Genomic DNA, 111,034 nt, shown 5'->3' with positions numbered 1-111,034 from the left:
GTAAAAGCCGCCCGGCGCTCGCGCGCGGTAGTTGGTCGACTCGGCCATGTCCGGGCAGATCAGCAGCAACGTCGCACCATGCCGCTTCATGATCGCACGCGCCTGCGCCTCGCTGCCCTGAAAGGCATGCTGCACGTCCAGGATCGCATCGCCATTGCGGTGATAGGGGCCTGCGATGGCGTCATGATGCGTCGTCACGATCAGCCGCGGCCCCAGATCGACGAAGGTGAACACCGTCGCCCGGGGATAGGCATTCACCCCCGTCAGCACCGAGGTGCGCACGCACTGCCCAGTCGCACGGTTGACCCGGTTCGCATAAGCGCTCGGCTGGGTCGCGGGCAGATAGGTGACGATCCAGCTCGCCGCGATCCCCGTCGGCACCAGCACCGCCAGCACGATGGCGGGCACGCGTAGCAGGGGCGAGCGCAGCCGCGTCAGCCAGGGCAGGACCATCCAGAGCAGCGCCGCGATGCCGGGCACCGCCAGCATCTGCGCCGCCGGGGCCGCGCGCGCCTGCCACAACAGCATCAGGCAGGCGAAGGTCGTGAACAGCGCCACCGCGGTCCAGCCGATCGTCCGCCGCCGCCAGGCCGCGACGATCGCCCCGATCATCCCGATCACCGGCATGATCGCCATGGGCAGCGCGACGCGAAGCGGGTGCTTGTAGATCGGCTTGGCCTCACGGACATTGTTCAGCCAGTTGCGCTGCAACTCGGGGCTGACCTGTTCGGGGCGCGTCAGGCATTGCGGGAACAGACTGGCGAAACCGCCCGCGATCACCGCACCCGCGACCACCGCCAGACCCAGCCGCGCGCCGCGCGACGCCGGATTGATCCGCGCCAGCACGAACAGCAACGCCCCCGCCGCGACCGTCACCGACAACCAGACCGGGGTCAGCGCGTCGCAGCGCATCGCGTAATTGGCGTTGGAGGCAAAGGCGGCGAACCCCGCCGCGCTTCCCCCGCCCAGGGTCAGCGCATAGACGGCCAGCCGGTCGGCCTCCGCCCGGTCCCACACCCAGCGCAGCGTCAGGATCGCGCCCGCCATCGCGGCATAGGGCAGCATCTCCAGCCCGATCGCCAGCGACACCGCGCTCGCCAGGCCGACCAGCGCGCCGCCGCGCCGTGCCGCCGGATCGCACAGACCCGCGACCGTGACCGCCAGCATGGCCAGCTGCCACCCGTGATGGTCGATGCGCATCGGCATGTACATCAGCAGCGTCGCATGGGCGCACAGCAGCAGCCCTAGGCCCAGCGGCCATGTCAGCACCCCGATCAGGCGACGCAACGTCACCGCCAGCGCGGTCATGGTGATCGACAGCGGGATCAGCGGGGCCAGGCCGCAGGCGAGCCGCTCGGCCCAGGCGGGGGTGGTGAACAGGCGGAAGAACAGGATCAGCCCGGCGATGGGCAGGTCGACGATGCGGCTCCAATGGATGTCGAAGCCGACCGGCGGGTTCATCCGATACTGGCGCAGATCATACCAGTCCTGCCCCGCCATCCAGGCCCGCACCTGCATCAGCCGCATATTGTCGTCGGTGTCGCCCAGCGACCACCAGCGTATCTGGCCCCAGCGATCGTACATGTACCAGGCGGCGATCGCGGCCCACGCCACCAGCACCCAGCGTTGCCAGTTGCGGTCGATCTCACGCTGCAGACGTTCCAAAGACGCTTCCCTCATACCCGCCCGCAGCCTAAGGCGCGGGGACATGGGTTCCGCTCTATCGCGGGCGGCGCAAAGGGCAAGGTTGGGGGCAAGGTCGGGAGTATGGCGACTCTTCAGCACCAGATCGATCGATGGCGGTCCAGCGGTATGCTGGGCCAGATCATCCGCTTCGGTATCGCAGGGGGCGTGTCGACGGTCGTCTATTCGGCGGTCTATCTGCCGCTGACCTATTGGGTCCTGCCGCATGACAAGGCCGTGCTGGCGGTGCCGCCCGCCTTTCTGGTCGCGGTGATCGTCGGTTTCTTCCTGCACAGCGCGTGGAGTTTTCGCGGGCACGGCACCCGCGACTCGAGCGGCCGGCAGCATCTGAAATTCCTGGTGGTGCAGGGCTTCGGCCTTGCGCTGAACGCGCTCTTCACCTGGATCGCGACCGGGCTATTGCATCAACAACCCTGGGTCGCGCTGATCCCGGTGGTCACGATCACGCCGATCGCGACCTTCGCGCTCAACCGCCAATGGGTCTTCGGATAAGTTCATGGACCGTATCGTTTACGACCGCATGGCCGCGCATGATTCCACCCATTGGTGGTATCGCGCGCGCCGCGACATCCTGGCGGACTATCTGACCCGCTATGGCAAGCTGCCCGCCGAGGCGCGCATTCTGGAGATCGGCTGCGGCACCGGGCACAACCTGCCCATGCTGGCGAGCTTCGGCACGGTCGACGCGATCGAGATCGACCCCGCCGCGCGCGAGATCGCGTCCGCCCGGCTGGGCAAGCCTGTCCAGGCCGCGCCGCTCCCCGAACTGCCGGGGATCGAGCGGGGCGCGTACGACCTGATCGCGGTGCTCGATGTGGTCGAGCATATCGAGGACGATGTCGCCGCGCTGGCCGCGATGAAGTCCTGCCTGAAACCGGGCGGCAAGATCCTGATCGCGGTGCCGGCGCATCAGTGGATGTGGTCGGCGCACGACGTGGTGAACCATCACCATCGCCGCTATTCCAAGGGGACGTTGGTGTCGGCGATCGAGAAGGCGGGGCTGAAACCCCGCAAGCTCGGCTATTTCAACTCGCTGCTCTTCCCGCTGGCGGCGGCGGCACGGATCGCGGGACGGATCACCGGGCGCGACGACAGCGATGACTCGCCCCCGCCCGCACCGCTCAACAAGGCGTTCGAGGCGATCTTCCGGCTGGAGCGGCATCTGGTCGGGCGTGTGCCGCTGACGCCGGGGGTGTCCATCGTGACCTTGGCGGAGCCGGTTTGAGGCTGGCGTGGGGGCATGGCCTTCGACTTCGCTCAGGCTGAACGAAGTGAGGTGCTTTTGGCCGCACAGCTCAACCCCCGTTCCGCCTGAGCGAAGTCGAAGGCCACGGGAATCCATCGCAAATATGGTTTCACTCACCGTCCATCCCTCTTAGGGAAGTCCCCATGCTGGACTTTCATCGCGCCGATCTGGCCCGACTGGCCGCGCGGGACCGGTTGCGGGGGCTGGCTCCGCAAAGGGGCAGGGACTTCGCCTCCAACGACTATCTGGGGCTGGCGAGCCACCCCCGCCTTGCCGCCGCCATCGCGAACGCGGTGGCAGAGGGCGTCCCCATCGGTTCGGGCGGCTCGCGGCTGTTGCGCGGCAATCACCCGGAGCATGAGGCACTGGAAGCCGAAGCCGCCGCCTTCCTCGGGGCGGAGGCGAGCCTGTATTTCTCGTCGGGCTATACCGCCAATGCGACGCTCCTGGCGACGCTGCCCCAGCGCGGCGACCTGATCGTCCATGATGCGCTGGTCCATGCCAGCATGCATGAGGGGATGAAGCTGTCGCGGGCGCAGTCCGTGGCGGCGGCGCATAACGACCCGGCGGCGTTCGAGGATGCGATCCGGGCCTGGCGCACCCAAGGCGGCAAGGGCACCGCCTGGATCGCGGTCGAAAGCCTCTATTCGATGGACGGCGACACCGCGCCGCTCGCCGAACTGATGGCGGTGGCCGAGCGGCACGATGCGATGCTGATCGTGGACGAGGCGCATGCCACCGGCGTCTTCGGCGACCGGGGGCAGGGGCTCGCCACGCCCGGCGAGCGGGTCGTCACCCTCCACACCTGCGGCAAGGCACTGGGGTGCGAAGGCGCGCTGGTCGTGGGGCCCGCCATCGTGCGCGACTATCTGGTCAATCGCGGGCGGGGCTTCATCTTCTCGACCGCACCCTCGCCCCTGATGGCGCGCGCAGTGCGCGAGGCCTTGCGCATCCTCGCCGACGAGCCGGAGCGGCGGACCGCGCTCCACGAGCGGATCGCGCTGGCGGGAGAGCGTCTGGCGAAACATGGCGCGCTGGCGAACGGCACGCCGATCATGCCGCTGATCCTGCACGACAATGGCCGCACCATGCGCGCGGCCGAGGCGTTGCAGGCTCGCGGCTTCGACATTCGCGGCATCCGCCCGCCGACCGTGCCGGTAGGCGCGGCGCGACTGCGGCTGTCGATCACCCTCAATGTCGAGGCGGCGGACATCCTCGCCCTCGACCAGGCACTGAACGAGGTTCTGGCATGAGCGCGATCATCGTCACCGGCACCGATACCGAAATCGGCAAGACCGTCTTCTCTGCCGCACTGACCGGCGCGCTGGGGGCCAGCTATTGGAAGCCTGTCCAGGCGGGCACCGACGAGGAGGGGCATGGCGATGCCGAGACGGTGGCCGCGCTCAGTGGGCGCCCGGTTCTCCCCTCCGCCTATCGGTTGAAGACCCCTTGCTCGCCGCACCGTGCAGCCGAGATCGACGGGGTGGAGATCGCGATGGACCGGCTGGCCCTGCCGCCGATCGATGGCCCGCTGGTCGCCGAGGGGGCGGGCGGGGTGCTGGTGCCCGTCACCCGCCAGTTGCTGTTCGCCGACCTGTTCGCCCATTGGGGCCGCCCGGTGGTGCTGGTCGCGCGGACCGGGCTGGGCACGATCAACCACAGCCTATTGTCGATCGAGGCGCTGCGGTCGCGCGGGGTGCCGATCCTGGGCGTCGCCTTCGTCGGCGAGGGTGTCGAGGACAGCGAGGCGACCATAGCCGCGATCGGCGGGGTGAAGCGGCTCGGCCGTCTGCCCCGCCTCGCCGGGCTGACCCGCGAGACGCTGGCGGAAGCGTTCGCGGCGAATTTCGACATCGAGGATTTCCGATGACCTCGCCGGTCTGGCATCCCTTTACCCAGCACGGCCTGGGCCAACCGATCCCCAAGGTCGCCTCGGCTAGCGGCGCGGTGCTGACCACGGTCGACGGGCGCGAGGTGATCGACGCCATTTCCAGCTGGTGGGTGACGACGCACGGCCATAACCATCCGCGCATCAGCGCCGCCATCGCTGACCAAGCGGGCAAGCTCGACCAGATCATCTTCGCAGGCTGGACGCATGAACCCGCCGAGCAGGTCGCCGCCGAGCTGGTGCGGATCACCCCGCCCGAACTGACGCGGGTGTTCTTCTCCGACTCCGGTTCGACGGCGGTCGAGGTCGCGTTGAAGATGGCGCTGGGATACTGGCTCCACCGCAGCGAGCCGCGTCACCGCATCCTCGTCCTCGAACACAGCTATCATGGCGACACGATCGGCGCGATGTCGGTCGGCGCGCGCGGCGTGTACAACCGCGCCTATGCGCCGTTGCTCTTCGATGTCGGCACGATTCCCTTTCCTGCGGACGTGCAGGCCACGCTCGATGCGCTGGAGGCGGAGTGCCGGGCGGGCGCGGCGGCGTTCATCGTCGAGCCTTTGGTGCTCGGTGCGGGCGGCATGCTCCTGTACACGCCGGAGACGCTGGCCGCGATGCGCGACATTTGCGCAGCGCACGGCGTCTTGTTCATCGCCGACGAGATCATGACCGGCTGGGGCCGCACCGGCACGTTGCTGGCCTGTGAGCAGGCGGAGGTGGTGCCGGACATTCTCTGCCTGTCCAAGGGGCTGACCGGCGGCGCGGTGCCGCTGGCGGTGACGCTGGCGATCGAGCCGATCTTCCAGGCGCATTGGTCGGAGACCGATCGGTCGAAACAGTTCTTCCACTCGTCCAGCTACACCGCCAACCCCATCGCCTGCGCGGCGGCGGCGGCCAATCTGGCGATCTGGCGCGACGAGCCGGTGCAGGCGCGGATCGATGCTCTGGCCGATCGCCAGCGAAGCCATCTGGCGATGGTGGTGGATGAACCGGCGGTCCGCAACCCGCGTAACCTCGGCACGATCGCGGCGTTCGAGCTGGGCGCGGGGCAGGATTACCTGTCCGACCTGGCACCCCGACTGCTGGCCCATTTTCGCGAGCGCGATCTGCTCGTCCGGCCGATGGGCAACACCATCTATGTCATGCCGCCCTACTCCATCACACCGGAACAGCTCGGTACAGTCTGGACCGGCATCCGCGAGGCGATCGACTGTTTCGGCGGGTAATCCCTATTCCTCCCCTATAAGGGGAGGTGGCAGGCCGCAGGCCTGACGGAGGGGTGTCCCCGCTCTCGATAGGGGGACACCCCTCCGTCACGCTTTGCGCGACACCTCCCCTTGCAGGGGAGGAATGGGTACAGCGCCCTTTGACTTTAGGGCTTTTCATTTGCTTTATCCCGCGACGATTCAAAAGGAGCAGGCATGAGCGTGGCGGCGGCAAGAGCGATGGGGGCTCTGGCATCAGTGACGGCGCTGGTCTGGGGCATGGCCGCTGCGGCGCAGACGGCTCCGGTACAGAATCCGCCGCCCGCCACACCTTTGGGTCCGATCAACGCCGATCTGCCGCCCGGTGGCGATTCCTACGCCCGTGCCATCGTCACGTCGCCGGTCACCGCGCCCAACTGGACGCTGTCCGCCTGGGTCCAGCCGCGCAGCGTGATGGGCAAGGGCACGACGATGCTGATCGGTGGCTTCGGCAACCCCACCGGGGGGCCGCGCCGCTATCTGGCGCTGGTCGACGGCCAGCCCGCGCTCGTCACCGAGGCGGGGGTGGTCCAGGGCGGCGGCGATGCCGACCGCAACAAATGGACCTATATCGCCGCCAGCTATGACGGAAAGATCGTCCGGCTGTTCGTGAACGGTCGGCAGGTGGTGCAGCGCGGCCTGTCGCTGGCGCCCGTGACCGGCGTCGCGACGCTGGCGCCGCGCAGCTATCAGCCCGTCTTTGCGGGCAAGATCGTCGATTTCCGCATGGTGCGCGAGGCGGTCGACCCGCTGACCATCCGCGTCGCCGCCCGGCGCGCGCCCGATCCGGCGAAGATCGCGCTCCAGACCGGCAGCCCCAGCTGGCCCTATCAGACCCGCCAGATGCAGGGGCAGACGGCACCGCAGGACGCCTGGACCCTGCCCCAGTCCAAGGCCCCGATCCCGACCGGCGGCACGGCCAAGCCCGAATCCAAGGTGCCCGCGCTCGTCTCCACCGCCACCGGCCAATGGGCGGTGAATGGCTGGCGGCTGATCGAGGCGGCCAAGGTCGGTCCCGGCGGCGCGGACCTGTCGCAGGGCAATTTCGACGCGAGCAAATGGTATGCCGCGACCGTGCCCGGCACCGTGCTGACGACGCTGGTCGATCGCGGCGTCTATCCCGATCCGGCGGTCGGGCTGAACAACCTGTCGATCCCCGAGACGCTGGCGCGGCAGGATTACTGGTATCGCACCGAGTTCGACACGCCCGCCGAGGCCGTGGGGCGGACGATGTGGCTGACCTTCAACGGGGTGAGCTATTCTGCCGAGGTCTGGGTCAACGGCCGGATGGCGGGCACGATGAAGGGCGCCTTCATCCGTGGCCGCTTCCCCGTGACGCTGGCCGCCGGGCGTAACGCCATCGCGGTGCGGGTGTCGCCGCCGCCGCATTCCGGCCTCGCGCATGAGGAATCGATGACGGCGGGCGTGGGCGAGAATGGCGGCGTCCAGATGCTCGACGGCCCGACCTTCGTCGCGACCGAGGGGTGGGACTGGATCCCCTCGGTCCGCGACCGGAACACCGGGCTGTGGCAGGGCGTGACGCTAGCCGCGACCGGCCCGGCGGTGATCGGCGACCCGCAGGTGGTGACGACCCTGCCCAAGCCCGATAATTCGGTCGCCGATGTCGAGATCGCGGTGCCCGTCACCAACAACGGCCAGGCGCCGGTGACGACGACGGTGCGCGCGGTGTTCGACGATGTGGTGGTCGAAAAGCCGGTGACGGTCGCGCCGGGCCAGACGATCCGCGCCGTCCTGTCGCCGAGCGAATTCCCGCAGCTGTCGGTCAAGAACCCGCGTCTGTGGTGGCCCAATGGCTATGGCGACCCGGCGCTGCACGATCTGGCGCTGACGGCGGCGGTCGATGGCGCGCTGTCCGACTCCAAGGGCCTGCGCTTCGGGATGCGGCAGGTGACCTATGACCTGTCGCTGTTCGACGGTGACGGCGATCTGGAGCGGGTGACGCTGGACCTCAACCGGGTGCGCGGCGGACCGAAGGTGGTGGACACCAGCCATGCGGGCATCCGCAAGACGGGCAATGGCTGGGCGATGAGCTTCATGCCCGGCGGCGACCAGTCGGCGGCGGTAGCCAAGGTCACCGACGATCCGCGCCTCGCCCCCTATATGACCTTGCGGGTCAACGGCGTGCGGATCGCGGCGCGCGGCGGCAATATCGGCATGGACGATTTCATGAAGCGCGTCGACCGCGCGCATCTGGAGCCGTTCTTCCGCCTGCACCGCGACGCGCATCTCAACATCGTGCGCAACTGGGTGGGGCAGAATACCGAGGAGAGCTTCTTCGACCTGGCCGACGAATATGGCCTGATGGTCCTGTCCGACTTCTGGGAGTCGACCCAGGATTACAATATGGAGGCCGAGGACCCGCAACTGTTCCTCGCCAATGCGGCCGACGTGGTGCGCCGCTATCGCAACCATCCCTCGATCGTCGCCTGGTTCGGCCGCAACGAAGGCGTGCCGCAGCCGATCCTGAATAATGGGCTAGACACGCTGCTGCGTACCGAGGACGGGACGCGGCTCTATATGCCCTCGTCCAACGCGGTGAACCTCCAGGGCTCCGGCCCCTATAATTGGCGGCCGCCGGTCGAATATTTCACCACCCATGCCAAGGGCTTCTCGGTCGAGGTCGGCACGCCCTCGCTGCCGACGCTGGAATCGTGGAAGCGGACCATCCCTGCCGAGGCGGATCGCTGGCCGATCGGCGATGTCTGGGCCTATCACGACTGGCACCAGACCGGGAACGGCGCGGTGAAGACCTATATGGACGTGCTCGAACGCCGCTTCGGCCCCGCCACCGGGCTGGAGGATTTCGAGCGCAAGGCGCAGATGATGGAGTATGAATCCTATCGCGCCATCTTCGAGGGGATGAATGCCGGGCTCTGGACCGAGAATTCGGGACGGATGCTGTGGATGACCCAGCCCGCCTGGCCGTCCTCGGCCTGGCAGATTTTCTCGTCCGACTATGACACGCATGCCGCCTTCTACGGCGTGAAGAAGGCGGCCGAGCCGATCCATGTCCAGATGAACCTGCCCGACCACCGCGTCGTGCTGGTCAACAACACCCGCGACGCGCTGAAGGGCGTACAGGTGCGCGCGAAGGTCGTCGGGCTGGATGGCCGGACCGAGAGCGAGCAGGAGGCGAAGATCGTCGCGGGTGCCGAGGGGGTCACGCCAGCGCTGAACCTCGACCTCGCGCCCGCGATGAAGCGCGGGCCGGTGCTGGTCCGGCTGGAGGCGAGCGATGCGGGCGGGCAGCTGCTGTCGACCAACAGCTATTGGGAAGCGGCGGACGATACGGGCTACCGCGCGCTGACCGGCATGGCCGCCGCCCCCGTCACCGCGACCGCGACGACGCAAGCGCAAGGCGAGGAGACGCTCGCCAGCGTCACCCTGACCAATGGCGGCACCGTCCCCGCGATCGAGACCAAGCTGACCGTGATGAATGCCGACGGCAGTCAGGTGCTGCCCGCCTATTTCAGCGACAATTACGTCACCCTGATGCCCGGAGAGACCCGCGTGATCGAGATTCGCTACCCCACGGCCAAGGCGGACAAGCCGATGGTGAATGTGCGCGGCTGGAACGTCACCGCGACCGCCACGGACCTGCGCCCGTGAGCCGGGTAATCCTGACCGCGCTCGCTGCGCTGACCCTCGCTGCACCCGCCGCTGCGCAGACCGCGGCGAAGGAAACGGATGCACAGCGCTGGACCCGCGAATGGGAGGAGCGGTTGCACAACGACTTCGCCTATCTGGCGCGCTACCGTAGTGACAATGCCAAGCTGTCCGCGCCGGTGGCGGGGCAGCCGCGCATCGTCTTCATGGGCGATTCGATCACCGAGGGCTGGGTCGGCAAGATGCCGCAATTCTTCACCCCCGGTCGGATCGGACGCGGGATCAGCGGGCAGACGACCTCGCAGATGCTGCTCCGCTTCCGTCAGGACGTGATCGACCTGCATCCGGCGGTGGTGCAGATCATGGCGGGCACCAACGACATTGCGGGCAATACCGGCCCGACGACCAACGCGCAGGTTCAGGGCAATATCATGTCGATGGTCGAGCTGGCCCAGGCCAACGGCATCCGCGTGATCCTGGCCTCGATCCCGCCCGCCGATCATTTCGAGTGGAAGCCGGGCCTGGCCACCGCACCGCGCATCGCGACGCTGAATGCCTGGTTGAAGACCTATGCCAAGCAGATCGGCGCGACCTATGCCGATTACTGGTCGGTCCTGCATGTCGGGGACGCGCTGAACCCGGCCTATGGCACCGACGGGGTGCATCCCAATGCGCAAGGCTATGCCGCCATGGCGCCGGTCGCCGATGCCGCGATCAAGCATGCGCTTGCGAAAGCTCAGCCGCGCAGGATGCGGTAATTCAACCGCGCGGTCGCGATCGGCTTTTCGCGGTCCTCCTGCCAGGCGGTCACCTCGACATTGGCGGTCCGCTGGCCGAGGCGCAGGATGGTGCCGACCGCGCGGGTCGGATGGTCGCGACCGGTACGCAGATAATCGGTCGTGACCGTCACCGGCTTGATCCGCGTCGACCCCTCGTTCGACAGGCGGTGGGTCAGCGCGGCGATGCCCGCCACCTCCAGCAGCCCGGCGATCGCGCCGCCCTGTAACAGGCCGGGCCAGCCCATCACATGCTCGCCGAACGGCATGATCAGCTGCGGCAGCCCGTCGACCCATTCGATCGAACAGCCCAGCCATTCCGCATAAGGGGGCAGCACCATCGCCTGCCCGATGCCGGTGCGGGGGGCGCTCATGCGGTCATGCCGATAAAGGTGCCCGCGACATGCGCGACCGGATCGTCGGGGTCGCCGTCATGCGCGATGCCCCGGACAAAGGCGATGCTGCGGGTGAGGCGATAACACTCCCCGCGCCCGATCACGGTGCGTTCGGGGACGGCGGGGCGGAGATAATCGACCCGCAGGTCCAGCGTCACATGCGGCTCGAACGCGCCGCGCTTCAGCCAGACGGCGACGCTGGTCGCCATGTCCATCATCGCGACGATCGGCCCGGAGGCGATGACGCCGCTGGTCGGATCGCCGATCAGCCGTGCATCGTAGGGCAGCGCCAGCTCCGCCCAGTCTTCCCCGTGCGCGCGGTACGCGATGCCCAGATGCTGGCCATGCCCGCCGCCCAGGCCGCCCATCGCGACGAAGCGTTCCATGTCGAACCCCATGATGCGATGCTCTACACGAGCCACGCGCTGGCGCAAAAGGAGAGAGATATGGACGGCCGGGTGACGATCGCGGTGACGGACGGCGTGGCCGATGTCCGCCTGGCGCGCGGGGAAAAGCTGAACGCCATCGACGGCAAGATGTTCGACGCGCTGGCCGAGGCGATCGCCGCGCTGTCGTCACGGGCCGAGCTGCGCGCGGTGGTGCTGTCGGGCGAGGGGGAGGGGTTCTGCTCCGGCCTCGACATGGCGGCGATGGCGGGCGGCGAGCTGGCGGGGCTGGACCTGGCGGCACGCAGCCATGGCCCGGCCAATCTGGTGCAGCAGGTCGCGTGGGGCTGGCGGACGCTGCCGGTGCCGGTGATTGCGGCGGTTCACGGCGTGGTGTTCGGCGGCGCGACCCAGATCATGGCGGGAGCCGATATCAGGCTGGCCCATCCCGCCACCCGCTTTGCGATTCGCGAGCTGCATTGGGGCATCGTCCCCGACATGGGCGGCTTTGCGCTGTGGGACGGGGTGCGCCAGGATGTGCTTCGCGAATGGGTCTATACCGCGCGCGAATTCGACGCGGCCGAAGCGGTGGCGGCGGGGTTCGTGATGCGGCTGGTGGAGGACCCGCGCGCCGAGGCGCTGGCGCTGGCGCGGAAGATCGCCGGGCGAAGCCCCGATGCGGTGCGCAGCGCCAAGCGGTTGTTCGGTGCGATGGGCAGCGAACCGGCGGCGATGCTGGCGATGGAGAGCGCCGAGCAGCTGGCGCTGATGCAAGGGGTGAACCACCGGGAAGCAGTCGTGGCGAACATGGAGCGGCGCTCGCCCAAATTCCGTGACGTTTGAGGGGGCTTCTCGCCCTCCCGCTACGATAGCCCCTCCCGCAGGCGGGAGGGGTTGGGGAGGGCGAGGTGTCTCACAGAGACGGTCTCCCGTGGCTTTCCCTCCCCCATCCCCTCCCGCTTGCGGGAGGGGCGTGCTTGGGGCAGTCGGCAGGGCCAAACAAAAAGGGGGAGCCTCTTGCGAGACTCCCCCCTTCATCCGGCTCGCGAAATTACTCCGCGGTCGCCTTCAAAATCTTGCCCGGATTGCGGGGCGGCTCGCCCTTCGGCAGCGCGTCGACATGCTCCATGCCGCTCTCGACCTGGCCCCAGACCGTGTACTGGCGGTCGAGGAAGCGGGCGTCGTCGAAGCAGATGAAGAACTGCGAATTGGCCGAGTTCGGATCGTTGGTCCGCGCCATCGAGCAGGTACCGCGCACGTGCGGCTCGGCGTTGAACTCCTGCTTCAGGTTGGGCTTGTCCGAACCCGACATGCCGGTGCCGGTGGGGTCGCCGCCCTGCGCCATGAAGCCGGGGATCACGCGGTGGAACACGACGCCGTCGTAAAAGCCTTCATTGGCGAGGCCGCCGATGCGCGCGACATGCTCGGGCGCCAGGTCGGGGCGCAGCGTGATCACGACATCGCCGCTCTCGAGCGTCAGGGTCAGCTTGGAAAAAGTCTCGGCCATAAGGGGTCTTCCTTGGTTGATGCCCCGCAGGTAGGCATTCCCGTGCCCGCTGGCAAATGCCGCCGTCGCAGTTTAGAGGCGTGACACAGCGTTCATGATCGATCGAGGGAGGCCGAGATCAGCGACACCGAACTCCCCGAACTCGAAACCGAGACGCGCCTTCCAGAAAATCTGGCGCCCGAAACCCAGCTGGACGAAGACGACCGGCTGAAGCCCGAATATGTGACGGCCGTGCTCGACGCGCTGGAGGCGGGCGACGACGAGGGCGCGCGTGCGCTGGTCGAGCCGCTCCACCCCGCCGACATCGCCGACCTGTTCGAGCTGGTCGGGGACGAGGAGCGCGTCAATCTGGCGCGCGCGGTCGCGGACCTGCTGAACGGCGACGTCTTCGCCGAAATGAACGACTATGTGCGCGAGCAGCTGATCCAGGCGCTCGAACCGCATGAAGTCGCCGATATCGCTTCCGAACTCGACACCGACGACGCGGTCGCCATCATCGAGGACATGGACGAGGACGAGCAGCGCGCGGTCTTGCGCGCGCTCGACCCGGACGACCGCGCCGCGATCGAGGAAGCCTTGTCCTTCCCCGAGGAGTCCGCCGGCCGCCTGATGCAGCGCGAGCTGATCGCGGTGCCCGAACATTGGACGGTGGCCGAGACGATCCAGTTCCTGCGCGACGACGAGGAACTGACCACCGATTTCTGGGAAATCTTCGTCGTCGATCCGGGGCACCGCCCGATCGGCACCTGCCAGCTCTCCTGGATCCTGCGCGCGCCGGGGCAGATCGTGATCGGCGACGTGATGAAGCGCGAACAGACCCTGATCCCGGTCGACATGGACCAGGAAGAAGTCGCGCTGCGCTTCCAGAAATATGCGCTGATCTCGGCCGCGGTGGTCGATGGCAGCGGGCGGCTGGTCGGCATGATCACCGTCGACGATATCGTCCACATCATCCAGCAGGAGGCGGGCGAGGACGTGCTGCGCCTGTCGGGCGCGGGCGAAGGCGACATCAACGAGCCGATCCTGGACAGCTACAAGAGCCGCGTCCGCTGGCTGCTCGCCAACCTGATCACCGCGATGGTCGCCTCCTCGGTGATCGCCGCGTTCGAGGGGACGATCGCGCGGATGGTGGCGCTCGCCACGCTGATGCCGATCGTCGCGGGCGTGGGCGGCAATGCGGGCACGCAGACGCTGGCGGTGACGGTGCGCGCGCTGGCGACCAACCAGCTGACCCGGTCCAACACCGCGCGTGCGATCATGCGCGAGATTCGCGTGGCGATGATGAACGGCGTGACCGTCGCGGCGGTGATCGGGGTGGGGGTGAGCCTGGTCTTCGGCAACCCGGCGCTGGGCATGGTGATCGCGGTGGCGATGATGACCAATATCCTGGTCGCGGGGCTGGCGGGCGTGCTGGTGCCGGTGACGCTCGATCGCTTCGATGCCGATCCTGCGGTCGCGTCCTCGGTGTTCGTGACGATGACGACCGATTCGATCGGGTTCCTGGCGTTTCTGGGCCTGGCCACGGCGGCAGGCCTGACCGGCTAAGCTGTTCCTCCCCTGCAAGGGGAGGTGGCAGGGCGAAGCCCTGACGGAGGGGTGTCACGCTCTCGATAGGGGTGACACCCCTCCACCATGCTGCGCATGGTCCCCCTCCCCTTACAGGGGAGGAATTAATGATCGTGATCGTGGTGGTGGTCATGCCCGTGCGGCACGTTGCGCAGCGCCTCCAGCACTTCGTCGGTGCGCGCGGGGTCGCCGATCGCCAGCACATGGCCCGCGCTGTCGGCGGTCAGCGGGTCGCCGTTCCAGTCGCACATCCGCCCGCCCGCGCCCTCGACCACCGGGACCAGCGCGGCGAAGTCGTGCAGCTTCAGCCCCGATTCGCACACCAGATCGATATGGCCGCTCGCCAGCAGGCCGTAATTGTAACAGTCGCCGCCATAGACCGGCCCCTGGCGCGGCGACTGGCCGCTGACCGCGGCGACCAGCGCCATGAAATGCGGCACGTCTTCGTCGTCGAACAGATGCGGGCTGGTCGTCGCGATGGTCGCGCCGTCCAGATCGCGACAGGCGCGGGTGCGCGTCGGCTGCCCGTTGAACAGGGTCGGCCGCCCCGCCACGCCCAGCCAGCGCTCGCGCGCGATCGGCTGGTCGATGATGCCCAGCACCGGCCAGCCATTGTCGACCAGCGCGATCAGCGTGCCGAAGATCGGCCGCCCGACGGTGAAGCTGCGCGTGCCGTCGATGGGATCGAGCACCCATTGGCGCCCCGTCACGCCGTCCTTGACGCCATATTCCTCGCCATGAATGCCGTCGCCCGAACGCTCCGCCTCCAGGATACGGCGCATCGCCGCCTCCGCCTCGCGATCGGCCAGCGTCACGGGCGAGCGGTCCTCCTTGATTTCCAGCCCCATTTCGGTGCGGAAATAGGGGCGGATGGCGGCTCCGGCAGCATCGGCAAGACGAAGGGCCAGCTTAATATCGTCGGCGTGTACGGACATATTAACCCGGATAGGATAGGACTGCGCGATCAGCAATGGACGCCATGATCGCGACGGGATAGGCGTTAACTATCTTAATATAAGGAATGGAGCGATGAGGGCAGTATTGGGCGTTCTCCTGGCAATGGCAGCGGTACCGGCCGCAGCGGCCCTGCGTCCCGGTGCCCCGGCTCCCGACTTCACCACGCGCGGCGCGGTGGCGGGCAAGGTCTTCACGCTGCACCTCAAGGAACAGCTGCGCCACGGTCCGGTCGTCCTGTATTTCTTCCCCGCCGCCTTCACGAGTGGATGCAGCGCCGAGGCACGCGCCTTTGCCGAGAAGATCGACGCCTTTCGCGCGGCCGGTGCGCGCGTGATCGGCATGTCGGCCGACCCGGTCGACAAGCTCGCCGCCTTTTCCAAGGCCGAATGCGCGGGCAAGTTCCCGGTCGCCAGTGCTGGTCCCGCGATCGTCAAGGGCTATGACGTCGCGCTCGGTCGTCAGATCGAGGGTCGCGATATCACCTCGCGCACCAGCTATGTCATCGGTCGTGATGGCCGCGTCGTCTTCGTCCATGACGACATGAACCCCTCCGAGCATGTCGCCACGACGCTGGCGGCGGTACGCGAACTGCAAAATCGTCGCTGACAGGCACGTGTCATGGGGCTTTACAGGGGATGGGGCGAAACGGCGGATGCGGAGCCGCGGCGAGCCATGACGACGCCTGCCAGTTTGTATGAGCGTATCGGCAAGTTTCTGGAGGACCACCGGCTTTCCCCCGATCCGGCGCATTACGCCTTTGTCCATGCGATCCTGACCAATCCCAAAGGCAGCCTGGCGCGCGCGGTCGCGTCGCTGATCGATGGCGGCGTCCGCCTACACCAAGACGATATCGTCCGGCTGGGTGGTCCGGTGGGGGCGTCGCGTCCCATGCCCGAACCGGATGCGGCCGAGCCGGCCGCCCGCGAATCGGCGGCCGACCGGGTCGCACCGCCCGAGGCGGAGGCGCGGTCGGACGCGCTGGCCGAGCAGACCGAGAATCAGGTCACGGCATTCATGTCGGTGATGCGCACCTTCCAGGAGGATACCTCGGCCTTCGGGGCCAATCTGGCGCGCAACGTGGCGGAGATGAACCGCGAAGAGATCGACCTGCCGACGCTGGCGACGCTGACCGGCGAGATGCTGGAGCGGATCCACGCGACCGAACAGCGGTTGGAGCAGGCGACGGCGGAGGCCGACACGCTGCGCGAGAAGCTGGCCGAGGCGCGGGCGACGGCGCGACGCGACCCGCTGACCGGGCTGGCCAACCGGTTGGCCTTTTCCGAGGCGCTGGGACAGTGTTTCCAGGTGTCGGACAGTTGCCATCTGGCGCTGTGCGACGTCGACCGGTTCAAGCGGATCAACGACGATCTGGGCCACGCCACGGGCGACCGGGTGCTGCATTCGATCGGCAAGATCCTGGCCGAGGAATGCCAGGGGCATCTTGTCTGCCGTCATGGCGGTGAGGAATTTGCCATCCTGATGTCCGGCCTGACCGCCAGGCAAGCGGCGGCGTTGGTCGAACGGGCGCGCGATGCGGTGCGCAATCGCCGGATGCGCGTACGCGAGACGGGCGAGCCGGTCGGCGAAGTCACTTTCTCCGCCGGGATCACCGCGCTGAACCCCGAGGATACGCAGGAGACGCTGTTCGCGCGGGCCGATGCGCTTTTGTATCGTGCGAAAAAGGAAGGCCGCGACCGCGCCTGCAACGACGCCTGATTTTCCGCCATCCGATGGCGGAAAATCCCGTCGGATCGTGGCGGAATTTCCCAAGGTCAAAAACGGATTTCCGGGAAACCACGGAAATCCGCCATTTTTAAAACTGGCACGCTCTCTGCAATGTCCCTGGTATCGCCGGTCGGATGGTCCAACCGGCAGATATCTCAGGGAGTTTCACCATGTTCGCTTCGTTCCAGACCCGCCAGGTTCTCGTCTCGGTCCTCGGCGCTTTCGTCTTCGCCGGTCTCGCCATCACCAGCGCCGCACCGATCTTTCCGATCGCCTGAGCGTGATCGTGCCTTACCCCTTTGGCGGCCGGGCCATGCCATTCTGACACCCGGCCGTCCTTCTTTCCCCTATCAGGCGACCGCGCCTGCACCCACCGGGCCGACCGGCGCTTCCTCCTCGCGCGAATAGGTGCCCGTCAGCACCCCGGCGGCCAGCACATGCCCCGCCATCGCCTCGACCATCGCACCGCGACCCGGCGTCTGTCCGCCGATATCGACCACGGCATCCAGCGCAAACAGCTGGAAGACATAACGATGTTCGCCATGCCCGCGCGGCGGATCGGGCGGCAGCCAGCCCTCGCTCAAATAGGAATTGCGCCCGACATCGCCCCCTTCGGGCGTGCCCACGCCATCCGCGACGATCGCGCCCTCGGCCAGTTCCCCGTCACGGGGCGGCAGGTTCCAGACGATGGCGTGGACCAGCGGCTGCGGCGTCGGGGCGTCGGCATCCTCGACGATCAGCGCCAGCATCGCCGTGCCCTCGGGCGGGTCGTTCCAATAGAGCGGCGGGGACACGCCTTCGCCATCGGCGGTGAAGCGTTCGGGCAGCCGCGCCATATCGCCAAAGGCCGGGCTATGCAGCGGCATTGCGGCGGGCGGTGCCAGTTCGGGTCGGACGACCGCGATCGACTCCACCCCGGCGCGCCAGCCGCTCATCGCCTTGCCCAGCCAGCCGGGCAGATGTTCGAGCATCCTTGTCTCCTCTATCGCGGCTTCACGGGAACGGCCCGCGTGCGCCAGACGGTCAGCGTATCGATCGCACCCCGGCATTCGGTCATCTGCTCTGCATGAAGCAGGCGGAAACGGGTGCCGTCCCAGCCGAATTGCTGCGCATCGCCGCAATCGCCCAGCCCCCGGCCCTTGCCCCAGCTCGACAGGCGGCCGTCGCGCGACCAGTCGACATTGACCAGGATTTCGGGCTGGCCGGGTTCGGGCGTCTCGCCGAAATGATAGGCGAAGTCGAAGCTGGCGGGGCTCAACCGCCCGTCGCGCCAGATCAGCGGCTTCACCAGATAATTATAGGCGCCCGCGCCGCAGGACATCAGCACCAGCGTGCTGCGCCGGTCGAGCCGGTGCGCGTCGGCGCTGAACGGGCTGCCATCGTCGATCACGCAGCGATAGCGTCGCCGCGCCTCGCCGATCGCGGTGGCAGGGATGGCGGGGGCGGCGCCGGGCGGCGGGGTGACGATCTGCACCATGGGCAGCGCGGGTGTGGCACCACGATAGCGTTTCGTGCCGCGGGCGATCAGCGCGGAGGTCGTGCCCACACGTCCCTGCCGGTCGTCCATATAGCGAAAGGCGGCCGATGCGCCCGCCAGTGCAAGGGGGTGCGTGGTCGGTGTCAGCAGCGTTGCGCGTCGGCCCCTGGCGATGGCGGCGACAAGTGCGCTGGCGGAAGCGCCCTGCCACTCGCCCTCGCCGTCACGGTCCAGCGGGGTCGAGGCGATGGTCCGGCCGTCGACCCGGACGCTCGCCGTCTTCGCCTTGCCGGTCAGGTCGCGGATACGCACCGTCACCCGGCCGCCGCCGTCGCGCGCGACGATCAGGCCGACATCCTGCAGCATCGATTCCCCGGCCGCCAGCGACGCCGCCTCGCAGGCCCGGCCATTGTCGCAGGCGACGATCCAGTCGCGGAACAGCGTCGGCTTGCCCGGCCTGGGCGTGTCCGGCGTGGTCGCCGCGCTCGCCGCCGTTGCGGCCAGTGCTACGCTCACGGCAAGGCTCATGCGAATCATACCCGATCAACCCCTTTGCTGGCGATCCCGTTCCGAACCGGATAGGGCGCGTTGCAACAGGCTTTGTGGCAGAGATACGGGCCGGAAGAACAGGCCGGAAAGCAGGCCAAAGGAACAGGAGAGTGTCGATGAAGTCAGTGGGCGTGATCGGAGCCGGTCAGATGGGCGCAGGTATTGCGCAGGTCTCGGCGGCGGCGGGCTATGCGGTGAAGCTGGCGGACGTCTCGGCCGAACGCGCCGAGGCGGGCAAGGCGGGCATCGCCAAGGCGCTCGACCGGCTGGTGACCAAGGAAAAGACGACGCGCGAGGACGCCGACGCACTGCTCGGCCGAATCGAGCCGGTCGGCAGCCTGTCCGCCATGGCGGATTGCGAGTTGGTGATCGAGGCTGCGACCGAGCGCGAGGCCATCAAGCGGGCGATCTTCGAGGAGGTCGGCAAGGTCATGTCCGACACCGCGATCCTGGCGACCAACACCTCGTCCATCCCGATAACCCGGCTGGCGCAGGCGGCCCCCGATGCGGGCCGCTTCGTCGGGGTGCACTTCTTCAATCCGGTGCCGGTGATGGGCCTGATCGAGCTGATCCGCGGCCTCGCCACCTCGGACGAGACGGTCGCCAAGGTCGAGGCTTTCGCGCAGGAGCTGGGCAAGCGCGTGGTCCACGCCAATGACGCGCCGGGCTTCATCGTCAACCGCGTGCTGATGCCGATGATCAACGAGGCGATCTTCGCGCTGGGCGAGGGCGTGGCGACGATCCCCGATATCGATGCGGCGTGCCAGCTGGGGCTGAACCATCCGATGGGTCCGCTGACGCTCGCCGATTTCATCGGGCTGGACACCTGCCTGGAGATCACCCGCGTGCTGTTCGAGGGCACCGGCGATCCCAAATTCCGGCCCGCGCCGCTGTTGATCAAATATGTCGAAGCGGGCTGGTATGGCCGGAAGACCAGGCGGGGCTTCTATGATTATTCGGGTGCGGAGCCGGTGCCGACGCGGTAAAAATCATTCCTCCCCTAGAAGGGGAGGTGGCAGGCCGAAGGCGCCTCGAAAAGCAGCAAGGTCTCGGACGAGGTTGTTGTCATACGCGAGGTTCCGACTGTCCTGGCGCCGATGAAGCGATCGAAACTCCCCTTGCAGGGGAGGAAGAGCTTTAGAAAGCGCCGTGCACCCGTAGCGCGAACACTTCCGCAGGCCCGCGATCGCGGTTATACCCCGGATTTTCCACATATTGCGCGTCCAGCGTCACCGCGAGCGTGCGGGTGAGCGCGACGTCGTAATAGGCCTCGGCAATCTCCTCCGCGCCCGCATTGGGCAGCTTGCCGTCGCCGACCAGCACGCCCAGCCCGCCCGCCGCCAGATAGCGGCGATGCTCGGCCGAAATCCCGTTGGCGATCAGCGCCAGCCCGACCCGATCCTGCGCCCGGCCCCAGCCTTTGCCGTTCAGCGACCCGCCGATCTGTGCCGTCCGGTCGATATCGGTGAAGTCATAGGGCTCGATCGACCCATCACTCACCCCGACCCGCGCGAACAGGCCCAGCGTATCGGTCAGCGCCTGGTCCATGTTCATATAGCCGCCGACCCGCGTCATCCGCCGCCGGGTGACGGACGGATCGACCGCACCGCCCGTCGTGGCGGCATAGGCCAGCGCCTCGTCGAAGCGGCTGAAATTGCCCCGGTTGCGGAAAAACCCGAAGCGCACCGATCCGGGCCGCCCGGCGAGCCTGTGGCGATGCTCGACCTCGGCATCGAGCTGATACTGGCCGAAGCCATGTTCCAGCCGCTCGCCATTGGGGACGGTCGACAGGTTGAACAGCCCGGTGCGTAAGCTCCAGTCGCCGCGATAGAGTTCTGCGGCGATGCCCGTGGTATAACCCCAGGCGTCGGCCGCATAATCGAAGCTGCCGGTATCGACCGCCGACCAGTTGAGGAAATCGCCGCGCGGGTCATGAGCATAGGGGTTGGTGTCGAACACGTCGCCGACCCCGAACTTGCCGATGGTCAGCACGACCCGGTCGACGCTGCGCGATCCGCCCAACTGGTTGGCGACGCCCGCCACCGCCTCGCGCGGGCCGCCAAGCCCGAAGGTCTGGCGGAAAAAGGCGCGTTGCAGCCGGAAATAGGGTTCGCTCTTGCCGACCTTATAGGCCTCGGCGCTTGGGAAGCCCGCGACGCCCAGCGTGTTGGACAGACCGAAACCCTGGTCGATCTCGGGATTTACCCACAGTTCGCCGCCCTTCCAGGCGCGGGCGCCGATAAAGGCGGTGACGTCGGTTGTCTCCTTCAGCTGACGTGGAGTCAGGCTGTTCGCGCCGGTATAGGGTGAGGCAAAGCCGCCGACCCCTTGCGCGACGAGTGTGGCCTGGCCGTGGATCGCGAAATCCTCCGGCTGGCTGTCCTGCGCAAACGCGGCGCGCGCGACGAGGAACAGGCCGCACAGCGCGGCCCGCGAAACGATACGGATCATGACGTTTTTCCCGGATCAGGCCGACGGGCGGGTGCGACGCATGGCTTGGGGCCGGGTGGATGCAACGGCGCGGAGCAGCCGGGCGCGCTCGCGCGGGACGCTGGCCATCACGGTGGCGAGGGAATGGGCGCGGACATGCGCGCGGAACAGGCTACGGGTCATGGCAGACCTCCTTCGGGTTCGTGTGGTCGAGCCCGGCGGAAGGTCGGCGAGGAACGGCTCTAGCGGGCCGACATCGTCGACCCCGTCAGGCCCGTCAGACGGTCGGCAAGAACGTGGACGCGAAAGCGTCTACTGTCCTCGTCGCCGGACAAGGGACTAGATCGGGGCATTGTGATCCTATGCGTGAGTCGGCCACGTCTGCGGTCGACAGGGCGCCCATAGCGTGCGTGGTTTAGGGATCAACCCCGTAAAGGTGATATTCCTCCCCTGTAAGGGGAGGGCACCAGCGAAGCTGGTGGAGGGGTGTCCCGCTCTCGATAGGGGTGACACCCCTCCGTCAGGGCTTCGCCCTGCCACCTCCCCTTCCAGGGGAGGAGTTTATGCGATCAGCAGACCGGCCAGCGCCGCCGACATCAGATTGGCCAGGCTTCCCGCGATCAGCGCGCGGATGCCGAGGCGGGCGATGGTCGGGCGCTGATTGGGGGCGAGGCTGCCCGTCACCGCCATCTGAATCGCGATCGACGAGAAATTGGCGAAACCGCACAGCGCGAAGGTGATGACCGCGACGGTGCGCGGCGACAGCTGCGCGGCCTGCTTGCCCAGGTCGATATAGGCGACGAACTCGTTGAGCACGATCTTCTCGCCGAACAGGCCGCCCGCAATGCCCGCTTCCTTCCACGGCACGTTGAGCAGCGCCATGATCGGCTGGAACACATACCCCAGCAACGCCTGGAAGCTCAGCCCCGGAATACCGATCAGATTGCCCAACCCGCCGAGCAGCCCGTTCGCCAGCGCGACCAGCGCGACAAAGGCCAGCACCATCGCGCCGACCGCGACGGCCAGCTTCACGCCGGTCTGCGCACCCTGCGCCGCCGCCATGATGATATTGGCGGGCTTTTCCTCGTCGTGCGTGGCTTCGGCCAGCGCGATCTTCTCGTCCTCGATCACATCGCCCAGCGGCAGCTGCCCGGCGGGCGGCTCCATGCGGTCGGGCATGATGATCTTGGCCATCAGGATGCCGCCGGGCGCCGCCATGAAGCTGGCCGCGAGCAGATATTCGATCGAGATGCCCATCGAGGCATAGGCCGCCAGGATCGTACCCGCCACGCCCGCCATGCCGCTGGTCATCACGGTGAACAGCTGCGCCGGGGTGAGCCCGGCCAGATAGGGGCGGATGACCAGCGGCGATTCGGACTGGCCGACGAAGACGTTGGCGGCGGCACAGAGCGACTCCACCTTCGACACGCCGATCACCTTCTCGATCGCACCGCCCAGCCAGCGCACGACCAGCTGCATGATCCCCAGATAATAGAGGATCGAGACGAGCGCGGCGAAGAAGATGATGACCGGCAGCGCCTGGATCGCGAAGTTGCGGCCGAGCGGATCGGACGCCAGCGCGCCGAACAGGAACTTGGTCCCCTCATTCGCATAGCCGAGCAGCCCGGCGACCCCGCCCGACAGCCATTGCAGCACCCGCTTGCCCCACGGCACATAGAGGACGAGGATCGCGATCCCCGCCTGCAACGCAAAGGCCGCGCCGACGACGCGCGGGCGGATCGCCCGGCGGTCGGTGGACAGGGCAACGGCGATGCCCAGAATGACGAGAATGCCGGCGATACCGATGGCGAAACGATTCATGCGCGCTGCTTAACTATCCCACTTGGGGCGATGAGACCATGACGCGGCCCCCCGGCTGCGCGGGGGCCGATCATAAGCAAGGTGCGGGGGGACCGCCATAGTTTTGATCGCGGGGGGATTTCGATCCTCCCCGGTACGGGGAGGGGGACCAGCCGCAGGCTGGTGGAGGGGGGGCTTCCACGAAGCGAGCCCTTTGGTGCACGCCTCCTCCACCACCGCTTCGCGGCGGTCCCCCTCCCCGTGCCGGGGAGGATCAGAAGATGCCGAGGAATTTCTTGCGCTGGGCCTTGGCCTCGCCCGGATTGCCTTTTCCGTCCTCGGCCTTGGCGGTGGTGCCGCGTCCGACATCGTCGCGTGGAGCGCCCTTGGTGGTCCGCTGCGCACTCGCCCGCGCACCCGCCAGCACCGGGCCGCAGGCTGCCGCCTTCGCGTCGCCGACATCGACGAAGGCCAGCACGCCCGCCAGCGGTGTGGCCACCACCGCCAGCCCCAAGCCCGCGCCCGCCCGCGCCAACAGGCTGCCGCTGATCGGATCGATGCCGGGATGTGCGAAGCTGCCGGTGATGCCGACCGGCGACTGGCCGGAAAATAGGCTGAAGGTCTTGGCATCGGCGCGCACCGCCATGTCGAGCGCTTCGTTGCGGAAGCTGAACCCGCCGCGACCGGTGATGACGTTCTTCGACGTGTCGATCAGGATCGGGTCCGCCGCCGCCACGCCGCCGCGCACGGTGAAGGCGATCAGGCCGCAATTGATGCGTACCGGCTCCTTCAGTTCCTTCTCGAACATCTTCTGGACGAAGGTGCCGATGTCGAGCTCGGCGAGCTGCGCATTCTTGGTCCACAGCGAGCCCGCAGGCAGGATGAAGGCCATCCGCCCGTTCGCGCTGGCGAGCGAGTCGTGGATGGTGTCGCCGCGCCCGGTCAGCTGGACCCGGCCCTTGACCGTGCCGGTCGTCCCGGCCTCCGCCACGCCCCAGCCCGCCAGCAACCGCCCCAGCGGGGTCGGCGACAGGCGGATGTCGTAGCGGACGAGGCTGGGCCGCTGGCGTGTGTCGAACAGCAGGTCGGACGCCACGTCGCCGCGCGCCATGGCGAAGCGCAGCGGCGACAGGGTCAGCTTGCCGCGATCCAGCGCCAGCGTCAGGTCGACGTTCGAGATCGGCACGCGGCGCGATCGCACGGTGCGGATCGTCCATTTCAGATCGGCATCGAAGCGCTGCATCGTCGCCACCGGCAGCGCCGCGTCCGGCAGCAGCCGCTGCGGCCCGACCCCGGTCGCCGCGGCGGCGGCCTCCGCGCCCTTGGTCGCGACGATATCGGGATTATAGCCGATGAAGGGCGCGGCATCGATGATGTCGAGCTTCTCGGTCGTCAGCGTCGACTCGAGGTGCAGCCGCTCGCCATGCGTGACGGTCAGCTTGCCCGCCAGGTCGCTGTCGCCGAAATTGCCCTTCATCCTGGTGAAGCGATAGACGTCGCCGTCCTTCACCAGCTGCGCATGCAGGTCATAGGTGCGGGTACGCGGGATGACGACGCCGATGACCTCGAGCAGGGTGGACAGGTCCTTGCCGCGCGCGCGGGTGCGAAGCGGCACATTCTCGACATCGGCGATGGAGGGGAGGGTGCCGGTGACATCGACGATGTTGCCCGCCGCGCGCATCCGCGCGACCAGTTCGTTCTTGCCGCGATTGGCGGTGGCGTCGGGCGAGAGCAATTGCGCGTTGAGCAGGAACGGGGTCTCGCGGATCACGCCCTTGCCGCGCACGCCGACCGCCCGGCCGATGCGGGCGTCCTTCGACCGGAAATCGGCCAGCGCCAGGTCCGCCGTCACCTGCATCCGGGGGTCGCGGTAACGGATCGTCGTGCCGTTCACCACGGCCACGTCGATGCGCGGAAACTCCAGCCGCTTGCCGCCCTTCTTGTCGCTGAAGGTCCATGTGTTGGTACGGTGGTCGGGCGTCCATTCCAGATCGACCGCGCCATTGGTCAGCTCCAGCCAGGTGAAGCGCCGCCTGCCGAACAGCAGCGACAGCGGGGCGATGCGCGAATCGATCCGGTCGGCCGTGAACAGGTTTGGCCGGGTCGCCCAGCCGGGGTTGGAGACGGCGATCTTCTCGGCGACGAACTTGATCCGCCACGGCGCGAAATAGAGCTGGAAGTCGCCGCCCACGCTGACGGTCCGATGGGTCAGCTGGCCCGCGATCGACTCGAAGGGGTGGCGCAGGAACCGCCCCTTGGTGACGAACAGCACCAGCCAGATCGCGGCGATGACGGTGACAAGGCCGATGGCGATGCGAATCGCCCAAACACGCCACCCGGGCCGGGCAGCGGTCGAACGCGCGGGATTGTCGGCCGCAGGCGCCTGATCCATGGCCATCCCAAGCGCGCAAGCGAGGCGCTGGTTCCCTTTGGGGTTCCCAATGGGCGATCGGTTGCATTCTTCCCCCGCTTCGTCTATGCGGCCCGCTTCCCGAGCGAGGTGTCACGAACGGCCCGGCCATCAGGGCTGCCGCGGCCGTTTCTGCCTTAGCTCTAGCGAAAGGAAAAAAATGCCCAAGCTCAAGACCAAGAGCGGCGTCAAGAAGCGCTTCAAGCTCACCGCGACCGGCAAGCTCAAGCACGGCGTCGCCGGCAAGCGCCACCGCCTGATCAGCCATAACGGCAAGTATATCCGCCAGAACCGCGGCACCTCGGTCCTGTCCGATGCCGACACCAAGACCGTGAAGGCCTGGGCGCCTTACGGCCTGAACTGATTTCTGGAAGGATAGAGAGATATGGCACGCGTCAAGCGGGGCACGACCACCAAGGCGAAGCATAAGCGGATTTTGGATCAGGCGAAGGGCTATTATGGCCGTCGCAAGAACACCATCCGTATCGCTCGCCAGGCCGTCGAAAAGGCCGGTCAGTATGCGTATCGCGACCGTAAGGTTAAGAAGCGGACCTTCCGTGGTCTGTGGATCCAGCGCATCAACGCCGGCGTCCGGGCCGAGGGCCTGACCTATTCGCAGTTCATGCACGGCCTGAAGCTGGCGGGCGTCGAACTGGACCGGAAGGTCTTGGCCGATATCGCCATGCATGAGGGCGAGGCCTTCAAGGCGATCGTCGCTCAGGCGAAGGCCGCTCTGCCGCAGGCCGCGTAATTCGCGACTGACGGACTAGCGCCGGAAATCAGGAAAGGGCGTCGGTGGGTTTCCACCGGCGCCCTTTTTCTGTGGCGTGCATATGGCTTTCTCACCCCCATGTTATCCACAGAGTCATTAGGTCGGTCATGAAGACGCGGCTCCACCTGCNATATGCGGGGCTTCATGGCGGACATGGGGTCGATGCGGGCCGAATTGTCGCGCGGACTGGCCGATGCGGCGCCCCTCCCCTGAAGGGGAGGGGCTAAGGTCGCCTCAATACCGGACCGTCACCGTCCCCAGGATCGAGCGCGGTGCGCCGTAATAGCCGCCGTCGAAGGTCAGCGCCGTCAGGTACTTCGCATTGGTCAGGTTGCGCAGATTCGCCGACAGCGCGATCCGCGACGTGATGTCATACTTCGCCATCAGGTCGACCAGCGCATAGCCGTCCTGCCGCACCGAGCGGGTCTGGGTATAGATCACGCTCTGATACTGGGCCGACGCACCCACTTTGAGTTCAGGCAGCGCAGGCGGCGAATAGACGATGTTCAGGCGCCCGGTGTTGCGCGGCACGAACAGGCGGGCGGGGTCGCCATTCTGATCCTCGACCCGCATCAGCGTATAGCCGCCGGTGACCTGTACGCCCTCGGCCAGTCGTCCGCCGACCTCCAGTTCGATACCTTCCGACTTGGCGTTCACCCCGCGCGAGACGAAGCGGCCGTTGACGAAGCCGATGCTCTCGGCGGTATTGTTCTGGTGGACGCGGAAGATCGCCGCACTGGCGTTCAACCGCCCGCCGAACCAGTCGCCCTTGATCCCGGCCTCGATATTCTTGCCGCTGACCGGCGCCAGGATACGGCCGTCCTCGCCGATCGCGTCCTGCGGATTGAAGATCGTCGTATAGCTGGCATAGGCGCTGAGCGACGGGCTCAGGTCATAGGTGACGCCCGCGAAGGGCGAGAAGCGCGTAGTGTCGTAATTGGTGTCGACGCCGTACGAAAAGCCGATGCTGCGCGCATGGGTGACGTTGCCGCCCAGCATCAGCTTCAACGGATCGGCCAGGCTGAGCCGGACCAGGCCATAGGCGGTTTCGCGCCGGGTCTGGGTATTCTGGCTGAACGCATAGTCGGTCGAGAAGGTCGTCGGGAAATTGACCTTGGGGAACGTCCCCTGGAACAGATCGGGGAAGGGCAGCGTAAGGCCGACCTGCGAATAGTCGTAAGCCGACCCCTGCTTGTAATCCTGCGCGCTGCGGTTGACGCCGAACATCAGCTGATGCTCGCGCCCGAACAGCGTGAACGGACCGGTGGCATAGGCCTCCATGGTCAGGTTGCGCGTCTGCGCGCGGAAGGCGCCGGGATAGCTCTTGATCCCCAGCAACTCGCCCGGCTTGGCTGGGTCCGGGGCGATGCCGTTGGGCGCGCCGCGCACCGGATTGCCATAGACGTAGAACAGTTCGTCCGCCTCGCTGGTTGCGCGGCGCACCGCGCTGATCCGTGCGACCCAGTCCCCGGCGAAATGATGCGTCAGGTCGCCGAAGATCTGCCGATCGATCACGTTCCAGCCCGCCCATTCGGGCGCGACATTGGTCGATCGCGGCATGTCGATGCGGGTGCCGTCGGTATAGGTCAACGGCAGCGCGCCCCACATCGCGCCATGGCTCTGGTGATCCTGATGGCCGTAACCGCCGCTCAGCACGGTGTCGGGGCCAAGGTCCGCCTCGACCACGCCATAGCCGGTCCAGCGGCGCAAGCTGTAGCGATCGAGATAGCTGTCGGCGTCCGACAACACGCCGACGACACGCGCACGGACATGGCCGTCCTTGGTCAGCGGCGTGCTGACATCCGCGTCCAGGCGCAGGCTGTTGAACGATCCGTACTGGACGCTCGCCGTCGCCTGCAAATCCTTGGTCGGGCGCTTGCGGACGAAGTTGATGACGGCGGACGGGTTGCCGGTCGGCGACAACAGGCCCGGCGCACCGCGCACCACCTCGATATGGTCGTAGATGGCGGTGTCGATCGATCCGGTCTGGATGCCGAAGGCGAAGGGCACGCCGATGCCGTCGATCTGGAAGGTCTGGATGTCGAAACCGCGCGCCGAATAATAGACGCGGTCGGTCTCGTTCGCCTGGACATTGATGCCGGGCACCGTGGCCAGCAGCTGGTTGACGTCGTTCAGCTGGAAATCGGTGATCTGCTGGCGGGTGACGATGCTGACCGATTGCGGCGTCTCACGCAGGGTCAGGGGGATGCGCGTCGCGGTCGTCTGGCCCTCGATCGTATAGTCGTCCGAGCCCTCGGTACGCTGGCCGGTCACGACGATGTCGTCGCGCGAACTCTGGGGATCGGCAGCCACGGGGGTGGAGGTCGGGGCGGTGATGGCGGCGGCACCGGCCGCGAGCGTCATCAGGATCGGCATTGCAGGAACTCCCTGTTTTTCCAGCCTCCTATGAATGATGGCATGTTATTGCAAGTCAGTATCGAAAGCAAAAACGTCACGAATTGGGGGCGTTGCGATGAGGCATCGCCGAACCGCAAATCGCATCGTCCGACACTAGCCATGCCGGACAGCCGCCCCCACATGAAACCCGACATGGCGCTTCATCTGACCAAGGTCGCATTCGGGGCGGCCAGTATCGATCATCTGGCCGAACGACTGAAGATGCGGGCGCAGGAAGGGCCGGTGTTCCTGACCACGCGCTATCTGCCCAAGCGGCATGAGGAAGTGGCGGGGCAGGGGTCGCTCTTCTGGATCCTGAAGCACCAGCTGATCGCACGTTCGCCCATCCTGTCCTTCGGCGAGGCCGAGGGCGGGCGCTGCGCGATCCATATCGATCCCGAACTGGTGCTGGTGCAGGCGCTGCCCCGGCGCGCGCATCAGGGCTGGCGGTATCTGGAGGCGGCGGACGCGCCGCCCGATCTGGGCGGGGCGGCGTCGGGGATCGACACCATGCCGCCGGTGCTGGTCGGCAAGCTGGTGGAACTGGGGCTGATCTGATCCGATTCCCCCCCTGCCGATTTCCCCTCGCCCCTCGCAGAGGGGAGAGGGTTGCGCAGACTTGGTCTTTGCGAAAGCAAAGGCCTAGTCGGAGCTGGGYGAGCCGTTCGGCTCGCTCAACCCCTCACCCAAGCTTCGCTAGCCAGCAGGCTGGCAAGCTACGCTAACCCTCTCCCCTGTCCAGGGGAGAGGGAAGAAGAGGGCGTTCATTGGCCCTAGATCAGAACTTCGGACCAGCCACGGCCGCGCGGGTCTTTTTCGGGGTGTCGGCGAACAGCTTGGCGATCGCGGTGTTGCGGGCGTCCTGCGACGCATATTCGCGGGCGGAGAGACCGGCGACGCTGTCCGCCATGTCGGGATCGGCCCCGGCGTTCAGCAATTCGCGGACCATGCCGATGTCGTGGCGCTGCACCGCGCGGATCAGCGGCGTTTCCCCGGACGCGTTGCCGATATTCGGGTTGGCCTTCGCCGCCGTCAGGACGCGGATCATGTCGGGCTGGCCGCCCGCCACCGCCAGCAGCAGCGGCGTGTTGCCGCGCCCGTCGCGCAGGTTCGGATCGGCGCCCTTCTGGAGCAGGAAGCGCAGATAGGTCTCGTCGCCGCGCTTGATGACGATGTGCAGTGCGCCCTCGCCGCTGGTCACGTCGCGCGTGTTGATGATGCTGGCGCCGGGCCGGTCCAGCATGTTGGTGACGTCATTGCCCTTGGCCTCGCGCACGGCCTGAAGGAATTTGTAGCTTTCCGACTGCATCATCTGCGCCGCGGCCGGCGTGGCGAGGGCGCCGAGCAGCGCGGCGGCGAGCAGGGGGCGAAGGGACATGAAACGAGATCCTGAGCAATGGAGCATGGCTTGCAACGCGCGATTTATCACAGCAAGGCTGTCGGCGTCATGACCCGATTGTTCCTGTCCCTTCTGACCCTGCTGGCGCTTCCTTTGGCCGGTTGCGGCCCCTCCCAGCCCGAAGCGCAGGCGCCGCTGGCGGGGGCGAAGATCGGCGGGCCGTTCCAGCTGACCGACGCGACCGGCAAGACCGTCACCGACCGTGATTTCGCCGGGCGCTACCGCGTGATGTATTTCGGCTATACCTTCTGCCCCGATGTCTGCCCCACCGATATGCAGGCGATCGCGGCGGGCCTGAAGCTGCTCGACAAGAGCGCACCCGCAAAGGCGAAGAAGATCGCGCCCCTCTTCATCACCGTCGATCCCGAGCGCGACACGTCCGCCGTGGTCGGCCGCTTCGCCGCCGCCTTCGACCCGCGCATCGTGGGGCTGACCGGCACGCCCGCGCAGATCGAGGCGGTGAAGAAGGCCTATGCCGTCTGGGCGGCCAAGGGCGATACATCGCCCGGCGGCGGCTATCTGGTGAACCACAGCCGCCAGGTCTATCTGATGGACCCGTCGAACAAGCCGTTGGCGCTGGTTCCTGCCGATGAGGGGCCGGAGGCGGTCGCCAAGACGCTCGACCAGTGGGTGCGCTGATGGAGCGGTGCTGATGGAACGGTTCTGGGAAAAGCCGATCGAAAGCCTCGACCGCGCGCAGTGGGAGGCCTTGTGCGACGGCTGCGGCAAATGCTGCATCCACAAGCTGGAGGATGAGGAGACGGGCGAGCTGGTGCCGACCAACGTCGCCTGCCGCCTGCTCGACCGGCGCAGCGGCCAATGCTCCAATTATCGTCACCGCCGCGCCTATGTGTCCGAATGCGTGCGGCTGACCATGGGCAATGTCCGGTCGATCGACTGGCTGCCCACCACCTGCGCCTATCGCCTGCGCGCCGCGAACGAGCCGCTGCCCGACTGGCATTATCTGATCTGCGGCGACCGCGAGGCGGTGCACCGCGCCGGACAGTCGGTGCGCGGCTGGACGATCAGCGAGGATGACGCGGGCGATTTCGAAAACCATATCGTGGACCGGGAATTGTGATCGACGAAGTCGTCCGTCATCCGACTGCCAAGACCATCCGCCTCAGCGTCGATCCCGCCACCGGCACCGCCCGGCTGGTCGTGCCCAAGCGGGCGGGGCTGAAAAAGGCGCTCGCCTGGGCCGAGGACAAGAAGGACTGGATCGCCGCGCAGCGCGCCCGCCTGCCGCATCCGCAGCCCTTCGTGCCGGGCGGGGTGATCCCGTTCGGCGACACGGTGCTGACGCTGGAATGGGAAGAGGGCCGCGCCCGCGTCATCCAGCGCGACGGCGACCGGCTGCTCGCCTCCGGCCCGGTCGAGACGCTCGGCCGCCGGGTCGAGGCCTGGCTGAAGCGACAGGCGCTGGAGACGTTGGCGCGCGAGACGGCGGAGGTCGCGCGTCTGGCGGGCGTTACCGTGTCCAAGGTCAGCGTCGCCGATCCCAAGGCGCGCTGGGGCAGCTGCGCCTCGACCGGTGCGATCCGCTATAGCTGGCGATTGATCCTGGCGCCCGGCTATGTCCGCCGCGCGACGGTGGCGCATGAGGTCGCGCACCGTGTCCATATGAACCATGCCCCCGCCTTCCACGCGCTCGTCGCCGAGCTGCTGGGCGAGGACCCGGCGCCTGCCACCGCCTGGTTGCGGCAGCATGGCGCGGGGCTTCACTGGTTCGGTCGGTCGTCCTGACGCTCGCGGATTGAGCCGCGGGGGCCGTTGGCGGGGGTGCGCGGATCGCGTGTTGCCGCCCCGCCCGCCCCGCGACCCGTCACCCGGTCGATCCAGGCCTGGTCCAGCCGCTGCGGCTGGGCCGGAGCCTGGGGCGGCTGCGGCTGCTGCGGGTCCGGCGCTCCCGGCTGCGGCTGCTGGATCGGAACCGGAGCGCCCGGTTCGCGGTGGGTCGGGATCTCGACCGCCTCGCTGCCGTCCTCCGCCGCGCCTGCGCTGGGCAGGGGCAGCGGATTGCCATCGGCATCGACCGCCGAGACGCCATTGTCGGGCTGGCCGAAATAGCTCTCCTCGTCCGGCTCCAGCTGCCATTCGGGCAGCGTGACCTGGGTGTCGAACTGCTCGATCGGGCGGTTGGCGACCGCGACGCGCATATAATCGGCAAAGGCCTTGGCGGGCGCGGTGCCGCCGTGCAGCCCGGCGACCGGCTTGCCATTGTCGCGGCCCATCCACACGCCGGTGGTGATCCCGCTGGAGAAGCCCAGGAACCAGCCGTCCTTCGAGCTGGTGGTCGTGCCCGTCTTGCCCGCGACCGGCCGCCCGATCTGGGCGGCGCGGCCGGTGCCGGTGTTGACCGCGGTCTGGAGCAGGTCGGTCATCTCGGCGGCGACATAGGGCGCGACCAGCACATGGCTGCGATCCACCTCATGCGTATAGATCGTCTGGCCGTTCGCCACGACCTTGGTGATGCCATAGGGCGTCACCTTCACGCCCTTGTTGGCGATGCTGGCAAAGGCGCTGGTCATGTCGATCACCCGCACTTCCGACGTGCCGAGCACCATCGAGGGGTGGGTGTTGACCGGCGTGGTGATGCCGAAGCGGCGCGCCATGTCGGCGACCGTCTGGAACCCCACCTCCTGGCCCAGCTTCGCCGCCACGGTGTTCAGCGAATAGGCAAAGGCGGTGCGAAGCGAGACGCTGCCCGAATTGCGGCGCGAATCGTTGCGGGGGGACCAGCCGTCGATGGTGACGGGCTCGTCAACCACCTTGTCCTCGGGCTTGTGACCCGCCTCCAATGCGGCGAGATAGACGAACAGCTTGAACGCCGAACCCGGCTGGCGGACCGCCGTCGTCGCACGGTTATAGTTGGTCGAGACGTAATCGAGCCCGCCGACCATCGCGCGCACGCCGCCGTCGCGGTCCAGGCTGACCAGGGCTCCTTGCGTTCCGGGCGGGGCATCCTGGCGAACCGCGGCATCGGCGGCGCGCTGCATGTTGAGGTCGAGCGTCGTCCACACGTCGAGCGGCGCGCTCTGCTCGTCGATCAGCGTGTCGAGCTGGGGCAGCGCCCAGTCGGTGAAGTAACGGACCGAATTCTGCCTCGGCTCGGGTGCCAGCTTCAGCGCCTGCGGATCGGCATTGGCGGCCTGCGCCGGAGTGATGAAGCCGTTGCGCTCCATCTGCTGGATGACCACGCCCGCACGGCCCACGGCGGCCTCGGCATCGGCGGTCGGCGAATAGTTGGACGGCGCCTTGACCAGACCCGCGATCACTGCGGCCTCGGACAGGCTCAGGCGCTCGGCGCCATGGCCGAAGAATTTGCGGGCGGCCGCATCGATGCCGTACGCCCCGCCGCCATAATAGACCTTGTTCAGATAGAGTTCGAGGATCTGGTTTTTGGAGAATTTCAGCTCCATCGCCAGCGCCAGGATCGCCTCGCGGAACTTGCGGCCGAACTTCTTCTGGTTGTTCAGGAAGATGGTACGCGTGATCTGCTGGGTGATGGTCGAGCCGCCCTGTTTCCAGCGACCCTTTTCCAGCCGGACCTCGACCGAGCGGGCGATGCCGATCGGATCGACGCCGGGATGCTGGCGGAATCGGCGATCCTCGACCGCGATGGTCGCGTCGCGCATGACGATCGGAATCTGGTCATAGGACAGCCACTCGCCATAGCTCGGCCCGAGCGAGACGATCACCGTGCCGTCGGCGGCATGGACGCGGATCATCTGGCCGTTGGGCGAGGATTTCAGCTCCTCGAAGCTCGGCAGCTGCGACTTGGCGACGAAGACCGCGATGACCAGCGCACCGACCGCCAGGACGGCGAGCCCGATCAGGACCTGCAGGGTTACGACGATCCGGCGCCGCCAGGGAGAGCGGGGCTTGGAGGAGCGGGGCCGGGTGGACCGGGAAGACGACGCGCGAGGCATGGGACGGCTTGCGAATTACAGGGCTTTGGACATGACCACAAGCGGCCGATGCCGCATCGCGTCTTGCGCTCGCCTGAACCGGCGGAATGTCGAAGATCTTCCTGAAAAGATATCGGGTCAAACGTGTTAGTCTTTTATACGGGATCGGCTAATAGAGAAGAAGCAAGCCGAATTCGGGGTGAGATCGGTGGAAAGGGCAGGGATGGAACAGGTCGAGCAGCAGCAGGGCGCGTCGGCGGAACGCCGTACGGGCAAGCGGCATTCGGCCGTCCTTCTTCTGGGCAAGGTCTGCGGCGATGTGCCGGGCGTCTGCCTGGTCCACAATATCTCCGCCTCCGGTCTGATGGCGCGATTCGTCGATGTGCCCAATGTGGGTGATTCGATCACGATCGAGGTGCGCGGCCTGTCGCCCGTGTCCGGGACCGTGCGTTGGGTGAACGGGCGCAAGGCGGGCATTCAGTTCGATTCGCCGCAACCCTATGAGCAGATCTTCTCGCACGAGAATGAAGACGACACGGTTCCGCGTCCGCCGCGCTTCCCCGTCGCACTGACCGCCGATGTCCGGCTGGGCACCCACAAGTTCACGACCGCCATGCTCGACATTTCGGCGGGCGGCGCGAAGCTCCAGGCCGAAGGGCCGGTGCAGACGGGGCTGGCGGGGCATATCGTCGTGAAGCCGCTGGGCACCGTGATTTCCGGCACCGTCTGCTGGGTGCAGGATGGCCGTTTCGGCTTCCGATTCGTCTCGCCGTTGTCGATGGATACACTCGCGGCGATCGTCGGGCTGCGCTAAACGCAAGCAGACGGCAAAACAGACCGGGCGACGGTGTCGCTCGGGGCTGATTTTAGAAAATTTTCCTGAAGAATCTGGTGCGGTCGAGAAGACTCGAACTTCCACGGCCTTTCGGCCACAACGACCTCAACGTTGCGCGTCTACCAATTCCGCCACGACCGCACTCGATAGTCACCACCGGCAAGCCGGAGGGCTGGTAGGCCGGTGCCCCTAGCAAAGCGATACGGACAGCGCAATGCCTTTCGTCGGGCGTTTCTTCGGTAACGCGCATTTGTCGACCCGCGCCGATGCTTCTTTCTGTCGCTTTCAGGCTTTAGGGACCGGGTATGACGCTTTCCCTTCGTCCCGATCGAGCCGAGGCGCGCCGTCTTCTGGGTCTTGCTTGGCCGGTGATGCTGACCAGCCTCAACTGGACGATCCTGCACGTCACCGATGTGATCGTGGTCGGACGGGTGGGCGAGCATGAGGTCGCCGCGCTCTCGGCCAGCCGGTCGCTGACCTATGTCGCGATCGTCACCGGGCTGGCCTGGCTGTCCGGGGTGCTGGTTCGCGCGTCGCGGGCCGATGGAGCGGGCGACCTGCCCGAAACGGGCCAGGCGCTGCGCGACGGCCTGGTGCTGGGGCTGATCCTGGGTGTGGCGGCGATGCTGATCCTAGGGCTGGGCGGGGCGCGGCTGCTGGCGGGGATCGGGGTCGCACCCGCGTTGATCGAGCCGGGCGCGCGCGTCGTGGCCGTCATGGCGCTGGGCTATCCGTTCCAGATGGTCATGATCGCCGCCAGCTTCTTTCTGGAGGGGATCAGCCGTCCGCGCCGGGTGACGATGGTCAATCTGTCGATCCTGCCGATCAATGCCGTTCTCGCCTGGGCGCTGGCGGGCGGCGAATGGGGACTGCCTGCGCTGGGGGCGGTCGGCGCGGCGCTGGCGACGGTCATCGCCTCGGCCCTGGGGGCGGTGGCGATGGTGGCCAGCGCGATGCGGCTGCCGCGCGGCGAGCAGCGCGGCGTGCGGCGTTTGGACCGGGCCGCCTGGGCGCCGACGCTGGCGGGGGCGGCCGGGCTGGCGCGATTCGGACTGGTGCCCGCCATCGCCTCGGGACTGGAGCTGGCCGGGTTCGCGATCCTGATCGCGCTGTCGACCCGGCTGGGCGATGCGACCGCGCATGGTTTCCAGATCGTCTTCTCGGTCCACAACGTCACCTTCGCGCTGGCAATCGGCCTGGGATCGGCGGCCGGGGTGCGCGCGGGCAATGCGGTGGGCGAGGGCGTGGCTTCGGCGGCAGTGTCGCGCACCCTGCTGGCGGTCGGGATCGCCGCGCTGGCCATGGGCGCGTGCAGCCTGATCTTATGGACGATGCCCGCCGCGGTCGTCGGCGCCTTCCCCGCCCTGCCCGAGGCGCATGCGGCGGCGGTGGCGATGCTGATGATCTGGGCGCCCTTCATCCTGTTCGACGGGGTGCAGGTCGTACTGGTCTATGCGCTGCGCTCGCTGGGCGATCAGGTGGCGGCGGGGATCAACAGCATCATCGCCTATTTCATCGTCACCGGCGGCGTGGGCTGGTGGCTGGTCGCGAGCGGCTGGGGCGCGCCTGCGCTGGCCTGGGCATCGGGGGTCGGGATGCTGGTGGCGGCAGGCCTGCATGGGATGCGGTTTGCGGTCATCGCGCGGCGGTTGCGGGATTCCCTTGGCCTTCGGCTTCGGCGCTAGGCGCCGAAGTTTATCCTGAGCGGCTGGCTTGCCAGCCAGCCGAAGGGCTCAGGCTGAACGGCGTGAGGGGATGGGGCCTTCTACCAACATCCGTTCAGGCTGAACGAAGTCGAAGCCCACGCTCGAACGCCTCAATTCGCCCCGCTACCCTCACCCGCAAAGCTCAGGTCCAGCCGCTTGGAACTCGGCGGCACGTCCAGCTTGGCCGAGTTGAAGTCCATCGACGCGCCCGGCCCCAGGGTCCGCTGCTGCGGGGCGATCGCCCAGGAGAAGACGACGCGGCCCTGCGCATCCTTGAGCTCGGCGCGCAGGTCGGGCACGCGCTGCGCGGTCGAGGACGGGTTGATGATCTGTCCCGAAATGGCAAATAGTTCCGAACCATTCTCCAGCTCGCGCCGCTCGATCGGGTTGGACCGCAGCTCCAGCGCCGATTCGGTGCTGCCGACGCCGAACCAGCCGCCGATGCCCGGCATCCCGGTCCACAGGATCGCGGCGGTCGCGACCAGCATCAACAATCCGGCCAGCACCGCACCGATGGTCCAGCGCCGCACCGGGTTGCGCCGCGCGCGGAAGGGCGGGCGATGGGCAAAGGCGTCGAAGCCCGAATCCTCCTGGGTCAGGATCGGCGGCGCGGGCGGCGGCGCCATGACCGGCGGCGGGGGAGGCGGCGGTTCGGCAAAGGCCTCACGCGGTTCCACGTCCTCGACGGGCGTCGCGGCAGGGGGCCCGATCGGGGGTAGCGGCCGCTCTGCCTCGGCCTCCGGCTCGGGCGGCGACTGGAACCAGCTGTGCCGGCAATTGGCGCAACGCACGGTTCGCCCCTCCAGCCCGATCGCACTGTCGGGCACCAGATAGCGGGTGCGGCACTCAGGGCATTCGAGGATCATGCGATGGGGCACTTCAGGACAGGACGGATCGACGGACGGTCAGGGCCATCCCTCATCAGTCAGGCCCCCTTCGATAATCCAGTAAGCACGCCGCCCCTAGGCGTGGCAAGCATTGAAGCGCGGAACTTGAAGCGCGCGCCCGCCCATGCCAAGGCCATGAAGGCATGGCGAACATCGTCCAGTTCGAGAATGTCGGCCTGCGCTACGGCGTCGGGGAAGAGACCCTGTGTGACGTCAGCTTCACGCTGCGTTCGGGCCAATTCCATTTCCTGACCGGGGCCAGCGGGGCGGGCAAGACCTCGCTGCTGCGTCTGCTCTATCTGTCGCAACGGCCCAGCCGGGGCATCATCCGGCTGTTCGGCGAGGATGCGGTGATCCTGCCACGCGACCGCCTGCCCGGATTTCGGCGGCGCATCGGGGTGGTGTTCCAGGATTTCCGGCTGATCCCGCATCTGTCGGCGGCGGACAATATCGCGCTCCCCTTACGCGTCGCGGGCATGGCCGAATCGGAGGTCGCGCGGGCGGTGCGCGAGATGCTGAACTGGATCGGCCTGTCCGAACGCGCGGCCGCGCGTCCCGCCACCCTGTCGGGCGGCGAGCAGCAGCGGGTGGCGATCGCGCGCGCGGTGATCGCGCGGCCTGAACTGCTGGTCGCCGACGAGCCGACGGGCAATGTCGATCCCGCCATGGCCGAGCGGCTGTTGCATCTGTTCAACTCGCTCCACCGGCTGGGCACCACCGTCGTCATGGCCACGCATGACTGGCATCTGATCGAGCGGGTGCCGGGGGCGCATCATCTGCATCTGGAGCGCGGGCGGCTGGTCGATCCCGATCCTCATTCGCCTGTCGCCTCGCCCGCCCCAGCGTCACCACCCCCGATACCGGCGCGTCCCGACGCCAAGCCCTCCACCATCGTACGGAGCGGGTTGTGAAACGCGGGGGCAAGACCCGCGCGACGGGGGCCGAGGCGCGCGCGCTGGACGATGGCGGCGGCGCGCATGTCATGAGCTGGGTGATCGCGATCATGCTGTTCCTGACCCTGCTGGCCGGGGCGGCGGGGCTGGCGACCGCACGCGCGGCGGGAGCGCTCGACCGGCAGATGGCGGGGCGGCTGACCGTGCAGATCGTCGAGGGTGAGGCGCAGCGTCGTGACGCCGCCGCCGCACAGGTGCTGGGGGTGCTGCGCGCCCAGCCGGACGTCGCGCTGGCGACGCCGGTGGCGCAGGCCGATCTTGCGCGGATGCTGCAACCCTGGCTGGGCACCGATGCGGAGGCGGCGGGGCTGCCGGTCCCGGCGCTGATCGATGTCGACCTGACCAGCGACGGCAGCGCCGCCATCGCCCGCGTCCGCAAGGCGGTGATGCGGGCGAGCCCGGCGGCGCGGGTCGATGCCCATGCCACCTGGCTCGGGCCGGTCGGGCGGCTGCTCGACACCGCGGCGTGGCTGGCGGGGGCGATCATCCTGCTGATGCTGGTCGCGACCATGGCGGTCGTCATGCTGGCGGCGCGCGCCGGGCTGGAGGCGCATCGCGGCACGATCGAGGTCATTCATATGCTGGGGGCTACCGACCGGCAGGTCGCACGGCTGTTCCAGCGGCGGATCGCGCTCGACGCGGGGATCGGGGCGGTGGCGGGCGGAGTCCTGGCCGGGGCTGCAATCCTGCTGATCGCGGGACAGGTGGGCGCGCTCGATTCGGAATTGCTGGGCGGCATGCGGCTGGGGCTGGGGGATATGGCGATGCTGATCGCCTTGCCCTTCGCTTTCGTCGTGCTGGCGGTGGGCGCGGCGCGATTGGCGGTGCTGCGCCAGATGCGGCGGATGCTCTGATGCTGCGGTTGATCGGTCTGGCGGCGCTCGCCTGGTGCCTGGGGTTCGCGGCCTTCATGCTGACCCTGCCGCATCCGCTGGAGCACAACACCACCGATGCCATCGTGGTGCCGACCGGCGGGCCGGGGCGGATCGACCGGGGCATCGCCCTTCTGAAGGCGCATCAGGCCAAGCGGATGCTGGTCACCGGCGTCGCACCCGGCGTGCGGCCGATCGATCTGGCGCGCACCTATCGCACATCCCCTTCGCTGTTTTCCTGCTGCATCGATCTGGGCGGCGAGGCGGTCGACACCCGCTCCAATGCCGAGGAAACGGCGAACTGGGTGCGTCAGCATGGCTATCGCACGGTGCGGCTCGTCACCTCCGACTGGCATCTGCCGCGCGCGAGGATGGAGCTGACCGCCGCGCTCGGCAAACAGGTGCTGGTGCTGGGCGACGGCGTGCCGTCCGAACCGCGCATCGGCACCTTGGTCAATGAATATAACAAGCTGATCCTGCGCAGGGTCGCGCTTTGGACGGGGATTGGCGCGTGATTCTTCTTCGCAACATCGTGTTCGTCGCGATCTTCTATCCGATATCGGCGATGATGGCGCTGCTGTCGCCGCTGGTCGCGGTGGGGGGGCGTCATGCGGTGGTCCATTGGGCGACGGGCTGGACGACATTTCACCGGCTCTGCACCCGCTGGATCCTGGGTATCCGCGTGAAGGTGGAGGGCACGCGGCCGACCACCCCGGCGCTCTACCCCGCCAAGCATCAGGCGATGTTCGAGACGATGGAGCTGCAACGCCTGCTGAACGGCCCGGCCATGGTGTTGAAGCGTGAGCTGGCCAATATCCCGGTCTGGGGATGGACGGTCCGCAAGTATGGCGCGATCGTGGTCGACCGCTCGGCCTCGGCCAAGGCGATGCGCGGCATGATGCGCGATGCGAAGGTGGCGGTCGACCAGGGGCGGGCGATCATGATCTTCCCCGAAGGCACACGGGTAAAACCCGGCGAGACGCCGCCGCTGAAGCCCGGTTTTGCAGGGCTCTACCGGATGCTGGGCCTGCCGGTGGTGCCGGTGGCGACCGATTCGGGAATCGTGTGGCCGCGAAAGGGCCTGAAGCGCCCCGGGGTGGTGACGCTACGCTTCGGCGAGGTGATCCCGCCCGGCCTGCCGCGCGAGGAAGCCGAGGCAAGGGTTCATGCGGCGATGAATGCGCTGGAGAAATTTCCTCCCCTGTAAGGGGCGGTGGCAGTCCGCAGGACTGACGGAGGGGTGTCACGGCTTGTGGCCGCGCCCCTCCACCACCCGGCTGCGCCGGGCGGTCCCCCTCCCCAAGCATGGCTTGGGGAGGATTGTTAGGCTTCGTGATTCCGTCCGAAATCCTCGCGCGCGTCGTCCTGGCCCTGGTCGATGATCGAGCGGCGGATGGTGCGGGTGCGGCTGAACAGGTCGAACAGTTCGTCGCCCTTGCCCCAGCGGATCGCGCGTTGCAGCTGGCTCAAATCCTCGGAAAAGCGCTGGAGCATCTCCAGCACCGCCTCGCGATTGGTCAGGAACACGTCACGCCACATGGTCGGGTCCGACGCGGCGATGCGGGTGAAGTCGCGAAAGCCGCCCGCCGAATATTTGATGACCTCGGACTGGGTCACCTCCTCCAGGTCGCTGGCGGTGCCGACGATGGTATAGGCGATCAGGTGCGGCAAATGGCTGGTGACCGCCAGCACCCGGTCGTGATGGTCGGGGGCCATCGTCTCGACATCGGCGCCCAGCCGCCGCCAGAATTCGGCGACCCGCTCGACGGCGAGTTCATCCGCGCCTTCGGGCGGGGTGACGATGCACCAGCGCTTCTGGAACAACGTGGCGAAGCCAGCCTCCGGCCCGCTGCGCTCGGTGCCCGCGACCGGATGGGCGGGGATGATCGTCGCGCCGGGCAACGCCTCGGTGAGGGCGGCCAGAACCGATCCCTTGCAGCTGCCGACGTCGGAGACGATCGCTTCGGCGGGCAGATCGTCGGCGAACTCGGCCGCGACCGCGCCCATCGCGCCGACCGGCACGCACAGGATGACGAGATCGGCGTCGATCACGCTCGCCCCCGCCGTGTCCGCCACGTCATCGGCCAGATCGAGCGCGCGCACCGTCTCGCGCACCGCCGGATCGGCGTCATAGGCGGTGATCCGCGCGGTCGGCATCGCTTTCCGCGTCGCCCGCGCGACCGAGGAGCCGATCAGGCCAAGCCCGATGATGGTGATCCGCGCGAAGGGCAGCATCAGGCCCCCTTCGCCTCCGACTCGACCATCTGGCGAAGCGCGGCGACGACGCCCTTCACCTCATCCTCGGTGCCGATGGTGATGCGCAGGCCATGACCCAGCCCCTGGCTGGGCAGCCAGCGGACGATATAGCCGGCGTCCATCAGCCCGTGATAGGCACGCTCGGCGGTCAGTGCGCCCTCGAACAGCACCAGCGAGAAGTTCGCCTTGGACGGTACGCAGCGCAGGCCCGCATTGCCGAGGCTCGCGATCTGCTCCTCGAACCAGCCCAGCCACTGGGCATTGTGCGCGCGCGACGCCTCGACGAAGTTGCGGTCGCGGATCGCCTCGATCGCGGCGTTCTGTCCGGCGATGGTCACGTTGAACGGCGCGCGGATGCGGTGCAGCGCGTCGATGATGGGGGCTGCGGCATAGCCCCAGCCGATCCGCTCGGCGGCCAGGCCGTGAATCTTCGAGAAGGTGCGCGACACCAGCACGTTGCCCGTCCGCTCGGCCAGCGCCAGCCCGCCATCATCCTCGCCCGGCTCCAAATATTCGGCATAGGCCTGGTCGAGGACCAGCAGGACATGGGGCGGCAAGCCGGCGTGCAGCCGCGCGATCTCGCCCGCGCCCGCATAGGTACCGGTCGGGTTATTGGGATTGGCGACGAAGACGACCTTGGTCTTGTCCGTCACGGCGCCCAGAATCGCGTCGACATCGGTGGCATAGTCATGGTCGGCGACCACCACCGGCTCTGCACCGACGCGGCGGGTCGCAATCTCATAGACCGCAAAGCCGTAGCGGACATGGATGATCTCGTCCCCCGGCCCCGCGAACGCGCCCGCCGCAAGGTGGAGAATTTCGTCCGAGCCGGTACCGTAGATGATCCGTGCCGGGTCCAGCCCATGCACCGCGCCGATGGCTTCGCGCAGCGCGGTCGCGCCCGGATCGGGGTAACGCTCCAGTTGCGTGGCAGCGGCGGCGAAGGCGGCGCGCGCCTTTTCGCTGGTGCCCAGCGGATTCTCATTGGCCGAAAGCTTGATGACCTTGCGCCCGTCAGCGGTCGTCGCGCGGCCGGGAACATAGGGCGCGATGGCCTGGACCCAGGAGATCGGTTCGGGGGCTTTGAGCTCGGTCATGGGACCCGCCATAGCGGCCATGGCCTTGCGTTGCCAAGCATCGCGGCCTAGCGGATATTGCTCCATGGCCGCTTCCGTTTCTACGCAATCCCTTGGGCAACCCCTTGGCGACGACCAGCGTTTCGGTCTGTCGCGGCATGTCGTGCTGCCTGGGCCGCTTCGGCTCGACGGTGGCGGACTGCTGTCCCCGGTCGAGATCGGGTATGAGACCTATGGCACGCTGAACGCCGATGGCTCCAACGCCATCCTGATCTGCCACGCGCTGACCGGCGACCAGCATGTCGCCTCGCCCCATCCGCGCACCGGCAAGCCCGGCTGGTGGACGCGGCTGGTGGGGGAAGGCAAGCCGATCGACCCGACGCGACACTTCATCATCTGCTCGAACGTCATCGGCAGCTGCATGGGATCGTCCGGCCCCGCGACCATCGACCCCTCGACCGCCGAGCCCTGGGCGATGCGGTTCCCCGTCATCACCATCCGCGACATGGTGCGCGCGCAGGCCATGCTGCTCGACCATCTTGGCGTGGGGCAGTTGAAGGCGGTGGTCGGCGGATCGATGGGGGGCATGCAGGCGATCAGCTGGGCCGCGACCTTCCCCGAACGCGTACGCGCCTGCGTCATGGTCGCCTCGACCGCACGCCATTCGGCACAGAACATCGCCTTTCACGAGGTCGGGCGGCAGGCGATCATGGCCGACCCGAAATGGCGCAGCGGCGCCTATTACGAGTCGAACGATCCCCCCGCGGCGGGCCTTGCCGTCGCGCGGATGGCGGCGCACATCACCTATCTGTCCGAGGCCGGGCTGACCGAGAAGTTCGGGCGGCGGCTCCAGGCGCGGCCCGACCGGCCGGACGGCGCGAAGAGCTTCGGCTTCGACGCGGATTTCCAGGTCGAGAGCTATTTGCGGCATCAGGGGTTGAGCTTCGTCGACCGCTTCGACGCCAACTCCTATCTCTACATCACCCGCGCGCTCGATTATTTCGATCTGGCCGAGGAGCATGGCGGGCTGCTCGCCAATGCTTTCCGGGGCACGGCCACGCGCTTCTGCATCGTCAGCTTCGACACCGACTGGCTCTATCCCACCTCCGAGTCGCGCAGCGTGGTCCAGGCGCTGAACGCGGCAGGTGCGGCGGCCAGCTTCGTCGAGCTGTCCAGCCCCTATGGCCATGACGCCTTCCTGCTCGAGGCGCCCGAGATGAACCGGGTGATCGACGGCTTCCTGCGAGCCGAGTCATGACCGAGGTGCTGCGTCCCGATCTGGCGATCATCGCGCGCCACGTCGCGCGCGGCGCCCGCGTGCTGGATATCGGCTGCGGCGACGGACAGCTGATGGCGGCGTTGCGCGACGAAGCGGGGGTGGACGCGCGTGGGCTGGAAATCGATCCGGCCAATGTCGCCTCGGCGGTGGCGCGCGGGCTGGCGGTGGTGCAGGGCGATGCCGATGTCGACCTGGCGGGCTATCCCGACAAGGGGTTCGACTATGCGATCCTCAGCCAGACGCTGCAGACCGCGCGCGCTCCCGACCAGGTGCTCGACCATCTGCTGCGGATCGGCCAGCGCGCCTTCGTCTCCTTCCCCAATTTCGCGCATTGGCGGGTGCGGATGTCGCTGCTGTGGGGCGGGCGGATGCCGGTGACGCCGCTGCTGCCCGAACAATGGTATGACACGCCCAATATCCACCATGTGACGATCGACGATTTCCGCGCCTTTGTCCGTCAGCGGCGGATCACCGTCGAGGGCAGCTGGTTCCTGTCGCGCGGTCGCCCGACCAGCGCGGCGGCGGCCAATTTCCGGGCCGAACACGCAGTATTTTTGTTGCGTCGGTGAAATGACAACAATAGCGGAACTTTATCTGGATCAAGAGTGTTGACCCCGAAAGTGACGGGAATTTGACATGAGCCAAACCGCCCTGATCGTGGAAGACGAAATTTTCGTGGCCCTCGATCTGGAGCGCATCCTGACCGACGCCGGCTATAATGTGGCCGGAATCGCGGCAGATAGCCGCTCCGCGATAGAATGTGCACCGGGTTGCGCCTTCGCCTTTGTCGACGTCAATCTACGCGACGGTGCGACGGGGCCCGAGATCGCGCGCCGTATCGCCGAGGATTATGGCGTGAAGATCGTGTTCGTCACCGCCAATCCGTCGCAGATCGGCAACGGGATCGAGGCGCTGGGCTATATCCGCAAGCCGTTCAGCGAGCGCGCCATCCTTGCCGCCGCCGCGCTGGCGACGGGGGCCGGGCAGGCCGCGCCGGAAGACGTCATTCCCCTGGGCATCGCCATGTAGGCAATGGACTGGCGCCACTCGCGCCAGTGATCCCTCGTTACCGGCAGGGTCCCGTGCCCGGCGGACGGCTGAACGCCGCCAGCGGCACCTCAATCGTCACGACCAGTCCGTCCGGCTGCCAGTCGCGGCGAACCTTTCCGCCCAATTGGCGAACCGCCGACAGCTCGACCAACTGCGAACCGAAGCCGCTATGATCCGGCGTCGCATGCAGCTTCGGCCCGCCAAACTCTTGCCAGCAGAGCGTCACCATCTCGCCATCGTCGCGGCGGACGGCCAGTTCGACATGGCCGGTCGGGACCGACAGCGCGCCATATTTGGCGGCATTGGTCGCCAGTTCATGGAAGAGCAGCGCCAGCGGCGTCGCCGAACGATCGTCGACCGACACATCGTCACCGGTGACCAGTATGCGCGAGACGTCTTCGTCGCCGCGATAGGGCTCGAACAGGTCGCCGAGCAGCCCGTGCAAGGAATCCTGCCGCGCCTTGGGCCGGGACTGGGGGCTGTGCGGGCGGACGAAGTCATGCGCGCGGCCCAGCGCGGTGATCCGGTCGCGCAGGTCGCTGGCGATCCCGACAAAGCCCGGATGGCTGCGCGCGGCAAAGGCGATCAGGCCGGAGATCACCGCGAAGATGTTCTTGATCCGGTGGCTGAGTTCCTGGCTGACGATCTCGCGTTCTTCTAGCGCGAGCTTCTGCTCGTGAATGTCGGTGCAGGTGCCGAACCAGCGGGTGATGTGCCCCTCGGCATCGCGGATCGGCAGCGCGCGGCCCAGCACCCAGCGATAGGTGCCGTCGCTGTGCCGCAGCCGATATTCGATCTGATAGGGCTCGCCGGTCGCCAGGCTGTGCCGCCACCGGGTCCAGGCACGCTCCTGGTCCTCGGCATGGAACATGCCGTTCCAGGCCTCGCCATCGGTCGAGCCGTCGGGCATCCCCGTAAACTCGTACCAGCGGGCATTGTAATAGTCGTGAAAGCCATCGGGCTGTGTCGACCAGACCATTTGCGGCATGGTGTCGGCCAGGGTGCGAAAGCGCTGCTCGCTGTCGGCGACGCGCGCCTCGGAGGCCTCGACCGCCTGCTCATGCTCGCGCCGGGCGCGGCGGTCCTGCAAGCGCCCCATGACGGCGGTGGCGAGCACTTCCAGCCCGCGCCGCTGGAACGGGGTCAGCCCTTCGGGCCGGGGTTCCGGCGAGATGACGCAAATCGCGCCCAGCGGGATGCCCTCGCGCGAAAGCAGCCTGGCCCCCGCATAGAAGCGGATATGCGGCGGCCCCTTCACCAGCGAATAATCGGCAAAGCGCACATCGCGACGCGCGTCCGGGACAACCATCGTCTCGGCGCGCCCGACCATCACATGCGCGCAGAACGACGTATCGCGCGGCGTCTGATCGGCGTCGATGCCGACCGTCGCCAGGAATTGCTGGGTTTCCTCCTCGACCACGCTGACCAGCGCGATCGGGGTGTCGCACAGTTCGGAGGCGAAGGCGGCCAGATCGTCGAGCTGGCCGCTGTCGCGATAGCCCGCCAGATCATAGGCGCGGATGACGGCGGCGCGGTCGGCCTCATTCATGGACGTGGGGGCGGGGATCTCCGCCACGCTCACGCCATGACAGGTCGTCGCATCGTCTTCCGGCGTCTTGTCCATCTCCGCCTCTCAGGGAAACCGTGTCCGATCAGAACGGAACGTCGTCGTCCAGATCGTCGGCGAAGCCGCCGCCCTGTCCGAACCCGCCACGGTTGCCCCCGTTCCCGCTCTGGTTCCCGCCGCCGCTCTGGTTGCCCGATCCGCCGCGCGATCCACCGCCATAGCCGCCGCCCGAAGACCCGCCGCCAAAGCCGCTCGACCCGCCACCGAAGTCGCCGCCGCCGAAATCGTCACCGCCGCCAAAGTCGCTGCCGCCGCGGCCACCGCCGCCGCCCTGACCGCCGCCGGGGCCGTCGAGCATGGTCAGCACCGAGTTGAAGCCCTGCAGCGTCACCTCGGTCGAGTAACGGTCGTTACCCTGCTGATCCTGCCACTTGCGGGTGGTCAGCGCGCCTTCGATGTACACCTTCGAGCCCTTGCGCAGGAAGCGCTCGGCGACATTGGCCAGACCCTCGTTGAAGATCTTGACCGTGTGCCACTCGGTCTTTTCCTTGCGCTCGCCGCTGTTGCGGTCCTTCCACGATTCCGACGTGGCGATGCGCAGCTCGACCACCTTGCCGCCATTCTGGAAGGAGCGGCTCTCGGGATCGCGTCCCAGATTGCCGACGAGAATCACCTTGTTGACGCTGCCCGCCATGTATCAGTCCTGTATCTTGCCTAGAGGCCGGCGAATATGGCCAGCCAGTATGTGATGCCCGCCATGACATAGGCGGTCACGAAGAGATACCCTACCATGAAGGCCGGCCACTTCCAGCCATTGGTTTCCCGACGCGTCACCGCGATCGTGGAAATGCACTGCGGCGCGAAGACGAACCACATCAGGAAGGCGAGCGCGGTGGGCAGCGACCAGTTGCGCTTCAGCTTGTCGGTCATCGCCTTCTGCCCGCCCTCATGCTCGGTATCGTCGATGGCATAGACGGTGCCGATGGCGGCCACGGCGACTTCACGCGCGGCCATGGCGGGTACGAGGGCGAGTGCGATGTCGCGGTTGAAACCGATCGGGCGGACCACGACCTCGATCCCGCTCGCGATACGGCCCGCGATCGAATAATCGACCGGCGAGATGCCCGAGCCCTCCGGCGGCTTGGGGAAGGACAGCAGCGCCCACAGGATGACGGTGGTCAGCGCGATGGTGGTCCCGGCGCGCTTCAGGAAGATCAGCGCGCGGCTCCACAGGCCCAGCAGGACGTCGCGGATATGCGGCCACTGATATTTGGGCATCTCCATCATGAAGCCTGACGACGCGCCCTTGGTGACGGTGCGGCGGAGCAGCAGCGCCGCGACGAACGCCCCGACAATGCCCATCAGATAGAGGCCGAGCAGTACCAGCCCCTGAAGCCCGACAAAGGGCAGCACCTGCCGATCCGGAATGAAGGCGCCGATGATGATGGTGTAGACCGGCAGTCGCGCCGAACAGGTCATCAGCGGCGCGATCAGGATCGTGGTCAGCCGGTCCTTCTCGTCGTCGATGGTGCGCGTCGCCATGATGCCGGGCACCGCGCAGGCGAAGGAGGAAAGAAGCGGGATGAAGGCGCGCCCGGACAGCCCGACCTGCGCCATCAGCCGGTCCATCAGGAAGGCGGCGCGGACCATATAGCCGGTCGCCTCCAGCACCAGGATGAACAGGAACAGGATCAGGATCTGCGGCAGGAAGACGATGACCGCGCCGACACCGGCGATCAGACCGTCGGTGATCAGGCTGCGGAACCAGCCCTCGGGCAGGGTCGCGCCGACCTGCGCCTCCAGCCAGACGAAGCCCTGTTCGATCCAGCCTATCGGTGCTTCCGACCAGGCGAAGACCGCCTGGAACATGATGAAGAGCAGCCCGACCAGCAGGATCGGCCCGGCAATGGGATGCAGCGCAACCGAGTCGAGCATGTGCGTCCAGCGGCGCGTCGGCGTCTCGGCCACGGTCGCGCTGGCGGCGATCTGGCGGGCGCGGCGTTGCAGCGTGACGATATCGTCGATCCGGTCGGCGGCGGCGACGGGCTGACTGCGGCTTTCCGTGACCAGCCGGTCGATCTCGGCCTTCAGCGTGTCGAGCCCGCGACGGCGGACGGCGACGGTCGGGATGACCGTCACGCCCAACTCGCGCGCCAGGATATCGGCATCGAGCGTCAGGCCGTCGCGTTCGGCCAGGTCGACCATGTTGAGCGCGACCACGACCGGCAGGCCGAGCGCGATCAGCTGAAGCGTGAAGCGCAGGTGATTGTCGAGATTGGCGGCATCGACCACCACGACCAGCGCGTCGGGGCGGCGCTCGCCCGCCTGCGACCCCATCACGACGTTGCGCGTAACCTGTTCGTCCAGGCTGCCGGGATCGAGGCTATAGGCGCCGGGCAGGTCGACCAGCTCGACCGGGCGACCGTCGTCGAGCACCAGTCGGCCCGAATGACGCTCGACGGTGACGCCGGGATAGTTGCCCACCTTCTGCCGCGCGCCGGTGAGCGCGTTGAACAGGGCGCTTTTGCCGGCATTGGGATTGCCGACGAGCGCAACCAGCGGTGCGGCGTTCATTACGTTCGGTCGGACCTCAAGCGCCCGTCGCGACGCGGATCGAGGCGGCGACCCGGCGACGCAGCGCCACGGTCATGCGGCCGATCCGGCAGGCGATGGGACCACCGCCCAGCGTGGCACGGTGCAGCACCTCTACGCCGACCCCTTCATCGAAACCCAATTCACGCAGACGGCGCGCCTCGGGCAGCGCCAGCTGGGTCCAGTCGATCGCGGCCACGGTCGCCGGTTGCCGCCGGGGAAGGGTTTCGAGACTGCTGAGCATCGCCATAAAGCGTACATAACGCCGGTGCGATTGATTATCAATTACCCGTTGATGAAATGGATATCTGGGTAGGGGGCAGGGCGTGGGCTTCGACTTCGCTCAGCCTGAACGGGGTTTGATACTTAGACCCATGCCCCCACCTCCGTTCCGCCTGAGCGAAGTCGAAGGCCAAGGGGATCACATCAAACCGCCGGATACCGCAACCGCCCGATAAACCGCGACAGGCTGGGCATATTCTCGCCGCGCTTGGCGAAGCCGGCCTTCCACTTCTCGAACCGCATGATCCCCTCGATCCGCCGCGCCAGAAAGGCACGGGTGTCGGCATGATCCTCGCTCTCGTCGTTCAGGAACACCGCGATGGTCGATCCATAGACCGCGAACAGCGTCGCGCGCTTGGTATAGTGGTTGTAATCGGTCGCGGTGTCGCCCGCCTGCGCCCAGATGGCATCGACCGTGCGCCAGCCGAGTCGCGCACCGCTGGCGGCGTTTTGCGGCATGGCCAGGATGGTCAGCGCCCGCCGCAGCGCCTCGCGATTCGGGGCGACGGCGGCCAATCGGGCCTCGACCAGCGCGGTGATGCGCTGGCGAATCTTCATCCGGGCGGCCTGTTCGGCGGGCACGGCCTCGACCATCGCCTGGTCGATCGATGCGAACCAGGCATCGATCATCGCAACCGCGCCGTCCTTGAAGGCGAGTCGCGCAATGTCGCGGTCGACGCCCGCTGCATCCGCCGCCATGTCGCGGGCATCGTCGCCCCAGCCGTCGAACGCGGCGTTGGACGCGATGCCGTCCGCCAGCAGCGCGCGCACCTCGTCGAGAGTCAGGTCCTGAACATCGGTCATGGCAGCCTCGGTCATCATCTCACCCGTCGTCCCTATTGCCCGGCTTGGCAACCGCCGATCCGCGCCGGACCAGCACCAGCGCGGCGGCGACCATCGCGACGCCCACCAGATCGGGCAGCGCCAGCGTCTCGCCGTAAACCACCCAGCCGATCGCGGTCGCGACGATCGGCTGTACCAGCAGCGCGACCCCTACGACCAGCGGGCTGAGCAGCCCCAGCGCATAGATCATCAACCCCTGGCCGACGATCTGGCTCCCCAGCGCCAGCAGCACCAGCGGGGTCCAGTGGCCGGGCCATATCCGCTCGCCCAGCGCCAGCGCAAAGAGGAACAGCGGCAAGATGCTGGCGATGGTCGACCAGGCAAGCGCGGGGATTGGCGGCATCGCGATCCGCACCCGCGCCATCAGGATGAAATAGAGCGCATAGAGCACGCCCGCCAGTACGCACATCAGGTCGCCGACCAGATGGCGCGGATCGACCTGATAGCTTCGCCCCATCAACAGCCCCGCACCCAGCGCCGCCAGGAGCAGCGCCAGCCCCTGAACCCGCGACGGCCAGGCGCGGGCCGCCAGAAAGCCATAGAGCGGGAAGATGAAGGTCGCCGAGTTGCCGAACAGCGTGGCATTGGCCATGGTCGTCTGGCGGATGCCGATATGCCAGGCGCCCAGATCCCCGGCAAAGGCGATGCCGCCGACCAGCAACAGCATCCACAATCCGGTCTGTGCCCGACCCGGCGCCCGCGGCCGTGCGCGACCCAGCCATGCGGCCAGCGCCAGCATGGGGGCGGCCAGCGTGATCCGCCAAAAGGCGGAGGCGACCGGCCCGGTATCCGCGATCCGCACGAACAGCGGACCGAAGGCGAGCGCGACATTGGCAAGGATGACCGCGGCGAAGGCCAGCGGCGGCGTCGCCTTGGGCCCGCTCCGGTCCGACAGACCATCGCTTTCAGTCTGTTCACTTTTTCTTGGGGGGCGGGACACGGGCATGGGGCCCCTTAACGCCCTATCTGCGTTGCGTCAGGCCGGAAAGGCCGCAAAAGGATTGCATTTTGATGCCAACGCTCTTCGACCCCATCGATCTCGGGGCGATCCACGCCCCCAACCGTATCCTCATGGCGCCGCTGACCCGCGCCCGCGCCACGCGCGAGGCGGTGCCGACGCCGATCATGGCGCAATATTATGCCCAGCGCGCCAGTGCGGGCCTGATCATCTCCGAAGCCACCGGCATCAGCCGCGAAGGGCTGGGCTGGCCCTATGCACCGGGCCTGTGGACCGACGAGCAGGTGGCGGCCTGGAAGCCGGTGACCGACGCCGTGCACAAGGCGGGCGGCCGGATCGTCGCGCAGCTCTGGCATATGGGTCGTCAGGTGCACAGCTCGGTCACGGGGATGCAGCCCGTGTCGTCCTCGGCCACCCGCACCGAGGGGCAGGCGCACACCTTCGAGGGCAAGCAGGATTTCGAAACCGCCCGCCCGCTGGAGCTGTCGGAAATCCCGCGTCTGCTCGACGATTATGAATTGGCGACGCGCAATGCGCTGGCCGCCGGGTTCGACGGGGTGCAGATCCATGCCGCCAACGGCTATCTGATCGACGAATTCCTGCGCGACGGGGCGAACCACCGCGAGGACGCCTATGGCGGCTCGCCGGAGAATCGCATCCGCCTGCTCCGCGAGATTGCCGAGCGCGTTATCTCGGTCGCGGGCAAGGAGCGGGTCGGCGTCCGTCTTTCGCCCAATGGCGACAGCCAGGGTGTGGACGACAGCGATCCCGCCTCGGTCTTCGTTCCCGCCGCGAAGATGCTGTCGGATCTGGGAATCGCCTTCCTCGAACTGCGCGAACTGGGACCGGACGGCACCTATGGCGCGAGCGATGTGCCCAAGCTGTCGCCACAAATCCGCAAGGTGTTCCAGGGGCCGCTGATTCTCAACAGCGACTATGACAGCCGCGAAAAGGCGCAGGCCGCGCTCGATTCGGGCGTCGCGGACGGGATCGCGTTTGGCCGGACCTTCCTGGCCAACCCCGACCTGCCCGAGCGGCTGCGCACCGACGCGCCGCTCAACGAGAGCGATATGAAGACCTGGTACAGCCAGGGGCCGGAGGGGTATATCGATTACCCCACGCTCGACGAGGCCGCGCGGGCGGCGTGAGTGACGGGGGCGGGGGGCTTCTCCCGCCCTTTTCCTTCGCCGGAGTGGCTCTTCCTCGATCCGTTCAGCCTGAGCGAAGTCGAAGGCCAAGGGCAACCCTTGCGACAAGGGCGGAACGTGCGCTTCGACTTCGCTCAGCGTGAACGGAGGTGCGGGCGCTATCCGGCGCTATCCAGCCGGTCGATGAAGCGTGTCATCTGCTCCCGCACCGTCTCGCGCAGCTTGGGATTGATCAGCAGCATCGGCGCGACCCACATGATCGGAATCACGAAGCCGAGCAGCGCCCACAGGATCACCAGCGTCACCAGGCCAGCCCCCGCATAACGCAGCTTCTGCATCGCACCGGCGTCCAGCGTCAGGGTGCGCGGCCCCTTTGCGTCGTAAAAACCGGCGGTCGTCCAGGCCCCACCGCCGTCGAAGCGCAGCTTCTCCGGCAGCTTCAATCGAGGCATGGTCCTGTCCACCGGGCGGGGTGCCCGATTCTGACGGGCAGCTGGTGTCCTTCCCGCCTGGGTGTCGATCACCTCCAGCCGCCGACCCCGCTCGACGACGCGAAAACGGGAGGGCGGCATGTCGGTCATTGCGCGCGTGCTGTTCGCCGGGCCCGCCACTGGTCGGCGTTCTGACCCCAGGCATCGACGCGGAAATTCTCCAGCGGGGCGGGCAGGCTCACCTGCCCCTCATTCACCGCACCCAGCCGCTGCGCCAGCTTGATCGAGCCCCTATTCTCCGGGTCGATGGTGTGGATCACATGATCCCAGCCGAGCACATCGACCGCATAGTCCATCGCCGCGCACGCCGCCTCATAGGCATAACCGCGCCCGGCGAACTCGCGCGCGACGCCCCAGCCGACCTCGCGCCCCGGCCAGCCCTCGGGTTGCCAGGGGCCGATCCGCCCGACCCAACGGCCGGTGTCGCGCTCGATCACGGAAAACATCGCGAAGCCGCGCACGCTCCATGCGCCGACCATGGTGCAGAGCGATCGCCAGGCCGCCCCGCGCGCCTGGACTCCGCCGAGGAAGCGCATCGTGTCTTCCTCGGTATGGAAGGCCGCCCACGCCTCGAAATCCTCCGCCGAGGGAAGCCGCAAGGTCAACCGCTCGGTCTGGAGGACGGGCGATGTCACCCGAACCGGCCCTTCAGCGCCAGCATGGCAAGCGCCGCCTTGGCCGCCTCGCCGCCCTTGTTCTTCTCGTCGGGCCTGGCGCGGGTCAGCGCCTGCGCCTCATTCTCGGTGGTGATGATGCCGTTGCCGATGGGCAGCCCGTCCATAGTCAGCGCCATGAGGCCGCGCGCGCTCTCGTTCGACACGATCTCGAAATGATAGGTCTCGCCGCGGATCACCACGCCGATCGCGACGAACGCGTCGTAGCGCCCCGTATCGGCCGCCATCGCCACCGCACCGGGGATCTCCAGCGCGCCGGGAACGGTGATCGTCTCATGGCTGTGGCCCGCTTCCTCGATCGCGGCGCGCGCGCCCGACAGCAGCAGGTCGTTCAGATGCTCGTAGAAGCGCGCCTCGACGATCAACACATGCGCCATCAGGCGTCTCCCTCAAAATTTTCGATGCGACGTTCGCCGACGATCGACAGGCCATAGCCGTCGAGACCGATCAGCGTGTGATGGGTGTTGGTCAGCAGCACCATGTCCTGCACGCCCAGCTCGGCCAGGATCATCGCGCCGACGCCGTAATCGCGCAATTCCTCCATATCGATCTGCACCTCCTCACCGGCCTTCAGGCGGACGGCGGTGGTAAAGGCGTCGGTGCGCGGGCGGTTGATGACGACGATCACGCCCGAGCCTTCCTCGGCGATCATGCGCATCGACTTGGCAAGCAAGGCGCCGCGTGCGCCCGCCTCGCCGAACACATCGGCGAAGGGCGACAGAGCGTGCATGCGCACCAGCACCGGCTGGTCGGTGTCGAGCTTGCCCTTGACCAGCGCGACCTGCTCGGTGCCCGTCGCCTTGTTGCGATAGGCGCGCGCGGTCCAGGTGCCGCCCCATTCGCTCTCGAACGTGGCTTCGGACTGCAACTCGACCAGATGGTCGTAGCGGCGGCGATAGGCGATCAGGTCGCGGATCGTGCCGATCTTCAGGTTATGGAGCTGCGCGAACGACACCAGGTCGTCCATCCGCGCCATCGTCCCGTCCTCGTTCATGATCTCGCAGATCACGCCCGAGGGGTTGAGGCCCGCCAGCCGCGCGACATCGACCGCCGCCTCGGTATGGCCGGCGCGCACCAGCACGCCGCCGTCGCGCGCGACCAGCGGGAAGACATGGCCCGGCGTCACCAGCGCATCGGGCCCGTGGCTGGCGTCGATCGCCACCGCGATGGTCCGCGCGCGGTCGGCCGCGGAGATGCCGGTGGTCACGCCCTCGCGCGCCTCGATCGAGATGGTGAAGGCGGTTTCGTGCCGCGTCCCGTTCTTCGGGCTCATCAGCGGCAGGCCGAGCGTGTCGACCCGCTCGCGCGTCATCGCCAGGCAGATCAGCCCGCGCCCGTGCCGCGCCATGAAGTTGACCTTCTCCGGCGTGGCCATCTGGGCGGGGATGACCAGATCGCCTTCATTCTCGCGGTCTTCGTCATCGACCAGGATGAACATGCGGCCGTTGCGCGCCTCGTCGATGATCTCTTCGGGGCTGGACAGGAAACCGCGCCGCAGACCGGCCAGCGCGTCGGGATTAGCGGCCACGATAATGCTCCATGCGCTGCAGATACCGGGCGAGCACGTCGATCTCGATATTGACGCGCTGTCCTTCAGTGATGCCGCCCAGCGTGGTGACGGCGGCGGTGTGGGGGATGATGTTCAGGCCAAAGACGGTGCCATCCGGGCCGTCCTCGACGCTGTTGACGGTCAGCGATACGCCGTCGACCGTCACCGAACCCTTGGTCGCCATGAAGGGGGCGAGGTCGGACGGAACGGCCACGAAGACGCGGTGCGATCCGCCTTCCTGCCCGACCGACACGACATGGCCGACGCCGTCGACATGGCCGGTGACGATATGGCCGCCCAGCTCGTCGCCCAGCTTCATCGCGCGTTCCAGGTTCAGCCGCTGGCCGGTCGTCCACTGATCGGCGGTGCGCCCGATCGTCTCGGCCGAGACGTCGACGGCGAACCAGTCGGAGCCTTTCTCGACCACGGTCAGGCAGACGCCTGAACAGGCGATCGACGCGCCCAGCTCGATGCTGGCCGTATCATAGGCGGTGGCGATGACGACTCGCGTGTCGCCGCGCGTTTCCACGGCGGTGACGGAGCCGATGTCGGTGACGATCCCGGTAAACATATCAGTCGCGCTCGTAGACCTCCAACCGGTCGCTGCCAAGCATCCGTGAATCGGCCAGCCGCCAGCGGCCATGCGCCTCGGCCAGACGGGTGAGGCCGATATCGCCCAGCGCCGCGCGCCCCTCGCCGATCAGGATGGGCGCACGATAGAGGAGCAGCCGGTCGACCAGATCACCGGCCAGGAAGGCGGAGGCGGTCTGCGCGCCCCCCTCGACCATCAGTCGGTCGACGCCCGCCAGATCGGCGATGGCGGCGGGGGAGGGGAGGGTGTCCCAGCCCGCTTCGCGGGTGCGGGAGAGCAGGATACGGCGTGGGGCGTGCGACTCGAGGCCGGGCAGGCGGACATCCAGCCTGGGCGTATCCGCCTCCAACGTGCCGCGCCCGACCAGGATCGCCTCGTGGCGGCTGCGCTCCAGATGGGTGTGGGCGCGGGCTTCCGGCCCGGTGATCCAGCGGCTCTCGCCATCGGGACGGGCGATCTTCCCGTCGAGCGAGGTGGCGAGCTTCAGCGTGACGAAGGGGCGCCCTTGCGCGCGGCGGGTCAGGAAACCCGCGATCATCGCGCGCGCTTCGGCCTCGCGTACGCCGGTCGTGACCGCAATCCCGGCGGCGCGGGCGCGGGCAAAGCCTTGGCCATCGGTGCGCGGATCGGGATCGCCCATCGCCGCGACGATCCGCGCAACTCCGGCGGCACTCAGCAGGTCGGTGCAGGCGGGGCCGCGCGTCGAGACATGCGCGCAGGGCTCCAGCGTGACATAGGCGGTGGCCCCCCGCGCCGCCTCGCCCGCCTCGGCCAGCGCCATCGCCTCGGCATGGGGGCGGCCGCCTGCTTGCGTCCAGCCGCGCCCGACCACGCGACCTTCGCGGACCAGCACGCACCCGACATTGGGATTGGGTGCGGTCCGCCCGACGCCGCGATCCGCCAGCGCCAGTGCCGCCCCCATCCAGCGCCGATCGGTCAGATGCCCCACTTGCTCAGCGCGTCGTCGACCTTTTTAAATTCGGCCTGTCGCTGTTCCTTGGCGGCCTTTTCCTCGGCCAGCCGCTCCTTCTTCTTCACATAGTCGATCTTCTGCTGCGCCTTGATCTGCACATCGGTGCGGTCGGCGGGCCATTGTTCGACATAGATGATGTCGGGTTTGTACGGCACCGGCACATAATCGTCGCGCGCAAAGGCGTAGATGAAGAAACCGGTGATCCCGACCGCGATCATCAGGAAGACCAGCTCATAGGGCTGGCGCTGCGACAGGAAGAGCCGCAGGTCGCGGATCGCGCGGACGGGGGAGAAGCGGCCGAAGAACGACATGGGGGGAATGTAGGCGTTGCGGGCGTGGGATGCCAGTGGGGACGGGTTGGTCTCGGTGAGACACATAACCCTCCCCCATCCCCTCCCGCCTGCGGGAGGGGCGTGCCAAGCATAAAGCTCACGGATTCTCGAACCCTCGGATCTGGCCGCTCCCCTCCTGCAAGCGGGAGGGGATGGGGGAGGGCATGTGTCTCACCGAGACTGCCATTGACGAGCATCACGCAACACGAAAAGAGCGGCCGCATCGCGACCGCCCCCTTCATTCCCGCGAGGGAAACCGTCAGCGAATTACGCGACGGTCTTCATCTTCTCGGCCGCGACCGCCAGGCGGTTGCTGAGCGGCTGGGCGATCTCGCCGGCCAGCTTCATCATGTGCTCGGTCGAGCGCGAGGTCTCGGCGACCATCGAGTCGAAGCTCGAACGGGCGAAGTCCGACTGCAGCTTCATGAACTCGGTCGGCGACTTGACCTGCGAAAGGGTCTGCATGACCTGGCTGACCTGCTCGAACGAGCGCTTGGCATAGTCGGCCGCGCCCTGACCCAGCGTCTCGGCGCCCTTGGCGGCGATCTTCGACGATTCGACGACCGCTTCCAGGTTTTCCTTGTTGAAGGCGATCATGTCTTCGAACAGCTTGGCGCTCTTCTCCATGCCGGCCTGGGTGCGGGCCTGGGCTTCGCCGAACATCGCCTGGGTCTTGGCGGCGTTTTCGATGGTGCTCGTGGCTTCCATGATGGTGTCCTTGGGCTTTGAGTCCGCCGAAACCGCGGCGGTCGGGGAAGAAAGGGTTGGTGCTGCCAGTTCCGGCGTCGGCGCGGCGGGGATGGCCGCTTCGACCGGTGCCTCGACCGGCTTGAGCGCCGGAGCTTCGGCTACCGGCTCGGTCGGAGCCTTGGGGGCCGGAGCGGGCTTGGCCACCTTCGCGGCTGCCGGGGCAACGGCAACGGGTGCGGCCACGACCGGCGCGACGCTCTTCTCGGCGGCCTTGGCCGGAGAGGTCAGCGGCAGGCCGGGGCTGGCGGGCGCGACCGTCTTGGCGACGGGTGCCGCAACCGCAGGCTTGGGATCGGAAGGGGGATCGGAGGGAAGACCGGGCAACGTCTTCGCGGCGGCCGGTTTGGCGCTGCGACGAGGCTTGGCCGCCGACTTCGCGGCGGGGACGGTCGGCTTGGTCTTGTCCAACAGCACTCTCCCGATTTGTTGCGCTGCACAATAGCGATTCGAAGCTACCAGATCAAGTCTATTGTGCAGTGCAACAAAACCGAAACTAACGCTGTCTGACGTAGCGTCCGGGCGCTTCGTCGAGGGCGGGAAGGGCGCCCTCGCCCGGCACCCGCGCGCCCGTCACCGCGACGGTGGCGGAGTCGCGCTGGCGCAGCCAGGCGGCCCAGTCCGGCCACCAGCTGCCCTTGGTCTCGGTCGCACCTGCGACGAATTCGGCCAGCGTCGCGGCGGGCTGATCGTTGGTCCAATATTGATATTTGCCCGAGGCGGGTGGGTTCACCACGCCCGCGATATGCCCCGATCCCGCCAGCACGAAGCGCAAGGGGCCGGTGAACGCCTCGGTGATCTTCCACACGCTTTCGGCCGGCGCGATATGATCCTCGCGCCCCGCCTGGACATAGGCGGGGGTGGCGACCTTCGTCAGGTCGAGCGGCACGCCCGCCACCGCCATCGCGCCCGGCTTCACCAGCAGATTGTCGCGATAGAGATCGGTCAGATAGCTCAGATGCCATTTGGCGGGCAGGTTGGTGACGTCGCCATTCCAGTGGAGCAGGTCGAACGGCACGTAATCGCGCCCGAGCAGATAGTTGTTGGTGACGTAATTCCAGATCAGGTCGCGCCCGCGCAGCAGGTTGAACGTCATCGCCAGATAGCGCCCGTCCAGATACCCCTCGGGCGACAGGGTCGAGATCAGCTTCAACTGCTCGTCATCGACGAAGTGGAGCAGCTCGCCCGCCTTCGAGAAATCGACCTGCGCGGTAAAGAAGGTGGCGCTGGCGACCTTCGCCGCCTCGCTCTTCGCGGAGAGCCAGGCCAGGGTCGCGGCCAGCGTCGTGCCCGCCACGCAATAGCCGACGCTGTGCACCGCCTCGACCGACAGCAGGTCGCGCACCGTATCGATCGCATCGACCTGCGCGGTGACGTAATCGTCCCAGATCACGTCCTTCATCGTGGCGTCGGCGGACTTCCACGACACCATGAAGACGCTGAACCCCTGGTCGACCAGCCATTTGATCAGGCTTTTCTCGGGCGCCAGGTCGAGGATGTAGAAGCGGTTGATCCAGGGCGGAAAGATCAGGATCGGCACCGCCGCCACCTGTTCGGTGGTCGGGGTGTAGTGGATCAGTTCGTACAGGTCGGTGCGCTTGACCACCTTGCCCGGCGTCGCGGCCAGGTTGCGCCCGATCTCGAAGGCGCGCGAATCGCTGTGCGTCAGCTGCCCGCGGCCCATGTCGGCGAGCATGTTCTGAAGGCCCTTGAGCAGATTCTCGCCGCGCGTCTCGACGATCTTATCGAGCACTTCCGGGTTGGTCGCGGGGAAGTTGGTCGGGCTCATCGCGTCGATAAAGCCTTGCGCGGCGAAGCGGATCTGCTCCTTCTGCTTCGGGTCGACGCCCTCGATCGCATCGACGCCGCGCAGCATATGGTCGGAGACGACCTGATAGCTTTGCCGGATCCAGTCGAAGAGCGGCGACTGCCACTGCTCGGCCTTGAAGCGGCGGTCGGGCTTGGGCGCGACGCTGGGCTCGGCGACGGGGTCGACGAATCGCTGCCACAGCTTCATCGAATCGGACCAGAAGTCGCGGACCCGGCCCATCGTGGCGGGGTCGTTGAAGCCCGGCACCACCGGCATGCCCTCGGGCGGGGGCGACAGCGCGGCCTCCATCATCATCTGCTGCGCCCGGCCCATCACCCAGGTCCAGTGTTGCAGCTCTTCCAAGGTGGGCATGGCAGGGACTGTCGCGGGGCGGGCCGTCATCGCATCCTCTCGTTCGTGTAGCCCCGTCTTAGCGTCAGGATATTGCGCCGTCATGTCGGGTCGCGTTGGGAAACGAAAGACGCTAAGGTCCGGGTCCCAAATCGTTACACAGAGGGACCCATGTCCGAAGAGTTCTACCGCATCAAGCGCCTGCCGCCCTATGTCATCGCCGAAGTCAACGCGATGCGGGCGGCGGCGCGTGCGGGCGGCGAGGACATCATCGATCTGGGCATGGGCAATCCCGACCTGCCGCCGCCGCCGCACGTACTAGAAAAGCTGATGGAGGTGATCCAGAAGCCCGATGCGCACGGCTATTCCCAGTCCAAGGGCATTCCCGGCCTGCGCCGCGCCCAGGCCAATTATTATGGCCGCCGCTTCGGCGTCGATCTCGATCCCGAGACCGAGGTGGTCGTCACCATGGGCTCGAAGGAAGGGCTGGCGTCGCTGGCCACCGCGATCACCGCGCCGGGCGACGTGATCCTGGCGCCCAATCCCTCCTATCCGATCCACACCTTCGGCTTCATCATTGCGGGCGCGACGATCCGCGCGGTGCCGACGACGCCCGACGAGGCCTATTTCGAGAGCCTGGAGCGGGCGATGCACTTCACCGTGCCGCGCCCCTCGGTGCTGGTGGTCAACTACCCGTCCAACCCGACCGCCGAGACGGTGGACCTGGCCTTCTACGAGCGCCTCGTGGCCTTTGCGAAGAAGCATGAACTGTGGGTGCTGAGCGACCTCGCCTATTCCGAGCTTTATTATGACGGCAATCCGACGCCTTCGATCCTTCAGGTGAAGGGCGGCAAGGACGTCGCGGTCGAGTTTACCTCGCTGTCCAAGACCTATTCGATGGCGGGCTGGCGCATCGGTTTCGCGGTCGGCAACAAGAAGCTGATCGCGGCGATGACGCGGGTGAAGTCCTATCTGGACTACGGCGCCTTCACCCCGATCCAGGCGGCGGCCTGTGCCGCGCTCAACGGGCCGCAGGACATTGTCGAGCGGAACCGCCAGCTCTATCACAAGCGCCGCGACGTGCTGGTCGAGAGCTTCGCCCGGGCGGGCTGGGACATTCCGAGCCCCAAGGCCTCGATGTTCGCCTGGGCTCCGCTACCCCCCGCGCTGGCGCATCTGGGCAGCCTGGAATTCTCCAAGCAATTGCTGACCGAGGCCAAGGTCGCGGTCGCGCCGGGCGTGGGTTACGGCGAGAATGGCGAAGGGTTCGTGCGCATCGCGCTGGTCGAGAACGAGCAGCGGCTTCGCCAGGCCGCGCGCAACATCAAGCGCTACCTGCAATCGATGGGCGTCAACACGCCGGGTTCGGCCAAGGTGGTGTGATCCGATTGGAGCGGTGGCGCTCGCCGCCGCTCCCGACTCCGGCGGTTTGACCCAATGGCACTGTACAAACCCCTCTGCTCGCAGGGGAGGAATGCGGTCAAAGGCGCAGTTCGACCCAGGCCGGAACCGGGCGCCCGTCTCGCAAGGCAGGGTGGAAGCGCAGGTCGGACATGACTGGCTCGATCCTGCGCCGCGTTGACAGGCTGGCATGGGCAACCCGGTCCACCCGGCCCATGGCATTGACCAACAGGCAGGCGCTGCCTGGCCCTCCCGAACCGTCCCCCACCATGGGCGAAGTGATTTCGGGCAGCCGGTCGAGGGCGGGGTGGAAGCCGCATTTCCGCGATAGCCCCTCCGGGCGGGGTACGATGGCGGGCTCAGGCGCGGCGTTCAGTTGAAAAATTTGGGGTGCGGCCCTCTTCGCTACGGCTACCATCGGGGTGTCGTCCATAAACAGACGACAGCCAATGCCCTGAAAGCCGCTGAAGATCGTGGCAATCATCGCCGCGATACTCAGATTGGCAAGGGAGGTCCCCGTCAGGCCGGTCAGGGCTCGCCACTGTATCATTCGGCCAGCCTATCACGGCACCGCAATCCGGCAAGCAGTTCTACGCCGCCCATGCAGGCCGCTCGCGCGACTGGCGCTGGCGCTTGACCGCGTACATCGCGCCGTCCGCCTGGGCGATCAGGACGTTGAGCGATCCCGTAACCGGCCCCTGCGCCAGGCCGATGCTGAGGGCCGGGTAGCACGGGCCGTCGACCAGGGCCGGGACCGCGCGATCGAAACGGTCGGACAGGCCCGCCGCGATTCCCCGTGCTACCCTCTCGTCGCAATCGGGCAGCACGCACAGAAACTCGTCGCCGCCGATCCGCACCAGCGTGCCGCGCTCGCCGATCTCGCGCTGTGCCAAGTCGGTCAGCAGCCGCAGCACGGTGTCGCCCGCGGCGTGACCCTGTCCGTCGTTCAGCGCCTTGAACCGGTCGATATCGATCAGCAGCAGCGTGACCGGGCCGTGCAGCCCGGCCTCCAGCCCCTTCAACCCGAAACGGTTGAGCGCGCCGGTCAGGCAATCGCGGCTGGCCTGTTCGGACAAACCGCGCTGGACACGCTCGGCATCGATCAGCAGCAGCGCCAGATGGCTGAGCGAGACCAGGATGATCGCGATGCCCACGCTCCAGTCGGCGGTCGTCTGCGCCGCGCTTTCCCACACCGGATCGCCCCATGCCACCAGCAGGAGGGTGGTGCGCAACAGGAACAGCGGCACCGAAGCGGCGAACATCGCGCCCATAACCCAGGCGGTGCGGATATTCTCCGTTCGCGCGATGTGAAAGAGCATCCAGGCGGCGGCGAAGTTGAACAAGGTTCGGGTGCCGCCCAGGATCATGACCGGCAGCCGCGCATCGTGGTCGCCGAACAGGACAAACGGCACGGTCAGCGTGACCATCATGGCCAGCGGAACTAGGATCGCGGCGGGCGGGCGTCGCCGGGCGAAGATCGACATGGCATGAATGCATAGGCACAGCCCGACCAGCAGCAGGACGTCGATGATCCGCTCCGGCGTAGTGAGTCGGGCGCCGTCGAAACACAGCCCCACGCCGTTGGTCACGCCGATGATGATCTTGCCCGTGCCCCACCAATAGGGCCAGCGACCGGGCTCGCGGCTGGTCATGCCGGGAAAGAAGTGGAGCAGGCCCGACAGGATGCTGCCCAGCGCAGCCACCACCTGAAGGCTGGCGATATCGAGTATCATGGTCGCGGACCCCGCACGGATAGCGGTCCCCCCGGACCAACGCGAGTCGCCTTAATATAGTATAAGTTACGGGTTAGTTTCTGTTGCGACGGCAATGGGCCGATATGGCCGTGTATCACGGCTTTGCGTCTGAAGGATTGATCCGGGGCGTCCCTAGCCGCTACGGCGGAGGGCAGACCCGCAAACCGGCCGGGCTCCTCCTTTCCGGAGGCGCGCAGCGGCCGACGGAGTGAAGAGTGAGCAACGAAGTCGAACATATGCGCGAGCATCTCCTCGCCGCCATCGCCGCCGCGCCCGCGCTGGACGCGTTGGAGACGGTGCGCGTCGATGCGCTGGGTAAGCAGGGCCGGATCACTCAGTTGCTGAAGACGCTGGGCAAGATGAGTCCCGAGGAACGCCAGGTCGAGGGGCCGCGCATCCATGGCCTGCGCGAAGTGGTGACCGAGGCGCTGGGGGCTCGCAAGGCGGGTCTGGAACAGGCGGCGCTCGACGCGCGGCTGTCGTCCGAGCGGCTGGACATGACCCTGCCGGTCGACACCGCCGGCTTCGGCACCGTCCACCCGGTCAGCCAGGTGATGGACGAACTGGCCGAGATCTTCGCCGATCTGGGCTTCGCGGTTGCGACCGGGCCGGAGGTCGAGACCGACTGGCATAACTTCACCGCACTCAACATTCCGGAGACGCATCCGGCGCGCGCGATGCACGACACCTTCTATCTGGCGGGTGTCGAGGCGGGCGGCGACGAGCGCACCGTGCGCCGCGTCCTGCGCACCCATACCTCGCCGGTGCAGATCCGCACCATGCTCGACCAGAAACCGCCGATCCGCATCATCGCGCCGGGCCGCACCTATCGCTCCGACTCGGATGCGACCCACACGCCGATGTTCCATCAGGTCGAAGGGCTGGTGATCGACAAGGGCATCACGCTCGGTCATCTGAAATGGACGCTGGAGACCTTCCTCAAGGCGTTCTTCGAGCGCGACGATATCGTGCTGCGCCTGCGCCCCAGCTATTTCCCCTTCACCGAACCCTCGGCCGAGGTCGATGTCGGCTACACCATCGAGAAGGGCAAGCGAGTCATCGGCGGTTCGGGTGGCGGCTGGATGGAGGTACTCGGCTCCGGCATGGTCCATCCGAAAGTCATCGAAGCGTGCGGGCTTGATCCGAACGAGTGGCAGGGCTTTGCATTCGGCTGCGGCATCGATCGCCTCGCCATGCTGAAATACGGAATGGACGATCTGCGCGCCTTTTTCGACGGCGATATCCGCTGGTTGAAGCATTACGGATTCGCGAGCCTCGACGTACCCACGCTGTCGGGAGGAGTCGGCGCATGAAGTTCACCCTGGGCTGGCTGAAGAGCCATCTGGACACCGATGCCGATCTCGACACCATCGTCGAGGGGCTGACCCGTATCGGCCTGGAGGTCGAGGGCGTGCACAATCCGGGCGAGGCACTGTCCTCGTTCCGCGTCGCGCGCATCCTGTCGGCCGAGCGGCATCCGCAGGCGGACAAGCTGCAGGTCCTGTCGGTCGATGCCGGTGACGGCCCGATGCAGGTCGTGTGCGGCGCGCCCAACGCGCGCGCAGGGCTGGTCGGCGTGTTCGGCGCGCCGGGGGCCTATGTCCCCGGCCTCGACGTGACCCTCAAGGTCGCGGCCATTCGCGGCGTCGAGTCGAACGGCATGATGTGCTCGGCGCGCGAGTTGCAGATCGGCGAGGGCCATGACGGCATCATCGAATTGCCCGAGGATGCAGCGATCGGCACGTCCTTCCCGGACTATGCGGGGCTCAACGATCCGGTCATCGACGTGTCGATCACGCCGAATCGCCAGGACTGCATGGGCGTCCACGGCATCGCGCGCGATCTCGCCGCCGCCGGGCTGGGCGCGCTGATCGCCCCGACCGTGCCATCGGTCGCGGGCGAGGGCGCCGGTCCCGATGTCCGCATCGAGGATGTCGAGGGCTGCCCGGCCTTTTATGCGCAGGGCGTGTCGGGCCTGACCAATGGCGAGGCCCCCGAATGGATGCGCCAGCGGCTGACCGCGATCGGGCAGAAGCCGATCTCCGCGCTGGTCGACATCACCAACTATATGACGGTCGATCTCGGCCGCCCGCTCCATGTCTATGACAAGGCGAAGCTGTCGGGCGGTCTGGTCGCGCGTCATGCCAGGGACGGCGAGACGGTCGAGGCGCTCAACGGCAAGACCTATACCCTGTCCGAGGGCATGACCGTCATCGCCGACGATGCGGGCGTGCACGATATCGGCGGCATCATGGGCGGCGCGCATTCGGGCGTGTCGGAGACGACCACCGACGTCATCATCGAATGCGCCTATTTCACCCCCGAGGCGATCGCGCGCACCGGCCAGAAGCTGGCGCTGACCAGCGACGCGCGCACCCGGTTCGAGCGCGGGGTGGACCCGGCCTTCCTCGACGACGGCCTCGCCATCGCGACCTTCCTCGTTCTGGAATATTGCGGCGGAACCGCCAGCGGCGTGACCCGCGCGGGTCAGCTGCCGGTCTTGGCGAAGGCCATCGCCTATGACCCCAATCTGGCCGAGACGCTGGGCGGCCTCCCCATCGCGGCCGACCGGCAAAAGGCGATCCTCGAGTCGCTGGGCTTCACCGTCACCGCCGACTGGCAGGTGACGGCACCGAGCTGGCGGCGCGACGTGGACGGTCCCGCCGATCTGGTCGAGGAAGTCATCCGCATCGAGGGCATCGACCATGTTCCCCCGGTGGCGCTGCCCCGCGCCCCCGGCGTCGCGCGTCCGACCGCCACACCGCAGCAGAAGCTGGAACGCCGCGCCCGCCGCGCCGCCGCCGCACGCGGTCTGGACGAGGCGGTGACGTGGAGCTTCATCAGCGAGGCGCAGGCGGCGCCCTTCGGCGGCGGCGCGTTCACGCTCGCCAATCCGATCAGCGAGGAATTGAAGGTCATGCGGCCCTCGCTCCTCCCCGGCCTGCTCGCCGCGACCGAGCGCAACATCAAGCGCGGCGCGACTGCCGTGCGGCTGTTCGAGATCGGCCGCCGCTATCTGGAGGAGGCCGAGCGGCCGACGCTGGGCGTGGTGCTGGCGGGCGACAAGTCGGCCCGCAACTGGCGGTCGGGCAAGGCGCAAGCGTTCGACGCCTATGACGCCAAGGCCGAGGCGATCGCGCTGCTCGCCCAGGCGGGCGCACCGGTCGACAATTTGCAGGTGATGGGCGAGGCGGGTGACGCCTGGCATCCCGGCCAGTCGGGCACGCTGCGGCTGGGGCCGAAGACGGTGCTGGCGGCGTTCGGCATGGTCCATCCTTCGGTGCTGAAGGCGTTCGATCTCGACGGCGCGGTGGCGGCGGTCGAGCTGTATCTCGACGCGATCCCGCCCAAGCGGGCGACGGGCTTCATGCGCCCGGCCTACACGCCCCCGGCCCTGCAGTCCGTCAAGCGCGACTTCGCCTTCCTGGTGCCCGACACGCTGGCCGCCGACATGCTGATCCGGGCGGTGCGGGGTGCGGACAAGGCCGCCATCACCGCCGCGCGCGTGTTCGACGTGTTCGCAGGGCAAGGCGTGCCCGAGGGGCACAAGTCGGTCGCGGTCGAGGTGCTGCTGCAACCCTCGCAGAAGAGCTTCACCGACGAGGAACTGAAGGCCATCGCCGACAAGATCGTCGCGGCGGCCGCCAAGCAGGGAGCACAACTCCGTGGCTAATGAGGAAAACTGGGTCCGTATCGGCAACGACCATCTGTCGGCGGCGATCAATCCGTTCGGCGCAGAATTGTCCTCGCTGAAGGACGCGGACGGCCGCGAGCTGATGACCGATGCGGACCCGGCTTTCTGGACCGGGCGTGCGCCGCTGCTGTTCCCGGTGATCGGCGTGACCCGTGACGGTATCCGCCTGAACGGTCGGCATTATCCGATGGCCAAGCATGGCTTTGCCCGCCACTCGACCTTCGAGCTGGTGACGCATGAGGCCACCCGCGCCGTCTTCTCGCTGGGCGACAGCGAGGAGACGCGCACCTCCTATCCCTTCGCCTTCCGGCTGGAGGCGGAGTTCCGGCTGGAAGAGGCGACGCTGGTGATGGAAATCCGCGTCCTCAACCGGGGCGAGGAGCCGATGCCCGCCAGCTTCGGCTTCCACCCCGCCTTCGCCTGGCCGCTGCCCTATGGCAAGGCGCGGTCCGATCACCGCATCGTCTTCGAGAAGGACGAACCCAGCCGCCTGCGCGAGATTGCCCCCGACGGCCTGATCGCCGAGGCGCGTCGCGACAGCCCGCTCGACGGGCGGGTGCTGCATCTGGCGGACGATCTGTTCACCAACGACGCGCTGGTTTGGGATCCGGTCGAGAGCCGCAGCGTCACCTATGGTGCGGACGGCGCGCCGCAACTGCGCATCGCCTTTCCGGATACCGACAAGCTCGGCATCTGGACCAAGCCGGGCGCGGCCTATGTCTGTGTCGAGCCATGGCACGGCATCGCCGACCCGGAAGGGTATGACGGCGAGTTCACCGACAAGCCCGGCGTATTCACCGTGCCGGTCGGCGGTGAGAAGGTGATGCAGATGACGGTGACGCTGGCGGGCTGATACCTCTTTAACCCCTCCCCTGAAGGGGAGGGGGGATTCGGATGGGGCCTGTCTTGTGCCACAATTTGCTGTAACAGGCGCAGCATCTCGGGCGCTCGGATGCGCCATTTCCCTATTCGACAGAGCCGCCCATGACTTCCCCCCGCCGTACCTTCGCGATCATCTCGCACCCTGACGCCGGTAAGACCACGCTGACCGAAAAGCTGCTCTATTTCGGCGGCGCGATCCATCTGGCGGGCGAGGTCAAGGCCCGTGGCCAGAATCGGCGCGCGCGGTCGGACTGGATGAAGATCGAGCAGCAGCGCGGTATCTCGGTCACGTCCTCGGTGATGACGTTCGAAAAGGACGGCGTGACCTTCAACCTGCTCGACACGCCGGGCCACGAAGACTTTTCGGAAGACACCTATCGTACCCTGACCGCGGTCGATTCGGCCGTGATGGTCATCGACGCGGCGCGCGGTATCGAGGCACAGACGCGGAAATTGTTCGAGGTCTGCCGCCTGCGCTCGGTGCCGATCATCACCTTCATCAACAAGGTCGACCGAGAGGGGCGTCCGCCCTTCGAGCTGCTCGACGAGATCGCCGACATCCTGGCGCTCGACGTCGCGCCGATGAGCTGGCCGGTCGGCATGGGCGGGTTGTTCGAGGGCATCCTCGACCTCACCACCGGCAAGGTCAGCCGTCCCGAGGGGGACAGCCGCGCCTTTCACGGCAAGGTGGACGATGCGCCGACCCTGCCCGCCGAAATCGCCGAAGAGATCGAGCTGGCCCAGGCCGGATACGCCGAATTCGATGGCGAGGCGTATCGCAACGGCGACCTGACGCCGGTCTATTTCGGCTCCGCGCTGAAGGATTTCGGTGTGGCCGAACTGATCGACGCGCTCAGCCGCCACGCGCCGCCGCCCCGCCCGCAGCCCGCCGAGCCCGCACCCGTCTCGCCGGAGAATAAGGAAGTCACCGGCTTCGTGTTCAAGGTGCAGGCGAATATGGACCCGCAGCATCGCGACCGGATCGCATTCATGCGGCTGTGCTCGGGCACCTTCAAGCGCGGCATGAAGCTGACGCCGACGGGCCATGGCAAGCCGATCGCGGTCCACTCGCCCATCCTGTTCTTCGCGCAGAATCGCGAAGTCGCCGACGAGGCTTTCCCTGGCGATATCATCGGCATTCCGAACCACGGCACGTTGCGGGTCGGCGATACCCTGTCGGAACGGGCGGACGTGCGCTTCACCGGACTGCCCAACTTCGCCCCCGAAATCCTGCGCCGCGTCTCGCTGAAGGACCCGACCAAGACCAAGCAGCTGCGCAAGGCGCTGGACGACATGGCCGAGGAAGGGGTGACCCAGGTCTTCTATCCCGAGATCGGGTCGAACTGGATCATCGGCGTCGTCGGGCAGCTCCAGCTCGACGTGCTGCTGTCGCGGCTGGATGCGGAATATAAGGTCGCAGCAGGGCTGGAGCCCGCGCCGTTCGACACCGCGCGCTGGATCACCGCCGACGACCCTGCCGACCTGAAGGCGTTCATGGATCTGAACCGCTCGGCGATGGCCAAGGATCGCGACGACAATCCCGTCTTCCTCGCCAAGAGCGCGTGGGAAGTGGGATACGTCGCCGATCGCTATCCCAAGGTCCGCTTCCTCGCCACGCGCGAGCGCTGAGACGGAACCGGAGGCCCGTGTCGCGGCTTCATGGCGCATGATCGAACAGGGAATGCCCATGAACCGCGCCGCGATCGAAGCGACCTTCGAAGCCAATGAAAAGCTGATCCGCCGCCGCGCGCTGAAGGCCGGGGCCAAGGCGCTGACCATCGGCACCGAGAGCCTCGCCGAGACGATCGACGCCATCGGCGATGCCTATGGCCTGACGGGGGCACAGCGCCGCCAGCTGGAGCCCGGCATGGCGATCGAGGCGCAGGAGATCGTCGGCAAGCTCAAGGGCTTTGTCGGCCCCGCCGCGTTGTTCAGCGATCTGCGCGGCGGCGCCGGGTTGCTGTCGCAGGCCAAGGCGGCCGGGCGGCTGGCCAAGACGGCGCGCAAGATCGGCCAGGGTGGACTGGCGGCGGGCCGGGTGGCGGCGCGTGGCGGGCGTGCGGCACGGGGGCTGCCCTGGGCGGCGCTGGGCGTGGCGGCCTGGGGCGTCGGCAATGGCGGCTGGTTCTGGTGGAAGGCGCACGCCTATAACCGGGCGTGTCGGGATTTGCTGTTGGGCGAACAGGGCGGGGTGGTCCAGCCTGCCTGATGCAGGGCGGCGGGGCGTGGGCTTCGACTTCGCTCAGCCTGAACGGATGTTTCGAGTAGATCGTATCCCTAAACCCCGTTCAGCCCGAGCCCTTCGGCTGGCTGGTAAGCCAGCCGCTCAGGATAAACGTCGGCGTTACACGCCGAAGCCGAAGGCCACGGCCGAAACGCTTACCGCTCGGCCCGGTCGTCCCAGGCAAGCCCCTCGACCAGCGAATCACGGATCGCGCGCAGGATCGCCGCCGGATCGTCTTTTACCCGCGATTCGCTTTCCAGAAGCTGCTGCACGCCGCGCACGGTATAGCCCTGTTGGTTGAGCAGCTGGTCGATGCGCCGGATCAGCGCCATGTCCTCGGGCCGGTAATAGCGGCGATTGCCCGCGCGCTGGACGGGCTTCAGCTGCGGAAAGCGGCCTTCCCAGTAACGCAGGACATGCTGCGCCACGCCGGTCTCGCGCGAAACCTCCCCGATGGTGCGCAATGCACCATCGGCCTTGCCGCCATCCGCGGGCCGTTCGGGCCTATCCCGCCGCGACAATACGATCGCGCATCATCTGGCTGGCGCGGAAGGTCAGCACGCGGCGTGGTGCGATCGGCACCTCCACCCCGGTCTTGGGGTTGCGGCCGATCCGCTCCCCCTTGTCACGCAGCACGAAGGTTCCGAACCCCGAAATCTTGACATTCTCGCCCCGCGACAGTGCTTCGCACATCTCGACGAGGATCTGCTCGACGACATCGGCCGAGTCGGATCGCGACAAGCCGACTTCCTGATGCAGCGATTCTGCCAGGTCGGCGCGCGTCAAAGTTCCAGCGTTGGTCATGTGGCCATCCCCCAATGGTATCTGGCGATCCGGTATCATACCGCCCGATGGGACCGAAAGGGATTTATCTCGGTCAATGTCAATCGATTGTTCAGAAACGTATCACCGCCGCTCCCCAGGTGAACCCGCCGCCCATCGCTTCGAGCACCAGAATGTCGTTTTCGCGGATGCGGCCGTCGCGCACGGCTGTGTCGAGCGCGAGGGGAACCGAGGCCGCCGAGGTGTTGGCATGACGGTCGACGGTGACGACGACCTTTTCGGCGGGCAGGTTCAGCTTGCGCGCGGTCGCATCGAGGATGCGGGCATTGGCCTGGTGCGGGACCACCCAATCGACATCGGCCGAGGTCAGGCCCGCCAGGCCCAGTGATTCTTCCATCACCTGCGCCAGATTGACGACGGCGTGGCGGAACACCTCGCGCCCCTTCATCCGCAGCTTGCCGACGGTGCCAGTGGTCGACGGGCCGCCATCGACATAGAGCAGGCCGTTGTGGCGGCCATCGGCGTGGAGCTTCGTCGCCAGAATGCCGCGCCCGCCTTCATCGTCGCTCTCGCGCGCTTCCAGCACCATCGCGCCCGCGCCGTCGCCGAACAGGACGCAGGTGGTGCGATCCTCCCAGTCGAGGATGCGGCTGAAGGTCTCCGCGCCGATCACCAGCGCACGACGCTGCACGCCCGAGCGCAGCATCGCATCGGCGACCTGCACGGCATAGAGAAAGCCCGAGCAGACGGCGGCGACGTCGAACGCGACGCAGTCGTTGATGCCCAGCATCGCCTGGACCTTGGTGGCGGTCGCCGGGAAGGTCTGGTCCGGGGTGGCGGTCGCCAGCACGATCAGGTCGATATCCTGCGCCGACAGGCCGGCCGCGGCGATCGCGGCCTTGGCGGCATCGGCGGCCAGCGTCGCGGTCGTCTCCTCGGGGCCCGCGATATGGCGGAAGCGGATGCCGGTCCGCTCGACGATCCACTCGTCGGAGGTGTCGACCTCTTGCGCCAGTTCTTCGTTCGACACCCGCCGGGTTGGAAGTGCCGACCCCGTACCCGTGACGATCGAACGAATCATGCGGCGTCCTCGAAATTCAGGAGATCCTCGGCAATACGCCGGGTCAGGTCGGCGCGCACCATCTTGGCCGCATTGCCGATCGCGGTGGCGACGCCCAGTTCGTTGGCGCTGCCATGGCTCTTCACCACCACGCCGTTCAGGCCCAGGAATACCGCGCCATTATGGTTGTTGGGGTCGAGATGGTCGCGCAGCAGCTGCGTCGCGGGGCGCGAGATCAGGAAGCCGATCTTCGAGCGGGTCGAGGAGCGGAAGGCGCGCTTCAGCAGGTCGCCGACAAAACGCGCGGTACCCTCGGCGGTCTTGAGCGCGATATTCCCGGCAAAGCCGTCGCACACGATCACGTCGACCTCGCCACGGGCCAGCTGGTTGCCCTCGATAAAGCCGGTGAAGTTCAGCGGAAGATGATTCTGGCCACGTAGCACGGCGGCGGCGTCGCGAATCTCGTCGGTGCCCTTCTGATCCTCGGACCCGATGTTGAGCAGCGCCACGCGCGGATTGTCGAGTTCCAGCAGGACGCGGGCATAGGCCGCGCCCATGACGGCGAACTGGACGAGGTTGCGCGCATCGCACTCGGTATTGGCGCCGAGGTCGAGCATGACGACGTCATTGTCGCCCAGCGTGGGAAGCGGCGCCGCGAGTGCGGGCCGGTCGATACCGGGCAGGGTGCGAAGCGACAGCTTGGCCATCGCCATCAGCGCGCCGGTATTGCCCGACGAGACGGCGGCGGCGGCGCGGCGCTGCTTCACCAGATCGATGGCGATGCCCATCGATGTCGTCCGCGCACGCCGGATCGCCTGGCTCGGCTTTTCATTCGAGCCGACGACCTCGGGCGCGTGAACGATTTCGGACGCGGCGGACAGATTGGGATGGGACTTCAGCCCCTCCGCAATCTGCGCCTCGTCACCGACCAGGAAGAACCGCATGCCCTCGAAGCGGCGTCGCGCTCTGGCGACACCGGCGAGCATCACGGCCAGCCCGTCGTCGCCGCCCATCGCATCGACGGCGATCCAGGCGTTATCGGCCATGGGTATCCTCTAACGGTCGTTCAGGTGAAGGTAGAGGGATCAGCCCTCGACCGACACGACCTCACGGCCGTTATAATGGCCGCAGGCGGTGCACAGATTGTGCGGACGCTTCAGTTCGCCGCAGTTCGGGCATTCCTGGAATGCCGCGACCGTCAGCGAGTCGTGGCCACGGCGCATGCCGCGCTTGGAGGGCGAAGTCTTTCTCTTGGGGACGGCCATTGCGGCACCTTATCAATCGAACAATGGGTGGAATACGCCACGATCAGCACCCATTGCGCGCCCGGATCGACGACCCGGCCGCGTGAGCACCCAGCCGGACGCATCGCGAAGCCCCGCGCCTATAGCGAGTTTTGCCGATGTTGCAAGCGTGGGCGCCAAATGGCACTCCCCGGCATCCGGCAATTTACAGGAAAGACGGCATTTATGGTCCTGCCCGTTACGCTCAGCATCGCGGCGGCGGCCGCCATCGTCAATTTATGGCTGGCCCTGCGAATCGTCATGGGGCGATTCCGCGGCAAGGTCATGATCGGCGACGGCGGCGATTCGCGACTCGCGGCGGGCATGCGGGCCCAAGCCAATTTCGTCGAATATGCGCCCTTCGTCCTGATCCTGATGGGTCTGATCGAGTTGGGCGGCGGATCGTCCTTCTGGCTGTGGATCGCCGGCGGCGCGTTCATCGTCGCGCGGATCGGCCATGGCTGGGGCATGATGCGACCCGCGCCCAATATCGGGCGGGCCGGGGGTGCGATCGGCACCTGGGCCATCCTGGCGCTATTGGCGGGGTGGGGAATCGGGATCGTCTATGCGACGCAGGCCGTTCCCGCCCCGACAACGACCGTCGTAAGGATCGACCGCTGATGACTCGCCTGCCCCTGATCGGCCTTGCCGCCCTGATGCTGACGGCGCCGCTGACCGCCGCCGCGCCCGACCCCATTTCGCCGCGGCGCCTGTCCGCCGATGTGAAGACACTCGCCTCCGACGCCTTTGAAGGTCGCGCGCCGGGGACACCGGGCGAAGCGAAGACGGTCGACTGGCTGGTTGCGCAGTTCAAGGCGATGGGCCTGCAACCCGGCGGTCCGAACGGACAATGGACGCAAAGCGTGCCGCTGATCCGTACCCAGATCGGGCAGGGGACGATGCGGGCGGGTGCGATGCCGCTGGTACAGGGGCAGGGCGTCTATGTCTCGACCGTGCGGCCCGTCGACCGGGTGGCGATCAAGGATGCGCCGATGGTGTTCGTCGGTTATGGCGTCCATGCGCCCGAGCGCGGCTGGGACGACTTCAAGGGCGTCGACCTGAAGGGCAAGATCGCCGTCTTCCTGGTCAACGATCCCGATTTCGAGGCGATGGCGGGCGACGACGCCAAGGGCAGGTTCGGCGACCGGCGCATGACCTATTATGGCCGCTGGACCTATAAATATGAGGAAGCCGCGCGGCAGGGGGCGATCGGCGCGCTGATCGTCCATGACACGGCCGGGGCGGGCTATGGCTGGGCGACGGTGATGGCCCCGGCGGGCGAGAATTACGATATCGTCCGCAGCGACCCGACTTCGCGCATCCTGTTGCAGGGTTGGCTGTCGGGCGAGTCGGCGAGCCGGCTGTTCGCTGCCGCCGGGCTGGACCTGGCACAGCAACGTGCGCGCGCCCGGCGTGCCGATTTCCGGCCGGTGGAATTGAAGGGGCAGGCCTTCTCCGCCGACCTGCCCGTCATCACCGTCCGCGCCGAAAGCCGCAACGTGCTGGCCAGGCTGCCCGGCAAGACGCGCCCCGATGAGGTCGTGATGTTCGGCGCGCATTGGGATGCCTATGGCAAGGGCAAGGCGGATGCGCAGGGTCGTACGATCCGGCCCGGCGCGAACGACGACGCGTTGGGCGTCGCGGGTGTGCTGGAACTGGCGCGTGCGTTCAAGGCGGCGCCGTCGACCGATCGCAGCCTGGTCTTCGCGCTGTGGACCGGCGAGGAGCGCGGGCTGCTGGGGTCGGAAACCTATGCGGTGAAGCCGGTCTATCCGTTGGCCAAGACCGTCGCGAACCTGACGCTCGACATCCTCCAGACGGCAGGACCGGCCAGGGACGTGATGCTGGTCGGCGACGGGCAGAACGATCTGGAGGACCGGCTGAAGGCCGCCGCCGCCGCGCAAGGCCGCACGGTGACGCCCGAGGCGCTGCCGGAGCGGGGACTGTTCTATCGCGCCGATCACTTCTCGGTCGCGCGGCGTGGTGTCCCGACGCTGCTGCTGATGGCGATCAGCGGTGCGCCCGATCTGGTCGCGGGCGGGCGTCCGGCGGGGCAGGCATGGCTGGACGGCTATATGCGCTGTTACCACCAGACCTGCGACGCGTGGGACGCGAAGTGGGATCTGCGCGGGGCGGCGGCGGATGTCGGGCTGCTGTACGGGATCGGGCGCGATCTGGCTTCGTCCCGCGATTGGCCCGAGTGGCGTGCGGGGTCGGAGTTCAAGGCGATTCGCGGAGAGAGTGCTGCGGAACGGCGGTAGTCCCTTGGCCTTCGACTGCGCTCAGGCTGAACGGGGTTTGGGGTTTGGACCCAGCCCCTACATCCGTTCATGCTGAGCGAAGTCGAAGCCCACACAAAACGCTCACCCCAATCCCAACACCCGGTCCGCCACGAACGCATTGCTCTGCCGCTCATGCCCGAAGGTGCTGGGCTGGCCATGGCCCGGAATGAACGCGGTCTCGTTCCCCAGCGGCCAGAGCTTCTCGACGATCGAGCGGATCAGTGTGTCGTGATCCCCGCCCGGCAGGTCTGAGCGCCCGACCGAGCCCTGGAACAGCACGTCACCGACCAGCGCGAAATGCGACGGGGCGTGGTGGAAGATGACATGCCCGCGCGTATGGCCCGGCGTCTCGTACACATCCAGGGTCAGCTTGCCGATCGTCACCGTGTCGCCCTCCGACAGCCAGCGGGTCGGCTCCAGCACCTGGGCGGGGATGCCGTAAGCCTGGCCATCCTCGTCCAGCCGCGCCAGCCAGAACCGATCCTCTTCCTGCGGCCCCTCGACGGGCACCGACAATGCGTCGGCCAGCGCCTTGGCCCCGCCCGCATGGTCGATATGGCCATGGGTCAGCAAGATCTTCTCGACCGTCACCCCGGTTTTGGCGATGGCGTCATGGATACGCGGCAGGTCGCCGCCGGGATCGACCACCGCCGCCTTCATCGTCGCGGTGCACCACAGGATCGAACAATTCTGCTGGAGCGGGGTGACGGGCACGATCGCGGCCCGGAGCGGCGGGTTCTGGGGAGCACTGGTCATGCCCCGGCGATAAAGGCTGGGACAGCGCGGGCCAATCGATACTTGCATGGGGGGGCAGGCGACGTGCATGGATCGTCATTCCATGGCGCGCCCCCTTCCTCCTTTCGTCCTGCTCGACGACGCCCGTGACGGGGGAGCGGCGGCGCGTCTCTATACGCGGCCGGTCGGCATCGTCACCGCACACCGGGCGGACGAGGTTCCGGCGGCGGTGGACGCCCTGCGCTCGGCCCGGGAGCGCGGGCTCGAGGCGGTCGGCTATCTGGCCTATGAGGCAGGCGCGGCGTTCGAGCCCGGCGTGCCGCCCCGCGCGATCGACGGCCCGCTTTTGTGGTTCGGCCTGTTCGAGGGCTATGAGACCGTCGCACCGGAGTCGCTGCTTCCCGATCCGGCGGGCGGCTGGATCGGCGAGATGGTGCCCGAACTGGACGCCGCGCGCCACGCCGAGCAATTCGCCGCCGTCCAGGCGCTGATCGAGGCGGGCGACCTGTATCAGGTCAACCAGACCTTTCGCGCGACCGCGCCGGTGCTGGGCGATCCGCTGGCGCTTTATGCGGGCCTGCGCGCCCGGTCGCGCGCGGGCTGGGGCGCGGTGGTGGCGACCGGGGATGCGACGATCCTGTCGCTGTCGCCCGAACTCTTCTTCGCGCTGGATGGGGGCAAGCTGACCGCGCGGCCGATGAAGGGCACCGCGCGGCGCGAAGAGGACCCGGCGGCCGATGCGCGCGCCGCCAAGGCCCTGCGCGACGATCCCAAGCAGTGCGCCGAAAATCTGATGATCGTCGACCTGATGCGCAACGACCTGTCGCAGATCGCGCGGGCGGGCAGCGTCGCGGTGCCAGAGCTGTTCGCGGTCGAACCCTATCCGACGGTGCATCAGATGGTGTCGACCGTCACCGCCGACCTGGCCGAGGGGCGTGATGCGCTGGACGTGCTGGCGGCGCTCTTCCCCTGTGGCTCGATCACCGGTGCGCCCAAGATTCGCGCGATGCAGGCGATCGCGGAGATCGAGGATTCGCCACGTGGCCTGTATACCGGCGCGATCGGGCGGCTGGACGCCAATGGCGATGCGATGTTCAATGTCGCGATCCGCACGCTCGTCTGGCCCGAGGGTGAGACCCAGGCGACGCTGGGCATCGGATCGGGCGTGGTCGCCGACTCGGTGGCGGCGGACGAATGGGACGAGTGCCTGGCCAAGGCGGCGTTCCTGGCCGGGGGGCGGCCGGATATCGACCTGATCGAGACCATGGCCTTCGATCCGCTCGAAGGTATCCAGCATCTGGAAGCGCATCTCGCGCGGATGAAGGCGAGCGCCACCGCGCTGGGCTTCCGCTTCGACCGGCATGATGCGCGCAACGAGTTGCAGGCCGCGACCTTCCGCCTGCGCGATGTACGGCGCATCCGGTTGCTGCTGGCGCGTGGCGGCGCGCTGGTGGTCGAGGTCGGGCCTGCGCCCGCTCGCTTCGACGGCGTGATGCCGGTGCGGGTCGTGCCGCTGCCCGTCTCGCCGCTCGACCTGCGGCTGCGGCACAAGACCAGCGCGCGCGGTTTCTATGACGCGGCACGGGCGGCGGCGGGGACCGGGGAAGTGGTGTTCGAGACGCCCGACGGCCTGCTGACCGAAGGCAGCTATACCTCGCTGTTCGTGCCGCGTGGCGATGTCCTGGTGACGCCGCCGCTGGCGTTGGGGCTGCTGCCCGGCGTGCTGCGCGCGCATCTGATCGAGACGGGCCGCGCGATCGAGGGGCCGCTCACGCGCGCCGATCTTCGAGACGGATTCTTGCTTGGCAATGCGCTTCGCGGATTGTTTCGTGCGGAGATGGTTGCGGATTGAGGCGATAGCGGGCTAAGGCGCGCCCGCAATCTCCTGACGCAAAGGTTCCGTTTCATGCAGCCCTCCGCCGCGCTCGGCCGTATCAGCCCGTCCCCCACGCTTGCCATCACCAGCCGCGTGATGGAGCTGAAGCGCGCCGGTGTCGACGTGATCGGCCTGGGCGCGGGCGAGCCGGACTTCGACACGCCCGACTTCGTGAAAGAGGCGGCAATCCAGGCGATCCGCGACGGCAAGACCAAATACACCAATGTCGACGGCACGCCCGAGCTGAAGGCGGCGATCGCGGCAAAGTTCGCGCGCGACAATGGCCTGACCTACAAGGCCGATCAGATCAGCGTGAATGTCGGCGGCAAGCACACCCTGTTCAACGCGATGGTCGCGACGATCGATGCGGGCGACGAGGTCGTGATCCCGGCGCCTTACTGGGTCAGCTATCCGGACGTCGTGCAGTTTGCGGGCGGCGTGCCGGTGATCGTGAAGGCGGGCCCGGAACAGGGCTACAAGCTGACCCCCGAAGCGCTCGACGCCGCGATCACGCCGAAGACCAAGTGGGTCATCCTCAACTCGCCGTCCAACCCGACGGGCGCGGGCTATACCGCCGACGAGCTGAAGGCGCTGGGCGAGGTCATCCTGAAGCACCCGCATGTCTGGGTCTTTGCCGACGATATGTACGAGCATATCGTCTATGACGGCTTCCGCTTTGCCACCATCGCGCAGGTCTGCCCCGAGCTGTACGAGCGCACGCTGACGGTGAACGGCTGTTCCAAGGCCTATGCCATGACCGGTTGGCGCATCGGCTATGCGGGCGGTGCGCCCTGGCTGATCAAGGCGATCGCGAAGCTCCAGTCGCAGTCGACCTCCAACCCCTGTTCGGTGGCGCAGGCGGCGGCGACCGCCGCCCTGACCGGCGACCAGAGCTTCCTGGCCGAGCGCAACCTGGCCTTCCAGGCGCGGCGCGACATGGTGGTGTCGATGCTGAACGCAATCGACGGCATGACCTGCCCGACGCCCGAAGGCGCCTTCTATGTCTATCCGTCCTTCGCACCGCTGATCGGCAAGTCGACGCCCTCGGGCCGGCTGATCGACAGCGACGAGGCCTTTGTCGGCTATCTGCTCGACGATGCGAAGGTGGCGGCGGTGCAGGGCGCGGCGTTCGGCCTCTCGCCCGCGATGCGAATCAGCTATGCGACGTCGGACGCGCTGCTCCGCGAGGCGTGCACCCGCATCCAGACGGCCTGCGCCGCGCTGAAATAAGCGTGAAATAATTTGCCGCTGCTGCGGCGCGAAAGCCAGCCGGTCCGGGCAAGATCCCGGATCGGCTGGCTTTTTTATGCACAAAGGTGCGCCGCAGCAATATGGCTTAACTGTGGCATGAACGACACGTCCACGTGCCGTTAATGCTGTGTTTCTATAAACGCCATTGTCGGAACGGCGACTATCGACCAGATGGCGCCCGGATGATCGCTCGCCCGACCGGGGAGCGACCCGCTAAGACAGGTGAAGTGAACGATGCGTGCCCTCCTCAAGTCCAGCTTCGTGTGGCAGTTCGCCGGCGGATTTGCGCTTGGCGCTCTCGGCCTCGTGGTCCTTCACCCGGCGGAAGCACCCAGCCGTTACGGTTCGGCGCCGGTCGAGGCGGTTCGTTAAGGGGCAGTTCGGCGGGGTGATTCCCTTGGCCTTCGACTTCGCTCAGGCGGAACGGAGGTTTGGAATACTCCTTTAAAACGGCCGTTCAGGCTGAGCGAAGTCGAAGCCCACGCCCGACGCTCAACCACTAGCCGAACCCCAAAAACACCCCATATCCCGGCGATGCGCAACACCCTCTGCATCGCCATGGCCGCGACCGCATTCGGAGCGGTCGTCCTGTCCTCCCTTCCCGCCAGCGCCGAGCGCGCCGTGCCGCTGCCGAAAGCGACGGTCGATGTGCCCGCGTCGCCCCGTCCGCAGGTGGCCGTCCTGGCGGGCGGCTGCTTCTGGGGCATGGAAGCGGTGTTCCAGCGGGTGAAGGGCGTGCGTTCGGTGACGGCAGGCTATGCCGGAGGGCGTCGCGAGGATGCGAACTACGCCGCCGTCTCGACCGAGCGGACCGGCCATGCCGAGGCGATCCGTATCACCTACGACCCGGCGCAGGTCTCCTACGCCACGCTGCTGCGCGTCTATTTCGCGATCGCGCACGACCCGACCCAGGTCGGCGGGCAGGGCCCCGATCGCGGTCCCAGCTATCGCTCGGCCATCTTCGCGCAGTCGCCCGAACAGGCCAGGGTCGCGCGCGACTATATGGCGCAGCTGGCCCGTGCCCATGCCTTTACCCGGCCGATCACGACCCGGATCGAGCAGGGCGGCTTCTTCCCAGCCGAGGCCGAGCATCAGGATTTCTACGAACGCAACCCGATGCACCCCTATATCGTGCGCTGGGACAAGCCCAAGGTCGCAGGCTTCCGTGCGGGTTTCCCGGATCTGGCGCGGGCGGGGTGAGCTAAAGAATATTCCTCCCCTGGAAGGGGAGGTGGCAGGGCGAAGCCCTGACGGAGGGGTGTCCCGCTATCGAGAGGGGTGACACCCCTCCACCAGCTTCGCTGGTCCCCCTCCCCTTGCAGGGGAGGAAGCTGGGTCACGCACTCCGCGTGAGCGACAGGAACACGTCTTCCAGATCGGCTTCCTTGGTCGAGACGTCGACGATCCCATACCCGTCCGCCTGCACCGCCGCGAGCACCTGACCGGCATTCACCTTGTCCTTGGCATAGGTGATTTCCAGCGTGCGCGTGCCCTTCAGCACGATCTTGCCGAAGCTGGCATGGTCGGGCACCGCCGCGACGTCGCGGTCGACCGTCACCGCGACGACCTTTTCCTGCGCCTTGCCGACCAGTTCGCGGGTCGGCTCGTTGGCGACCAGGCGGCCATGGTTGATGATCGCGATCCGGTCGCACAGCTCCTCGGCTTCTTCGAGGTAATGCGTGGTCAACACCACCGTCACGCCCCGGTCGTTCAACTGCCGGACATAGGCCCAGAGCTGCTGGCGAAGCTCGATATCGACGCCCGCCGTCGGTTCGTCGAGGACCAGCACGGGCGGCGAGTGGACCATCGCCTTGGCGACCATCAACCGGCGCTTCATGCCGCCCGACAAGGTGCGCGAATAGGCGTTCGCCTTGTCCTCCAGATGGACCGCGCGCAGCAATTCCATCGACCGCCGCTGCGCCTTGGGCACGCCGTACAGCCCGCCCTGGATCTCCAGCGTCTCCAGCGGCGTGAAGAAGGGGTCGAACAGGATCTCCTGATTGACGATGCCGATCGACGCCTTGGCGTTGCGCGGATGCTGGTCGATGTCGAAGCCCCAGATCGACGCCGACCCTTCGGTCTTCATCACCAGCCCGGCCAGGATGTTGATCAGCGTCGACTTGCCCGCGCCATTGGGGCCCAGCAGCCCGAAAATCTGGCCACGCGGCACGTCGAAGCTGACCCCGTCGAGCGCGCGCTTGCCGCCCTGATAGGTCTTGGCGATGCCCTGGATCGAAATGGCGGCGTCTGTGCTGGCGGTCATGTGCGTAGCGATAGGCCCGTGCGCGGGACAGGCCAAGCCGGTTTTGCCCCTCTTTGGGCAATTGCACGCGAGGCAACGCCTTGCTATCGCGCAAGCCTATGTTGCCGCCGCCCGAAACCACCCGCGTCACCCAGACCCGCGTCGCTTGCGACGGTGCCACCGACATTCCGGGCGGCGCTGCGCTCGGCCATCCGCGCGTGTGGTTGCAGATCGACGAGACCGGCTATGTCGATTGCGGCTATTGCGATCGCCGTTTCGTGCTGATCGGTGGCCCGGCGGACGGCGTGGACCAGGCGCAGCTTCCCGATCACGGCGACGGCGCCGGGCGCTAACTGAGACTCACGCCCCTCCCGCAAGCGGGAGGGGATGGGGGAGGGCAAGCCACGGGCTATAGGCTCGGTGAGACCTCATGCCCTCCCCAAACCCCTCCCGCTTGCGGGAGGGGCTTAAGAGAAGAGTGGGATTTCCCTCAGCGGAGATTTCAAACCTCGGCCGGGCATCCTATATCCCCTCGATGACCGCCACCGATCCCCGCTCGTTCCTCTACCGCGACACGCTGGACCCCGACGCGGCGCTGCGCCTCACCGCCAACGCGCTGTCCCGCGCGGACGATGGCGAACTCTATCTGCAATATAAGCGCTCGGAGGCGTTCGGCTTCGACGACGGGCGGCTGAAGACGGCCAGCTACGACACGCACTCCGGCTTCGGCCTGCGCGCGGTGTCGGGCGAGATGACCGCCTTCGCCCATGCCAACGAGCTGTCCGAGGCCGCGATCCAGCGCGCCGCGCAGACCATGGCGCTGATCGACCCCGCCAAGGGCGCCGCCGCGCCCCCGCCGCAGGGGACGAACCGGCACCTCTATACCGCGACCGATCCGCTCGACCTGATCCCCTTTGCCGAGAAGGTGTCGCTCTGCCAGACGATCGACGCCGCCGCCCGGGCGCGCGATCCCCGCGTGGTGCAGGTGTCGGTCGGCCTGTCGGGCAGCTGGAGCGTGGTCGAGATCGTCCGGGCCGACGGCTTCGTCGCCACCGATGTGCGGCCGCTGGTACGGCTGAACATCTCGGTCGTGGTCGAGCACAATGGGCGGCGCGAGACGGGCAGCTTCGGCATCGGCGGGCGTTATTTGTACGACCGGCTGGTCGCGCGCGAGACCTGGGAGCGCGGCATCGATGTCGCGCTCGCCCAGGCTTTGGTCAATCTCGACTCGGTCGCCGCACCGGCGGGCGAGATGACCGTGCTGCTCGGGCCGGGCTGGCCGGGCGTGCTGCTGCACGAGGCGATCGGCCATGGGCTGGAGGGCGACTTCAATCGCAAGGGCACCTCGGCATTTTCGGGCCGCATCGGCGAGCGGGTCGCGGCCCCCGGCGTCACCGTGGTCGATGACGGCAGCCTGGCCGACCGGCGCGGTTCGCTGTCGATCGATGACGAGGGCACGCCGACGCGCGAGGTCGTGCTGATCGAGGACGGTATCCTCAAGGGCTATATGCAGGACCGTTTGAATGCGCGGCTGATGGGCGTCACGCCGACCGGCAATGGCCGCCGCGAGAGCTTCGCGCACGCGCCGATGCCGCGCATGACCAATACCTTCATGAAGGGCGGGCAGGACGATCCCGCCGAGCTGCTGTCGCGCGTCAAGAACGGCATCTTCGCCAAGTCCTTCGGCGGCGGTCAGGTCGACATCGTGTCGGGCAAGTTCGTCTTCTCCTGCACCGAGGCGTATCGGATCGAGAACGGCCGCTTAGGCGCACCGATCAAGGGCGCGACGCTGATCGGCGACGGACCGAGCGTCCTGACCCGGGTGAAGGGCATCGGCAACGACTTCGCGCTGGACGAAGGTGTCGGCATCTGCGGCAAGGGCGGACAGAGCGTACCGGCGGGTGTGGGCCAGCCGACGCTGCTGGTCGAGGGGCTGACGGTCGGCGGGACGGCGCTCGCGGCCTAAAGATCCTCCCCGGCATGGGGAGGATCAATCGCGCTTCAACGCCCCATGTCCCGCGCCCAGCAACAATGCGATCGCAGCGCCGCCGATCAGGTTGCCCAGCGTCGACAGCGCCAGATTGTGCGCGATGCCCCCGAGCGGCACCCCTGTCGGATCGAGCGCCCAGCCGAGCGGCAGCAGCGTCATGTTGGCGATCGAATGCTCGAACCCGGCAGCGACGAACAGCGTGACCGGCGCGATCACCGCGACGATCTTGCCCGCGACCGTCTCCGCGCCGCTGGCCATCCAGACGGCGAGGCACACCAGCATATTGGCAAGGATGCCCGACGCGATCAGCGTGCCGCTCGACTTGGCGGTCTTCGCCATGGCCGTTTCGCGGGCGACGGCGGCAACCGTGCCGTCGACCGCCTCGACTCCGCCTGAAGCGAGGAACAGGCCGACTATGATCAGGCTGCCGACCAGATTGGCGAACCAGACCAACCCCCATGCCTTGGCGAGCCCCATCCCCGTCACACGCCGCTGAACGATGGACAGCGACAGCATCGCATGGCCGGTGAACAGATGCGTGCCCGTGACCATCACCAGCATCAACCCGCTGGAAAAGGCCAGGCCTGCCAGAAGATGCGTGGCGCCCATGCCCGACGGCATCCCGGCGCTGGCGATCAGATAGGCGATGCCGCCAAGGCCGATCTGCATACCCGCCGCCATGCCCAGCCACAGCACCGCCCCCATTCCCGCCGTACCCCGCTCCGCCATCGTATCGGCGATAGTCCGGGCCAGCGGCTCGCCAGTCGTATCGATCATGACGGCTCCCTTTCGCCTCTGCCTCAAAAGCCAACAGGCGGCGAACGGCTTCGATCCACTTCCTGCTCAAAATTTGGGCAGCGGCGGCGATATGCTGAATTTTTGGTGCATGACGGCGGCTGATAAACAGGCGTCCCATTCGCATTCGCCCGGAAAAGTAACGGAAATGTAAACTGGCACACCCCTTGCGATGCGGTCCCACGGGTAATGCAAAGGGGGCGCAGGTGAAGCTGATCATCGCTATCATCAAGCCGTTCAAGCTCGACGAGGTGCGCGAGGCGCTGACCACTTTGGGCGTGGCGGGCATGACGGTGACCGAGGTGAAGGGTTTCGGGCGGCAGAAGGGCCAGACCGAAATCTATCGCGGGGCCGAATACAGCACCAACATGGTGCCCAAGATCAAGATCGAGGTCGTTTGCGCGTCCGAGATCGCCGACCGCGTCGTCGAATCGATCCAGGCCGCCGCGAATACCGGCGCGATCGGGGACGGCAAGATCTTCATGCTCGATGTCGGCCAGGCCGTGCGCATCCGCACCGGCGAAACCGACGAATCGGCGCTCTGAGCAAGGGGGGATTTCGATGAAGCACATCACCAAGATGGCGACCGGCACCGCAGGCCTCGGCCTGACGCTGTTCGCCGCGCTGCCCGCCTGGGCACAGGACGCCGCGCTCCAGGCGCCGCCCGCCGCCGCCACCGCCGCGACGGTGAACAAGGGCGACACAGCCTGGATGCTCACCTCGACCGTGCTGGTCATGATGATGATCCTGCCGGGCCTGGCGTTGTTCTATGGCGGCCTCACCCGCGCCAAGAACATGCTGTCCACCATGACCCAGATCGGCGCGGCCGCGTGCCTCGCGATGCTGATCTGGGTGATGTACGGCTATAGCCTGGCCTTTGGGCCGGACGTGTCGGGGGGCGCGTCCAACTTCATCTCCGGGCTGGGCAAGGCGTTCCTGGCGGGCGTGACCCCGGCCAGCCAGTCGGCGACGTTCACCGCGGGCGTCGAAATCCCCGAATATGTCTTCGTCTGCTTCCAGATGACCTTCGCCGCGATCACTGCCGCGCTGGTGCTGGGATCGGTGGTCGAGCGGATGAAGTTCTCGGCGGTCATGGCCTTCACCGCGGTGTGGCTGACCATCGTCTATTTCCCGGTCGCGCACATGGTGTGGGCCTCGTCGGGCCTGTTCTTCAAGGCGGGCGCGCTCGACTTCGCGGGCGGCACCGTGGTGCACATCAACGCCGGTGTCTCGGCGCTGGTCGCCTCGCTGATCCTGGGCAAGCGCATGGGTTATCCGACCACGCCGATGCCGCCGCACTCGCTGACGCTGACCGGCGTGGGCACCGGCCTGCTCTGGGTGGGCTGGTTCGGGTTCAACGCCGGCTCGGCGCTGGAAGCCAATGGCTCGGCCGGTCTGGCGATGATCAACACCTTCGTCGCGACGGCGTCGGGCGGCCTGTTCTGGATGCTCGCCGAGCGTCTGGCGGGGCATAAGGGTTCGGCGCTGGGCTTCTGCTCGGGCATCGTCGCGGGGCTGGTCGCCGTTACTCCGGCGGCGGGCAATTCGGGCCCGTTCGGCGCGATCGTGCTGGGCGCCATCGCCAGCGTGGTCTGCTTCTATGCGGTGTCGGTCCTGAAGCCCAAGCTCGGCTATGACGATGCGCTCGACGCCTTCGGTGTCCACGGCATCGGCGGCATGATCGGCGCGATCGGCACGGCGGTGGTCTATGCCCCGTCGCTGGGCGGCCCGGGTGCGGCGGACTACGCCATCGGTTCCAAGCTGCTGGTTCAGCTGGGCGCGGTCGCCACGACCATCGTCTGGGCCACCATCGGCACCGTCATCGCCATGTATGTCGCCAAGGCGATCACCGGCCTGCGCGTCTCGAAGGAAGTCGAGCAGGAAGGCCTCGACCTCGGCGAGCACGGCGAGCGCGCCTATAACTGATCGGGAGCGGGGGCGAACAGAACCCCCGCACCCCACGACGTTCCTCCTGCGGACGACCTAAGCCCGGTGCGGCAACGCACCGGGCCTTTTTTGTGTGTGGGGGGGGGAAGGGCCATTCCCCATCTCCGTTCAGCCTGAGCGAAGTCGAAGGCCACGCCATGCCCTATCGGCAACCGGAATCCCGTGCACTTCGACTTCGCTCAGTGCGAACGGAGGTGGGGGATAGGCGGAACGGAGGTTGGGAAAGGTTGGTGATCGGGAGGGCTGGGCCCTTTACCGCCCCTTCGGCCCCGCCTGCTGCGCCTGTGCCGCCTTGGCCGCTTCATATTCGTCGAAGGTGCGTGACAGCAGCGCCTGGGCTTCGGCCTCGGTCACCTTGCCGTCCTTGTTGGCGTCGGCCTTGTCGAACCACAGATCGGTCAGGCGCTGGGCATGGACCGCATCGATTGCCTTCTTGCCGTTGCCCATCTTCATGATCGCGGCCTTCACCTCGGCCTTGGTCAGCACACCGTCGTGATTGGTGTCGCGCGCCTTGAACTCGCGCGAGAATTTTGCGGCGGCCGAGGCCCGCGTATCCTGCGCCAGGGCAGGGGTGGCCAACGAGGCGGCGATCAGACCGGCGACGAGAAAACGGGTCATGCACGGGACTCCCATACGGAACTTCGCAGCCGCTCCTGACGGCCTTTGGCTGTCCGCGCAATGAACGATAAGGGGAACGGATCAGCCGAAGGTTGCGTGAGGGGCGTCGAGCGCATAGGGCGCGAGGCAAATCCATCCCCTATCCTCGAAGGACTTTGCCGTGAGCGAAGATATCAAGCGCGTCGTCCTCGCCTATTCGGGCGGCCTCGACACCAGCGTCATCCTCAAGTGGCTGCAGCAGCATTATGGCTGCGAGGTCGTGACCTTCACCGCCGATCTGGGCCAGGGCGAAGAGCTGGAGCCCGCGCGCAAGAAGGCCGAGATGGCGGGTGTAAAGCCCGAACACATCTTCATCGACGATCTGCGCGAGGAGTTCGTCAAGGATTACGTCTTCCCGATGATGCGCGCCAATGCGCTGTACGAGGGGCTGTACCTGCTCGGCACCTCGATCGCGCGGCCGCTGATCGCCAAGCGCCAGATCGAGATCGCCAAGATGGTGAACGCCGATGCGGTCAGCCACGGCGCGACCGGCAAGGGCAACGACCAGGTCCGCTTCGAGCTGGGCTATTACGCGCTGAACCCCGACATCAAGGTCATCGCGCCGTGGCGCGAATGGGACCTGACCAGCCGCACCAAGCTGATCGAGTTCGCCGAGGCGCATCAGATCCCGGTGTCGAAGGACAAGCGCGGCGAAGCGCCCTTCTCGACCGATGCGAACCTGCTGCACACCTCGTCCGAGGGCAAGGTGCTGGAGGACCCGTGGGATGAGGTCCCCGATTACGTCTATTCGCGCACGGTCAATCCGGAGGACGCGCCCGACGTGCCGGAGACGATCACCATCGATTTCGAGCGGGGCGACGGCGTCGCGCTGAACGGCGAGGCGTGCTCGCCCGCGACCCTGTTGACCAAGCTCAACGAACTGGGCCGCAAGCATGGCATCGGCCGCCTCGACCTGGTCGAGAACCGCTTCGTCGGCATGAAGAGCCGCGGCATGTACGAGACGCCGGGCGGCACCATCTATGCGCTGGCGCATCGCGGCATCGAGCAGATCACGCTCGACCGGGGTGCCGCGCATCTGAAGGACGAACTGGCACCGCGCTATGCCGAGCTGGTCTATAACGGCTTCTGGTTCTCGCCGGAGCGCGAGATGCTGCAGGCCGCCGTCAACTATAGCCAGGAGAAGGTCACCGGCACCGTCCGCCTGAAGCTGTACAAGGGCCAGGCGATCGTCACGGGCCGCAAGTCGCCCTATTCGCTCTATTCGGAAAAGGTCGTCACCTTCGAGGACGATCAGGGCGCGTACGACCAGCGCGACGCGGCGGGCTTCATCAAGCTGAACGCGCTGCGCCTGCGCCTGCTGGGGCGTCGCGACCAGATCTGATCCGATCTCACCGTTCTGAAGGGGCAGGGCCGATATGGTCGATGACGGCCGACAGGACGGGATGACCGAAAAGGGGGCGGGGCTGTGGTGGCAGTCCCGCCCCTTCTTGTTGCTATGCATGCTGGCCTCGGCGATCCCGCTGCTCTGGCCCGCCGTGCCGCCGCTGGGCGACATGGGCGACCATATGGCCAGCTATCGCATCCTGGCCGAGGCGGGGCAGGCGCCGCTGGCGCGCTATTATGCGGTGCACTGGGCGGCGGTCGGCAATCTGGGCGTCGAGGGGATCGTACTCGCGCTGCACCATGTCTTCGGCATGGGGGTGGAGCTTGCCGCCAGGCTTGTCGTCATGGCCATTCCGCCGCTGACCGTGGCGGGGCTGATCGCCCTGGCGCGAGAGGCCCATGGGCGGATGCCCGCCAGTGCCATCCTGGCCTTTCCGCTGGCTTACGGCCCCGCCTTCCAGATGGGCTTCGTCAATTTCTGTCTGGCGCAAGGGTTTGTGTTCCTGGCCATGGCGCTCTGGCTGCGGCTGGCGCGGACCAGGGGCGCGGCGTGGCGGATCATCCTGTTCACGCTGCTCGCGCCGCTGCTGTGGCTGGTCCATGCGCTCGGCTGGGCGCTGCTGGTGGCCTATGTCTTCGGCATGGAGGCCGGGCGGCTGGTCGAGCAGGGGCGGCGCTGGCCAAAGGCGGTGCTGCGCGCGGGCGTGACGGTGACCCCGATGGCGTTGCCCGCGCTGTGGATGATCCGGTCGGGCGGGGATCAGGTTGCGGGAGAAACCGGGCGCTGGTTCCTGTCCTACAAGCTGCGCTGGATCATGACCCTGTTCCAGGAACGCTGGATGGCGTGGGATCTGGCGGCGGTGATGGGGCTGTTGTTCTTCGCCTATGTCGTGATCCGGTCGCGCCGCCTGTCGGTCCGCCCGGTGCTGGGCGTGCCCGCCGCGATCGGGTTCATCGTCTTCCTCGCCCTGCCCTATCTGTTCCGGGGCGGGGCCTATCTCGACATGCGGATGCTGCCCCCGGCGGTGATGCTGGCCTTGTTGTCGGTATATGGGCGCCCGGCGTGGTCGGAGCGTGGACTGGCGGTCGCCGCGACCGTCTTTTTCGTGGCGCGGCTGGCGGGCACGACCATCGCCTTCGCGCAGCTGGCACAAGGGCATGATCGCGAGTGGCGAGCCATTGCCGCGCTGCCGCCGGGCGGCACGGTGCTGGTCCTGGCCAATGTCAACGCCGAGTCACGCTGGGGGGCACCCCGGCTGACCCATATAGGCGGGCTTGCCGTCGTTCGCGCGGGCGTGTTCACCAACGGCCAGTGGACGGTGCCGGGCCAGCATCTGATCCAGCCCCGTCTGGCCGGGGCCGGGCGGTTCGACCGTGACCCGTCCTCGCTGATCTTTCCACCGGGCGGCGAAGGGGGACTGACCGACTTCGAGGATGCGATCCGCGATTTCGACCGATGCACCTTCGATGCGGTCTGGACGATCGGTTTTCCCAAGGAGCGGACCCGATCGCCCGATCTGACGCCGGTCTGGGCGCAGGGCAATTCCGCCGTCTATCGCGTTCGTCGCGGCCGATGCTTGTCGGACGCCCCTTCGGTCCGCTAGGCACCAGCAGATGAATGGGGGAAAGCTCAACTGGTGGCAGACGCGGTGGTTCGTGGCGGCGATGGCGCTGCTCGCCGCCGTGCCGCTGCTCTGGCCCACCGTGCCGCCGCTGGTCGACCTGCCGGGGCATATGGGGCGGTATCGCGTCCAGCTGGAATATGCCAACCAGCCCTGGCTGGCGCATTGGTATCGCTTCGAATGGCAGATGATCGGCAATCTGGGCATCGACCTGCTGATCGAGCCGCTCGCGCCGATCTTCGGACTGGAGCTGGCGGTCAAGCTGATCGTCATCGCCATTCCGGTCCTGACCGTCACCGGCCTCCTCTGGATCGCGCGCGAGGTGCAGGGGCGCATTCCCGCCACCGCGCTGTTCGCGCTGCCGCTGGCCTATAGCTATCCGTTCCAGTTCGGCTTCGTGAACTTCGCGCTGGCGATGGCGCTGGCGCTGAACCTGTTCGGCCTGTGGCTGCGCATGGGGCGGCTGGGCGCGGTGCGGTTGCGGGCCATCATCTTCGTGCCGCTGTCCTGCCTGCTCTGGGTGGCGCATACCTTCGGCTGGGGCGTGCTGGGCGTGCTGGCCTTCTCCGCCGAGCTGATCCGCCAGCACGACATTCGCCGGGCCAAGGGCGCGCGCGGGGTGCGGGGCTGGGCCGAGTCGGCCTTCCATGCCGGGCTGGGCTGTATCCCGCTGGCGCTGCCCATGGTGCTGATGGTGCTGTGGCGTTCGGGCGCGGATGTAACCGGCAAGACCGGCGACTGGTTCAACTGGCGCTGGAAGATCAACTGGGTCACCATGGTGCTGCGCGATCGCTGGATGGCGTTCGACCTCGCCTCGGTCACGGTGCTGTTCCTCGTCCTGCTCAAGGGCGTGCGCGACGAGCGGGTCGAATATTCGCGCAACCTGGTGCTGTCGGCGGCCTTCCTGTTCGTCGTCTATCTACTGCTGCCGCGCGTCGTCTTCGGCTCGGCCTATGCCGATATGCGTCTCGCCCCCTATGTGCTGGCCATCGCACTGATCGCGCTGCGCCCCCGGCGCGGGCTGTCGTTGCGCGGCGCCTCGACGCTGGCGATCGTGGGGTTGTTGTTCTTCGTCGTGCGGATCGGTGCGACCACGGTCAGCTATGTCATGTACAGCAACGATTACGACCGGGTGCTGAGCGCGCTGGATCATGTGCCGCCGCGCGCGCGGTTGCTGACCTTTGTTGGCCGTCAATATTGTGCCGATGTCTGGCCCTCCAGCCGGTTGGAGCATGTCGCGGGCCTCGCGCTGGAGCGCAAGCTGGCCTATGCCAACGACCAATGGTCGATGGCCGGTGGTCAGCTGCTGACGGTACGCTACGCCCCCGCCAAGCGGTTCGCACATGACCCGTCGGAGATCGTGACCCAGCGGCGCTGTCGCGGGCAATGGTGGCGCCCGGTCGAAACCGCGCTGAAGCTGATGCCGCGCGACGCCTTCGACTATGTCTGGTTGGTCCATGCGCCGCGTTACGACGAGGCGCTGACGCGCGGGCTGACGCCGATCTGGCGCGAGGGCGACAGCGTCCTCTACCGGATCGACGATCGCCGCCCGATCATCGATCCGGCGGCCTATGAACTGCTCAGCCGTCCCTCGCCCGATGAGGACAAGCGGGCGCCCGCGCGGCGCAAGGCGACCCCCGACAAGGACGACAATTAAAGCACGATGATATGAGACGCTCCCCTCCCCTTCAGGGGAGGGGCCGGGGGTGGGGCGTTTCCACAAGTACGGGATTGGTCGAAAGTCCCCACCCCAACCCCTCCCCTGAAGGGGAGGGGCGCGCTTTGACCAAAGGCAACTTCATCCTGCCCGACGCCTCACCCCCGTCGGAACGGGGTCAATTCGCCCAGATACTCGCTTTCCGCCTCGATCGCCTGACGCTCGCGTTCCACGAACTCGGCGACGGCGTGGCGGAAGGCGGGGTGCGGGATATAATGCGCCGACCAGGTCGGCACCGGGACATAACCCCGGGCCAGCTTGTGCTCGCCCTGCGCCCCCGCCTCCACCGTCGCCAGCCCGCGCGCGATGGCGGCGTCGATCGCCTGGTAATAGCACAGCTCGAAATGGAGGAAGGGCACCTCCTCGACCGCGCCCCAATAGCGGCCATAGAGCGTGTCCTCGCCGATCAGGTTGAGCGCCCCCGCGATCGGCACCCCGTCGCGCTCGGCAAGGATCAGCAACACCTTGTCGCCCAATTGCTCGCCGATCCGGTCGAAGGCGGCGCGGGTCAGATAGGGCTGGCCCCATTTGCGGCTGCCCGTATCCTGATAGAAGACCCAGAAGGCATCCCAATGCTCGGGGCGGATCTGGTCGCCGGTCAGGTGGCGGATGGTTAGCCCCTCGACGGCGGCGGCGCGTTCCTTGCGGATCGCCTTGCGCTTGCGGCTGGCGAGCGCGTCCAGGAAATCGTCGAAGCTGCGATAGCCGTCATTGCGCCAGTGGAATTGCACGCCCTCGCGGATCAGCCAGCCCGCCGCCTCGAAATACGGCAGCTGATCGGGCGCGACGAAGGTGACGTGCGCGGAGGACAGCTCGTTCTGGTCGGTCACCGCCTCGATCGCGGCTATCAGCGCGGGCGCGAGCGCGGGGTCGCGCAGCAGCAGCCGGGGGCCGGGAACGGGCGAGAAGGGCGCGGCAATCTGAAGCTTGGGGTAGTAACGCCCCCCGGCACGCTCCCAGGCATCGGCCCAGCCATGATCGAAGACATATTCGCCCTGGCTATGCGCCTTGAGATAGGCGGGGGCGATCGCGGCGGGCTGTCCGTCCGGGCCGTCGATGACGATGGGGGCAGGCGTCCAGCCGGAGCGGCCGCCGACGCTGTGCGACGTTTCCAGCGCGGTCAGGAAGGCGTGGGAGACGAACGGATTGGCCGTGCCCGCGCAGGCGTCCCACTGGTCGGGGGACAGGGCGGCCACGCCGGACAGGATACGCGCGACGGCGGTGGTCATCGCGGTGGGATATGCGGTGTGGAGTGGGGTGGGACAAGGGGTGGGCAGTTCGCTTGTGGCTTTCCCTCCCCCATCCCCTCCCGCCTGCGGGAGGGGCGTGATTCGTGGCAGCGAAAGGCTTCTATCGCGAAGGCGGGAAGACGCCCGCCGGGTATCGCTCCCCTCCCGCAAGCGGGAGGGGATGGGGGAGGGCAGGGCCGCGAGCTATGCACTCTCGACCCACCCCAGAAAATCACCCCAATTCGACGATCGCATCCACCTCGACCGCCGCGCCCAGCGGCAGCACCGGCACGCCCACCGCGGATCGCGCATGGCGGCCCGCATCGCCGAACAGCGACACCATCAGCTCCGACGCGCCATTGGCGACCTTGGGCTGGTCGGTGAAGTCACCGGCCGAGTTCACGAACACGCCCAGCTTCACGATCCGCTTCACGCGCGACAGGTCGCCGCCCAGATACTTTTTGATCTGCGCGACCAGCATCAGGCCGCACGCCTGCGCCGCCTTCTGCCCGTCTTCCAGCGAGACGCCGTCGCCCAGCCGTCCGGTGACGAGCTGGCCGTCGATGAAGGGCAACTGGCCGGAAATGTGGAGAAGCCCGCCCGCCTCGACGACGGGGACATAGGCGGCGACGGGGGCGGCAGCCTCCGGCAGGGTGAGGCCGAGCTGCTCGAGCGCGCGATCGATATGCGTGGTCATGGGGCGAGACATGGCGCGCTCGCCCCGTTCAGGTCAAGCGCCCGGTCGATTCGGGGCAGGCCGGCCTTCATCGAAACGCGCGGCGATCCAGGCTTCCGCCTCGCGCCAGTCGTCGATCCGGGCATGGGCGTCGGGCGCGGGGGCGACGTGCGGGGCCATTTCGGGCTCGGACACCATGTGCAGCCGGTGGACCTGCGGCGCATGTTCGGCGACCGAGGCATGATGCTGGGCAAGGTCGTCGACGAAGACGGTGACGGGGTGGCCGTGCTCGGCGACCAGCTTGGCGACCGGCGCGCCCTTGGGTCCCGTATTGCACTGGACCCGGTGATGGATGCCGAAGCGCGCCAGCTGTTCGATGCGGGGGCTGCGGCATTCCTCGATCAGGTTGGTCAGGATGACGATATCGGCGCGGGTCGCCAGCGCCGCCAGCGCCTCGGCGGCGTGCGGCACCAGCGTCTGGCGGTCCATCTGGCCGGGGAAGAAGCCGTGCAGCAGGTCCCAGGCCTCTGCCTGCGTCGGCGCGGGGCCGCCGCTGCGCCGGGTCAGCGACCCGAAGAAATCATGCCGGTCGAGCGCGAAGTCCATGTCATGCGCTTCGTCCAGCCAGTCGCGGAAGTGGCGGACCATGTGGACGAGCACCTCGTCGCAGTCGCAGATCAGCAGCGGCTTCATGCGGCCTCCAGCACCCGGCGGGCAGCGACCAGCGATTCGGGGCGCACATCCAGCGACTCGGCGCATTCGATCAGATCGGCCTCATGCCCCTCCAGGAAGGACAGGATGGCGGCGAGCATGCCGGGCTCGCCCGCCCCGCCGCGCAATTCCTCGACCGACAGCCCGGTCAGCGCCAGCAGCCGTTCGGCGCGCGACGGGCTTTGCAGCGTCCATATGAGCGCCTGCAGCGCCAGGGCCATATTGGCTTCGATTGTATCCGGTCCGGGCATTGCCTATCGTGTCCGTCGTAATGGTGGAGACCGCGTGACAAGAAAGGTGCTCGTTGTCGAGGACAACGAACTCAATCTGAAACTCTTCTGCGACCTGCTGCGCGTGCACGGCTTCATCGCCGAGCCGGTGCGCGACGGGCGCGAGGCCGTGGCGCGCGCTCGGGAGGTGGAGCCCGACCTCATCATCATGGACATCCAGATGCCGCATGTGACCGGATACGAGCTGATCCTGGAGCTGAAGGCCGACGAAGAGTTGCGCCGCATCCCGGTGATGGCGGTGACCGCCTATGCGGGCCGCGACGACGAGGACCGTATTCGCGCGGCGGGGGCGGATTCATACGTGTCCAAGCCGATCAGTCTGATGCGGTTCATGGAGGCGGTGAACGCGTTGTTGTGAGGGGGGCGATCTTAGTTCGCCTCGCCCCCCACCGTTCGCACTGGCGAAGTTGAAGTGCACGCTCCGGCCCTTTGTCACGCGCGTCATCCTGTGGCCTTGGATTTCGCTCAGGCTGAACGGCGTCGGGGGCGAGCAAAATGTCTACTTTTGGTGGAATGTGGTCGTTTGGCCCCAGCTACTTCGATTGGCTCATAGGTCTAGAGAACTGGTACTCATTAAATATCTCGACAGTGGCCAACTCCGGCCCCTCGTTCCAGATTGAAACCCAATTTTCTGGGTGAATGTCGACCGAGTGCGGGTAGCCGTCGTGAAGGATCACAAGGGCTTCGCCCTTTGGCGGAACCTCATACTGGTCGCAAAGTGGCTCGATGAAGATCGTCAACGGTGTTTCGAGATAATTGCGGATAGGCAATCGCAAAGGGCTGCTCCATCTTCCGATGCCTCATGCTGGATCGTCGCAAGAATGTCGGCAAGTGGGCATTAGCAGAACGCCCGCCTTGTGGCGAAGTAGCCATCCGGCCATTGCGTGAAGCGCCGAAAAGCTGCCGTTCGGCTTCAAGGCTCGAGCTCGCAAGCAGCAGAATCGAACGCAAAGTAGCGGCCGCCAGTAAGCATATGAGGAGCATGTTCCCGCCACCATGCAGCGGCACTTGGATGATGGTCGGCTAGGTGATCTACTGCCGCCTTCGCGTTTACCATGTAGCCCCTGACCATAAAGGTCTTGCCCGAAAGAACCGCCCACATCCGCGAAAGCCAGTGGCGGGGTCCAGTCAGCACACCCAAGCTTCGCCACTCACGCTCATGCTTCGAAGCCAATGGCAAAGACAAGCCGATCCATGCGTCTCTAACCCATTCCGGAGCTTCGCCGATGGGTCGGTGCACGATCCGAATGTTCATAGTACTAAGCTGTCACGCTCTACGAACGTCCGCAACGAAGAAAGCGGCGCGTCGCTCTTCATCTCGGCTTTTGGGCGAAAGCGGACCCTGTCGCTTTTAGACTCAGTCCTCCGAATCATCCTCAACCACCGCAGCCTTCCGCCCCTTGAACCCCTGCGCGACGACAAACCATTCCACCGAACCCTTGCGGCTCGACGGCGGCTTGGCGTGCTTCACGGTGGCGAAATGGCGTTTCATTTCGGCGACCAGCTGCGAATCGGCGCCGCCCGCGAAGACCTTCGACACGAACACGCCGCCGGGCGACAGCACGTCGCAGGCAAAGGCGAAGGCCGTCTCGACCAGTCCCATGGTGCGCAGCGCGTCGGTCTGCGGGTGGCCGACGGTGTTGGCCGCCATGTCCGACATGACCAGATCGGGCGCGCCGCCCAGCGCCTCCATCAGCTTGCCGGGCGCGGCGTCGTCCATGAAGTCCATCTCGAAGATGGTCACGCCGTCGATCGGATCGACCGGCAACAGGTCGATGCCGACCACGCTGGCGTTCGGAACCTGACGCCGCACCACCTGCGCCCAGCCGCCGGGTGCCAGCCCCAGGTCGATGATCCGCTTCTTGCCGCGCAGGAAGCCGAAGCGTTCGTCCAGCTCGATCAGCTTATAAGCCGCGCGGCTGCGATACCCCTCCGCCTTGGCACGGCGGACATAGGGGTCGTTCAGCTGGCGCTCCAGCCAACGGGTCGACTGGGCGGTGCGCTTCCGCGCGGTGCGCACCCGCTGGTGCAGCCCTGCATTGCCTCTGCTCACGTTCTGGCGATTCCCATCAAGCGGCGCAGGATTCCCTCGCGAATCCCACGGTCTGCGATCCCTAGCCGCTCGGCGGGCCAGAGGTCCAATATCGTCTCCAGGATGGCGCATCCCGCCACCACTAGATCGGCGCGTTCGGGGCCGATACACGCCACCTTGCCGCGCGCGGCCAGGCTCTTGCGCGACAGGTCGGCGCTGATCGCGCGCATCGCGGACGTGGGCACAATCAGCCCGTCGACGGCGGCGCGGTCATAATGGCTGAGCCCTAAGTGGACGCTGCCCAGCGTCGTCACCGTGCCGCTGGTGCCCAGCAGTCGAGGGCTTTTCAGGTTCCGGGGCAATCGCGCGGCGAAATCGGCGAAGCTGTCCGCCACCATGGCGCGCATCCGGGCATAGGCGGCCAGCCGCCCGGCCTCGCCCTCGCCACCGCCCGCGCTCTCGGTCAGCGAGACGACGCCCCAGGGGGCCGAATGCCAGTCGAGGATGCGGGGGCTGGGGCTGCGCGTGTCGACCAGCACCAGTTCGGTCGAGCCGCCGCCGATGTCGAACACCAGGGCGGGGTCGTCACCCGGCTCGATCAGCACGTGACAGCCGAGCACGGCCAGCCGCGCCTCTTCCTCGGCCGAGATGATGTCGAGATGGATGCCCGTCTCGGCCAGCGCGCGCGCGATGAAGGCGGGGCCGTTGGCGGCGCGGCGACAGGCCTCGGTGGCGACGGCGCGCGACAGGGTGACGTTGCGGCGCTTCAGCTTGTCGGCACACACCCGCAGGGCTGCAATGGTGCGGTCGATCGCGGCGTCGGACAGGCGGCCGGTCGTCGCCAGTCCCTCGCCCAGCCGGACGATCCGCGAAAAGGCGTCGACGACCGCAAAGCCGCCGCCCTGCGGCCGCGCGATCAGCAGGCGGCAATTATTGGTACCCAGGTCGAGCGCGGCATAGGCCTGCGCATCCGACCACCGGCCACGCTGGGGCCGGGGGGGTGCCGAACGGGCAGGCGGCTTGGCCTGCCGGTACGGCCTTCGGGTGGGAACATCCCCCATCGCCGTATCTCGCTTATTCTGTTCTATCCGTCACGAACATGAGTGTTCGCCGGTGCTTGAAGCCCAAGGTAGCGAGTCGGCGCCCGCGCGACAAGACGCACGGCCGCCGCCATGGCGGAATTCGGTTGACAGGGGTGATTCGGCCGCCTAGAGGCACGCCCCTGTTCGATGCCCCGTCGTCTAAAGGTAAGACCACGGACTCTGACTCCGTTAATTGAGGTTCGAATCCTCACGGGGCATCCAGATCTCTCTGAAATCGCCGGTTTCTTCACGTTCGCGGGGATCGCGTGATGAGGGCGTTTGTGCGGCTGCGACCCGGAACCGGGCCGTGTGGGACGGGGTTGCCATCGTCATGGTCGTGATCGGATGCCTGCTGCTCGTCATCCTGCCGCTCATCGGTCTGGTGATCGGCGGTTATCTGGGTGGGCTTGCAGTCGGCCTGTGGACGGCACTGGGTGGCTTTGCGGTGGCCTTCGCCGTCTGTTCGTTGTCGGTCATCGCCCTGGTAAAGGCGCGCCCTTCGCGCTGAGGTCCAGCTCGAAGCCCGGCATTGTTGACGGAATGCGGCGCAAGACAGGGCCGTAGCCGAACGCTATGAGCGCAGCATGCCCCGGCTGCTCCTGTTCAACAAACCCTATGGGGTCCTATCGCAATTCACGGACAAGGGATCGCCCACGGTTCGGTCGACCTTGTCGGAGTTCATCGCGGTGAAGGGCGTCTATCCCGCCGGACGGCTCGATCGGGATAGCGAGGGCCTGTTGCTGTTGTGCGATGACGGGCGGTTGCAGGCGCGCATCGCCGATCCGCGCTTCAAGATGCCCAAAACCTATCTCGTCCAGGTCGAAGGCGATCCGCAGGAGCCGGAATTGGCGCGCTTGCGGCAGGGCGTCCGCCTCAAGGACGGCATGACCCTGCCCGCCGATGTGGCGCGTATCGACGCGCCGGACCTGTGGCTGCGCGATCCGCCGATCCGCCAGCGCAAGCTGATCCCCGACAACTGGCTGAAGATCACGATTCGCGAAGGGCGCAACCGGCAGGTGCGCCGCATGACGGCGGCGGTCGGGTTGCCCACGCTGAGGCTGGTTCGCTGGTCGATCGGCGACTGGTCCGTCGCCGGAATCGCGCCGGGCCAGTTCGTGGAGGCTCCTGCTCTGGGCAGGACGGGCGGCGGCGCGCAGGACCGGTGAGAACGGCATAGGCCGCTTGGCGGGGCACACTGGCCCCCGCCGCCTGTTGCGATCGACCGCGAAAACTGATTTGAGGCTTTGACGCCTTCCGCTTCCCCAAGCGCCTGGCAGGTTTTGGATTCCATGAATTATCGCCACTCCTTCCATGCGGGCAACAGCGCCGATGTCGTGAAGCACAGCCTGCTGATCGCGCTGGTCCGGGCCTTGCAGCAGAAACCGGGCGCGTTGACCCTGATCGACACCCATGCGGGTTGCGGACTTTACGACCTTGGCGGCGAGCAGGCCCAACGGACCGGCGAAGCCGCCCAGGGCGTGGCGCGGGCCTTTGCCGACACCGACCCGCTGCTGGACGATTATCGCGCCGCCGTGCAGGCGGTGAATGATGGGGCGGAGCCGCGCCTCTATCCCGGCTCGCCACGGTTCCTGGCGCAGCTCCTGCGCCCGCAGGACGTGCTGATCCTCAATGAAAAGCACCCCGAGGACGCCCGTACCTTACGCGGTGCGATGCGCGGGACGCCTGCGGCCGTGCATGAGCGCGATGCCTATGAGCTCTGGCTGGCGATGCTTCCCACCCGCACCCCGCGCGGCGTGGTGGTGGTCGATCCACCGTACGAACAGACAGACGAACGCGCCCGCATCACCGCCACGCTCGCGGCGGCGTATCGCAAATGGGCGCATGGCGTGACGGTCATCTGGTATCCGCTGAAGGACCGCGCGACGCACGGGCGGTGGAAGTACGACCTGCACAAGCTCGGCATTCCGAAATTCCTGTCGGTCGAGCATTGGCTATATGATGCCGATCAGCCGGGCATCTATAACGGTGCGGGCCTTTTCATCGTCAATCCGCCCTATGCCTTCACACAGGCGCTGCCGCCGCTGCTGGAATCCCTTCGTGCCGCACTGGCCCCGGAAGGGCATAGCGGCGAGATCAGGGCGGATTGGCTGCGCGACTGAAGGGGGCTGGTTCCAGGCTGGAGCGTGAGTTTCTGTCCGGAACGCCGACCGACAAGGCCCTGGTTCCGTCGACGATGCGCCGTGCCTCTGGCGCAGCCCGGCACCCGCGTCAGGCGATGTTTCGCTTCAGCAGCACCAGCATGGGGTCGCCCTCGACCGCATGAGGTTCGAAGCCCATCTCTTTTTCGATCGTGATGGCGGAGCGGTTTTCGCGGTCCTCGATCGCCTCTATCGTGCGATATCCCTTGCGCCGCGCATGTTCGACCAGATGGTCGAGCAGCGTCCAACCAATACCCTGCCGTTTCATATCGTGTCGGATGGCGATGGCGGCTTCGGCGGTGGTCGAGTGGTCGTCGCCCGCCAGCATCGCCGCCGCCAGGATCGATCCGTCGTCGGCAAAGGCGATCAGGCTTTCGGTGTGCCTGTCATTCGTATCGATCATGCTCCTAAGCCGCTCATGGCTGACCTCGCGCACGCCGGTCAGGAAGCGGAAACGCAGGTCCTCGGGCGAGACATGGGCGAAGAAGGCGGCCAGCGCCGTTTCGTCCTCGCCGCGCGCGCGGCGAACGTGCAGCCGCACGCCTTGGCGGGTGACAAGCAACTCGGTGTCGGCGATCGTCATGATGTTCTCCTCGATGGCTGCGACCATGGTGCGTTTGCCCGCTCGTGACATTGACTATCGTCAAGACGGCAACATCGTTCCCGTTTCCATGTAACGACGATGCCAGGACAGCGCTTCGGCGGGGAGCGAGGGGGCGTGAAGGCCATAGGACCCGCCCTCGGCGCGCATCGCATAGTCGGCGAGCATCGGTCGGTAATCGGGATGCGCGCAGCGTTCGATCACGGCTTTGGCACGCTGGCGCGGCGACAGGCCGCGCAGGTCGGCCAACCCCTGTTCGGTGACGATCACCTCCACGTCCTGCATGATGTGGTCGACATGCGAGGCCTGCGGCACGATGGCGGAAATCTTGCCGCTTTTTGCGGTCGAGGGGGTCATGAAGATCGAGACATAGGCGTTGCGTGCGAAATCGCCCGATCCGCCGATGCCGTTCTGGATGCGCGATCCCATGACCAGCGTCGAGTTGACGTTGCCATAGATATCCGCCTCGATCAGGCCGTTCATCGCGATGCACCCCAGGCGGCGGACAAGTTCGGGATGATTGCTGATCTCCTGCGGGCGCAGGATCATGCGGTCCCGGTACGCGGTCATGTTGGCGTTGAGCCGCGCCGCCGCCTGCGGGCTGAGCGAAAAGGCGGTGGCCGACGCCATGCGCAGGCGACCGGCATCGAGCAGGTCGAGCATCCCGTCCTGGATCACCTCGGTATAGGCGGTCATGGGGTCGAACGGCGCGTCGACCAGGCCGGACAGCACCGCATTGGCGATGTTGCCGACCCCCGACTGGATCGGCAGCAGGGCGGGGGGCAAGCGTCCGCGCGAGACCTCATGGGCCAGGAATTCGATGACGTGCCCGGCAATGGCGCGCGCGGTGTCGTCGGGCGCGGCGAAGGGCAGGTTGCGGTCGGGGGCCTCGGTTTCGACGATGGCGACGATCTTGTCGGGATCGCAGGCCAGATAGGGCGTGCCGATCCGGTCGTCCGGCCGCACCAGCGGGATCGGCACGCGTTCGGGCGGCAGGCGGGTGCCGTAATAGATGTCGTGCATCCCCTCCAGCGCTGCGTCCTGCCAGCGATTGACCTCCAGGATGACGCGCTTCGCCCGGTCTGCCCAGGTCTTGTTGTTGCCGACCGACGACGAGGGGATGAGCGATCCGTCGGCGCGAATCCCCGATACCTCGATGATCGCGGTGTCGAGCGGGCCTAGCACGCCTTCCCAGGCCATTGGCGCGACCTGGCTGAGATGCATGTCGAGATAGTCGATCTCGCCCCGGTTGATCTTCTCGCGCGCGACCGGATCGCCGCTATAGGGCAGGCGCTGGGCGATGCCGTCGACCGCGGCCAGCGCGCCGTCCAGTTCGGGGCCGGTCGAGGCGCCGGTCCATAGGTTGACGCGGAACGGATGCCCCGCGCCGTGGGACTCGGCGATGCGCTTGGCCAGCGCCTGGGGCACCATCTTGGGATAGCCGGAGCCGGTGAAGCCGCTGGTCGCCACCGTTTCGCCGGGGCGGATCAGGGCGGCGGCGGTGTCGGCATCGGTGATACGCGAACGAAGGGCGGTACAGGCGATACGGTCGGTCATTGTTTCTCCAACGCTGGCGGGCGGGGCCGGAGCCACCGCCCGCCGCGATTTCAGGCCGCCAGGTCGAGGACGATGCGACCCTCGATCTGGCCACGACGCATTCGGTCGAACACCTGGTTGACCTCGGCAAGCGGCGCGGTGGCGACCGTGGCCTTCACCTTGCCGTCGGCGGCGAAGTCGAGCGACTCCTGAAGGTCGAGCCGGGTGCCGACGATCGAGCCGCGCACGGTGATGCCGTTCAGCACCAGCCCGAAGATGTTGAGCGGAAAGTCGCCCGGCGGCAGGCCGTTGAGCGCGACGGTGCCGCCCCGCGCCATCATGCCCACGGCCTGCGCGAACGCCTTTTCGCTGACTGCGGTGACGAGCGCACCCTGCGCCCCGCCGCCGGTCTCGCGCTTGATCGCCGCCGCCGGGTCCGCCTCGGTCCGCGCATTGACGGTGACCTTCGCGCCCAGCCGCCGGGCGAGGTCCAATTTGGCGTCGTCGACATCGACCGCCGCGACGTTCAGCCCCATGGCGACCGCATATTGCACCGCCATATGGCCAAGCCCGCCAATGCCGGAGATGACGACGGTATCGCCCGGCTTGGTATCGGTCATCTTCAGCCCCTTATAGACCGTCACCCCGGCGCAGAGCACCGGCGCGATCTCGGTGAAGCCGATATTGCCGGGCAGATGACCGACGAAATTGGGGTCGGCGATGACATAATCGGCAAAGCCGCCATTGACCGAATAGCCGGTGTTGAGCTGGCTCTCGCACAAGGTCTCCCACCCGCCCAGGCAATGCACGCAGTGGCCGCAGGCGGTGTAGAGCCAGGGCACGCCGACCCGGTCGCCCTCCTTGATGTGCTTCACGCCCTTGCCGACCGCCGAAACATAGCCGACGCCTTCATGCCCCGGAATGAAGGGCGGGTTGGGCTTGACCGGCCAGTCGCCTTCGGCGGCGTGCAGGTCGGTGTGACAGACGCCGGATGCCTGGATCGCGACCTGGATCAGGCCGTCGCCGACCTCCGGCACCGGGACTTCATCGATGGTCAGGGGTTGGCCGAATGCCCGCACGACGGCGGCTTTCATCGTCTTCGCCATGGTGTTTCTCCTGTATGATGAGGATGCAACGGGGATGGGCGCGGCCGCCGATCCCCGCCTTGATCACGGTCAAAAGAAGCCTGGGGTCAAAAGAAGCCGAGCTTCTTGGCCGAGTAGCTGACCAGCAGATTCTTGGTCTGCTGATAATGGTCGAGCATCATCCGGTGCGTCTCGCGCCCGATGCCCGAGCGTTTATAGCCGCCGAACGCCGCGTGCGCGGGATAGGCGTGGTAGCAGTTGGTCCAGACGCGGCCCGCCTGGATCGCACGGCCCATGCGGTAGGCCCGCGTGCCGTCGCGGGTCCACACGCCAGCACCCAGGCCGTAGAGCGTGTCGTTGGCGATGCGCAGCGCTTCCTCATCGTCCTTGAAGGTCGCGACCGAGACGACGGGGCCGAAAATCTCCTCCTGGAAGACGCGCATCCTGTTGTGGCCGCTGAGCACCGTGGGCTTGACATAATAGCCCTCCAGCCCCTCGGGCCGGTTGCGGGTGCCGCCGGTCAGCACCTTCGCACCCTCGTCGCGACCGATGTCGAGATAGCCGAGGATCTTGTCCATCTGCTCCTGCGAGGCTTGCGCGCCGACCATGGTGGCGGGGTCGAGCGGATCGCCCTGGATCATCGCCTCGACCCGCGCGACCGCCTTTTCCATGAAGCGATCATAGATGGACTCGTGGACCAGTGCGCGGCTGGGGCAGGTGCAGACCTCACCCTGGTTGAGCGCGAACATGGCGAACCCCTCGATCGCCTTGTCGAGATAATCGTCATCCTCGGCCGCCACGTCGGAAAAGAAGATGTTCGGGCTCTTGCCGCCCAGCTCCAGCGTGACCGGGATCAGGTTCTCCGACGCATAAGACATGATAAGCTGTCCGGTCGTCGTCTCGCCGGTAAAGGCGATCTTGGCGATGCGCGGATTCTGCGCCAGCGGCTTGCCCGCCTCCAGGCCATATCCGTTGACGATGTTGAGCACGCCCTCGGGCAGCAGGTCGGCGATCAGTTCGGCCAGCACCATGATCGAGGCGGGGGTCTGCTCGGCGGGTTTGAGCACCACGCAATTGCCCGCCGCCAGCGCGGGCGCGAGTTTCCAACAGGCCATCAGCAGCGGGAAGTTCCACGGGATGATCTGCCCGACGACGCCCAGCGGCTCGTGGAAATGATAGGCGACGGTGTCGTGGTCGATCTCGGAGATGCCGCCTTCCTGTGCGCGGATGCACCCGGCGAAATAGCGGAAATGGTCGATCGCCAGCGGCAGGTCGGCGGCGGTCGTCTCGCGGATCGGCTTGCCATTGTCCCAGGTCTCGGCCGTGGCGAGCAGGGATAGATTCTCCTCCATCCGGTCGGCGATGCGGTGCAGGATCAGCGCGCGTTCGGCGACGCTGGTGCGGCCCCAGCCATCCTTGGCCTTGTGCGCGGCATCCAGCGCCAGTTCGACATCGGCGGCCTGGCTGCGCGCGACCTGGCAGATCACCTGTCCGTCGATGGGGGATCGGTTGTCGAACCAGCGTCCCTCGACCGGATCGACCCAGCGGCCGCCGATGAAATTGGCATAACGCTGTTTGAACGGCGCGGTACGGGCCTTGATGGCATCCTGAATCGTCACGGGCTCTCTCCTTGGTCTGTTATGATCCAAGGCTCTGCCCGTGGCGTCCGAGGGGCAAGACGATGCGCGACGAAGTGTAGGCGACGTGGTGGACTTTCCGCCACCGAGGCGTAGCATGTGTCGCATGGCGCGACGCGACAACAGCGCCGGTGTCGCAAATTGCGACAATGGGAGAAGGATGCGGCGATGGACGGCGCCGGTATAGAACAAGGGCGACGCGCCTATTTCGACGAGGGGCAATTGCCCCTCGAAACCGTGCGCCAGCCGGTGCTGCGATCCTGGTTGCGATGCACCGACATGGGACTGGCGCAGGGACGGCTTCAGGGCGGCGGACCGCTGGCCGAAAGCGAACTCCATGCGCTGCGCCAGCGTCGCGAGTCGCTGCGCCGCCTGTGCCGCCCCGAGCTGGAAATGCTGGCGGGCGAGGCGCGCGAGACGGGCAGCGTCGTGATCCTGGCCGACGCGGACGGCATGATCCTCGACACGATCGGGGATACCGGCTTTCTGTCCCGCGCGGCGCAGGTGGCGCTCAGGCCCGGCGTCTCCTGGACCGAGGCGAGCACGGGCACCAACGCGATCGGCACCGCCATTGCCGAGCGTCGCCCGATCGCCGTCCATGGCCCCGAGCATTTCTTTGCCGAACATGCGGTCTTGAGCTGTGCGGCGACGCCGATCCTCGATCCACGTGGCGCGATCGTCGGGGCGCTCGACATTTCGGGGCCATCGGCCAGCGGCCATGGCCATGCGCTGGGGCTGATCCGGCTGGCGGTCGACCAGATCGAGCATCGGCTGTTCCGCAGCGGCTTTGCCGATTGTCGCGTGCTGCGGATGCATGACGATGCCGCGATGCTGGGCACCGCGCGCGAAGGGATATTGGTGTTCCGCGACGACCGGCTGGTCGCCGCCAACCGGCGCGGGCTTTCGCTGGTCGGGCGCAGCTGGGAGGCGCTGGACGATGCGGCGCTCGGCGAACTGGTCGACATGCAGGGGCAGGCGGCGCGGGGCCGATTGCGCCTGGCCAACGGCGCGACCCTGATCGGCGGCTGGGATGCCGATGTCCGGGGGGGCGGCATCGAACTGTCCGTCGCGCGCCCGCTGGCCGACGAGCGGGCCGAGGCGATCGACGCGGCACTGGCGGCGCATGACGGCAATGTCTCGGCGGCGGCGCGGCAACTGGGCATCCACCGCAGCACCATCCACCGGCACCTCGCCCGCCAGCGCTGAGGGCTGCGGCACGGCGCTTTGACCATCGTCAATGCGGGGGCCGCGTCGCTTCGTCACCAGGGGGGCGAAGGAGAAGACCCGCGATGGACCGCAACCCACTTCAAGGCAGTGTCGTGCCGTTCGCGCGGCGCTGGCACGTCATTCAGGAAATCGACCTGATCCGCCTGCTTCAGGAGCATCGTCGTCGGCTGGCGCTATGCGGGCAGGCGGAGGCGATGGCGGATGCCTTGCCCGATCGTCCCGACGCCGCGACCATGACGCTGTTCCTGCAGGCGCTGGAGTCGCTGGTGACGCGGGGCGAGCAGGCGGACGGCGTCTATCTGAAGGCGATGCTGTCCAACGGGCGGGCCGATCCGCTCACCGACACGCTCCTCGACCATGTCCGCCACCGGCATGAGGCGGATGCGGCGGCGGCACGCGAACTGGTCGCGGCCTTTGCCGAGTCGGATGCCTTCGCCGCGCCCGAGACGCTGGGCCATATGCTGCGCAGCTTCTTCAACGGATGCCGCCGCGCGGTCGATTTCGAGCAGCTGGCCATCATCGCGCTGGCGGGGCATCGACTGACGCCCGAGGCGCGGTCGCTGTTGATCGACGCGCTGGCCGACAGCCTGCTGGATTAGGCCGCTTCGGCCCGCGCTGCCAGCGCCTCGCGGTCGCTGATCGTGATGGCGCGGCCGCCGGGCAGGCCGATCACCCCGCTCTGCTTCATCCGGGTCAGCTGGCGGCTGACCGTCTCGATCGTCATGCCCAGCACATCGGCGATCTGCCCGCGCGTCAGCGGCAGGTCGAATGTTACCGGCCCGTCGCGGCTGGCCCGGCATCCGCTGGCCCCGGCGCGCGCCGCCATGTCGAGCAGGAAGCCCGCCAGCTTCTCCCCCGCCGATTTGCGCGCCAGCACCAGCATCCGCCCCCGCGCCTCGTTCAGCGATTCGAAGGTCCGCTGGAGCAACAGGCGTTCCATGCGCTGATGATCCTCCAGCACCCGCTCGAAGGCGGCGCGGGGAAAGACGCACAGTTCGGCCTCGGTCAGCGCGGTCAGGGTGAAGTCGACATCGCCCGCATAGGGCTGTCCGAAAAAGTCGGCGGGGTAGAGCAGGCCGACCGTCTGCTCGCGGCCATTGGCGGTGGCGGCGACCAGTTTCAGCACGCCCGTCAGCAGGTTGCCGCAGATCACCGCCTCGTCGCCCGCCCAGGCGATGGTCTGGCCGCGCGCGACCCGTCGGCGCTGGCCGATGGCGTTCAGGGCGAGCAGCTCCCGGTCGTTCAGGCTGCCGCACAAGGCCCGGTCGCGTACCGCGCAATCGGCACAGATGTCGTTCGGGATCATGGCCTTGCCTTATAGCGCGGCCATGATCCCCTGTCGTCGGACGGATTGTCCTATCTGTCAGTGTGGAGGTGACACGTCATCCTCCCGCGGCAGATGGAATTCGTGCCAGATGCCGTTGAGGATGCCGAAGCCGATCGCCAGGCCGAGGCCCAGCACCCAGGAAAAATACCAAATGGGTCGTTCCTTTCTCAGTAAAAGTCGGGGTTGGTACGCACCGCGTCCGCCGTCACGCGGCCGAACATGACCCGGTAGGCCCAGGCGGTGTAGGCGAGCACGATCGGCAGGAAGACGAGCGTGACGAACAGCATGATGCCTAGCGTCTTCTGTGTGGACGAGGCGTTCCACACCGTCAGGCTGCTATGCGCGTCGATGCTGGACGGCAGGATGAAGGGGAACATTGCGCAACCGACGGTCGCGATGATCCCCGTCGCGGCGAGCGACGATCCGGCAAAGGCCAGCGCCTCGCGTCCCGCCCGGATTCCGATCAGTGCCAATGCGGCCCCGGCAAAGCCCAGTACGGGTAGCGCCATCATCCACGGATAGGCCGCATAATTGTCGAGCCATGCGCCGCCCGCTTGCTCCGCCGTCATGCGCAAGGGATTGGACGGGCCGAGCGGATCGACCGTGCCGACGATCCGGTAGCCGATATCGCCCCATGCGACGAAGGCGAAGCCGACCGCGAAGAGCAGAATGGAGGCGATGGCCGCCGCCGTGCCGAATGCCCGCGCCCGGTCATGGACGGGACCATGCTCAACCTTGATCGACAGCCATGCCGCGCCGTGCAGGACCAGCATCGCCACCGACAACAGCCCACAGACGAGGGTGAAGGGCGTGAACAGGCCGAGGAGCGTGCCATCGTAAAAGGCACGCAGGTCGCCATCCAAACGGAAGGGCGCGCCCAGCAGCACATTGCCGACCGCGACGCCGAAGACGAGAGCTGGCACCAGTCCCCCGACGAACAGCGCCCAGTCCCAGCGGGTGCGCCAGGCCGGGTCCGGCCGCTTCGAGCGATATTTGAACCCCACCGGCCGCAGGATCAGCGCGGCCAGCACCAGGAACATGGCAAGGTAGAAGCCCGAAAAGCTGACCGCATAGACGAAGGGCCAGGCCGCGAAGATCGCGCCGCCGCCCAGGATGAACCAGACCTGGTTTCCCTCCCAGGTTGGCCGGATGGAGTTGATGACCATCCGCCGCTCGGCATCGCTGCGCGCGACGAAGGGCAGGAGGGCGGCGACGCCCAGGTCGAACCCGTCGGTCAGCGCAAATCCGATCAGCAGCACACCCAAGAGCGCCCACCAGATCAGGCGCAACATCTCATAATCGAACATGTCCTGGCCTCCTTCAGGCGGTGATGGGAATGGCGGCGGGGATGGGGCCGGGGGCGGGCTGGTCGTTCCGCTCTTCCGGGCCATGCGCGATGGCGGCGAGGATCAGTCGGACCTCGATCACCGCCAGTACCCCGTAAAGCGCGGTAAAGCCCGCCAGCGTGGTCCACAGCGCACCGCGCGACAGCGAACTGGTCGCCAGGAAGGTCGGCAGCACGCCTTCGATCGCCCAAGGCTGGCGACCCAGCTCGGCGACCACCCAGCCCAATTCGATCGCGATCCAGGGCAATGGGATCGCCGCCACCGCGAGGCGGAGGAACCAACGCGCATCGAGATGCATCCGCAGCGAGCATAAGGTGAAGGCGGCGGCGAACAGCGCGATCATCGCAAAGCCGATCGCCGCCATGATGCGGAAGCTCCAGAAGAGCAGGCCGACATCGGGCACCGTGTCCCAGGCCGCCGCCTCGATCTGCTGCGGCGTCGCGGCGCGCGGATCGGCCATTTGCCGCTTGAGCAGCAGGGCATAGCCCAGGTCGCGCTTGTGCGCCTCGAACCGGGCGCGCTCGCGCATGTCCTGCGGGTTCGCCTTCAGCCGCTGGACCGCGTCATAGGCGATCACGCCCGAGGCGATGCGTTCCTGCGCCTTCAGCACCAGTTCGGACATGCCGGTGACCGTGCCGTCGAGGCTGCGCGTCGCGATCAGGCCGAGCAGCCATGGAATCTCGACCTTGTAGCGCGTCTCGCGGGCCACCGTGTCGGGATAGCCGAACAGGGTCAGGCCGGAGGGGCCGGGCTCGGTGTGCCAGACCGCCTCGATCGCGGCGAGCTTCATCTTCTGATTGTCGGTCAGCGCATAGCCGCTCTCGTCGCCCAGCACGACGACCGACAGCGACGAGGCGAGGCCGAACGCCGCCGCCACCGTCATCGACCGGCGCGCAACGGGCAGGAAGCGGCCCTTCAGCAGCCAGAAGGCCGACACGCCCAGCACTACGACCGAAGCGCAGACATAGCCCGCGCTGACGGTGTGGACGAACTTGGCCTGGGCGACCGGGTTGAACAGCACCGCGCCGAAGTCGGCGACCTCCATGCGCATCGTATCGGGATTGAAGCTCGCGCCGACCGGGTTCTGCATCCAGCCATTGGCGACGAGGATCCACAGCGCCGACAAATTGGTGCCGAGCGCGACCATGAAGGTGACGATCAGATGGCCGAGCTTCGACAACCGGTCCCAGCCGAAGAACATCAGCCCGACGAACGTCGCCTCCAGGAAGAAGGCCATCAGCCCCTCGATCGCCAGCGGCGCACCGAAGATGTCGCCGACATAATGCGAGAAATAGGACCAGTTGGTGCCGAACTGGAACTCCATGGTCAGGCCGGTGGCGACACCCAGCACGAAGTTGATGCCGAAGATCTTGCCCCAGAAGCGCGTCGTCACGCGCCATTCCGGGCGGTTGGTCATGACATAGACCGATTCCATGATGACCAGCATCATCGACAGGCCGAGCGTCAGCGGTACGAACAGGAAGTGATACAGCGCGGTCGCCGCGAATTGCAGTCGCGACAGGTCTACGACGCCGGGGTCCATAGCATGTCTCCATAAGAGGAGCCGCCCCCCGGCCCCTTGCCGAGCGACTCGCTAGGCTTGGCGCGCCGTGCCGACATTGACCGCGGTCAAAGACTATGGGGGCGGTCGGGGCGACCGTCGCGGCATGACGACGATCGCCCATGCTCCCCCGACGCGTAAGGCACGCAATCGCTGGTTGAACGATGCGGCCGGGCGGCGCGACGGTGTGGCGGGCCTGTTGCTGCTCGATACGCTGGCGGCGATCGGCTTTGCGGCGGGTGTCGCGGGCGGCGTGACGGCGGTGATGGGGCAGGGGGCGGTGTGGCCCTGGGCCGTGCTGATACTGGGCATGGGGGCGTTGCGCGCGGTGTTCGCGACCCTGGCCTTGCGGCGGGGTGCGATGAGGGCGGGCGCGGTCAAGCGGGCGCAGCGACTTCGCGCCGTGGCCGCCACGCTGCGTCGCAAGCCCGGTGCCCCGATCGACAGCGGCCTGCTCGCCAGCCAGGCTGTCGATGCCGTCGAGGCGCTCGACGGCTATATCTCTCGCTTCCTGCCCGCGCGCCGGGCCGCCGCCATCGCGCCGATGCTGGTCCTCGTCGCGACCGCCTGTGCCAGCTGGGTGGCGGCGGTCATTCTCGCAGGCACGCTGCTGCCCTTCGTCGCCGCGATGATCCTGGCGGGCGGTGCGGCGGCGGACGAGTCGCGGCGGCAATTCGTCGCGCTGCACCGTCTGTCGGCGCGCTTTGCCGACCGGGTGCGCAGCTTGCCGGTCGTGCTGGCCTTCCGCGCCGAGACACGCGAGACCGAGGCGATCGGCGTGGCGGCGCAGGAACTGGCCGAGCGGACCATGCGCGTCCTGCGGGTGGCCTTCCTGTCCTCCGCCGCCCTGGAGTTCTTCGCGGCGCTGTCGGTCGCGCTGGTCGCGGTCTATTGCGGTTTTGCCCTGCTCGGCCTGCTGCCCTTCGCCGCGCCCGAGACGCTGACCCTCGCCCGAGCGTTCTTCGTGCTGGCCCTTGCGCCCGAATTCTACGCGCCCATGCGCCGCC

The 111,034-nt window shown here is 67.3% G+C and carries 110 protein-coding genes and 2 tRNA genes (2 of these 112 cut by a window edge); 54 read left to right on the top strand and 58 right to left on the bottom strand.

Going from position 1 to position 111,034, the window contains the following annotated elements; genetic code table 11:
• Nucleotides 1-1,680: the 5' portion of a hypothetical protein gene (locus ASF14_RS14480; RefSeq protein ID WP_056436337.1), read on the bottom strand. 90 nt of this gene lie to the left of the window's left edge; the window shows 1,680 of its 1,770 coding nt (coding positions 1-1,680); its start codon is at nt 1,678-1,680; its stop codon lies beyond the left edge, outside the window.
• Nucleotides 1,681-1,767: 87 nt separating this feature from the next.
• Between ASF14_RS14480 and ASF14_RS14475 the strand changes: the two genes are divergently transcribed.
• The 7 genes from ASF14_RS14475 to ASF14_RS14445 all read left to right on the top strand — a co-directional run bounded on the left by ASF14_RS14475 (nt 1,768) and on the right by ASF14_RS14445 (nt 10,467).
• Entirely contained in the window at nt 1,768-2,196 is a 429-nt protein-coding gene (locus tag ASF14_RS14475) for a GtrA family protein (protein ID WP_172839604.1), read from the top strand.
• A gap of 4 nt (nt 2,197-2,200) precedes the next feature.
• Nucleotides 2,201-2,929, top strand: coding sequence for a class I SAM-dependent methyltransferase (locus tag ASF14_RS14470; protein WP_056436331.1), 729 nt, complete (start codon nt 2,201-2,203; stop codon nt 2,927-2,929).
• Nucleotides 2,930-3,093: 164 nt separating this feature from the next.
• On the top strand, nt 3,094-4,203 hold the full coding sequence (locus tag ASF14_RS14465) for an 8-amino-7-oxononanoate synthase (protein ID WP_056436329.1): 1,110 nt from the start codon (nt 3,094-3,096) through the stop codon (nt 4,201-4,203).
• Complete coding sequence (bioD, locus tag ASF14_RS14460) at nt 4,200-4,820, top strand: dethiobiotin synthase (RefSeq protein WP_056436326.1); 621 nt, start codon at nt 4,200-4,202, stop codon at nt 4,818-4,820. The genes ASF14_RS14465 and bioD overlap by 4 nt, the downstream gene beginning before the upstream one ends.
• A complete protein-coding gene (locus ASF14_RS14455; RefSeq protein WP_056436323.1) occupies nt 4,817-6,064 on the top strand; it encodes an adenosylmethionine--8-amino-7-oxononanoate transaminase in 1,248 nt (415 codons plus the stop codon). The genes bioD and ASF14_RS14455 overlap by 4 nt, the downstream gene beginning before the upstream one ends.
• 195 nt (nt 6,065-6,259) lie before the next feature.
• Nucleotides 6,260-9,712 carry a glycoside hydrolase family 2 gene (locus ASF14_RS14450; RefSeq protein WP_056436320.1) on the top strand — a complete coding sequence of 1,151 codons (3,453 nt, stop codon included), beginning with the start codon at nt 6,260-6,262 and terminating at the stop codon, nt 9,710-9,712.
• Nucleotides 9,709-10,467 carry an SGNH/GDSL hydrolase family protein gene (locus ASF14_RS14445; protein WP_056436317.1) on the top strand — a complete coding sequence of 253 codons (759 nt, stop codon included), beginning with the start codon at nt 9,709-9,711 and terminating at the stop codon, nt 10,465-10,467. Before ASF14_RS14450 ends, ASF14_RS14445 begins: the two co-directional genes overlap by 4 nt.
• On the opposite strand, the gene ASF14_RS14440 is transcribed toward ASF14_RS14445, so the two are convergent.
• Both ASF14_RS14440 and ASF14_RS14435 read right to left on the bottom strand, forming a co-directional pair.
• Nucleotides 10,446-10,859 carry a PaaI family thioesterase gene (locus ASF14_RS14440; protein WP_236697083.1) on the bottom strand — a complete coding sequence of 138 codons (414 nt, stop codon included), beginning with the start codon at nt 10,857-10,859 and terminating at the stop codon, nt 10,446-10,448. The two genes, ASF14_RS14445 and ASF14_RS14440, sit on opposite strands and share 22 nt — an antisense overlap.
• Entirely contained in the window at nt 10,856-11,266 is a 411-nt protein-coding gene (locus ASF14_RS14435) for a PaaI family thioesterase (protein WP_236697082.1), read from the bottom strand. The genes ASF14_RS14440 and ASF14_RS14435 overlap by 4 nt, the downstream gene beginning before the upstream one ends.
• 60 nt (nt 11,267-11,326) lie before the next feature.
• On the opposite strand from ASF14_RS14435, the gene ASF14_RS14430 reads away from it, so the two are divergent.
• Nucleotides 11,327-12,109: a crotonase/enoyl-CoA hydratase family protein gene (locus ASF14_RS14430; RefSeq protein ID WP_056436476.1), complete on the top strand. Its 783-nt coding sequence runs from the start codon at nt 11,327-11,329 to the stop codon at nt 12,107-12,109.
• A 208-nt stretch (nt 12,110-12,317) separates the two neighbouring features.
• Here ASF14_RS14430 and ASF14_RS14425 read toward each other — a convergent pair whose 3' ends face one another.
• Entirely contained in the window at nt 12,318-12,773 is a 456-nt protein-coding gene (locus ASF14_RS14425; protein WP_056436311.1) for a peptidylprolyl isomerase, read from the bottom strand.
• A 117-nt stretch (nt 12,774-12,890) separates the two neighbouring features.
• On the opposite strand from ASF14_RS14425, the gene mgtE reads away from it, so the two are divergent.
• Nucleotides 12,891-14,318 (top strand): magnesium transporter, encoded by a 1,428-nt coding sequence (gene mgtE / locus ASF14_RS14420; protein ID WP_056436308.1) that lies wholly within the window; start codon nt 12,891-12,893, stop codon nt 14,316-14,318.
• A 125-nt stretch (nt 14,319-14,443) separates the two neighbouring features.
• Here mgtE and ASF14_RS14415 read toward each other — a convergent pair whose 3' ends face one another.
• On the bottom strand, nt 14,444-15,274 hold the full coding sequence (locus tag ASF14_RS14415; RefSeq protein ID WP_056436473.1) for an inositol monophosphatase family protein: 831 nt from the start codon (nt 15,272-15,274) through the stop codon (nt 14,444-14,446).
• Between the two features lie 94 nt (nt 15,275-15,368).
• Here ASF14_RS14415 and ASF14_RS14410 point away from each other — a divergent pair, with 94 nt between their 5' ends.
• Together ASF14_RS14410 and ASF14_RS14405 are read left to right on the top strand one after the other, a co-directional pair.
• The gene (locus tag ASF14_RS14410; RefSeq protein WP_056436306.1) at nt 15,369-15,902 is read left to right on the top strand and encodes a peroxiredoxin; all 534 of its coding nucleotides are present in this window, start codon (nt 15,369-15,371) and stop codon (nt 15,900-15,902) included.
• Between the two features lie 66 nt (nt 15,903-15,968).
• Nucleotides 15,969-17,012: a GGDEF domain-containing protein gene (locus ASF14_RS14405; protein WP_076714253.1), complete on the top strand. Its 1,044-nt coding sequence runs from the start codon at nt 15,969-15,971 to the stop codon at nt 17,010-17,012.
• 359 nt (nt 17,013-17,371) lie between these two features.
• On the opposite strand, the gene ASF14_RS14400 is transcribed toward ASF14_RS14405, so the two are convergent.
• Together ASF14_RS14400 and ASF14_RS14395 are read right to left on the bottom strand one after the other, a co-directional pair.
• Complete coding sequence (locus ASF14_RS14400; RefSeq protein ID WP_056436300.1) at nt 17,372-17,992, bottom strand: YbhB/YbcL family Raf kinase inhibitor-like protein; 621 nt, start codon at nt 17,990-17,992, stop codon at nt 17,372-17,374.
• An 11-nt stretch (nt 17,993-18,003) separates the two neighbouring features.
• A complete protein-coding gene (locus ASF14_RS14395; RefSeq protein ID WP_168371537.1) occupies nt 18,004-19,026 on the bottom strand; it encodes a DUF1176 domain-containing protein in 1,023 nt (340 codons plus the stop codon).
• Between the two features lie 137 nt (nt 19,027-19,163).
• Here ASF14_RS14395 and ASF14_RS14390 point away from each other — a divergent pair, with 137 nt between their 5' ends.
• Nucleotides 19,164-20,033, top strand: coding sequence for a 3-hydroxybutyryl-CoA dehydrogenase (locus ASF14_RS14390; RefSeq protein ID WP_056436294.1), 870 nt, complete (start codon nt 19,164-19,166; stop codon nt 20,031-20,033).
• 151 nt (nt 20,034-20,184) lie between these two features.
• Here the strand turns inward: ASF14_RS14390 and ASF14_RS14385 are convergent, their stop codons facing one another.
• The 4 genes from ASF14_RS14385 to ASF14_RS14375 all read right to left on the bottom strand — a co-directional run bounded on the left by ASF14_RS14385 (nt 20,185) and on the right by ASF14_RS14375 (nt 25,669).
• Complete coding sequence (locus ASF14_RS14385; protein ID WP_056436291.1) at nt 20,185-21,498, bottom strand: carbohydrate porin; 1,314 nt, start codon at nt 21,496-21,498, stop codon at nt 20,185-20,187.
• A 15-nt stretch (nt 21,499-21,513) separates the two neighbouring features.
• Complete coding sequence (locus ASF14_RS21595) at nt 21,514-21,660, bottom strand: hypothetical protein (RefSeq protein WP_156361204.1); 147 nt, start codon at nt 21,658-21,660, stop codon at nt 21,514-21,516.
• Nucleotides 21,661-22,038: 378 nt separating this feature from the next.
• On the bottom strand, nt 22,039-23,298 hold the full coding sequence (locus ASF14_RS14380; protein ID WP_056436288.1) for a NupC/NupG family nucleoside CNT transporter: 1,260 nt from the start codon (nt 23,296-23,298) through the stop codon (nt 22,039-22,041).
• Nucleotides 23,299-23,551: 253 nt separating this feature from the next.
• The gene (locus tag ASF14_RS14375; protein WP_056436287.1) at nt 23,552-25,669 is read right to left on the bottom strand and encodes an AsmA family protein; all 2,118 of its coding nucleotides are present in this window, start codon (nt 25,667-25,669) and stop codon (nt 23,552-23,554) included.
• Between the two features lie 178 nt (nt 25,670-25,847).
• Here ASF14_RS14375 and rpmI point away from each other — a divergent pair, with 178 nt between their 5' ends.
• Together rpmI and rplT are read left to right on the top strand one after the other, a co-directional pair.
• Nucleotides 25,848-26,051: a 50S ribosomal protein L35 gene (gene rpmI, locus ASF14_RS14370; RefSeq protein ID WP_007406658.1), complete on the top strand. Its 204-nt coding sequence runs from the start codon at nt 25,848-25,850 to the stop codon at nt 26,049-26,051.
• Between the two features lie 21 nt (nt 26,052-26,072).
• The gene (gene rplT, locus ASF14_RS14365; RefSeq protein ID WP_042488147.1) at nt 26,073-26,438 is read left to right on the top strand and encodes a 50S ribosomal protein L20; all 366 of its coding nucleotides are present in this window, start codon (nt 26,073-26,075) and stop codon (nt 26,436-26,438) included.
• A 255-nt stretch (nt 26,439-26,693) separates the two neighbouring features.
• Here rplT and ASF14_RS14360 read toward each other — a convergent pair whose 3' ends face one another.
• Nucleotides 26,694-28,835 carry a TonB-dependent siderophore receptor gene (locus ASF14_RS14360; RefSeq protein ID WP_056436284.1) on the bottom strand — a complete coding sequence of 714 codons (2,142 nt, stop codon included), beginning with the start codon at nt 28,833-28,835 and terminating at the stop codon, nt 26,694-26,696.
• A gap of 174 nt (nt 28,836-29,009) precedes the next feature.
• Between ASF14_RS14360 and ASF14_RS14355 the strand changes: the two genes are divergently transcribed.
• Nucleotides 29,010-29,414 carry a DUF1489 family protein gene (locus ASF14_RS14355; RefSeq protein ID WP_056436469.1) on the top strand — a complete coding sequence of 135 codons (405 nt, stop codon included), beginning with the start codon at nt 29,010-29,012 and terminating at the stop codon, nt 29,412-29,414.
• Between the two features lie 220 nt (nt 29,415-29,634).
• On the opposite strand, the gene ASF14_RS14350 is transcribed toward ASF14_RS14355, so the two are convergent.
• Nucleotides 29,635-30,234: an ankyrin repeat domain-containing protein gene (locus tag ASF14_RS14350; protein WP_056436281.1), complete on the bottom strand. Its 600-nt coding sequence runs from the start codon at nt 30,232-30,234 to the stop codon at nt 29,635-29,637.
• Nucleotides 30,235-30,303: 69 nt separating this feature from the next.
• On the opposite strand from ASF14_RS14350, the gene ASF14_RS14345 reads away from it, so the two are divergent.
• Genes ASF14_RS14345 through ASF14_RS14335 form a run of 3 tightly spaced genes read left to right on the top strand, consistent with a single transcriptional unit; the run spans nt 30,304 to nt 32,001 of the window.
• Entirely contained in the window at nt 30,304-30,894 is a 591-nt protein-coding gene (locus ASF14_RS14345; protein WP_056436466.1) for an SCO family protein, read from the top strand.
• Between the two features lie 13 nt (nt 30,895-30,907).
• A complete protein-coding gene (locus tag ASF14_RS14340) occupies nt 30,908-31,336 on the top strand; it encodes a YcgN family cysteine cluster protein (RefSeq protein WP_056436278.1) in 429 nt (142 codons plus the stop codon).
• On the top strand, nt 31,333-32,001 hold the full coding sequence (locus tag ASF14_RS14335; RefSeq protein WP_056436275.1) for a M48 family metallopeptidase: 669 nt from the start codon (nt 31,333-31,335) through the stop codon (nt 31,999-32,001). Before ASF14_RS14340 ends, ASF14_RS14335 begins: the two co-directional genes overlap by 4 nt.
• On the opposite strand, the gene ASF14_RS14330 is transcribed toward ASF14_RS14335, so the two are convergent.
• Complete coding sequence (locus ASF14_RS14330) at nt 31,977-34,187, bottom strand: transglycosylase domain-containing protein (protein ID WP_056436272.1); 2,211 nt, start codon at nt 34,185-34,187, stop codon at nt 31,977-31,979. The genes ASF14_RS14335 and ASF14_RS14330 overlap by 25 nt on opposite strands.
• A gap of 202 nt (nt 34,188-34,389) precedes the next feature.
• Between ASF14_RS14330 and ASF14_RS14325 the strand changes: the two genes are divergently transcribed.
• Entirely contained in the window at nt 34,390-34,980 is a 591-nt protein-coding gene (locus tag ASF14_RS14325; protein WP_056436269.1) for a PilZ domain-containing protein, read from the top strand.
• Between the two features lie 75 nt (nt 34,981-35,055).
• On the opposite strand, the gene ASF14_RS14320 is transcribed toward ASF14_RS14325, so the two are convergent.
• Nucleotides 35,056-35,142, bottom strand: a tRNA-Leu gene (locus ASF14_RS14320).
• 164 nt (nt 35,143-35,306) lie between these two features.
• Here ASF14_RS14320 and ASF14_RS14315 point away from each other — a divergent pair.
• On the top strand, nt 35,307-36,686 hold the full coding sequence (locus ASF14_RS14315; RefSeq protein WP_056436265.1) for an MATE family efflux transporter: 1,380 nt from the start codon (nt 35,307-35,309) through the stop codon (nt 36,684-36,686).
• Nucleotides 36,687-36,817: 131 nt separating this feature from the next.
• Here ASF14_RS14315 and ASF14_RS14310 read toward each other — a convergent pair whose 3' ends face one another.
• Nucleotides 36,818-37,573, bottom strand: a complete 756-nt coding sequence (locus tag ASF14_RS14310; RefSeq protein WP_056436262.1) for a zinc-ribbon domain-containing protein — start codon at nt 37,571-37,573, stop codon at nt 36,818-36,820.
• A 164-nt stretch (nt 37,574-37,737) separates the two neighbouring features.
• On the opposite strand from ASF14_RS14310, the gene ftsE reads away from it, so the two are divergent.
• The 4 genes from ftsE to ASF14_RS14290 are packed head-to-tail and all read left to right on the top strand — an operon-like array spanning nt 37,738 to nt 40,626.
• Nucleotides 37,738-38,505: a cell division ATP-binding protein FtsE gene (ftsE, locus tag ASF14_RS14305; protein WP_236697080.1), complete on the top strand. Its 768-nt coding sequence runs from the start codon at nt 37,738-37,740 to the stop codon at nt 38,503-38,505.
• Complete coding sequence (locus ASF14_RS14300; RefSeq protein WP_056436259.1) at nt 38,502-39,401, top strand: cell division protein FtsX; 900 nt, start codon at nt 38,502-38,504, stop codon at nt 39,399-39,401. The genes ftsE and ASF14_RS14300 overlap by 4 nt, the downstream gene beginning before the upstream one ends.
• Nucleotides 39,398-39,934, top strand: a complete 537-nt coding sequence (locus ASF14_RS14295; protein WP_056436463.1) for a YdcF family protein — start codon at nt 39,398-39,400, stop codon at nt 39,932-39,934. Before ASF14_RS14300 ends, ASF14_RS14295 begins: the two co-directional genes overlap by 4 nt.
• A complete protein-coding gene (locus tag ASF14_RS14290) occupies nt 39,931-40,626 on the top strand; it encodes a lysophospholipid acyltransferase family protein (RefSeq protein WP_156361203.1) in 696 nt (231 codons plus the stop codon). The genes ASF14_RS14295 and ASF14_RS14290 overlap by 4 nt, the downstream gene beginning before the upstream one ends.
• A gap of 116 nt (nt 40,627-40,742) precedes the next feature.
• Here the strand turns inward: ASF14_RS14290 and ASF14_RS14285 are convergent, their stop codons facing one another.
• Entirely contained in the window at nt 40,743-41,654 is a 912-nt protein-coding gene (locus ASF14_RS14285) for a prephenate/arogenate dehydrogenase family protein (protein ID WP_056436256.1), read from the bottom strand.
• Nucleotides 41,654-42,772, bottom strand: a complete 1,119-nt coding sequence (gene hisC, locus ASF14_RS14280; protein ID WP_056436455.1) for a histidinol-phosphate transaminase — start codon at nt 42,770-42,772, stop codon at nt 41,654-41,656. The genes ASF14_RS14285 and hisC overlap by 1 nt, the downstream gene beginning before the upstream one ends.
• A 64-nt stretch (nt 42,773-42,836) precedes the next feature.
• Here hisC and metX point away from each other — a divergent pair, with 64 nt between their 5' ends.
• The 3 genes from metX to ASF14_RS14265 all read left to right on the top strand — a co-directional run bounded on the left by metX (nt 42,837) and on the right by ASF14_RS14265 (nt 45,059).
• Nucleotides 42,837-44,009 (top strand): homoserine O-acetyltransferase MetX, encoded by a 1,173-nt coding sequence (gene metX / locus ASF14_RS14275; RefSeq protein ID WP_056436253.1) that lies wholly within the window; start codon nt 42,837-42,839, stop codon nt 44,007-44,009.
• A complete protein-coding gene (gene metW / locus ASF14_RS14270) occupies nt 44,006-44,599 on the top strand; it encodes a methionine biosynthesis protein MetW (protein WP_056436250.1) in 594 nt (197 codons plus the stop codon). The genes metX and metW overlap by 4 nt, the downstream gene beginning before the upstream one ends.
• A gap of 67 nt (nt 44,600-44,666) precedes the next feature.
• Complete coding sequence (locus ASF14_RS14265; protein WP_056436247.1) at nt 44,667-45,059, top strand: response regulator; 393 nt, start codon at nt 44,667-44,669, stop codon at nt 45,057-45,059.
• Nucleotides 45,060-45,096: 37 nt separating this feature from the next.
• On the opposite strand, the gene ASF14_RS14260 is transcribed toward ASF14_RS14265, so the two are convergent.
• From ASF14_RS14260 to ASF14_RS14235, 6 genes are all read right to left on the bottom strand, one after another.
• A complete protein-coding gene (locus ASF14_RS14260; RefSeq protein ID WP_056436452.1) occupies nt 45,097-46,629 on the bottom strand; it encodes a sensor histidine kinase in 1,533 nt (510 codons plus the stop codon).
• A gap of 103 nt (nt 46,630-46,732) precedes the next feature.
• Nucleotides 46,733-47,341 carry a single-stranded DNA-binding protein gene (gene ssb, locus ASF14_RS14255; protein ID WP_056436244.1) on the bottom strand — a complete coding sequence of 203 codons (609 nt, stop codon included), beginning with the start codon at nt 47,339-47,341 and terminating at the stop codon, nt 46,733-46,735.
• Nucleotides 47,342-47,361: 20 nt separating this feature from the next.
• A complete protein-coding gene (gene feoB / locus ASF14_RS14250) occupies nt 47,362-49,221 on the bottom strand; it encodes a ferrous iron transporter B (RefSeq protein WP_056436241.1) in 1,860 nt (619 codons plus the stop codon).
• Nucleotides 49,222-49,237: 16 nt separating this feature from the next.
• The gene (locus ASF14_RS14245; protein WP_042488197.1) at nt 49,238-49,489 is read right to left on the bottom strand and encodes a FeoA family protein; all 252 of its coding nucleotides are present in this window, start codon (nt 49,487-49,489) and stop codon (nt 49,238-49,240) included.
• Nucleotides 49,490-49,665: 176 nt separating this feature from the next.
• Nucleotides 49,666-50,340: a COQ9 family protein gene (locus tag ASF14_RS14240; protein ID WP_056436449.1), complete on the bottom strand. Its 675-nt coding sequence runs from the start codon at nt 50,338-50,340 to the stop codon at nt 49,666-49,668.
• 4 nt (nt 50,341-50,344) lie between these two features.
• Nucleotides 50,345-51,310, bottom strand: coding sequence for a DMT family transporter (locus ASF14_RS14235; protein ID WP_056436237.1), 966 nt, complete (start codon nt 51,308-51,310; stop codon nt 50,345-50,347).
• Between the two features lie 65 nt (nt 51,311-51,375).
• Between ASF14_RS14235 and ASF14_RS14230 the strand changes: the two genes are divergently transcribed.
• Complete coding sequence (locus tag ASF14_RS14230; RefSeq protein WP_056436234.1) at nt 51,376-52,470, top strand: alkene reductase; 1,095 nt, start codon at nt 51,376-51,378, stop codon at nt 52,468-52,470.
• 158 nt (nt 52,471-52,628) lie between these two features.
• On the opposite strand, the gene ASF14_RS14225 is transcribed toward ASF14_RS14230, so the two are convergent.
• The 9 genes from ASF14_RS14225 to ASF14_RS14185 form a co-directional block, all read right to left on the bottom strand.
• Nucleotides 52,629-53,051, bottom strand: coding sequence for a hypothetical protein (locus tag ASF14_RS14225; protein WP_168371536.1), 423 nt, complete (start codon nt 53,049-53,051; stop codon nt 52,629-52,631).
• Entirely contained in the window at nt 53,048-53,596 is a 549-nt protein-coding gene (locus ASF14_RS14220; protein WP_056436228.1) for a GNAT family N-acetyltransferase, read from the bottom strand. The genes ASF14_RS14225 and ASF14_RS14220 overlap by 4 nt, the downstream gene beginning before the upstream one ends.
• Nucleotides 53,593-54,012, bottom strand: a complete 420-nt coding sequence (gene ribH / locus ASF14_RS14215; protein WP_056436225.1) for a 6,7-dimethyl-8-ribityllumazine synthase — start codon at nt 54,010-54,012, stop codon at nt 53,593-53,595. The genes ASF14_RS14220 and ribH overlap by 4 nt, the downstream gene beginning before the upstream one ends.
• Nucleotides 54,012-55,163, bottom strand: coding sequence for a 3,4-dihydroxy-2-butanone-4-phosphate synthase (gene ribB, locus ASF14_RS14210; protein ID WP_056436222.1), 1,152 nt, complete (start codon nt 55,161-55,163; stop codon nt 54,012-54,014). The genes ribH and ribB overlap by 1 nt, the downstream gene beginning before the upstream one ends.
• Nucleotides 55,153-55,755: a riboflavin synthase gene (locus ASF14_RS14205; RefSeq protein WP_056436219.1), complete on the bottom strand. Its 603-nt coding sequence runs from the start codon at nt 55,753-55,755 to the stop codon at nt 55,153-55,155. The genes ribB and ASF14_RS14205 overlap by 11 nt, the downstream gene beginning before the upstream one ends.
• 1 nt (nt 55,756) lies before the next feature.
• Nucleotides 55,757-56,698 (bottom strand): bifunctional diaminohydroxyphosphoribosylaminopyrimidine deaminase/5-amino-6-(5-phosphoribosylamino)uracil reductase RibD, encoded by a 942-nt coding sequence (gene ribD, locus ASF14_RS14200; protein WP_056436447.1) that lies wholly within the window; start codon nt 56,696-56,698, stop codon nt 55,757-55,759.
• 14 nt (nt 56,699-56,712) lie between these two features.
• Nucleotides 56,713-57,126, bottom strand: coding sequence for a hypothetical protein (locus tag ASF14_RS14195; RefSeq protein ID WP_236697079.1), 414 nt, complete (start codon nt 57,124-57,126; stop codon nt 56,713-56,715).
• A gap of 222 nt (nt 57,127-57,348) precedes the next feature.
• Nucleotides 57,349-58,239: a phasin family protein gene (phaP, locus tag ASF14_RS14190; protein WP_236697078.1), complete on the bottom strand. Its 891-nt coding sequence runs from the start codon at nt 58,237-58,239 to the stop codon at nt 57,349-57,351.
• Between the two features lie 85 nt (nt 58,240-58,324).
• On the bottom strand, nt 58,325-60,040 hold the full coding sequence (locus ASF14_RS14185) for a PHA/PHB synthase family protein (RefSeq protein WP_056436210.1): 1,716 nt from the start codon (nt 60,038-60,040) through the stop codon (nt 58,325-58,327).
• Nucleotides 60,041-60,160: 120 nt separating this feature from the next.
• Here ASF14_RS14185 and ASF14_RS14180 point away from each other — a divergent pair, with 120 nt between their 5' ends.
• Nucleotides 60,161-61,372, top strand: coding sequence for an LL-diaminopimelate aminotransferase (locus ASF14_RS14180; protein WP_056436207.1), 1,212 nt, complete (start codon nt 60,161-60,163; stop codon nt 61,370-61,372).
• Between the two features lie 97 nt (nt 61,373-61,469).
• On the opposite strand, the gene ASF14_RS14175 is transcribed toward ASF14_RS14180, so the two are convergent.
• Together ASF14_RS14175 and ASF14_RS14170 are read right to left on the bottom strand one after the other, a co-directional pair.
• Nucleotides 61,470-61,874: a hypothetical protein gene (locus ASF14_RS14175; protein ID WP_156361201.1), complete on the bottom strand. Its 405-nt coding sequence runs from the start codon at nt 61,872-61,874 to the stop codon at nt 61,470-61,472.
• A gap of 106 nt (nt 61,875-61,980) precedes the next feature.
• On the bottom strand, nt 61,981-63,123 hold the full coding sequence (locus ASF14_RS14170) for a GGDEF domain-containing protein (protein ID WP_056436201.1): 1,143 nt from the start codon (nt 63,121-63,123) through the stop codon (nt 61,981-61,983).
• Nucleotides 63,124-63,380: 257 nt separating this feature from the next.
• On the opposite strand from ASF14_RS14170, the gene pheS reads away from it, so the two are divergent.
• The 5 genes from pheS to ASF14_RS14145 all read left to right on the top strand — a co-directional run bounded on the left by pheS (nt 63,381) and on the right by ASF14_RS14145 (nt 69,929).
• Nucleotides 63,381-64,457, top strand: coding sequence for a phenylalanine--tRNA ligase subunit alpha (gene pheS, locus ASF14_RS14165; protein ID WP_201780600.1), 1,077 nt, complete (start codon nt 63,381-63,383; stop codon nt 64,455-64,457).
• Nucleotides 64,454-66,817 (top strand): phenylalanine--tRNA ligase subunit beta, encoded by a 2,364-nt coding sequence (gene pheT / locus ASF14_RS14160; RefSeq protein ID WP_056436194.1) that lies wholly within the window; start codon nt 64,454-64,456, stop codon nt 66,815-66,817. The genes pheS and pheT overlap by 4 nt, the downstream gene beginning before the upstream one ends.
• Nucleotides 66,810-67,691, top strand: a complete 882-nt coding sequence (locus ASF14_RS14155; protein WP_056436191.1) for an aldose 1-epimerase family protein — start codon at nt 66,810-66,812, stop codon at nt 67,689-67,691. Before pheT ends, ASF14_RS14155 begins: the two co-directional genes overlap by 8 nt.
• Nucleotides 67,692-67,822: 131 nt before the next feature.
• Nucleotides 67,823-69,349 carry a peptide chain release factor 3 gene (locus ASF14_RS14150; RefSeq protein ID WP_056436188.1) on the top strand — a complete coding sequence of 509 codons (1,527 nt, stop codon included), beginning with the start codon at nt 67,823-67,825 and terminating at the stop codon, nt 69,347-69,349.
• Nucleotides 69,350-69,407: 58 nt separating this feature from the next.
• Nucleotides 69,408-69,929 carry a hypothetical protein gene (locus ASF14_RS14145; protein ID WP_156884149.1) on the top strand — a complete coding sequence of 174 codons (522 nt, stop codon included), beginning with the start codon at nt 69,408-69,410 and terminating at the stop codon, nt 69,927-69,929.
• 170 nt (nt 69,930-70,099) lie between these two features.
• On the opposite strand, the gene ASF14_RS14140 is transcribed toward ASF14_RS14145, so the two are convergent.
• The 5 genes from ASF14_RS14140 to rpmF form a co-directional block, all read right to left on the bottom strand.
• Nucleotides 70,100-70,408, bottom strand: a complete 309-nt coding sequence (locus ASF14_RS14140) for a MerR family transcriptional regulator (protein WP_236697077.1) — start codon at nt 70,406-70,408, stop codon at nt 70,100-70,102.
• A gap of 40 nt (nt 70,409-70,448) precedes the next feature.
• Complete coding sequence (locus ASF14_RS14135) at nt 70,449-70,748, bottom strand: integration host factor subunit alpha (RefSeq protein WP_042488275.1); 300 nt, start codon at nt 70,746-70,748, stop codon at nt 70,449-70,451.
• Nucleotides 70,749-70,839: 91 nt separating this feature from the next.
• Nucleotides 70,840-71,808, bottom strand: coding sequence for a beta-ketoacyl-ACP synthase III (locus tag ASF14_RS14130; RefSeq protein ID WP_056436181.1), 969 nt, complete (start codon nt 71,806-71,808; stop codon nt 70,840-70,842).
• The gene (gene plsX / locus ASF14_RS14125; RefSeq protein ID WP_056436179.1) at nt 71,805-72,833 is read right to left on the bottom strand and encodes a phosphate acyltransferase PlsX; all 1,029 of its coding nucleotides are present in this window, start codon (nt 72,831-72,833) and stop codon (nt 71,805-71,807) included. Before plsX ends, ASF14_RS14130 begins: the two co-directional genes overlap by 4 nt.
• Before the next feature lie 39 nt (nt 72,834-72,872).
• Nucleotides 72,873-73,052 carry a 50S ribosomal protein L32 gene (gene rpmF, locus ASF14_RS14120; RefSeq protein ID WP_042488281.1) on the bottom strand — a complete coding sequence of 60 codons (180 nt, stop codon included), beginning with the start codon at nt 73,050-73,052 and terminating at the stop codon, nt 72,873-72,875.
• A 204-nt stretch (nt 73,053-73,256) separates the two neighbouring features.
• Between rpmF and ASF14_RS14115 the strand changes: the two genes are divergently transcribed.
• Both ASF14_RS14115 and ASF14_RS14110 read left to right on the top strand, forming a co-directional pair.
• Nucleotides 73,257-73,691, top strand: coding sequence for an MAPEG family protein (locus ASF14_RS14115; RefSeq protein WP_056436178.1), 435 nt, complete (start codon nt 73,257-73,259; stop codon nt 73,689-73,691).
• On the top strand, nt 73,691-75,331 hold the full coding sequence (locus ASF14_RS14110) for a M28 family metallopeptidase (RefSeq protein WP_056436176.1): 1,641 nt from the start codon (nt 73,691-73,693) through the stop codon (nt 75,329-75,331). Before ASF14_RS14115 ends, ASF14_RS14110 begins: the two co-directional genes overlap by 1 nt.
• A 102-nt stretch (nt 75,332-75,433) precedes the next feature.
• Here the strand turns inward: ASF14_RS14110 and ASF14_RS14105 are convergent, their stop codons facing one another.
• A complete protein-coding gene (locus ASF14_RS14105) occupies nt 75,434-76,108 on the bottom strand; it encodes an MBL fold metallo-hydrolase (RefSeq protein WP_056436174.1) in 675 nt (224 codons plus the stop codon).
• 82 nt (nt 76,109-76,190) lie between these two features.
• On the opposite strand from ASF14_RS14105, the gene pabB reads away from it, so the two are divergent.
• From pabB to msrA, 3 genes are all read left to right on the top strand, one after another.
• Complete coding sequence (gene pabB, locus ASF14_RS14100) at nt 76,191-77,939, top strand: aminodeoxychorismate synthase component I (RefSeq protein WP_056436444.1); 1,749 nt, start codon at nt 76,191-76,193, stop codon at nt 77,937-77,939.
• Between the two features lie 54 nt (nt 77,940-77,993).
• Nucleotides 77,994-79,193, top strand: a complete 1,200-nt coding sequence (locus tag ASF14_RS14095) for a pyridoxal phosphate-dependent aminotransferase (RefSeq protein WP_056436172.1) — start codon at nt 77,994-77,996, stop codon at nt 79,191-79,193.
• A 579-nt stretch (nt 79,194-79,772) separates the two neighbouring features.
• Nucleotides 79,773-80,414 (top strand): peptide-methionine (S)-S-oxide reductase MsrA, encoded by a 642-nt coding sequence (gene msrA, locus ASF14_RS14090; RefSeq protein ID WP_056436441.1) that lies wholly within the window; start codon nt 79,773-79,775, stop codon nt 80,412-80,414.
• Nucleotides 80,415-80,550: 136 nt separating this feature from the next.
• Here the strand turns inward: msrA and ASF14_RS14085 are convergent, their stop codons facing one another.
• Nucleotides 80,551-81,477, bottom strand: coding sequence for an ABC transporter ATP-binding protein (locus tag ASF14_RS14085; protein ID WP_056436169.1), 927 nt, complete (start codon nt 81,475-81,477; stop codon nt 80,551-80,553).
• Nucleotides 81,478-81,575: 98 nt separating this feature from the next.
• Between ASF14_RS14085 and ASF14_RS14080 the strand changes: the two genes are divergently transcribed.
• Both ASF14_RS14080 and tldD read left to right on the top strand, forming a co-directional pair.
• Nucleotides 81,576-81,809 (top strand): zinc-finger domain-containing protein, encoded by a 234-nt coding sequence (locus tag ASF14_RS14080; RefSeq protein ID WP_056436167.1) that lies wholly within the window; start codon nt 81,576-81,578, stop codon nt 81,807-81,809.
• A 182-nt stretch (nt 81,810-81,991) separates the two neighbouring features.
• Nucleotides 81,992-83,422: a metalloprotease TldD gene (tldD, locus tag ASF14_RS14075; RefSeq protein ID WP_056436165.1), complete on the top strand. Its 1,431-nt coding sequence runs from the start codon at nt 81,992-81,994 to the stop codon at nt 83,420-83,422.
• 24 nt (nt 83,423-83,446) lie between these two features.
• Here the strand turns inward: tldD and ASF14_RS14070 are convergent, their stop codons facing one another.
• Entirely contained in the window at nt 83,447-84,223 is a 777-nt protein-coding gene (locus ASF14_RS14070; RefSeq protein WP_056436163.1) for a formate/nitrite transporter family protein, read from the bottom strand.
• Nucleotides 84,224-84,447: 224 nt separating this feature from the next.
• Here ASF14_RS14070 and ASF14_RS14065 point away from each other — a divergent pair, with 224 nt between their 5' ends.
• Together ASF14_RS14065 and ASF14_RS14060 are read left to right on the top strand one after the other, a co-directional pair.
• Nucleotides 84,448-84,786 carry a P-II family nitrogen regulator gene (locus ASF14_RS14065; RefSeq protein ID WP_042488306.1) on the top strand — a complete coding sequence of 113 codons (339 nt, stop codon included), beginning with the start codon at nt 84,448-84,450 and terminating at the stop codon, nt 84,784-84,786.
• Between the two features lie 16 nt (nt 84,787-84,802).
• On the top strand, nt 84,803-86,167 hold the full coding sequence (locus ASF14_RS14060; RefSeq protein ID WP_056436160.1) for an ammonium transporter: 1,365 nt from the start codon (nt 84,803-84,805) through the stop codon (nt 86,165-86,167).
• A gap of 273 nt (nt 86,168-86,440) precedes the next feature.
• Here the strand turns inward: ASF14_RS14060 and ASF14_RS14055 are convergent, their stop codons facing one another.
• Nucleotides 86,441-86,806 (bottom strand): EF-hand domain-containing protein, encoded by a 366-nt coding sequence (locus tag ASF14_RS14055; RefSeq protein WP_056436156.1) that lies wholly within the window; start codon nt 86,804-86,806, stop codon nt 86,441-86,443.
• Between the two features lie 160 nt (nt 86,807-86,966).
• Between ASF14_RS14055 and ASF14_RS14050 the strand changes: the two genes are divergently transcribed.
• Genes ASF14_RS14050 through ASF14_RS14040 form a run of 3 tightly spaced genes read left to right on the top strand, consistent with a single transcriptional unit; the run spans nt 86,967 to nt 91,468 of the window.
• Nucleotides 86,967-88,187 carry an argininosuccinate synthase gene (locus ASF14_RS14050; protein ID WP_056436153.1) on the top strand — a complete coding sequence of 407 codons (1,221 nt, stop codon included), beginning with the start codon at nt 86,967-86,969 and terminating at the stop codon, nt 88,185-88,187.
• Between the two features lie 34 nt (nt 88,188-88,221).
• Nucleotides 88,222-89,793 (top strand): hypothetical protein, encoded by a 1,572-nt coding sequence (locus ASF14_RS14045; protein WP_056436150.1) that lies wholly within the window; start codon nt 88,222-88,224, stop codon nt 89,791-89,793.
• A gap of 10 nt (nt 89,794-89,803) precedes the next feature.
• Complete coding sequence (locus ASF14_RS14040) at nt 89,804-91,468, top strand: hypothetical protein (RefSeq protein WP_056436147.1); 1,665 nt, start codon at nt 89,804-89,806, stop codon at nt 91,466-91,468.
• A 158-nt stretch (nt 91,469-91,626) separates the two neighbouring features.
• On the opposite strand, the gene ASF14_RS14035 is transcribed toward ASF14_RS14040, so the two are convergent.
• The 4 genes from ASF14_RS14035 to ASF14_RS14020 all read right to left on the bottom strand — a co-directional run bounded on the left by ASF14_RS14035 (nt 91,627) and on the right by ASF14_RS14020 (nt 94,365).
• Nucleotides 91,627-92,757, bottom strand: a complete 1,131-nt coding sequence (locus ASF14_RS14035; protein WP_056436145.1) for a GNAT family N-acetyltransferase — start codon at nt 92,755-92,757, stop codon at nt 91,627-91,629.
• A 232-nt stretch (nt 92,758-92,989) separates the two neighbouring features.
• Nucleotides 92,990-93,454 (bottom strand): RidA family protein, encoded by a 465-nt coding sequence (locus ASF14_RS14030; RefSeq protein ID WP_056436142.1) that lies wholly within the window; start codon nt 93,452-93,454, stop codon nt 92,990-92,992.
• Between the two features lie 33 nt (nt 93,455-93,487).
• A complete protein-coding gene (locus ASF14_RS14025; RefSeq protein WP_056436139.1) occupies nt 93,488-94,126 on the bottom strand; it encodes a hypothetical protein in 639 nt (212 codons plus the stop codon).
• Nucleotides 94,123-94,365, bottom strand: coding sequence for a DUF3572 family protein (locus ASF14_RS14020; protein ID WP_156361199.1), 243 nt, complete (start codon nt 94,363-94,365; stop codon nt 94,123-94,125). Before ASF14_RS14020 ends, ASF14_RS14025 begins: the two co-directional genes overlap by 4 nt.
• 64 nt (nt 94,366-94,429) lie before the next feature.
• On the opposite strand from ASF14_RS14020, the gene ASF14_RS14015 reads away from it, so the two are divergent.
• Nucleotides 94,430-94,792: a response regulator gene (locus tag ASF14_RS14015; RefSeq protein ID WP_056436133.1), complete on the top strand. Its 363-nt coding sequence runs from the start codon at nt 94,430-94,432 to the stop codon at nt 94,790-94,792.
• 999 nt (nt 94,793-95,791) lie between these two features.
• Here the strand turns inward: ASF14_RS14015 and ASF14_RS14005 are convergent.
• Both ASF14_RS14005 and ASF14_RS14000 read right to left on the bottom strand, forming a co-directional pair.
• Nucleotides 95,792-96,487 carry an RlmE family RNA methyltransferase gene (locus tag ASF14_RS14005; protein ID WP_056436128.1) on the bottom strand — a complete coding sequence of 232 codons (696 nt, stop codon included), beginning with the start codon at nt 96,485-96,487 and terminating at the stop codon, nt 95,792-95,794.
• Nucleotides 96,484-97,527 carry a Ppx/GppA phosphatase family protein gene (locus tag ASF14_RS14000; RefSeq protein WP_056436125.1) on the bottom strand — a complete coding sequence of 348 codons (1,044 nt, stop codon included), beginning with the start codon at nt 97,525-97,527 and terminating at the stop codon, nt 96,484-96,486. The genes ASF14_RS14005 and ASF14_RS14000 overlap by 4 nt, the downstream gene beginning before the upstream one ends.
• A gap of 169 nt (nt 97,528-97,696) precedes the next feature.
• Here ASF14_RS14000 and ASF14_RS13995 point away from each other — a divergent pair.
• From ASF14_RS13995 to ASF14_RS13985, 4 genes are all read left to right on the top strand, one after another.
• Nucleotides 97,697-97,770 (top strand) — tRNA-Gln (locus tag ASF14_RS13995).
• Between the two features lie 85 nt (nt 97,771-97,855).
• Entirely contained in the window at nt 97,856-98,056 is a 201-nt protein-coding gene (locus ASF14_RS21585) for a hypothetical protein (protein WP_156361198.1), read from the top strand.
• Between the two features lie 76 nt (nt 98,057-98,132).
• Nucleotides 98,133-98,714 (top strand): pseudouridine synthase, encoded by a 582-nt coding sequence (locus ASF14_RS13990; RefSeq protein WP_056436122.1) that lies wholly within the window; start codon nt 98,133-98,135, stop codon nt 98,712-98,714.
• A 123-nt stretch (nt 98,715-98,837) separates the two neighbouring features.
• The gene (locus ASF14_RS13985) at nt 98,838-99,668 is read left to right on the top strand and encodes a 23S rRNA (adenine(2030)-N(6))-methyltransferase RlmJ (RefSeq protein ID WP_056436119.1); all 831 of its coding nucleotides are present in this window, start codon (nt 98,838-98,840) and stop codon (nt 99,666-99,668) included.
• A 109-nt stretch (nt 99,669-99,777) separates the two neighbouring features.
• Here the strand turns inward: ASF14_RS13985 and ASF14_RS13980 are convergent, their stop codons facing one another.
• From ASF14_RS13980 to adh, 4 genes are all read right to left on the bottom strand, one after another.
• Nucleotides 99,778-100,317, bottom strand: a complete 540-nt coding sequence (locus ASF14_RS13980) for a GNAT family N-acetyltransferase (RefSeq protein WP_236697076.1) — start codon at nt 100,315-100,317, stop codon at nt 99,778-99,780.
• A gap of 33 nt (nt 100,318-100,350) precedes the next feature.
• Nucleotides 100,351-101,865, bottom strand: coding sequence for an acetyl-CoA hydrolase/transferase family protein (locus ASF14_RS13975; protein WP_056436117.1), 1,515 nt, complete (start codon nt 101,863-101,865; stop codon nt 100,351-100,353).
• Between the two features lie 50 nt (nt 101,866-101,915).
• Entirely contained in the window at nt 101,916-102,950 is a 1,035-nt protein-coding gene (gene adhP, locus ASF14_RS13970) for an alcohol dehydrogenase AdhP (RefSeq protein ID WP_056436114.1), read from the bottom strand.
• Between the two features lie 86 nt (nt 102,951-103,036).
• Complete coding sequence (adh, locus tag ASF14_RS13965; RefSeq protein WP_056436111.1) at nt 103,037-104,548, bottom strand: aldehyde dehydrogenase; 1,512 nt, start codon at nt 104,546-104,548, stop codon at nt 103,037-103,039.
• A 186-nt stretch (nt 104,549-104,734) separates the two neighbouring features.
• On the opposite strand from adh, the gene ASF14_RS13960 reads away from it, so the two are divergent.
• Nucleotides 104,735-105,772 (top strand): sigma-54-dependent Fis family transcriptional regulator, encoded by a 1,038-nt coding sequence (locus tag ASF14_RS13960; protein WP_056436435.1) that lies wholly within the window; start codon nt 104,735-104,737, stop codon nt 105,770-105,772.
• A gap of 83 nt (nt 105,773-105,855) precedes the next feature.
• Nucleotides 105,856-106,392 (top strand): hypothetical protein, encoded by a 537-nt coding sequence (locus ASF14_RS13955; RefSeq protein WP_056436108.1) that lies wholly within the window; start codon nt 105,856-105,858, stop codon nt 106,390-106,392.
• On the opposite strand, the gene ASF14_RS13950 is transcribed toward ASF14_RS13955, so the two are convergent.
• Genes ASF14_RS13950 through ASF14_RS13940 form a run of 4 tightly spaced genes read right to left on the bottom strand, consistent with a single transcriptional unit; the run spans nt 106,389 to nt 110,009 of the window.
• Nucleotides 106,389-107,099, bottom strand: a complete 711-nt coding sequence (locus tag ASF14_RS13950) for a Crp/Fnr family transcriptional regulator (RefSeq protein WP_056436105.1) — start codon at nt 107,097-107,099, stop codon at nt 106,389-106,391. The genes ASF14_RS13955 and ASF14_RS13950 overlap by 4 nt on opposite strands.
• 57 nt (nt 107,100-107,156) lie before the next feature.
• On the bottom strand, nt 107,157-107,273 hold the full coding sequence (gene cydX / locus ASF14_RS20945) for a cytochrome bd-I oxidase subunit CydX (RefSeq protein WP_082442271.1): 117 nt from the start codon (nt 107,271-107,273) through the stop codon (nt 107,157-107,159).
• Between the two features lie 14 nt (nt 107,274-107,287).
• A complete protein-coding gene (gene cydB / locus ASF14_RS13945) occupies nt 107,288-108,427 on the bottom strand; it encodes a cytochrome d ubiquinol oxidase subunit II (protein ID WP_056436103.1) in 1,140 nt (379 codons plus the stop codon).
• A gap of 13 nt (nt 108,428-108,440) precedes the next feature.
• Complete coding sequence (locus ASF14_RS13940; RefSeq protein ID WP_056436101.1) at nt 108,441-110,009, bottom strand: cytochrome ubiquinol oxidase subunit I; 1,569 nt, start codon at nt 110,007-110,009, stop codon at nt 108,441-108,443.
• Nucleotides 110,010-110,133: 124 nt separating this feature from the next.
• On the opposite strand from ASF14_RS13940, the gene cydD reads away from it, so the two are divergent.
• Nucleotides 110,134-111,034: the 5' portion of a thiol reductant ABC exporter subunit CydD gene (gene cydD / locus ASF14_RS13935; RefSeq protein ID WP_056436432.1), read on the top strand. The gene runs 731 nt beyond the window's last position; only the first 901 of its 1,632 coding nucleotides appear in the window; its start codon is at nt 110,134-110,136; its stop codon lies off the right edge, out of view.

The sequence above is a fragment of the Sphingomonas sp. Leaf257 genome (assembly GCF_001422185.1).
GTDB classification, from domain to species: Bacteria; Pseudomonadota; Alphaproteobacteria; order Sphingomonadales; family Sphingomonadaceae; genus Sphingomonas; species Sphingomonas yabuuchiae.
The sequence above is the reverse complement of the archived record's forward strand: the minus strand, read 5'-3'. Positions and strand labels throughout refer to the sequence as shown.

Excerpts from the sequence above, each read along its gene's own strand:
- ASF14_RS14040 (WP_056436147.1), top strand. The coding sequence starts at position 89,804 with ATGAATGGGGGAAAGCTCAACTGGTGGCAGACGCGGTGGTTCGTGGCG.
- ASF14_RS14185 (WP_056436210.1), bottom strand. The coding sequence starts at position 60,040 with ATGACGGCCCGCCCCGCGACAGTCCCTGCCATGCCCACCTTGGAAGAG.
- ASF14_RS14035 (WP_056436145.1), bottom strand. The coding sequence starts at position 92,757 with ATGACCACCGCCGTCGCGCGTATCCTGTCCGGCGTGGCCGCCCTGTCC.
- ASF14_RS13940 (WP_056436101.1), bottom strand. The coding sequence starts at position 110,009 with ATGGACCCCGGCGTCGTAGACCTGTCGCGACTGCAATTCGCGGCGACC.
- ASF14_RS14360 (WP_056436284.1), bottom strand. The coding sequence starts at position 28,835 with ATGCCGATCCTGATGACGCTCGCGGCCGGTGCCGCCGCCATCACCGCC.
- ASF14_RS14435 (WP_236697082.1), bottom strand. The coding sequence starts at position 11,266 with ATGGAACGCTTCGTCGCGATGGGCGGCCTGGGCGGCGGGCATGGCCAG.
- msrA (WP_056436441.1), top strand. The coding sequence starts at position 79,773 with ATGGCCGCGACCGCATTCGGAGCGGTCGTCCTGTCCTCCCTTCCCGCC.
- ASF14_RS14230 (WP_056436234.1), top strand. The coding sequence starts at position 51,376 with ATGCCAACGCTCTTCGACCCCATCGATCTCGGGGCGATCCACGCCCCC.
- plsX (WP_056436179.1), bottom strand. The coding sequence starts at position 72,833 with ATGGCCGATAACGCCTGGATCGCCGTCGATGCGATGGGCGGCGACGAC.
- ASF14_RS14345 (WP_056436466.1), top strand. The coding sequence starts at position 30,304 with ATGACCCGATTGTTCCTGTCCCTTCTGACCCTGCTGGCGCTTCCTTTG.
- ASF14_RS14340 (WP_056436278.1), top strand. The coding sequence starts at position 30,908 with ATGGAACGGTTCTGGGAAAAGCCGATCGAAAGCCTCGACCGCGCGCAG.
- ASF14_RS14150 (WP_056436188.1), top strand. The coding sequence starts at position 67,823 with ATGACTTCCCCCCGCCGTACCTTCGCGATCATCTCGCACCCTGACGCC.
- bioD (WP_056436326.1), top strand. The coding sequence starts at position 4,200 with ATGAGCGCGATCATCGTCACCGGCACCGATACCGAAATCGGCAAGACC.
- ASF14_RS14070 (WP_056436163.1), bottom strand. The coding sequence starts at position 84,223 with ATGATCGATACGACTGGCGAGCCGCTGGCCCGGACTATCGCCGATACG.
- ASF14_RS14455 (WP_056436323.1), top strand. The coding sequence starts at position 4,817 with ATGACCTCGCCGGTCTGGCATCCCTTTACCCAGCACGGCCTGGGCCAA.
- ASF14_RS14045 (WP_056436150.1), top strand. The coding sequence starts at position 88,222 with ATGGTCGATGACGGCCGACAGGACGGGATGACCGAAAAGGGGGCGGGG.
- ASF14_RS14020 (WP_156361199.1), bottom strand. The coding sequence starts at position 94,365 with ATGGCCCTGGCGCTGCAGGCGCTCATATGGACGCTGCAAAGCCCGTCG.
- ASF14_RS14025 (WP_056436139.1), bottom strand. The coding sequence starts at position 94,126 with ATGAAGCCGCTGCTGATCTGCGACTGCGACGAGGTGCTCGTCCACATG.
- ASF14_RS13950 (WP_056436105.1), bottom strand. The coding sequence starts at position 107,099 with ATGATCCCGAACGACATCTGTGCCGATTGCGCGGTACGCGACCGGGCC.
- ribH (WP_056436225.1), bottom strand. The coding sequence starts at position 54,012 with ATGGCGCATGTGTTGATCGTCGAGGCGCGCTTCTACGAGCATCTGAAC.
- ASF14_RS14415 (WP_056436473.1), bottom strand. The coding sequence starts at position 15,274 with ATGTCCGTACACGCCGACGATATTAAGCTGGCCCTTCGTCTTGCCGAT.
- ASF14_RS14110 (WP_056436176.1), top strand. The coding sequence starts at position 73,691 with ATGACTCGCCTGCCCCTGATCGGCCTTGCCGCCCTGATGCTGACGGCG.
- ASF14_RS14105 (WP_056436174.1), bottom strand. The coding sequence starts at position 76,108 with ATGACCAGTGCTCCCCAGAACCCGCCGCTCCGGGCCGCGATCGTGCCC.
- ASF14_RS14395 (WP_168371537.1), bottom strand. The coding sequence starts at position 19,026 with ATGAGCCTTGCCGTGAGCGTAGCACTGGCCGCAACGGCGGCGAGCGCG.
- ASF14_RS13955 (WP_056436108.1), top strand. The coding sequence starts at position 105,856 with ATGGACCGCAACCCACTTCAAGGCAGTGTCGTGCCGTTCGCGCGGCGC.
- adhP (WP_056436114.1), bottom strand. The coding sequence starts at position 102,950 with ATGGCGAAGACGATGAAAGCCGCCGTCGTGCGGGCATTCGGCCAACCC.
- ssb (WP_056436244.1), bottom strand. The coding sequence starts at position 47,341 with ATGGCGGGCAGCGTCAACAAGGTGATTCTCGTCGGCAATCTGGGACGC.
- ribD (WP_056436447.1), bottom strand. The coding sequence starts at position 56,698 with ATGGGGGCGGCACTGGCGCTGGCGGATCGCGGCGTCGGGCGGACCGCA.
- hisC (WP_056436455.1), bottom strand. The coding sequence starts at position 42,772 with ATGACCGAGCTCAAAGCCCCCGAACCGATCTCCTGGGTCCAGGCCATC.
- ASF14_RS14375 (WP_056436287.1), bottom strand. The coding sequence starts at position 25,669 with ATGGATCAGGCGCCTGCGGCCGACAATCCCGCGCGTTCGACCGCTGCC.
- ASF14_RS14175 (WP_156361201.1), bottom strand. The coding sequence starts at position 61,874 with ATGATTGCCACGATCTTCAGCGGCTTTCAGGGCATTGGCTGTCGTCTG.
- ASF14_RS14475 (WP_172839604.1), top strand. The coding sequence starts at position 1,768 with ATGGCGACTCTTCAGCACCAGATCGATCGATGGCGGTCCAGCGGTATG.
- ASF14_RS14310 (WP_056436262.1), bottom strand. The coding sequence starts at position 37,573 with ATGATCCTCGAATGCCCTGAGTGCCGCACCCGCTATCTGGTGCCCGAC.
- ASF14_RS14225 (WP_168371536.1), bottom strand. The coding sequence starts at position 53,051 with ATGACCGACATGCCGCCCTCCCGTTTTCGCGTCGTCGAGCGGGGTCGG.
- ASF14_RS14060 (WP_056436160.1), top strand. The coding sequence starts at position 84,803 with ATGAAGCACATCACCAAGATGGCGACCGGCACCGCAGGCCTCGGCCTG.
- ASF14_RS14235 (WP_056436237.1), bottom strand. The coding sequence starts at position 51,310 with ATGCCCGTGTCCCGCCCCCCAAGAAAAAGTGAACAGACTGAAAGCGAT.
- ASF14_RS14410 (WP_056436306.1), top strand. The coding sequence starts at position 15,369 with ATGAGGGCAGTATTGGGCGTTCTCCTGGCAATGGCAGCGGTACCGGCC.
- ASF14_RS14430 (WP_056436476.1), top strand. The coding sequence starts at position 11,327 with ATGGACGGCCGGGTGACGATCGCGGTGACGGACGGCGTGGCCGATGTC.
- ASF14_RS14390 (WP_056436294.1), top strand. The coding sequence starts at position 19,164 with ATGAAGTCAGTGGGCGTGATCGGAGCCGGTCAGATGGGCGCAGGTATT.
- tldD (WP_056436165.1), top strand. The coding sequence starts at position 81,992 with ATGACCGCCACCGATCCCCGCTCGTTCCTCTACCGCGACACGCTGGAC.
- ASF14_RS14135 (WP_042488275.1), bottom strand. The coding sequence starts at position 70,748 with ATGACCAACGCTGGAACTTTGACGCGCGCCGACCTGGCAGAATCGCTG.
- ASF14_RS14330 (WP_056436272.1), bottom strand. The coding sequence starts at position 34,187 with ATGCCTCGCGCGTCGTCTTCCCGGTCCACCCGGCCCCGCTCCTCCAAG.
- ASF14_RS14385 (WP_056436291.1), bottom strand. The coding sequence starts at position 21,498 with ATGATCCGTATCGTTTCGCGGGCCGCGCTGTGCGGCCTGTTCCTCGTC.
- ASF14_RS14245 (WP_042488197.1), bottom strand. The coding sequence starts at position 49,489 with ATGGCGATGCTCAGCAGTCTCGAAACCCTTCCCCGGCGGCAACCGGCG.
- ASF14_RS14080 (WP_056436167.1), top strand. The coding sequence starts at position 81,576 with ATGTTGCCGCCGCCCGAAACCACCCGCGTCACCCAGACCCGCGTCGCT.
- ASF14_RS14180 (WP_056436207.1), top strand. The coding sequence starts at position 60,161 with ATGTCCGAAGAGTTCTACCGCATCAAGCGCCTGCCGCCCTATGTCATC.
- cydB (WP_056436103.1), bottom strand. The coding sequence starts at position 108,427 with ATGTTCGATTATGAGATGTTGCGCCTGATCTGGTGGGCGCTCTTGGGT.
- ASF14_RS14470 (WP_056436331.1), top strand. The coding sequence starts at position 2,201 with ATGGACCGTATCGTTTACGACCGCATGGCCGCGCATGATTCCACCCAT.
- metW (WP_056436250.1), top strand. The coding sequence starts at position 44,006 with ATGACCGAGGTGCTGCGTCCCGATCTGGCGATCATCGCGCGCCACGTC.
- ftsE (WP_236697080.1), top strand. The coding sequence starts at position 37,738 with ATGGCGAACATCGTCCAGTTCGAGAATGTCGGCCTGCGCTACGGCGTC.
- ASF14_RS14400 (WP_056436300.1), bottom strand. The coding sequence starts at position 17,992 with ATGCTCGAACATCTGCCCGGCTGGCTGGGCAAGGCGATGAGCGGCTGG.
- ASF14_RS14350 (WP_056436281.1), bottom strand. The coding sequence starts at position 30,234 with ATGTCCCTTCGCCCCCTGCTCGCCGCCGCGCTGCTCGGCGCCCTCGCC.
- ASF14_RS13960 (WP_056436435.1), top strand. The coding sequence starts at position 104,735 with ATGGACGGCGCCGGTATAGAACAAGGGCGACGCGCCTATTTCGACGAG.
- ASF14_RS14325 (WP_056436269.1), top strand. The coding sequence starts at position 34,390 with ATGGAACAGGTCGAGCAGCAGCAGGGCGCGTCGGCGGAACGCCGTACG.
- ASF14_RS13985 (WP_056436119.1), top strand. The coding sequence starts at position 98,838 with ATGAATTATCGCCACTCCTTCCATGCGGGCAACAGCGCCGATGTCGTG.
- ASF14_RS14315 (WP_056436265.1), top strand. The coding sequence starts at position 35,307 with ATGACGCTTTCCCTTCGTCCCGATCGAGCCGAGGCGCGCCGTCTTCTG.
- metX (WP_056436253.1), top strand. The coding sequence starts at position 42,837 with ATGGCCGCTTCCGTTTCTACGCAATCCCTTGGGCAACCCCTTGGCGAC.
- pheS (WP_201780600.1), top strand. The coding sequence starts at position 63,381 with ATGCGCGAGCATCTCCTCGCCGCCATCGCCGCCGCGCCCGCGCTGGAC.
- ASF14_RS14355 (WP_056436469.1), top strand. The coding sequence starts at position 29,010 with ATGGCGCTTCATCTGACCAAGGTCGCATTCGGGGCGGCCAGTATCGAT.
- ASF14_RS14055 (WP_056436156.1), bottom strand. The coding sequence starts at position 86,806 with ATGACCCGTTTTCTCGTCGCCGGTCTGATCGCCGCCTCGTTGGCCACC.
- rpmI (WP_007406658.1), top strand. The coding sequence starts at position 25,848 with ATGCCCAAGCTCAAGACCAAGAGCGGCGTCAAGAAGCGCTTCAAGCTC.
- pabB (WP_056436444.1), top strand. The coding sequence starts at position 76,191 with ATGGCGCGCCCCCTTCCTCCTTTCGTCCTGCTCGACGACGCCCGTGAC.
- ASF14_RS14145 (WP_156884149.1), top strand. The coding sequence starts at position 69,408 with ATGAACCGCGCCGCGATCGAAGCGACCTTCGAAGCCAATGAAAAGCTG.
- ASF14_RS14380 (WP_056436288.1), bottom strand. The coding sequence starts at position 23,298 with ATGAATCGTTTCGCCATCGGTATCGCCGGCATTCTCGTCATTCTGGGC.
- ASF14_RS14205 (WP_056436219.1), bottom strand. The coding sequence starts at position 55,755 with ATGTTTACCGGGATCGTCACCGACATCGGCTCCGTCACCGCCGTGGAA.
- feoB (WP_056436241.1), bottom strand. The coding sequence starts at position 49,221 with ATGAACGCCGCACCGCTGGTTGCGCTCGTCGGCAATCCCAATGCCGGC.
- ASF14_RS14450 (WP_056436320.1), top strand. The coding sequence starts at position 6,260 with ATGAGCGTGGCGGCGGCAAGAGCGATGGGGGCTCTGGCATCAGTGACG.
- ASF14_RS14285 (WP_056436256.1), bottom strand. The coding sequence starts at position 41,654 with ATGCTGCCCTTCGCGCGGATCACCATCATCGGGCTTGGCCTGATCGGC.
- rplT (WP_042488147.1), top strand. The coding sequence starts at position 26,073 with ATGGCACGCGTCAAGCGGGGCACGACCACCAAGGCGAAGCATAAGCGG.
- ASF14_RS14440 (WP_236697083.1), bottom strand. The coding sequence starts at position 10,859 with ATGAGCGCCCCCCGCACCGGCATCGGGCAGGCGATGGTGCTGCCCCCT.
- ASF14_RS13975 (WP_056436117.1), bottom strand. The coding sequence starts at position 101,865 with ATGACCGACCGTATCGCCTGTACCGCCCTTCGTTCGCGTATCACCGAT.
- ASF14_RS14030 (WP_056436142.1), bottom strand. The coding sequence starts at position 93,454 with ATGACCACGCATATCGATCGCGCGCTCGAGCAGCTCGGCCTCACCCTG.
- ASF14_RS14425 (WP_056436311.1), bottom strand. The coding sequence starts at position 12,773 with ATGGCCGAGACTTTTTCCAAGCTGACCCTGACGCTCGAGAGCGGCGAT.
- ASF14_RS14195 (WP_236697079.1), bottom strand. The coding sequence starts at position 57,126 with ATGTGTCTCACCGAGACCAACCCGTCCCCACTGGCATCCCACGCCCGC.
- pheT (WP_056436194.1), top strand. The coding sequence starts at position 64,454 with ATGAAGTTCACCCTGGGCTGGCTGAAGAGCCATCTGGACACCGATGCC.
- ASF14_RS14405 (WP_076714253.1), top strand. The coding sequence starts at position 15,969 with ATGACGACGCCTGCCAGTTTGTATGAGCGTATCGGCAAGTTTCTGGAG.
- ASF14_RS13980 (WP_236697076.1), bottom strand. The coding sequence starts at position 100,317 with ATGGTCGCAGCCATCGAGGAGAACATCATGACGATCGCCGACACCGAG.
- ASF14_RS14085 (WP_056436169.1), bottom strand. The coding sequence starts at position 81,477 with ATGACCGCCAGCACAGACGCCGCCATTTCGATCCAGGGCATCGCCAAG.
- ASF14_RS14115 (WP_056436178.1), top strand. The coding sequence starts at position 73,257 with ATGGTCCTGCCCGTTACGCTCAGCATCGCGGCGGCGGCCGCCATCGTC.
- rpmF (WP_042488281.1), bottom strand. The coding sequence starts at position 73,052 with ATGGCCGTCCCCAAGAGAAAGACTTCGCCCTCCAAGCGCGGCATGCGC.
- ASF14_RS14130 (WP_056436181.1), bottom strand. The coding sequence starts at position 71,808 with ATGATTCGTTCGATCGTCACGGGTACGGGGTCGGCACTTCCAACCCGG.
- ASF14_RS13990 (WP_056436122.1), top strand. The coding sequence starts at position 98,133 with ATGCCCCGGCTGCTCCTGTTCAACAAACCCTATGGGGTCCTATCGCAA.
- ASF14_RS14000 (WP_056436125.1), bottom strand. The coding sequence starts at position 97,527 with ATGGGGGATGTTCCCACCCGAAGGCCGTACCGGCAGGCCAAGCCGCCT.
- ASF14_RS14465 (WP_056436329.1), top strand. The coding sequence starts at position 3,094 with ATGCTGGACTTTCATCGCGCCGATCTGGCCCGACTGGCCGCGCGGGAC.
- ASF14_RS14170 (WP_056436201.1), bottom strand. The coding sequence starts at position 63,123 with ATGATACTCGATATCGCCAGCCTTCAGGTGGTGGCTGCGCTGGGCAGC.
- ASF14_RS21595 (WP_156361204.1), bottom strand. The coding sequence starts at position 21,660 with ATGACCCGTAGCCTGTTCCGCGCGCATGTCCGCGCCCATTCCCTCGCC.
- ASF14_RS14240 (WP_056436449.1), bottom strand. The coding sequence starts at position 50,340 with ATGACCGAGGCTGCCATGACCGATGTTCAGGACCTGACTCTCGACGAG.
- ASF14_RS14265 (WP_056436247.1), top strand. The coding sequence starts at position 44,667 with ATGAGCCAAACCGCCCTGATCGTGGAAGACGAAATTTTCGTGGCCCTC.
- ASF14_RS14260 (WP_056436452.1), bottom strand. The coding sequence starts at position 46,629 with ATGAATGAGGCCGACCGCGCCGCCGTCATCCGCGCCTATGATCTGGCG.
- ASF14_RS14095 (WP_056436172.1), top strand. The coding sequence starts at position 77,994 with ATGCAGCCCTCCGCCGCGCTCGGCCGTATCAGCCCGTCCCCCACGCTT.